Annotated in this window: 107 protein-coding genes and 1 pseudogene (2 of these 108 running past the window's edge); 60 read left to right on the top strand and 48 right to left on the bottom strand. The window is 60.7% G+C overall.

Annotated elements, in window-relative coordinates; translation table 11 throughout:
* From infC to DOM32_RS07545, 8 genes are all read left to right on the top strand, one after another.
* Positions 1-449: the 3' portion of a translation initiation factor IF-3 gene (gene infC / locus DOM32_RS07580; RefSeq protein ID WP_083387150.1), read on the top strand. 91 nt of this gene lie to the left of the window's left edge; 449 of the gene's 540 nt are visible here — the last part of the coding sequence; the start codon falls outside the window, past its left edge; the stop codon is at positions 447-449.
* A 92-nt stretch (positions 450-541) separates the two neighbouring features.
* Positions 542-736, top strand: coding sequence for a 50S ribosomal protein L35 (gene rpmI / locus DOM32_RS07575; RefSeq protein ID WP_071230088.1), 195 nt, complete (start codon positions 542-544; stop codon positions 734-736).
* Positions 737-772: 36 nt separating this feature from the next.
* Positions 773-1123, top strand: coding sequence for a 50S ribosomal protein L20 (rplT, locus tag DOM32_RS07570; protein ID WP_071230087.1), 351 nt, complete (start codon positions 773-775; stop codon positions 1121-1123).
* A 146-nt stretch (positions 1124-1269) separates the two neighbouring features.
* A complete protein-coding gene (gene pheS / locus DOM32_RS07565) occupies positions 1270-2289 on the top strand; it encodes a phenylalanine--tRNA ligase subunit alpha (RefSeq protein WP_071230086.1) in 1020 nt (339 codons plus the stop codon).
* A gap of 28 nt (positions 2290-2317) precedes the next feature.
* A complete protein-coding gene (gene pheT / locus DOM32_RS07560; protein ID WP_110632830.1) occupies positions 2318-4699 on the top strand; it encodes a phenylalanine--tRNA ligase subunit beta in 2382 nt (793 codons plus the stop codon).
* Positions 4700-4727: 28 nt separating this feature from the next.
* Positions 4728-5036 carry an integration host factor subunit alpha gene (gene ihfA, locus DOM32_RS07555; RefSeq protein ID WP_071230084.1) on the top strand — a complete coding sequence of 103 codons (309 nt, stop codon included), beginning with the start codon at positions 4728-4730 and terminating at the stop codon, positions 5034-5036.
* Between the two features lie 130 nt (positions 5037-5166).
* A complete protein-coding gene (locus DOM32_RS07550) occupies positions 5167-5628 on the top strand; it encodes a flavodoxin domain-containing protein (RefSeq protein ID WP_071230083.1) in 462 nt (153 codons plus the stop codon).
* Entirely contained in the window at positions 5625-6014 is a 390-nt protein-coding gene (locus DOM32_RS07545) for a hypothetical protein (protein ID WP_167400653.1), read from the top strand. The genes DOM32_RS07550 and DOM32_RS07545 overlap by 4 nt, the downstream gene beginning before the upstream one ends.
* A gap of 204 nt (positions 6015-6218) precedes the next feature.
* Here the strand turns inward: DOM32_RS07545 and ppnN are convergent, their stop codons facing one another.
* A complete protein-coding gene (ppnN, locus tag DOM32_RS07540; protein WP_110632827.1) occupies positions 6219-7583 on the bottom strand; it encodes a nucleotide 5'-monophosphate nucleosidase PpnN in 1365 nt (454 codons plus the stop codon).
* 34 nt (positions 7584-7617) lie between these two features.
* Positions 7618-7947, bottom strand: coding sequence for a YfcL family protein (locus DOM32_RS07535; RefSeq protein WP_083387148.1), 330 nt, complete (start codon positions 7945-7947; stop codon positions 7618-7620).
* Between the two features lie 237 nt (positions 7948-8184).
* Between DOM32_RS07535 and DOM32_RS07530 the strand changes: the two genes are divergently transcribed.
* Positions 8185-9120 (top strand): LysR family transcriptional regulator, encoded by a 936-nt coding sequence (locus tag DOM32_RS07530; protein WP_071230080.1) that lies wholly within the window; start codon positions 8185-8187, stop codon positions 9118-9120.
* A 105-nt stretch (positions 9121-9225) separates the two neighbouring features.
* On the opposite strand, the gene gcvP is transcribed toward DOM32_RS07530, so the two are convergent.
* Together gcvP and gcvH are read right to left on the bottom strand one after the other, a co-directional pair.
* Positions 9226-12126, bottom strand: coding sequence for an aminomethyl-transferring glycine dehydrogenase (gene gcvP, locus DOM32_RS07525; protein WP_071230079.1), 2901 nt, complete (start codon positions 12124-12126; stop codon positions 9226-9228).
* 92 nt (positions 12127-12218) lie between these two features.
* Positions 12219-12623, bottom strand: a complete 405-nt coding sequence (gene gcvH, locus DOM32_RS07520) for a glycine cleavage system protein GcvH (protein WP_071230078.1) — start codon at positions 12621-12623, stop codon at positions 12219-12221.
* A 512-nt stretch (positions 12624-13135) separates the two neighbouring features.
* On the opposite strand from gcvH, the gene DOM32_RS07515 reads away from it, so the two are divergent.
* Both DOM32_RS07515 and gcvT read left to right on the top strand, forming a co-directional pair.
* Positions 13136-14524: an alanine/glycine:cation symporter family protein gene (locus tag DOM32_RS07515; protein WP_071230120.1), complete on the top strand. Its 1389-nt coding sequence runs from the start codon at positions 13136-13138 to the stop codon at positions 14522-14524.
* Between the two features lie 37 nt (positions 14525-14561).
* Positions 14562-15674, top strand: a complete 1113-nt coding sequence (gene gcvT, locus DOM32_RS07510; protein ID WP_071230077.1) for a glycine cleavage system aminomethyltransferase GcvT — start codon at positions 14562-14564, stop codon at positions 15672-15674.
* A 120-nt stretch (positions 15675-15794) separates the two neighbouring features.
* Here gcvT and DOM32_RS07505 read toward each other — a convergent pair whose 3' ends face one another.
* From DOM32_RS07505 to DOM32_RS07485, 5 genes are all read right to left on the bottom strand, one after another.
* On the bottom strand, positions 15795-16412 hold the full coding sequence (locus DOM32_RS07505) for an alpha-ketoglutarate-dependent dioxygenase AlkB family protein (RefSeq protein ID WP_071230076.1): 618 nt from the start codon (positions 16410-16412) through the stop codon (positions 15795-15797).
* Positions 16413-16419: 7 nt separating this feature from the next.
* Entirely contained in the window at positions 16420-16977 is a 558-nt protein-coding gene (locus DOM32_RS07500; RefSeq protein WP_071230075.1) for a phosphatase PAP2 family protein, read from the bottom strand.
* A complete protein-coding gene (locus DOM32_RS07495) occupies positions 16946-18103 on the bottom strand; it encodes a glycosyltransferase family 4 protein (protein WP_071230074.1) in 1158 nt (385 codons plus the stop codon). Before DOM32_RS07495 ends, DOM32_RS07500 begins: the two co-directional genes overlap by 32 nt.
* A 137-nt stretch (positions 18104-18240) precedes the next feature.
* Positions 18241-19131 carry a murein hydrolase activator EnvC family protein gene (locus DOM32_RS07490; RefSeq protein WP_110633365.1) on the bottom strand — a complete coding sequence of 297 codons (891 nt, stop codon included), beginning with the start codon at positions 19129-19131 and terminating at the stop codon, positions 18241-18243.
* Positions 19071-19946: an acyltransferase gene (locus tag DOM32_RS07485; protein ID WP_110632824.1), complete on the bottom strand. Its 876-nt coding sequence runs from the start codon at positions 19944-19946 to the stop codon at positions 19071-19073. Before DOM32_RS07485 ends, DOM32_RS07490 begins: the two co-directional genes overlap by 61 nt.
* A 377-nt stretch (positions 19947-20323) precedes the next feature.
* On the opposite strand from DOM32_RS07485, the gene DOM32_RS07480 reads away from it, so the two are divergent.
* Positions 20324-21676, top strand: a complete 1353-nt coding sequence (locus DOM32_RS07480; protein WP_338095113.1) for an MFS transporter — start codon at positions 20324-20326, stop codon at positions 21674-21676.
* Positions 21677-21796: 120 nt separating this feature from the next.
* On the opposite strand, the gene DOM32_RS07475 is transcribed toward DOM32_RS07480, so the two are convergent.
* The 5 genes from DOM32_RS07475 to DOM32_RS17725 form a co-directional block, all read right to left on the bottom strand.
* A complete protein-coding gene (locus tag DOM32_RS07475) occupies positions 21797-22066 on the bottom strand; it encodes a GrxA family glutaredoxin (RefSeq protein WP_071230072.1) in 270 nt (89 codons plus the stop codon).
* 192 nt (positions 22067-22258) lie between these two features.
* A complete protein-coding gene (locus DOM32_RS07470; protein WP_244179845.1) occupies positions 22259-23080 on the bottom strand; it encodes an inositol monophosphatase family protein in 822 nt (273 codons plus the stop codon).
* Positions 23081-23112: 32 nt separating this feature from the next.
* The gene (locus DOM32_RS07465) at positions 23113-23667 is read right to left on the bottom strand and encodes a response regulator transcription factor (protein ID WP_110632818.1); all 555 of its coding nucleotides are present in this window, start codon (positions 23665-23667) and stop codon (positions 23113-23115) included.
* A gap of 39 nt (positions 23668-23706) precedes the next feature.
* Complete coding sequence (locus DOM32_RS07460) at positions 23707-24978, bottom strand: ATP-binding protein (RefSeq protein ID WP_071230069.1); 1272 nt, start codon at positions 24976-24978, stop codon at positions 23707-23709.
* 227 nt (positions 24979-25205) lie between these two features.
* Positions 25206-25433, bottom strand: a complete 228-nt coding sequence (locus tag DOM32_RS17725) for a hypothetical protein (protein WP_157957035.1) — start codon at positions 25431-25433, stop codon at positions 25206-25208.
* Between the two features lie 307 nt (positions 25434-25740).
* On the opposite strand from DOM32_RS17725, the gene DOM32_RS07450 reads away from it, so the two are divergent.
* From DOM32_RS07450 to DOM32_RS07440, 3 genes are all read left to right on the top strand, one after another.
* A complete protein-coding gene (locus tag DOM32_RS07450) occupies positions 25741-27330 on the top strand; it encodes a peptide chain release factor 3 (protein ID WP_071230067.1) in 1590 nt (529 codons plus the stop codon).
* A 171-nt stretch (positions 27331-27501) separates the two neighbouring features.
* On the top strand, positions 27502-27987 hold the full coding sequence (gene mscL / locus DOM32_RS07445; RefSeq protein WP_110632812.1) for a large-conductance mechanosensitive channel protein MscL: 486 nt from the start codon (positions 27502-27504) through the stop codon (positions 27985-27987).
* Positions 27988-27989: 2 nt separating this feature from the next.
* Positions 27990-28760, top strand: coding sequence for a TatD family hydrolase (locus tag DOM32_RS07440; RefSeq protein WP_110632809.1), 771 nt, complete (start codon positions 27990-27992; stop codon positions 28758-28760).
* A 15-nt stretch (positions 28761-28775) separates the two neighbouring features.
* Here DOM32_RS07440 and ygfZ read toward each other — a convergent pair whose 3' ends face one another.
* Positions 28776-29816 carry a CAF17-like 4Fe-4S cluster assembly/insertion protein YgfZ gene (gene ygfZ, locus DOM32_RS07435; RefSeq protein ID WP_110632806.1) on the bottom strand — a complete coding sequence of 347 codons (1041 nt, stop codon included), beginning with the start codon at positions 29814-29816 and terminating at the stop codon, positions 28776-28778.
* A 228-nt stretch (positions 29817-30044) separates the two neighbouring features.
* Here ygfZ and DOM32_RS07430 point away from each other — a divergent pair, with 228 nt between their 5' ends.
* The 8 genes from DOM32_RS07430 (at position 30045) to DOM32_RS07395 (ending at position 38741) form a co-directional block, all read left to right on the top strand.
* Positions 30045-30242, top strand: a complete 198-nt coding sequence (locus DOM32_RS07430) for a heavy-metal-associated domain-containing protein (RefSeq protein ID WP_071230064.1) — start codon at positions 30045-30047, stop codon at positions 30240-30242.
* 96 nt (positions 30243-30338) lie between these two features.
* Positions 30339-32369: an excinuclease ABC subunit UvrB gene (uvrB, locus tag DOM32_RS07425; RefSeq protein ID WP_071230063.1), complete on the top strand. Its 2031-nt coding sequence runs from the start codon at positions 30339-30341 to the stop codon at positions 32367-32369.
* Positions 32366-33109 (top strand): endonuclease VIII, encoded by a 744-nt coding sequence (nei, locus tag DOM32_RS07420; RefSeq protein WP_083387145.1) that lies wholly within the window; start codon positions 32366-32368, stop codon positions 33107-33109. Before uvrB ends, nei begins: the two co-directional genes overlap by 4 nt.
* 184 nt (positions 33110-33293) lie before the next feature.
* Positions 33294-34799 (top strand): fumarate hydratase, encoded by a 1506-nt coding sequence (locus tag DOM32_RS07415; RefSeq protein ID WP_071230061.1) that lies wholly within the window; start codon positions 33294-33296, stop codon positions 34797-34799.
* A gap of 164 nt (positions 34800-34963) precedes the next feature.
* On the top strand, positions 34964-36394 hold the full coding sequence (cls, locus tag DOM32_RS07410; protein ID WP_420876614.1) for a cardiolipin synthase: 1431 nt from the start codon (positions 34964-34966) through the stop codon (positions 36392-36394).
* Positions 36395-36454: 60 nt separating this feature from the next.
* A complete protein-coding gene (locus DOM32_RS07405; protein ID WP_071230059.1) occupies positions 36455-37372 on the top strand; it encodes a LysR substrate-binding domain-containing protein in 918 nt (305 codons plus the stop codon).
* A gap of 162 nt (positions 37373-37534) precedes the next feature.
* Positions 37535-38521 carry a YihY/virulence factor BrkB family protein gene (locus DOM32_RS07400; protein ID WP_244179844.1) on the top strand — a complete coding sequence of 329 codons (987 nt, stop codon included), beginning with the start codon at positions 37535-37537 and terminating at the stop codon, positions 38519-38521.
* Complete coding sequence (locus tag DOM32_RS07395) at positions 38508-38741, top strand: acylphosphatase (RefSeq protein WP_244179843.1); 234 nt, start codon at positions 38508-38510, stop codon at positions 38739-38741. Before DOM32_RS07400 ends, DOM32_RS07395 begins: the two co-directional genes overlap by 14 nt.
* A 57-nt stretch (positions 38742-38798) precedes the next feature.
* On the opposite strand, the gene DOM32_RS07390 is transcribed toward DOM32_RS07395, so the two are convergent.
* From DOM32_RS07390 to DOM32_RS07380, 3 genes are all read right to left on the bottom strand, one after another.
* Entirely contained in the window at positions 38799-39755 is a 957-nt protein-coding gene (locus DOM32_RS07390; RefSeq protein ID WP_071230057.1) for a nucleoside hydrolase, read from the bottom strand.
* Between the two features lie 83 nt (positions 39756-39838).
* Positions 39839-40783, bottom strand: a complete 945-nt coding sequence (locus DOM32_RS07385; RefSeq protein WP_110632803.1) for a ribokinase — start codon at positions 40781-40783, stop codon at positions 39839-39841.
* An 11-nt stretch (positions 40784-40794) separates the two neighbouring features.
* The gene (locus DOM32_RS07380; RefSeq protein ID WP_110632800.1) at positions 40795-41727 is read right to left on the bottom strand and encodes a D-2-hydroxyacid dehydrogenase; all 933 of its coding nucleotides are present in this window, start codon (positions 41725-41727) and stop codon (positions 40795-40797) included.
* A gap of 370 nt (positions 41728-42097) precedes the next feature.
* Between DOM32_RS07380 and DOM32_RS07375 the strand changes: the two genes are divergently transcribed.
* The 13 genes from DOM32_RS07375 to DOM32_RS07315 all read left to right on the top strand — a co-directional run bounded on the left by DOM32_RS07375 (position 42098) and on the right by DOM32_RS07315 (position 53027).
* Positions 42098-42373, top strand: a complete 276-nt coding sequence (locus DOM32_RS07375) for an FmdB family zinc ribbon protein (RefSeq protein WP_071230054.1) — start codon at positions 42098-42100, stop codon at positions 42371-42373.
* 30 nt (positions 42374-42403) lie between these two features.
* On the top strand, positions 42404-44185 hold the full coding sequence (gene aspS, locus DOM32_RS07370; protein WP_110632796.1) for an aspartate--tRNA ligase: 1782 nt from the start codon (positions 42404-42406) through the stop codon (positions 44183-44185).
* A gap of 217 nt (positions 44186-44402) precedes the next feature.
* Positions 44403-44942: a crossover junction endodeoxyribonuclease RuvC gene (gene ruvC, locus DOM32_RS07365; RefSeq protein ID WP_110632793.1), complete on the top strand. Its 540-nt coding sequence runs from the start codon at positions 44403-44405 to the stop codon at positions 44940-44942.
* A 97-nt stretch (positions 44943-45039) separates the two neighbouring features.
* A complete protein-coding gene (gene ruvA, locus DOM32_RS07360; protein WP_071230051.1) occupies positions 45040-45642 on the top strand; it encodes a Holliday junction branch migration protein RuvA in 603 nt (200 codons plus the stop codon).
* A gap of 7 nt (positions 45643-45649) precedes the next feature.
* Complete coding sequence (gene ruvB / locus DOM32_RS07355; RefSeq protein ID WP_110632790.1) at positions 45650-46717, top strand: Holliday junction branch migration DNA helicase RuvB; 1068 nt, start codon at positions 45650-45652, stop codon at positions 46715-46717.
* A complete protein-coding gene (ybgC, locus tag DOM32_RS07350) occupies positions 46710-47120 on the top strand; it encodes a tol-pal system-associated acyl-CoA thioesterase (RefSeq protein ID WP_110632787.1) in 411 nt (136 codons plus the stop codon). Before ruvB ends, ybgC begins: the two co-directional genes overlap by 8 nt.
* Positions 47121-47133: 13 nt before the next feature.
* Complete coding sequence (gene tolQ / locus DOM32_RS07345) at positions 47134-47823, top strand: protein TolQ (RefSeq protein ID WP_071230048.1); 690 nt, start codon at positions 47134-47136, stop codon at positions 47821-47823.
* 14 nt (positions 47824-47837) lie between these two features.
* The gene (tolR, locus tag DOM32_RS07340) at positions 47838-48293 is read left to right on the top strand and encodes a protein TolR (protein ID WP_071230047.1); all 456 of its coding nucleotides are present in this window, start codon (positions 47838-47840) and stop codon (positions 48291-48293) included.
* Positions 48294-48302: 9 nt separating this feature from the next.
* Entirely contained in the window at positions 48303-49460 is a 1158-nt protein-coding gene (gene tolA / locus DOM32_RS07335; RefSeq protein ID WP_110632785.1) for a cell envelope integrity protein TolA, read from the top strand.
* An 11-nt stretch (positions 49461-49471) separates the two neighbouring features.
* Positions 49472-50785 carry a Tol-Pal system beta propeller repeat protein TolB gene (gene tolB, locus DOM32_RS07330; RefSeq protein WP_110632783.1) on the top strand — a complete coding sequence of 438 codons (1314 nt, stop codon included), beginning with the start codon at positions 49472-49474 and terminating at the stop codon, positions 50783-50785.
* Between the two features lie 47 nt (positions 50786-50832).
* Positions 50833-51345 carry a peptidoglycan-associated lipoprotein Pal gene (gene pal, locus DOM32_RS07325; RefSeq protein WP_071230044.1) on the top strand — a complete coding sequence of 171 codons (513 nt, stop codon included), beginning with the start codon at positions 50833-50835 and terminating at the stop codon, positions 51343-51345.
* Positions 51346-51363: 18 nt separating this feature from the next.
* Positions 51364-52221: a tol-pal system protein YbgF gene (gene ybgF, locus DOM32_RS07320; RefSeq protein WP_110632780.1), complete on the top strand. Its 858-nt coding sequence runs from the start codon at positions 51364-51366 to the stop codon at positions 52219-52221.
* A gap of 47 nt (positions 52222-52268) precedes the next feature.
* On the top strand, positions 52269-53027 hold the full coding sequence (locus DOM32_RS07315) for a YciK family oxidoreductase (RefSeq protein WP_110632777.1): 759 nt from the start codon (positions 52269-52271) through the stop codon (positions 53025-53027).
* A gap of 32 nt (positions 53028-53059) precedes the next feature.
* Here DOM32_RS07315 and DOM32_RS07310 read toward each other — a convergent pair whose 3' ends face one another.
* Both DOM32_RS07310 and ubiG read right to left on the bottom strand, forming a co-directional pair.
* The gene (locus tag DOM32_RS07310) at positions 53060-53737 is read right to left on the bottom strand and encodes an HAD-IA family hydrolase (protein WP_110632774.1); all 678 of its coding nucleotides are present in this window, start codon (positions 53735-53737) and stop codon (positions 53060-53062) included.
* Positions 53734-54513, bottom strand: a complete 780-nt coding sequence (gene ubiG, locus DOM32_RS07305; RefSeq protein WP_110632771.1) for a bifunctional 2-polyprenyl-6-hydroxyphenol methylase/3-demethylubiquinol 3-O-methyltransferase UbiG — start codon at positions 54511-54513, stop codon at positions 53734-53736. The genes DOM32_RS07310 and ubiG overlap by 4 nt, the downstream gene beginning before the upstream one ends.
* 288 nt (positions 54514-54801) lie before the next feature.
* Here ubiG and galU point away from each other — a divergent pair, with 288 nt between their 5' ends.
* Positions 54802-55689, top strand: coding sequence for a UTP--glucose-1-phosphate uridylyltransferase GalU (galU, locus tag DOM32_RS07300; RefSeq protein ID WP_071230039.1), 888 nt, complete (start codon positions 54802-54804; stop codon positions 55687-55689).
* A 4-nt stretch (positions 55690-55693) separates the two neighbouring features.
* A complete protein-coding gene (locus DOM32_RS07295) occupies positions 55694-56974 on the top strand; it encodes a nucleotide sugar dehydrogenase (protein ID WP_071230038.1) in 1281 nt (426 codons plus the stop codon).
* A 75-nt stretch (positions 56975-57049) separates the two neighbouring features.
* Here the strand turns inward: DOM32_RS07295 and DOM32_RS07290 are convergent, their stop codons facing one another.
* Positions 57050-57634, bottom strand: a complete 585-nt coding sequence (locus tag DOM32_RS07290) for a superoxide dismutase (RefSeq protein WP_167400652.1) — start codon at positions 57632-57634, stop codon at positions 57050-57052.
* Between the two features lie 367 nt (positions 57635-58001).
* On the opposite strand from DOM32_RS07290, the gene DOM32_RS07285 reads away from it, so the two are divergent.
* The 4 genes from DOM32_RS07285 (at position 58002) to msrA (ending at position 65728) form a co-directional block, all read left to right on the top strand.
* Positions 58002-59027 carry a coiled-coil domain-containing protein gene (locus tag DOM32_RS07285; protein ID WP_157957034.1) on the top strand — a complete coding sequence of 342 codons (1026 nt, stop codon included), beginning with the start codon at positions 58002-58004 and terminating at the stop codon, positions 59025-59027.
* Positions 59028-59031: 4 nt separating this feature from the next.
* Positions 59032-60873 carry an autotransporter assembly complex protein TamA gene (gene tamA / locus DOM32_RS07280; protein WP_110632761.1) on the top strand — a complete coding sequence of 614 codons (1842 nt, stop codon included), beginning with the start codon at positions 59032-59034 and terminating at the stop codon, positions 60871-60873.
* A complete protein-coding gene (gene tamB, locus DOM32_RS07275) occupies positions 60837-65009 on the top strand; it encodes an autotransporter assembly complex protein TamB (protein ID WP_244179841.1) in 4173 nt (1390 codons plus the stop codon). Before tamA ends, tamB begins: the two co-directional genes overlap by 37 nt.
* Positions 65010-65149: 140 nt before the next feature.
* Complete coding sequence (msrA, locus tag DOM32_RS07270; RefSeq protein WP_420876613.1) at positions 65150-65728, top strand: peptide-methionine (S)-S-oxide reductase MsrA; 579 nt, start codon at positions 65150-65152, stop codon at positions 65726-65728.
* Positions 65729-65788: 60 nt separating this feature from the next.
* Here msrA and DOM32_RS07265 read toward each other — a convergent pair whose 3' ends face one another.
* The 9 genes from DOM32_RS07265 to DOM32_RS07225 form a co-directional block, all read right to left on the bottom strand.
* Positions 65789-66817: a hydrolase gene (locus tag DOM32_RS07265; RefSeq protein WP_071230033.1), complete on the bottom strand. Its 1029-nt coding sequence runs from the start codon at positions 66815-66817 to the stop codon at positions 65789-65791.
* Between the two features lie 8 nt (positions 66818-66825).
* A complete protein-coding gene (gene pepQ / locus DOM32_RS07260; protein ID WP_110632758.1) occupies positions 66826-68163 on the bottom strand; it encodes a Xaa-Pro dipeptidase in 1338 nt (445 codons plus the stop codon).
* 24 nt (positions 68164-68187) lie between these two features.
* Entirely contained in the window at positions 68188-69096 is a 909-nt protein-coding gene (locus DOM32_RS07255; protein WP_110632755.1) for a LysR family transcriptional regulator, read from the bottom strand.
* A gap of 143 nt (positions 69097-69239) precedes the next feature.
* Positions 69240-70298: an ABC transporter ATP-binding protein gene (locus DOM32_RS07250; protein ID WP_110632754.1), complete on the bottom strand. Its 1059-nt coding sequence runs from the start codon at positions 70296-70298 to the stop codon at positions 69240-69242.
* Positions 70295-71311 (bottom strand): ABC transporter ATP-binding protein, encoded by a 1017-nt coding sequence (locus DOM32_RS07245; protein WP_110632751.1) that lies wholly within the window; start codon positions 71309-71311, stop codon positions 70295-70297. Before DOM32_RS07245 ends, DOM32_RS07250 begins: the two co-directional genes overlap by 4 nt.
* 4 nt (positions 71312-71315) lie before the next feature.
* Positions 71316-72257 carry an ABC transporter permease gene (locus tag DOM32_RS07240; RefSeq protein WP_110632749.1) on the bottom strand — a complete coding sequence of 314 codons (942 nt, stop codon included), beginning with the start codon at positions 72255-72257 and terminating at the stop codon, positions 71316-71318.
* Positions 72254-73300, bottom strand: coding sequence for an ABC transporter permease (locus tag DOM32_RS07235; protein ID WP_071230027.1), 1047 nt, complete (start codon positions 73298-73300; stop codon positions 72254-72256). The genes DOM32_RS07240 and DOM32_RS07235 overlap by 4 nt, the downstream gene beginning before the upstream one ends.
* Complete coding sequence (locus DOM32_RS07230; protein ID WP_110632746.1) at positions 73297-74886, bottom strand: ABC transporter substrate-binding protein; 1590 nt, start codon at positions 74884-74886, stop codon at positions 73297-73299. Before DOM32_RS07230 ends, DOM32_RS07235 begins: the two co-directional genes overlap by 4 nt.
* A gap of 242 nt (positions 74887-75128) precedes the next feature.
* Positions 75129-75773, bottom strand: a complete 645-nt coding sequence (locus tag DOM32_RS07225) for a carbonic anhydrase (RefSeq protein WP_071230025.1) — start codon at positions 75771-75773, stop codon at positions 75129-75131.
* Positions 75774-75995: 222 nt separating this feature from the next.
* Here DOM32_RS07225 and gorA point away from each other — a divergent pair, with 222 nt between their 5' ends.
* The 4 genes from gorA (at position 75996) to DOM32_RS07205 (ending at position 80138) form a co-directional block, all read left to right on the top strand.
* Positions 75996-77357 carry a glutathione-disulfide reductase gene (gene gorA / locus DOM32_RS07220; RefSeq protein WP_110632744.1) on the top strand — a complete coding sequence of 454 codons (1362 nt, stop codon included), beginning with the start codon at positions 75996-75998 and terminating at the stop codon, positions 77355-77357.
* Between the two features lie 348 nt (positions 77358-77705).
* Positions 77706-78293: a diaminobutyrate acetyltransferase gene (ectA, locus tag DOM32_RS07215; RefSeq protein ID WP_110632740.1), complete on the top strand. Its 588-nt coding sequence runs from the start codon at positions 77706-77708 to the stop codon at positions 78291-78293.
* A gap of 83 nt (positions 78294-78376) precedes the next feature.
* Positions 78377-79642 (top strand): diaminobutyrate--2-oxoglutarate transaminase, encoded by a 1266-nt coding sequence (gene ectB, locus DOM32_RS07210; RefSeq protein WP_110632736.1) that lies wholly within the window; start codon positions 78377-78379, stop codon positions 79640-79642.
* A gap of 103 nt (positions 79643-79745) precedes the next feature.
* Positions 79746-80138, top strand: coding sequence for an ectoine synthase (locus tag DOM32_RS07205; protein WP_071230021.1), 393 nt, complete (start codon positions 79746-79748; stop codon positions 80136-80138).
* Between the two features lie 351 nt (positions 80139-80489).
* Here DOM32_RS07205 and DOM32_RS07200 read toward each other — a convergent pair whose 3' ends face one another.
* Both DOM32_RS07200 and lnt read right to left on the bottom strand, forming a co-directional pair.
* Positions 80490-82196 (bottom strand): peptidoglycan DD-metalloendopeptidase family protein, encoded by a 1707-nt coding sequence (locus DOM32_RS07200; RefSeq protein ID WP_071230020.1) that lies wholly within the window; start codon positions 82194-82196, stop codon positions 80490-80492.
* A 138-nt stretch (positions 82197-82334) separates the two neighbouring features.
* Complete coding sequence (gene lnt / locus DOM32_RS07195; protein ID WP_071230019.1) at positions 82335-83795, bottom strand: apolipoprotein N-acyltransferase; 1461 nt, start codon at positions 83793-83795, stop codon at positions 82335-82337.
* Between the two features lie 220 nt (positions 83796-84015).
* Between lnt and DOM32_RS07190 the strand changes: the two genes are divergently transcribed.
* The gene (locus DOM32_RS07190) at positions 84016-86613 is read left to right on the top strand and encodes a heavy metal translocating P-type ATPase (protein WP_110632733.1); all 2598 of its coding nucleotides are present in this window, start codon (positions 84016-84018) and stop codon (positions 86611-86613) included.
* Positions 86614-87134: 521 nt separating this feature from the next.
* Here the strand turns inward: DOM32_RS07190 and DOM32_RS07180 are convergent.
* The 8 genes and pseudogenes from DOM32_RS07180 to cyoA form a co-directional block, all read right to left on the bottom strand.
* The gene (locus DOM32_RS07180) at positions 87135-88040 is read right to left on the bottom strand and encodes a cation diffusion facilitator family transporter (RefSeq protein WP_071231182.1); all 906 of its coding nucleotides are present in this window, start codon (positions 88038-88040) and stop codon (positions 87135-87137) included.
* 313 nt (positions 88041-88353) lie between these two features.
* Positions 88354-88515 carry a metal-sensing transcriptional repressor gene (locus DOM32_RS18225; protein ID WP_239496096.1) on the bottom strand — a complete coding sequence of 54 codons (162 nt, stop codon included), beginning with the start codon at positions 88513-88515 and terminating at the stop codon, positions 88354-88356.
* Positions 88516-88591: 76 nt separating this feature from the next.
* Positions 88592-88738: pseudogene (locus DOM32_RS18030) on the bottom strand (IS3 family transposase); the annotation flags it as partial.
* A gap of 81 nt (positions 88739-88819) precedes the next feature.
* Positions 88820-89713 (bottom strand): heme o synthase, encoded by an 894-nt coding sequence (gene cyoE / locus DOM32_RS07170; protein ID WP_071231183.1) that lies wholly within the window; start codon positions 89711-89713, stop codon positions 88820-88822.
* Between the two features lie 7 nt (positions 89714-89720).
* The gene (gene cyoD / locus DOM32_RS07165) at positions 89721-90050 is read right to left on the bottom strand and encodes a cytochrome o ubiquinol oxidase subunit IV (RefSeq protein ID WP_071231184.1); all 330 of its coding nucleotides are present in this window, start codon (positions 90048-90050) and stop codon (positions 89721-89723) included.
* Position 90051: 1 nt separating this feature from the next.
* Positions 90052-90669 (bottom strand): cytochrome o ubiquinol oxidase subunit III, encoded by a 618-nt coding sequence (gene cyoC / locus DOM32_RS07160; protein WP_071231185.1) that lies wholly within the window; start codon positions 90667-90669, stop codon positions 90052-90054.
* A gap of 2 nt (positions 90670-90671) precedes the next feature.
* Positions 90672-92654 (bottom strand): cytochrome o ubiquinol oxidase subunit I, encoded by a 1983-nt coding sequence (gene cyoB, locus DOM32_RS07155; RefSeq protein ID WP_087720339.1) that lies wholly within the window; start codon positions 92652-92654, stop codon positions 90672-90674.
* A gap of 4 nt (positions 92655-92658) precedes the next feature.
* Complete coding sequence (cyoA, locus tag DOM32_RS07150) at positions 92659-93651, bottom strand: ubiquinol oxidase subunit II (RefSeq protein WP_306298813.1); 993 nt, start codon at positions 93649-93651, stop codon at positions 92659-92661.
* A 472-nt stretch (positions 93652-94123) separates the two neighbouring features.
* Here cyoA and DOM32_RS07145 point away from each other — a divergent pair, with 472 nt between their 5' ends.
* Genes DOM32_RS07145 through yidD form a run of 3 tightly spaced genes read left to right on the top strand, consistent with a single transcriptional unit; the run spans position 94124 to position 95376 of the window.
* Positions 94124-94567, top strand: a complete 444-nt coding sequence (locus DOM32_RS07145; RefSeq protein WP_110632730.1) for a transcriptional repressor — start codon at positions 94124-94126, stop codon at positions 94565-94567.
* Positions 94568-94603: 36 nt separating this feature from the next.
* The gene (hisI, locus tag DOM32_RS07140) at positions 94604-95047 is read left to right on the top strand and encodes a phosphoribosyl-AMP cyclohydrolase (protein WP_110632727.1); all 444 of its coding nucleotides are present in this window, start codon (positions 94604-94606) and stop codon (positions 95045-95047) included.
* 8 nt (positions 95048-95055) lie between these two features.
* Complete coding sequence (yidD, locus tag DOM32_RS07135; RefSeq protein WP_478013334.1) at positions 95056-95376, top strand: membrane protein insertion efficiency factor YidD; 321 nt, start codon at positions 95056-95058, stop codon at positions 95374-95376.
* 2 nt (positions 95377-95378) lie between these two features.
* On the opposite strand, the gene DOM32_RS07130 is transcribed toward yidD, so the two are convergent.
* Positions 95379-95798, bottom strand: coding sequence for a SufE family protein (locus tag DOM32_RS07130; protein ID WP_110632724.1), 420 nt, complete (start codon positions 95796-95798; stop codon positions 95379-95381).
* Between the two features lie 177 nt (positions 95799-95975).
* Here DOM32_RS07130 and DOM32_RS07125 point away from each other — a divergent pair, with 177 nt between their 5' ends.
* Entirely contained in the window at positions 95976-96947 is a 972-nt protein-coding gene (locus tag DOM32_RS07125; protein WP_110632721.1) for a DNA-binding protein, read from the top strand.
* 26 nt (positions 96948-96973) lie between these two features.
* On the opposite strand, the gene DOM32_RS07120 is transcribed toward DOM32_RS07125, so the two are convergent.
* Together DOM32_RS07120 and nfuA are read right to left on the bottom strand one after the other, a co-directional pair.
* A complete protein-coding gene (locus tag DOM32_RS07120; RefSeq protein WP_110632718.1) occupies positions 96974-97951 on the bottom strand; it encodes a TAXI family TRAP transporter solute-binding subunit in 978 nt (325 codons plus the stop codon).
* Positions 97952-98196: 245 nt separating this feature from the next.
* Complete coding sequence (gene nfuA, locus DOM32_RS07115; RefSeq protein ID WP_071231194.1) at positions 98197-98784, bottom strand: Fe-S biogenesis protein NfuA; 588 nt, start codon at positions 98782-98784, stop codon at positions 98197-98199.
* Positions 98785-98980: 196 nt separating this feature from the next.
* Here nfuA and metH point away from each other — a divergent pair, with 196 nt between their 5' ends.
* From metH to DOM32_RS07100, 3 genes are all read left to right on the top strand, one after another.
* Positions 98981-102727 carry a methionine synthase gene (metH, locus tag DOM32_RS07110; RefSeq protein WP_110632715.1) on the top strand — a complete coding sequence of 1249 codons (3747 nt, stop codon included), beginning with the start codon at positions 98981-98983 and terminating at the stop codon, positions 102725-102727.
* A gap of 118 nt (positions 102728-102845) precedes the next feature.
* Positions 102846-104498, top strand: coding sequence for a nitrite/sulfite reductase (locus tag DOM32_RS07105; protein WP_071231196.1), 1653 nt, complete (start codon positions 102846-102848; stop codon positions 104496-104498).
* Positions 104491-104994, top strand: coding sequence for a DUF934 domain-containing protein (locus tag DOM32_RS07100; RefSeq protein WP_110632712.1), 504 nt, complete (start codon positions 104491-104493; stop codon positions 104992-104994). The genes DOM32_RS07105 and DOM32_RS07100 overlap by 8 nt, the downstream gene beginning before the upstream one ends.
* Positions 104995-105134: 140 nt before the next feature.
* Here the strand turns inward: DOM32_RS07100 and smrA are convergent, their stop codons facing one another.
* Positions 105135-105734 carry a DNA endonuclease SmrA gene (gene smrA / locus DOM32_RS07095; protein ID WP_110632709.1) on the bottom strand — a complete coding sequence of 200 codons (600 nt, stop codon included), beginning with the start codon at positions 105732-105734 and terminating at the stop codon, positions 105135-105137.
* 205 nt (positions 105735-105939) lie between these two features.
* On the opposite strand from smrA, the gene DOM32_RS07090 reads away from it, so the two are divergent.
* From DOM32_RS07090 to pdxH, 6 genes are all read left to right on the top strand, one after another.
* Positions 105940-106335: a gamma-glutamylcyclotransferase family protein gene (locus DOM32_RS07090; protein ID WP_157957033.1), complete on the top strand. Its 396-nt coding sequence runs from the start codon at positions 105940-105942 to the stop codon at positions 106333-106335.
* Between the two features lie 150 nt (positions 106336-106485).
* Positions 106486-106830, top strand: coding sequence for an arsenate reductase family protein (locus DOM32_RS07085; protein ID WP_110632703.1), 345 nt, complete (start codon positions 106486-106488; stop codon positions 106828-106830).
* A 37-nt stretch (positions 106831-106867) separates the two neighbouring features.
* Positions 106868-107512: an NAD(P)H:quinone oxidoreductase gene (gene wrbA / locus DOM32_RS07080; protein ID WP_110632700.1), complete on the top strand. Its 645-nt coding sequence runs from the start codon at positions 106868-106870 to the stop codon at positions 107510-107512.
* Positions 107509-107895 carry a DUF2069 domain-containing protein gene (locus tag DOM32_RS07075; protein ID WP_071231202.1) on the top strand — a complete coding sequence of 129 codons (387 nt, stop codon included), beginning with the start codon at positions 107509-107511 and terminating at the stop codon, positions 107893-107895. The genes wrbA and DOM32_RS07075 overlap by 4 nt, the downstream gene beginning before the upstream one ends.
* 26 nt (positions 107896-107921) lie before the next feature.
* On the top strand, positions 107922-109142 hold the full coding sequence (locus DOM32_RS07070) for a hypothetical protein (protein ID WP_110632696.1): 1221 nt from the start codon (positions 107922-107924) through the stop codon (positions 109140-109142).
* 118 nt (positions 109143-109260) lie between these two features.
* Positions 109261-109908, top strand: a complete 648-nt coding sequence (gene pdxH / locus DOM32_RS07065; protein WP_071231204.1) for a pyridoxamine 5'-phosphate oxidase — start codon at positions 109261-109263, stop codon at positions 109906-109908.
* A 117-nt stretch (positions 109909-110025) separates the two neighbouring features.
* On the opposite strand, the gene DOM32_RS07060 is transcribed toward pdxH, so the two are convergent.
* The 4 genes from DOM32_RS07060 to DOM32_RS07045 all read right to left on the bottom strand — a co-directional run.
* Positions 110026-110910 (bottom strand): glycine betaine ABC transporter substrate-binding protein, encoded by an 885-nt coding sequence (locus DOM32_RS07060; RefSeq protein WP_071231205.1) that lies wholly within the window; start codon positions 110908-110910, stop codon positions 110026-110028.
* A gap of 143 nt (positions 110911-111053) precedes the next feature.
* Positions 111054-111896: an ABC transporter permease gene (locus DOM32_RS07055; RefSeq protein ID WP_071231206.1), complete on the bottom strand. Its 843-nt coding sequence runs from the start codon at positions 111894-111896 to the stop codon at positions 111054-111056.
* Complete coding sequence (locus tag DOM32_RS07050; RefSeq protein WP_110632692.1) at positions 111896-113098, bottom strand: quaternary amine ABC transporter ATP-binding protein; 1203 nt, start codon at positions 113096-113098, stop codon at positions 111896-111898. Before DOM32_RS07050 ends, DOM32_RS07055 begins: the two co-directional genes overlap by 1 nt.
* Positions 113099-113301: 203 nt before the next feature.
* Positions 113302-115343 carry the 3' portion of a bifunctional acetate--CoA ligase family protein/GNAT family N-acetyltransferase gene (locus DOM32_RS07045; protein WP_110632689.1) on the bottom strand. 781 nt of this gene lie beyond the right edge of the window, so the window shows 2042 of its 2823 coding nt (coding positions 782-2823); the start codon falls outside the window, past its right edge — the gene reads right to left on this strand; the stop codon is at positions 113302-113304.

Below are 115343 nucleotides of genomic sequence, written 5' to 3'. Positions count from 1 at the left end.
CCGAGGGTGAACAGGTGGGAGTCGTTCCCATGCAGGAGGCGCTCGAACGCGCCGAGGAAGCCGGTATGGATCTCGTCCAGATTTCCAATGCCGATCCTATCGTCTGTAAAATCATGGACTACGGCAAGTTCCTCTTCGAGCAGAAAAAGCAGAAATCTGCTCAGAAGAAGAAAACCAAACAGATCCAGGTCAAGGAAGTGAAATTCCGTCCTGGCACGGACGAGGGCGATTATCAGGTGAAGTTGAAAAACCTGATTCGTTTCCTCGAAGGTGGCGACAAGGGTAAGGTCACCCTGCGCTTCCGTGGTCGTGAAATGGCACACCAGGACATCGGTCGCCGACTGATGGAACGGATTGCCGCCGACCTGGAAGAGCTGGCTGCTGTCGAGTCCTTCCCCAAGATGGAAGGCCGTCAGATGATCATGATTCTTGCGCCCAAGAAGAAGTGATCCGCGGGCAAGTCGAACGGGAAACGACGAGCTTCATCGCTCGTCGTTTTCGGCCTCGGGTTTTCTAAAAAAGAGCGGAGTGGAGTTTTCCCATGCCGAAAATCAAGAGCAACAGCGGCGCTGCCAAGCGCTTCAAGAAGACTGGTAACGGCTTCAAGCACAAGCAGTCTTTCCGTAGTCACATCCTGACCAAAAAGTCTACCAAGCGTAAGCGTCAGTTGCGCGGGATGAAGCAGGTACACGCTGCCGACAAGCAGCTCGTTACCCGCATGCTGCCCAACCTGTAACACTTGGTCGTCAGTTTTTAACGTCAGGAGAGTACTATGTCTCGCGTCAAGCGTGGTGTCGTCGCACGTCGTCGTCACAAGAAGATCATGAAGCAGGCCAAGGGCTACTATGGTGCGCGTTCGCGCGTTTTCCGCGTAGCCAAGCAGGCCGTCATCAAAGCCGGTCAGTATGCCTATCGTGACCGCCGCCAGCGTAAGCGCCAGTTCCGCGCTCTGTGGATCACGCGTATCAACGCGGCAGCTCGTGTCAACGGCATGTCCTACAGCCGTTTCGTGGCAGGTCTGAAAAAGGCCGGCATCGAAATCGACCGTAAGGTGCTGGCTGATCTGGCCGTTCACGAGAAAGCGACGTTCGCGGCAATCGTCGAGAAAGCCAAAGCTGCATAACAGGTCATTTTGCCCTGCGAGGGCGATGAGTCATGTGACCTATCCAGGGGAAGAGCAGCTGCTCTTCCCCTGTTTTTTTATACTGCATCGCCGCGTCGTTCGTGACCGACGGCGCTGCGTAACGAACGATAAGCGGAGCTCGACGGATGGATCATCTTCCTGCCCTGGTCAACGAGGCGAAAGCGGCCATTGCCGCGGCCGAAGACGCCCAGGCTCTCGACCAGGTGCGTGTGCGTTTTCTGGGCAAGAAAGGCGAGATTACGGCGTTGCTCAAGGGGTTGGGGCAACTATCACCCGAAGAGCGACCGGCTGCCGGTGAACGCATCAACGAAGCCAAGCAGGCGTTGCAGCAGGAGCTCGAGCATCGCAAGCAGGTGATCGAACGGTCCGCCATGCAGGCTCGGCTCGAGGCGGAGCGCATCGACGTCACCCTGCCGGGACGGGGCGAAGCCAACGGTGGCCTGCACCCCGTGACCAAGACGCTGGAGCGTATCGAATCCCTGTTTCAACACATTGGCTTCGAGGTCGCCGTCGGTCCGGAAATCGAGGACGATTTTCATAATTTCGAAGCGCTGAACATTCCCGCTCATCATCCTGCGCGCGGCATGGCAGATACCTTCTATTTCGACGCCACTCGTCTGTTGCGGACGCATACCTCACCGGTACAGGTGCGTACCATGCAGTCGCAGGAGCCCCCCATTCGCATCGTCTGCCCGGGGCGGGTCTATCGCAGCGATTCCGATCTGACCCACACGCCGATGTTCCATCAGGTAGAGGGTCTGCTGGTCGACGAAGGCGTCAGTTTTGCCGACCTCAAAGGGACGATCGCCGACTTCTTGCAGGCGTTCTTCGAGCGAGACGATCTAGAGGTGCGCTTCCGGCCATCCTATTTTCCGTTCACCGAGCCCTCGGCCGAAGTCGATATTCAATGCGTGATGTGTCAGGGCGCTGGCTGTCGCGTCTGTTCGCACAGCGGATGGCTCGAGGTGATGGGGTGCGGGATGGTTCATCCGGCGGTGTTTCGTCATTCGGGCGTCGATGCCGAGCGTTATACCGGCTTTGCCTTCGGCATGGGAGCGGAGCGGCTGGCCATGCTGCGCTACGGGGTGAATGATTTGCGGCTGTTTTTCGACAACGATCTGCGTTTCCTGAGTCAGTTCAACTGAGTCCGTCGCCCAGTCAAGGAGTATCAAGATGAAGTTTTCCGAAGCGTGGCTGCGCGAATGGGTTTCACCGGCGCTCGATACGCAGGCCCTGGCAGACGCCATTACCATGGCGGGCCTGGAAGTCGATGCCGTCGAGCCGGTCGGTGCCATTTTTCAGGGCGTTATCGTGGCCGAGGTCGTCGCCAAATCTCAGCATCCCGATGCGGACAAGCTCAATGTCTGCCAGGTCGATGACGGTTCCGGGGAGCCGGTTCAGGTCGTCTGCGGTGCGCCTAACGTCGATATCGGCCAGAAGGTGCCTTTCGCGCGTGTCGGTGCAGTGCTTCCCGAGAATTTCAAGATCAAGAAAGCCAAGCTGCGTGGGGTCGAATCTCGCGGGATGATCTGTTCTGCCTCCGAACTCGGCCTGGAAGAAGGGCGCTCGGAGGGAATTTATGTCTTGCCGCAAGACGCACCTGTCGGTGAGGATTTCCGGACCTGGTTGCAACTGGATGACCACACCATCGAGGTGGACCTGACCCCAAATCGCGGCGACTGCCTCAGCCTGCGGGGCATGGCGCGGGAAGTCGGTTGCGTGACCGGAACACAGGTCGTCGAACCGAGCATCGCCCCGGTCGAGGCGCGCCATGATGCGCAGTTCCCGGTCGCTGTGAGTGACGAAGAGCGGTGCCCGCGCTACCTGGGCCGTATCATTCGTGATGTCGACGTCACGGCGAGTACGCCATTGTGGATGCAGGAGCGCCTGCGTCGCAGCGGGATTCGCAGCATCGATCCGGCGGTCGATGTGACCAACTATGTCATGCTCGAACTGGGGCAGCCGATGCATGCCTTCGATCTCGATGCCTTGAAGGGCGGGATCGAAGTCCGTCGGGCGAATGCCGATGAGCGTCTTACGCTGCTGGACGGCCAGGAAGTGGTGTTGAACGAGGATACGCTCGTCATCGCCGACCAGGATCGTGCGCTGGCCATCGCGGGTGTGATGGGAGGCGAGGCGACCGGGGTGACCGGCGAGACGCGTAATCTGTTTTTGGAAGCCGCTTACTTTTCACCGATTGCGGTGGCTGGCAAGGCGCGCGATTTCGGGCTGCATACGGATGCTTCGCACCGTTTCGAGCGCGGCGTGGATCCGGAGATCACGCGTCCAGCCATGGAGCGGGCCACCGAGTTGTTGATTGCCATCGTTGGAGGTTCTCCTGGTCCCATTACCGAGGTAATGCAGCCGGCGCACCTGCCTCGGCGTCCGGATGTCGAGCTTCGCCGTGAGCGGCTGTCCGCTTGCCTGGGCGTTCGTCTGTCCGACGAGGAGATCCAACGCATCTTTCAGTCGCTGGGAATGGCCAGCACGGCGGCGGATCGGAGCTGGCATGTGCAGATCCCGAGCTGGCGTTTCGATGTCTCCATCGAAGAGGATCTGATCGAGGAAGTTGCTCGTATTCACGGTTATAACCGGCTGCCGGTACGTCGCCCGCAGGCGCGTCTCGGCCTGACGACAGACGACGAGGCGTCTCTGCCGCTGCGACATCTGCGTCGCCACATGGTTTCTCGCGGCTATCAGGAGGCCGTGACCTACAGTTTCGTATCGCCGGATCTCCAGGCGTTGATCACGCCGGACGCAGTTTCGCCGGCGCTGGCCAACCCGATCTCCAGCGACATGTCGGTGATGCGGCATAGCCTCTTTCCGGGGTTGATCAAGGCGCTGATGCATAATCTCAACCGTCAGCAGCACCGCGTGCGGCTGTTCGAGGCCGGGCTGGTTTTCCAGGGCGAGCTGGACGAACTGGTTCAGACGCCGATGTTCGGTGGCCTGATTTGCGGCTCCCGAGACGTGGAAGGCTGGTCTGCCCATCGTGACTCGGTCGATTTCTACGATCTGAAGGGCGATCTCGAAAGCTTGGTCGCGTTGGGGGGAAAGGCCGATGAATGGACTTTCGTTGCCGCAACGCACCCCGCGCTGCATCCGGGGCGTTCTGCACAGCTCTGCCGTGATGGCAAGGTCGTCGGATGGTTGGGGGCCTTGCATCCCGGCATCCGTGCCCAGCTCGATATCAAGCCCGAGGTTTACGTCTTCGAAGTGGAGCAGGCAGCGCTGACCCAGGGAGCGATACCGCAATTCAAGCCGCTGTCCCGGTATCCCGAGGTGCGTCGGGATCTGGCGTTCGTGGTCAAGGAAGAGGTCGAGATTGCGCCGCTGGTCGATGCCATTCGGAGTCGGGCCGGTGACTGGTTGACGCAGTGGCAGCTATTCGACGTGTATCAGGGCAAAGGAGTGGACGATGGTGACAAGAGCGTCGCCCTGGGCTTGACCTGGCAGCATCCTTCGCGCACTCTCAACGATGAAGAAATCAATCAGTTGATTGCAGACGTGGTGGAAGTCGCGCAAGTGCGCTTCGGTGCCAAACTGCGAAGTTGATCTGTCATCCTGCGCGAAGGGAGCGATCATGGGAGCGCTGACGAAAGCTGAGCTTGCGGAGCATCTTCACGCCGAACTGGGTTTCTCCAAGCGGGAGGCCAAGTACATGGTGGAAACGTTCTTCGAGGAAATTCGCGGTTGTCTGCGCGAGAATGAGCAGGTGAAGCTGTCCGGATTCGGCAACTTCGATTTGCGGGACAAGCGGGAGCGGCCCGGACGTAATCCCAAGACGGGAGAGGAGATTCCGATCTCCGCTCGGCGAGTCGTTACTTTCCGCCCTGGCCAGAAGCTCAAGGCCAAAGTGGAAAGCTTTGACGGCGAGCTGCAAGAGGACTGAGCCGCGCCCGTGCCCCATCGACCGCCTGCCAGTGAAAACTGGCGGGCGGTTGTGTTTGGGGCCTTGCCGCGTGAGACCCAAGGGCGAGCTGTGCTAAGCTCCCGCGCAAATCCATCGCTGACCGAGTGTTATGCCCAAGCTGAAAATTTTCGTCGGCACCGTTTATGGTGGTGCACTGGATGTCGCGGAACAGGTTTCGCCGTTATTCGAGCAGGCGGGTTACGACGTGTCCGTCATCGAACAGCCGAGTGTGAATGACCTGACCGAAGACATGCCGGATCTGGCGTTGTTCTGCGTCTCTACCACGGGGAGCGGCGACTTTCCTGGCGACTTCGTCCCTTTCGTGCGTGAATTGAAGTCGCAGCCGCCGAGTCTCGCTGCTCTGCGCTATGGTCTGATCGCCTTGGGGGACAGCTCCTATGGCGACACTTTCTGCGGTTCCGGTAGGGCGCTGGACGAGCTGCTTGCCGACCTGGGTGGGCGACGTCTGGGCGAACGTCTCGAAATCGATGCAATGGAAACTTTCATGGCAGATGATGCTGCCGTTCCCTGGGTGGAAGCATGGATAGAATCCGAAGGCCTCGCGACGTGACGGAGCCGCAGTCATCGGCTGCGGCCAGAACGTTGACGGCCACGCGCTGGAGTACGCTGTTGGGCCTGTGGCTGGTCATGCTGGTATCGCTGCCCCGTTACTGGTTGCAGCACGATACGACGCGCCTGGCCCTGCTCGCGATTCTGATGGTCGCGATCGTCGTGGCATTGATCGGATTCTGGCGACTGATGGCCTCGGCACAGCGGGAGCGTTGTCCCGCCGCGATCAAGCATCTGGGTGGATGTCTGTTGATCGGTTGCCTGTTGATTGGCGCCTGGCACTGGGCGGACGTGGCGGCCGATCATTGGGCGGTCATCCTGTCGCAAGGCGCGGCACTGGGTCTGCTGCTCCATGTGGTCGTTCGAATCTGGCGGCGTCGTCACTGAGAACCGGATTGATCGAGCCAAGTTTGATTGATGCTAGACCCGTCTGCCTGATACATGCGTGAAGTTCAACAGGAGTTCTTGCTCTAGACTTCTCGATCAACGAAGACGGCGGGCCAATTGGCCCGCCGTCTTCGTCTCCAAGATCCACCGTTTCCGACTTCCAAACGCCGCGCTTTGCGTCAGCGGCCCAGCGAATCGTTGCGCTTAGCCAAGGGTGTAGCAGGGCACGTATTCTTTGCCGGGCAGCTTCATGCGGCCCTGGGCGACGAATGACGTCAACAGTGCATCCAGGCGGGACATCAGTTCAGGCTCTGCATGCAGCCGAAAGGGGCCACGGGCTGCGATGGCGCGGATGCCGGGTTCCTTGACGTTGCCGGCAACGATTCCCGAGAACGCGCGACGCAGATTGGCGGCCAGGATGTGGTTGGGCTGGTCATGGTGAAGCGCCAGTGCTGCCATGGCCTCGTGAGTCGGCTCGAAGGGCTCCTGGAATCCGCGCTCGATATTCAGCCGCCAGTTGAAGTAGAACGCATCGTTCTGTTGGCGACGGAATTCGGCGACTTCCTGGATGCCGTCACGCATCAGGCGAGACACCGTGACCGGATCGTCTACCACGATACGATAATATCGGCCCACGTCTTCCCCCAGGGTATAACGCAGGAATTCGTCGATACGCTGGAAATAGGCCCGCGCGCTTTCCGGCCCGGTAAAGATGACCGGGAAAGGGATGTCGCGGTTCTTCGGGTGCATCAGAATGCCGAGCAGATAGAGGATCTCTTCCGCCGTGCCCACACCGCCCGGGAATACCACGATGCCATGGCCGATACGCACGAAAGCTTCGAGACGTTTCTCGATGTCCGGCATGATGACCAGTTCATTGACGATCGGGTTGGGCGATTCGGCGGCAATGATGCCGGGTTCGGATATGCCCAGGTAGCGGCTGTCCTTGCGACGCTGCTTGGCGTGGGCGAGGTTGGCGCCCTTCATCGGGCCTTTCATGGCCCCCGGGCCGCAGCCGGTGCAGATATCCAGCCCGCGCAGGCCCATGTGGTAACCCACGGCCTTGGTGTAGTCATACTCTTCGCGGGTGATCGAGTGCCCGCCCCAGCACACCACCATGCTTGGTTCCTGGGCCGTGCGCAGGGTGCTGGCGTTACGCAGGATGTGAAAGACGGCGTTGGTCGATCCCTCGTTGGTTTCCAGGTCGAACTTGGGATTGTTCTGGATCTCGTTGTAGACGTAGACGATGTCTCTCAGCACTGCGGAGAGCTGTTCCCGCACGCCGCGAATCATGCGTCCGTCGACGAACGCGCAGGCCGGGGCATTGGAGAGCTTGAGTCGGATACCGCGATCCTGCTGCAGAACCTCGATGTCGAAATCCTGATAGGCTTCCATCACCGCCAGGCCATCGTCGGTGGGCGTGTCGCAATTGAGAATCGCCAGCGCGCAGCGTCTGACCAGATCGTGAAGGCCGCTCGTCGACGTGTCCCGCAGTCGATTGACTTCGGATTGAGACAGCACCTCGAGACTACCCTCGGGGGAAACGATGGTTGATAGCGTCTCAGGCATGGACGGCATCCTCATGGAAGTAGATATCGGTCATTCAAAGAGCGGCGCGTGCGGCGGCGGTCTGCCAGAGAGAGGCGATCTGCTCTTGATCGGCTTCGCTCATGTTGTCCTGGGCGAACGTGCTCTCCAGCCACTGCCAGTAGGTCGCATCGAAATCTTCGGCCTCGACTTCAGCCGGATCGTATTCGGCCATTTCCTGTACCAGGCCGATTTGCGGAATCATGTAGCCTAGGGCGAAAAGCTCGCTGTCATCGGCATTTTCTTCCATCACGAGTAGCGTTTGCTGCACGGCCTTGGCGCGCTGCGCAAAGGGATCAGACATAGGGTTCTTCAATCCTGAGTGGGAGCTTGCCAATGCTAACATGAGCGGCTGGTCGTCGCAGTGGGGCTGGGTGTGTCGGGGGCGGCTGGCAAACAGTGCTACGTGTCGACGACCGTGGTCGGGCAGTGGTTGAGGTGGTTAACAGGTGCGGTTTTTCCTATAAATTGGTATGATTGGAAAGTTCATATCTGACAACTAGGCGTTATCGAAATGCGGTCTGCGGCGCATTCCGGGTCGAAGCGCTTTAACTGCCGTACAGCTTGAGTGGTTCGAATTCCCATGTTCAACGCCCAGTATTTCCGTACTTACATGATGCTCGTCGAGACGGGTAGCTTTACCCAGACCGCGCGCAAACTCGACATGACCCAGCCAGGCGTCAGCCAGCATGTGCGCAAGCTCGAGGAGTATCTCGGACGCTCCCTGCTCAATCGTCACGGCCGCCGTTTCTCGTTGACCGATCCCGGCCGTCGGGCCTACGACTATGCGGTCAAGCTGTTTGCCGAGCACGAACATTTCCGCCATTCGCTGGATGACGACTCTCCGGACAGCGGCGAGTGTCGGATCGCCTCTCCGGGTAGCGTCGGCCTGATGTTCTATCCGTTCCTGTTGGGTTATCAGCAGATGCATCCCGGGTTGACGGTCAACTACAGTTTTGCGTTCAACCATGAAATTGCCCATGACGTGGTGGCGGGGCGCTACGACGTTGGCATCGTCACCGAAATCAGCAAGCAGCCCGATCTGACCTTCGAGGCCTGGCACCAGGAGCCCCTGTGTCTGGTGGTTCCGGCGGATTTCACGGGAACCACTTTCAGTGAGCTGCTGGCGTTGGGGTTCGTCAATTACAACGATGGCAATACCAATGCGAGTCTCCTGCTGCGGAGCAACTTCGGCAGCGAATTTCGCAGCATGAGCCATTTCCCGCGCCAGGGTTTCACCAACGAAGTGGGCCAGGTGCTGGATGCGGTGGCCCGTGGGCTGGGATTCACGGTGGTTTCCCGGCCCGTACTGGAAACCTCGCCATGGCAGCGCCAGGTCAAGGAGATGACATTGTCGCAGCCGGTCTACGAGACACTGCACCTGGTATCGCGGACGGATGTCGAGCTGCCCAAACGCTATCGCCAGTTGCTGGAGTCGTTTCGCCAGCAGCGTCTCAATGCTCTCTACGGCTACAGTGATCTTCCCACGCTGGAAACGACGGGAAGCGAAGAGGTCTGATAGCTGCGGCGCGCTCACTCGGTGCGTCGTCTACCGGATATTCGTTGGATCGAGAATGGCCGCTCATCGAGCGGCCGTTCTGGTTTTTGCTAATGCAGCGTCAATCTATGACGCATCGCGGTAGGCATCGATCGGCGGGCAGCTGCAGATCAGGTTGCGGTCGCCGAAGACGTTGTCGACACGATTGACGGCCGGCCAGTACTTGGCATCGCGCACGGCTTCCGTGGGGAAGACCGCCCGCTCGCGGGAGTAGGGGCGCTCCCAGCTCTCCTCGGTGATATCCGCCATGGTATGGGGCGCCATCACCAGCGGGTTCGAATCCTTCGGCCATTCGCCGGACTCGACTCGCGCGATCTCTTCACGGATGGCGATCATGGCATCGCAGAAGCGATCGAGCTCGTAGCGGGATTCGGATTCGGTCGGCTCGACCATCAGTGTCCCGGCAACCGGGAAGGACATCGTCGGGGCGTGGAAGCCGTAGTCCATCAGGCGCTTGGCGATATCCTCTTCGCTGATACCCGACGTCGCCTTGAGCGGACGCATGTCGAGAATGCACTCGTGAGCGACCGTGCCATTGGCGGCCTGGTAGAGCACCGGATAGTGCGGCGCCAGCCGCTTGGCGATGTAGTTGGCATTGAGGATGGCCAACTCGGTCGCTTCGCGCAGACCACGAGCGCCCATCATCTTGATGTACGCCCAGGAGATTGGCAGGATCGAAGCGCTGCCGAAAGCGGCAGCCGAGACGGCGCCCGAGTCCTTCTCGATCCCTTCCTGCGGGGTCACGACGTGATTGGGCAAATGGGGGGCCAGATGCCCCTTGACGCCGATCGGACCCATGCCCGGGCCGCCGCCGCCATGCGGAATGCAGAACGTCTTGTGCAGATTGAGGTGCGAGACGTCGCCGCCATAGTCCCCGGGGCGGCACAGGCCGACCTGGGCGTTCATGTTGGCTCCGTCGATGTAGACCTGGCCGCCGTTGTCGTGAATGAGCTGACAGGCCTGGCGGATATTCTCCTCGAACACGCCATGGGTCGAGGGATAGGTCAGCATGATCGCGGAGAGATTGTCGCGGTGCCGGGTAGCCTTGGCCTCGAGATCGGCCATGTCGATGTTGCCGTCCCGATCGCATTCGACGACGACGACTTTCATCTGCGCCATCGCGGCAGAAGCGGGGTTGGTGCCATGCGCCGAGCTGGGAATCAGGCAGATATCGCGATGACCTTCGCCGATGGCGGCCTGGTAGCGGCGAATGGCGACCAGCCCGGCGTACTCACCCTGGGCGCCGGAGTTCGGCTGCATCGAGATGCTGTCGTAGCCGGTGATCTCGATCAGGAAATCGCTGAGCTCGGTGATCATCTGGCGGTAGCCGGACGTCTGTTCGCTGGGCGCGAACGGATGAATGTTGGCGAATTCCGGCCAGGTGATCGGAATCATTTCGCTGGTGGCGTTCAGCTTCATGGTGCATGAACCCAGCGGGATCATCGCGTGCGTGAGCGACAGGTCGCGATTTTCCAGCCGCTTGAGATAGCGCAGCATTTCGGTCTCGCTGCGGAAACGCTGGAAATTGGGATGCTGGAGAAACTCGCTGTCGCGACGGTAGGCGGTCGGAATCCCGCTGGCGCCGCGCTCGACGGCCTCCCGGTCGAGCTCGCTCACCGACAAACCATGCTCTTCGCCGATCAGCACGTCGAACAGTGCCGCCAGGTCGGCGGCGGTGGTGGTTTCGTTGAGACTCACGCCGACCTCGCCGTCGGCGGGGTAACGAAGATTGATCTCGTGGGTCAGGGCGCGTCCCTGGATGCGATGACTGTCCACGCCGGTCAATGTCAGAGTATCGAACCAGCTGTCGTGCTTGAGGGTGATGCCATGGCGTTCGAGACCCGACGCCAGCAGCGTGGTCAGGCGGTGAATGCGGCCGGCGATGGTGCGGAGACCCTCGGCACCATGGTAGACGGCGTAGAAGCCCGCGATGTTCGCCAGCAGCGCCTGCGCGGTACAGATGTTGGACGTGGCCTTTTCGCGGCGGATGTGCTGCTCGCGTGTCTGCATCGCCATACGCAGCGCCGGGCGTCCACGGCTATCCTTGGAGACACCGATGACGCGGCCCGGCAGCGAACGCTTGAGCGCCTCGCTGGTTGCAAAGAAGGCTGCATGTGGGCCGCCGTAGCCCATGGGGACGCCGAACCGCTGGGAATTGCCCAGCACGATATCGACACCCATGGCGCCTGGCTCCTTGAGCATGACCAGGCTCATCAGATCCGCCGCCACGCAGGTCATGATCTGGCGCGAGCGCGCCTCGGCAACGATGCCTTCGATGTCACCGATATCGCCGTCGACACCCGGGTATTGCAGCAGGGCGCCGAACACGTCTTCCTCGGCGAGCCGGGGCGCAGGGGCCACGACCAGTTCGAAGCCCAGGTAGGCCGCGCGCGTGCGCAGGACGTCCAGGGTCTGCGGCAGCACGTTGTCCGCCACGAAGAAGCGCTGGCTCTTGTGCTTCTTGTTCGCACGCCGGCACAGCGCCATCGCCTCGGCAGCCGCCGTCGCTTCATCGAGCAGCGAGGCGTTGGCGATGGCCATGCCGGTCAGGTCCATTACCATCTGCTGGAAGTTGAGCAGCCCTTCGAGACGCCCCTGGGCAATTTCCGGCTGGTAGGGTGTATAGGCAGTATACCAGCCCGGGTTCTCCAGCACGTTGCGCTGGATCACCGCCGGGAGATGCGTCGGATAGTAGCCTTGGCCGATGTAACTCTTGAACACCTTGTTCTGCCGTGCCAGACCCCGCAGATAGTCCAGCGCCTCTGATTCTCCGCGCGGACCATCCAGGTCCAGATCGCCTTCGAGACGAATCCCCTTGGGTATGGTTCGATCGATCAGTGTCTTCAGCGATGGCATATCGAGCGTCTTGAGCATCTCGCTGATATCGCTGGGCGCAGGACCATTGTGGCGCTGAAGAAAGTCGGCGTGATTGGCCAGGTCGGTTAACGGTCGAGTCTCGGTGGGCATGATCTATCCGGCGAGGTTGGCAGGGAAGGGAAATCGACCGCTCGATGGCTCGCCACCGAACGGTCACGGCTTGAGGGCATGGAGGAGAATGATCAGCTGTCCTGATCTTCCTCGGCGGCGACCAGACCGGAGTAGGCCTCGGCCGACATCAGCGATTCCAGATCGCTCTGGTCCGCCAGTTGCAGCTTGAGTATCCATCCTTCGCCATAAGGGGAGTCGTTGACGGTCTCGGGACTGTCCTCCAGTGCTTCGTTGACCTCGACGACTTCACCCGCCAGCGGCGAGTAGAGGTCGGACGCGGCCTTGACCGACTCGATGACGCCGAATTCGTCGCCCGCATCCAGTTCGCGGCCCGCTTCCGGCAATTCGACGAAGACCACGTCACCCAGTGCTTCCTGAGCGTGATCGGTAATGCCGACGGTCACCGTACCATCGCCGTTGTCCAGCACCCATTCGTGGCTGTCGGTATAGAGCAGGTTGTTGGGGATTTCGCTCATGAAGGTTTCCTATACGAAACAATTTTCGAGTCAGGTAATTTTGGTGGGCATTATGCCTCAATGTGGCGTCGATTGGCATAGCCCCACATGCTTCCCGCTCAAGGAACAGGAATCGCGCTACTAGATTGAGCCCAGATCCGGGAAACGTCCAGTCTCGTAAGGAGGGTTTCCGTCCCTCGTGGCGTGGCTGCGCACTTTCGATGCAGGGGCTCCGGCCAGTCATCGGTGCCAGGAAGCGCCATCGGAAGATGGTGTCGGAAATTTGACGGCCTGGCGCTTTCCCTCGAAGCCGGGAGCACGTGTTTCTTATTGGAAACAAAAGAGGCTTTTCGCTAAGGTAGCCAACGACACGCCGAGGCCCATGCAGAGGGGTAAAGGCTTTGGGATCATTGTGGATGCGTAGTGGAATCCTCTATCGTTGCCACGTTTTGGCCATCCATGAGCGTTCGTGGCTATTGCGGCACGCTCTGGCCTGTTCGACAGCGACAACAACCCAATAAATGGAGTTCGACGTGGATCAACTCACTACGATTTTCAGCGCTATCAACGGCGTGGTCTGGGGCCCGCTGATGCTGATTCTGCTGTTCGGGGTCGGTATCTACCTGCAACTGGGGCTCAAGTTGATGCCCATCCGCAAGCTTGGGCTCGGTTTCAGTTTGCTATGGAGCGGCCGCCGCAGCGAGGCCGACAGCCACAACGACGGCGAGATATCACCGTTCAATGCGCTGATGACGGCGCTTTCGGCCACGATAGGGACAGGGAATATTGCCGGTGTGGCCACGGCCATCGCGCTCGGCGGCCCGGGGGCAGTGTTCTGGATGTGGCTGACTGCGCTGGTCGGCATGGCAACGAAATTCGCCGAAGCCGTGCTGGCAGTTCGGTATCGGCAGACGGATTCCCGGGGTGATCACGTCGGCGGGCCGATGTATTACATCCGTAACGGGCTGGGCAAGCGCTGGGCGTGGCTGGGCGGGATGTTCGCTTTCTTTGGTGCCGTGGCGGCTTTCGGTATCGGTAATACCGTGCAGGCCAATTCCGTCGCGGATGCATTGACGACGTCCTTCGGCGTGCCTGCCTGGCTGACCGGAGTCATCATCATGGTGCTCGCCGGTGCGGTCATTCTGGGGGGAATCAAGCGTATTTCCAGTGTTGCCGGCAAGCTGGTGCCATTGATGGCCGTGGCCTACTTCGCCGCCGGCATCGTCGTGCTGATCATCAATGCCGATCAGATCGGTAACGCCCTGGGCACGATTTTCGCGCACGCGTTCCAGCCCATCGCGGCCAGTGGCGGTTTCGCCGGCGCTGCGGTCGCAGCCGCCATCCGCTTCGGTGTGGCGCGGGGGATCTTTTCCAACGAGGCCGGTCTGGGTAGTGCGCCGATCGCGCATGCGGCCGCGCAGACGCGTAATCCGGTCCGTCAGGGGCTGATCGCCATGCTGGGCACGTTCATCGATACGCTGGTCGTGTGCACGATGACCGCGCTGGTCATTCTGACTTCGGTACACTGGCTGGACGGCGAAAGCGGCGCGGCATTGACCTCGCTGTCTTTCGATAGCGCGCTGCCGGGTATCGGCCAGCATATCGTCGCGATCGCGCTGTCGATATTCGCCTTCACGACGATCCTGGGCTGGTCGTTCTACGGCGAGAAGTGTTTTCAGTACCTGTTCGGCGACCGGGCGATTCTGCTCTATCGGATTCTGTTCGTGCTGGCGGTGCCAGTTGGCGCCATGGCAAAGCTGGATTTCATCTGGCTGGTGGCGGACACCTTCAATGCGATGATGGCGATCCCGAACCTGATCGCTCTGGCGCTGTTGTCCCCGGTCGTATTCAAGCTGACTCGCGATCACTTCGCCGGCAAGACCGTTCTGCCGGGAGAGGCGCTGGAAGGCCGTGATCGATAAGCATGACTTTTCTCTCTGCGCTTAACTGGAGACTTCGATGTCTACTATGAAACAGACCCCGCTGTTCGCGCTGCATCAAGAGCTCGGTGGCAAGATGGTGCCGTTCGCCGGCTACAGCATGCCCGTGCAGTATCCGCTGGGCGTCAAGAAGGAGCACGAGCACACGCGTCGGGCCTGTGGTCTGTTCGACGTCTCTCACATGGGCCAGGTGAGAGTGACCGGGCCTTCCCCCGCCGCGGCGATGGAAACCCTGGTGACCGCCGATGTCGTGGGGCTGGCCGAAGGCGGGCAGCGCTACGCCCTGTTCACCAACAGCGAAGGCGGCATCCTGGACGACCTGATGATCGTCAATCATGGCGATTCGCTGTACGTGGTTGTCAACGCGGCGTGCAAGGATCAGGACGTTGCGCTGATGCGCACCGGCCTCGGTACCGGCCATGACGTGGAAGTTCTGGATCGGGGCTTGTTGGCCGTGCAAGGCCCGCAGGCTCGCGACGTCATGCAGCGTCTCTGCCCGGCTGCCTGCGAACTGGTGTTCATGCAGCATGGCCGTTTCGAGGTGATGGGTCATGAGCTATGGATCAGTCGCAGCGGGTACACCGGTGAGGACGGGTTCGAGATTTCGGTACCGGCGGAGGCCACCGAAGCGCTGGCGCGCTGGTTCCTCGATCAGCCGGAAGTCGAGCCGATCGGCCTCGGAGCGCGGGATTCGTTGCGTCTCGAGGCCGGCCTCTGCCTCTACGGTCACGATATCGACACCACGACTACGCCCGTCGAGGCGAGCCTCTCCTGGGCCGTGGGCAAGCCGCGCCGGGTTGGCGGCGAGCGGGAGGCCGGTTTCCCCGGGGCCGATATGGTGCTGCATCAACTGCAAGCCAAGGACCACCGTCGCCGTCGCGTCGGATTGATCGGCGAGGGCCGGGCGCCAGTGCGGGAGGGTGCCAAACTGTTCGACGCGGATGACCGCGAGGTCGGACAGGTCACGTCGGGAAGCTTCGGGCCCAGCATCGGGGCGCCGGTCGCCATGGCCTACGTAGCGATCGAGGCGGCCGAGAAAGGCACGACACTCTATGCCGATGTCCGTGGCAAGCGGTTGCCGATGACCATCAGCGCGATGCCATTCGTGCCGGCCAATTACTATCGCGGATAATCGACGCAGGACTCGAAGCCGTCGAGTTCTATTTATACCGTTATCTTCCTTCGCCTCCCCAAATCAGGGAGGCGTTTTTGTTTCCAGGCAGAGGTGCTGAAGCTGGAAAGGGTGGAGACGCTAAAGAATCCGTCGGAAAGTGAGATTGATACGAACGCCGTCGATCGCTCGCGGGGCTAATGCGTGTTGCCACCTGGCCTGGGCGCCGGGCCCCATCAGTAACAGGCTGCCGTGGGGCAACCAGACGTTGAAGGCGCGGCGAGGTGTGGCCGTCTTCTCCCGAAAACGAAGAGGACGCTCGCTACCCAGCGACACCGAGGCCACGATCGGATCCTCGCCGAGTTCCGGCTCATCGTCGCTATGCCAGCCCATGCGCTGCTCGCCGTTGGCGTAGCGATTCAGCAGCACGCTATTGAAACCGGCCGACGGCATCTCGTGGGCCTGCAATAGCTGCTGAACCCGATCCTTAAGCTTTTCGATCTGCGAATGCCACGGCTGTGGCTGGAACGCACGCCCGGAGTAGCGATAGTGCGCATCATGGTCGCCCATCCAGCATTGGGAGCGCGGAATGACGTGCCGGCGTCCGTAAAGTTGAAGGGTTGGGGAGGTCCATTCGATTTGATGATCGAGCGCGAGACAGAGCCGGGAAGCCTCTTCTTCGTCGAGAAAATTCGGTAGCAGAGCCAGCATCGGCGACTCTTCGATGCGTTGCCAATCGTTGCTGTCCGGCTCGGACATGGCAGCGTTACCCGCCCCAGAAGAACAGGGCGGCCAGGCCGCTGCCCCAGGCCAGAGCGAATCCCAGCAGCGCCCCCACGATGACGTCGCTGACATAGTGCAGACCCAGCACCACGCGCGAGATCGCGATCAGGACGGCAAGCGGAATCACGATCGGCAGTAGCTGCGGAGTACTCGCGGCGGTCAGACAGCTGAACATCACCGCGTGCAGGGTGTGGCCGCTGGGGAAGCTGTAACGGTCGACCGGCGGCATCGTGCAGCGGATCGTATCGAAGGTGATGTAGGGGCGTTCCCGGCACAGCTGGGTCTTGAGCAGGCGATACACGAGAGCGGCAACGCTGGCCGTCAGCCCCCAGTGCGCCGCGATCAGCCATCCCTCCCGGCCCAGCAGGAGGGGTTGCAGCAGGGCGACTGCGACCCAGGCCGGCCAGTCGCCGAGACGGCTGACCAGACGGAATAGCCAGAGGGTCGGCGCGAGGCGAGAGAATTCCGCCAGCCAGTGGCTGAGCCGGCTCTCGGCGCGATCCAGCTGTTCAAACCTGAGACGTTGAGTGCGTGGCGGCATGCTGTGTTCCCTGGACCTGAATGAGATGGGCAAGAAAACGGTCGCCGATATGGGCCCAGCTCAGCCCCGAAGCGCGCTGGCGTGCCTGGCGACCCAGGCGGGCGTAGAGAGCGGGCTGCTGGCAAAGCTCGCTCGCTGCCTGGATGAAGCCATCGCGATCGTCCGGCGAGACCAGCCGCCCATCGACGTCATCGGTGATCAACTCCTTCGCTGCGGCATGATCGAATGCCACGACGGCGAGTCCGCTCGCCATCGCCTCTGGCACTACATTGCCGAAGGTTTCCGAGAGCGAAGGAAAGATGAACATGTCCGCGCTGGCGTAATGGCGCGCCAAGGCTTCTCCTTTCTGGAAGCCCGTGAACACGGCGTCGGGCAGTCGCTGGGCAATGCTCCTGCGAGCAGGGCCGTCGCCCACCAGCACTTGTACCAGCGACGGGTTGGCCCGCTGCATGGCCGCCATGGTGGTGGCCAGCAGTTCGATATTCTTCTCGCTGGCGAGCCGGCCGACATAAAGCGCCACCGGATCGTGCGGGCTGGCGCCCCATTGGCGTCTCAGTTCCGCATCCCGCCGTGAGGGTTGATAGCGCTCGGCGTCCACCCCCCGCGCCAGCACCGAGACGCGCCGGTAGCCATTATCCTCCAGGGCCTGACGCTGTGCCGACGTGGGCACCAGCGTCGCGTCGCAGCGATTGTGGAAGTATCGCAGACCGCGGCGGGCAATCGGAATGCTCCAGCCGAGGTGGTAATTACTGGCGTACTGATCGAAATTGGTGTGGAACCCGCTGACGACCGGTATCTGCAAGTGCCTTGCCGCATTCAAGGCTGACCAGCCGAGAGGACCTTCGGTGGCGATGTAGATGGCGTCGGGACGTTCCTGGCGCCAGAGCCGCACCAGCCGACGTCGGCACGGCCAGCCGACATGGACGTCGGCATAGATCGGTAGCGAAACGCCGCGGACGTGAACATCTCTTTCCGCCAGGGCATCACGCTCGCCACCCGCCGGATCGGGTCGGATCAGTTGCAGCGTGACGCCTTTGGAGACCAGGTGGCTGGCAAGTTGGCTCAGGGTGTGAGCGACGCCGTTGACCTCCGGCGCCCAGGTTTCACTGACCAGGGCTATGCGCATTTTGATGACTCCTTCCACGCCAGCGAAGCTGTCTGGATTCCCGACTCGCCGCCAACCGTAATCGATCTGGTTGTCGATCCTGCGGGGTACCGATGACGCCAATGTGTCAAGGTGATGACGAATGCATGACACGCCGATTAGCGTAGCACGCGCGCGGGATCCACGGGCTTTCCGCCATGACGAAGGTCGAACAGCAGGTGATAGCGGCTGCTGCCGCTTTCCTGACCGATGTCGCATAGCGGTGCCCCGCTGGAGACGGAGTCTCCTTCGGAGACCCTCAGCTTGTCGCAGAAGGCGTAGACGCTCTGCATGTTGTCGGCATGGTGGAGAATGACCACCTGACCCAGTTGGCGCATGCCGCTGGCAAACCGGACCTTGCCCGGCGCGGTGGCCTTGGCGACCGCCGGGGAGGGCGTCGACAGCATCATCGGCTGAAGGGTGCCGTGGGCATCCCGACCGAAACGACGCTCGACGGCGTAGTTCGCCAATGGCCATTGCCATTGGCGCGCCGAAGCGGGGAGCGGGCCGGGATCCGGAAGCGAGCGCGAAGCTGCCGGTGCTGACGCGGCACGACTGCCGCCGCTGCTCGAACCGCCGCCGATTGGCACCTGAATCAATTGCCCCACGGCCAGCCTGGAAGGGTCGATTCCCGTGTTGGCGGCCTGGACGCGCTGCGGATCGGCACCGAAATAACGGGCAATCGAATAGAGGGAATCACCGCGCCTCACCTGATAACGGTAAGGGCCACCGCCCGGCGCGCGTTCCTGCCGTGAGGGCAGCATCAGGCGTTGACCGATGGCCAGCCGGCGGGAATCTACGCCAGGATTGAATCGCTGCAGGCGAAGCAGTGGAATGCCGGCCTGATCGGCGATCTTGCCCAGCGTATCTCCGCGTTGCACCGTCACCCAGCCGCCTCCGTTGGAGATGCTGGCTCCGCCACCGCTCGCGCAACCCCCGAGCAGTAGAATCAGTCCCAGCAGTAGGAGGAGAGCGCCGCGTCTTTTTCCTGCCACCTTGCGTTCAACCATGTGTAGAAACGTTCCTTGTAATGGGCATCGTCGTAGCTCCCCTCCAGCATCCAGCCCGGCCTGTCGAGGCGTTGCGCGACCATCGCGATATCCTGCTCGCGGCCGCAGAGGAAATCCCAGAAATTGGGTGTGCCACGACGGTAGTGCAACGTCACGTCGATGATGCCGTCCAGGCGCGACCCCAACAGCCCGACGACCTGGGCGACACCGCCGGCCTTGGGTCGCAACAGATGCCGATAGGGACTTTGCTGCTGGCGTTGCTTCTCCGGTGTGAATCGAGTCCCCTCGACGAAGTTGTAGATCGTCATGGGCATTTCCCGGGCATGTTCGCACATTCGCTGTGTCGCCCGGCGATCCTGCTCGGCCAGCCCGGGGCGGCGAGCGAGTTTTTCACGGCTGTAGCGACGCATGAACGGGAACTCGAGAGCCCACCAGGCCAGGCCGACGATGGGAACCAGGATCAGTTCCCGTTTGAGGAAGAACTTCGGCATGGCCAGGCGACCGGTCAATACGTAGAGCATGACGATGATATCGGTCCAGCTCTGATGGTTGGCCATGACCAGCCACCATTGATTCGGCGAGAGCGACTCGGGAACATCGGCTCGAATCCGTGGGTGAATCCAGTAGCGGATCCAGGCATTGTTGGTTTTCACCCAGGCGAGTGCGACCCAGTGCAATCCGCCGAGCACCTTCAGGCGCCAGCGCCGAAGCGGTGTGACCAGTTTTACCGCCGTCAGCACGATCAGAGGCACGCCCCAGAAAAGCGTGTTGAGAACCAGCAACAGGACGCTGATGCACCCTTTCAGGGTCGACATGCCATTCTCCATCAATGACTTGGCTCAATGTTACTGGAATGTCGTCAGGCTGCACAGCGCGTCGGGTTTCCGTTCGCGGGGGCGACAGTGTACGGGATGGCGAGGGCGTGGCCGGGGGTGAACAGTGAGATTTGCCATTGTCGAAAAACTGACCAATTTAAGGTCAGCATGGGTAGGAACGACGACCGTTGCTGTCCGTCACCGGAAATGCACAGCGTTATCCACAGAAGATGTGAATAATTCATGTCGGTGTCGGCTGGTTACGGATATCGCAGGATCTCGGCAAGATCGCTTCTAAATTGATAGACTGCCGCCGTTTTTGCCTCCGTTCGCGATGAGGTGCCGTTCATCGAGCCGGACCGGTGCCAACTCGTCGGATGGGTTTCTCAACCGCTGCTGTCTGGAGAATGCCGTTGCGTTCATTACCCGCGACTCTACCGATTCTGTTTCTTTGCGAAATCAGCTTCCTTCTCGGGCACGGGTTGATCATGACGCTGTTGGGCGTACGGATGTCGCTGGAGGCGTTCCCGTCGCAGATGGCAGGTCTGCTCATGTCCTGCTTTTCGCTCGGTTTCGTCGCCGGTAGCTACTGGCTGGAAAAGCGCATCCGTAGCGTAGGGCACATTCGCGTATTCGCCGCCTGTGCGGCATTGCTGGCGGCCACGGCCATCCTGCACGGGCTCTGGGTCGATCCGTGGGCGTGGCTGGTCTGGCGACTGTTCGGCGGCGCGGCGACGGCGGGGCTGCTGATGGTGATGGAGTCGTGGGTATCCGGCGAGTCGACCAACGAAAACCGGGGGCGGGTGCTGGGGTGGTATCTGGTGATCTCGACCCTGTCGCTGGCGGGCGGGCAGTGGATGCTCAACATGGCCGACCCCGGCACGTTCGTGCTGTTTTCGGTAGCCGGCATCCTGTTCGCGCTGTCGCTGGTGCCGCTGTCGATTCACCGTATCCAAGGTCCGCTACGCAGCAGCCACGACGTGTCGGCAAAGATCTCGATGCGAACGTTGCTGGCGCGCGCACCGGTGGGCCTGGTCGGCGCGTTCGTGGCAGGGTTGATGGTGCAGGCCTTCTTCGCCATGACGCCGTACTACGGCCAGGAGATCGGACTGACCACTGCGCAGACGGCGAAGTTCATGTCGATCACGACCCTGGTGGCCCTCATCGCCCAATGGACGCTCGGGCGGATTTCGGACCGTTTCGATAGGCGCAAGGTCATCCTGTGCATGGCGCTGGTGATGACCATCTCGGGCATTCTGATCGTGTTTGCCGCACGATCCAGCTACTGGCTGCTGGTTTTCGTGGCCAGTTTCCACACCGCGATGCTGCATACGCTCTACTCGCTGAGCCTGGCGCATACCCACGACTGGCTGGAGCCCGAGGAGACGATCCAGGCCAATGCCAAGATCCTGATGTGCTACGGGGTAGGCTCGATCGTCGGCCCGTTCAGTGCGTCTCTGTTGATGCAAGGGATGGGGCCGGACGGTCTCTGGCTGTTCCTGGGCGCAGCGGCGCTGGGCCTGGCTCTGTTCATCGTCTATCGGTTGTGGCGCCGCGAACCGGTCATGGCGCCAGAGGAGCAGGAGCCTTACACCCCGTTGGTACCGATGGTGGAATCGACGCACTACATCAACGAACTGGACCCACGACATGGGCCTTATCAGTATGAGCTGGATCTGGAGGGCGAGCCGGACCTGACCCTCGATGAGCCATCGACTCAGCCGGCGTGAGTATCGGCCCGACAAGCAGCCATGACGGGAAAGCTCTGGACATGACGGAAAAGCATCCCAGGAACGACAAAAAGCCGGCTCGCGCCGGCTTTTTTGGATCTTCGCTTCCGCCTGTCTCGATCAGACGCTTTCCGGCATCAGTGCCTTGTCCTGCACGTATTGGTCGAATTCGGTGAAGCCACCGATATGCGTCTGGTCGACAAAGATCTGTGGCACGGTTTCCACCGGCTTGCCGATCGTCTTTTCCATGTCGGCCTTGGTGATGCCTTCAGCGTGGATGTCGATATAACGGTAATCGAAGTCTTCGCGAGCTTCCTTCAGCTTTTCGGCCAGATCTTTGGCGCGAACGCAAAACGGGCAACCGGGACGGCCGAAAATGACGGTCAGCATCGGTGATTCTCCTGTATCGGATTATGTATAGGCCTGAAAACGAGATGGGGCTTATTCTTTCGTATTAAACCCCGTCGGCCCAATAGAGTCTTTCTACGTGCATCATTGCGCGCCGCTATAAGCTTCATGGTGTCTGCCACCTTGAAGATCGTCAGTGGCGCGGTAACTCGAGACCGTGGCGGGACAGCGGGATCATGGCGCCACGGGACGCCCTGCATCGGCAGCACGCAGCAGGTCTCCCAGCGCACTGTGGATACCGGGAGCGCTGACCAGCAGATTCTCGCCGTAGAGTTCGACGGGGAGTCCTTCCGGACATTCGTAGAGGTGGCTCGTGCTGGCACCGGCCTCCCGCGCGATGAGCAGCCCGGCGGCAAAATCCCATGGCGAGACGCTCTCGTAGTAGGCGTCCAGTTGGCCGCAGCCGACATGGCAGAGGTCGAGGGCGGCGGAGCCGTTACGCCGCACGTCGCGGCAGGCATGGACGACGTGATTGAGGCGCCTGATCAGCGGGGCGCGTTTGTCGCGGGCGTACGGAAAGCCCGTCGCGACCAGGCTTCGCTCCAGTGTCGTCGGCCGACTGCACTGCATCGATTCCTCGTTGAGCCGCGCCCCCTGGCCGCGCATGGCAGTGAAGGTTTCGCCGAGGAACGGTGCGTGAACCACGCCGAGCTGGACTTCCCCATCCACTGCCCAGGCGATCGATACGGCAACGTGAGCGTGCCCATAGGCAAAGTTGACGGTACCGTCGATGGGATCGACGACCCAGAGCGGGCCGCGCTGCTCGAGCTGACTGCGATCCGGCGCTAGCTCTTCGGTCAGCCTGGCTTCGCCGGGGAAGAGGGCTTCGAGTTCCTCGGCGATCATCTGGTCGACGGCCACATCCACCTCGGTCACCAGTTCGTCCCCACCCTTGTAATCGTGGGAAAAGTTCTGCTTCTGGCGTGCCTGGACGATCATGTCGCCGGCCCGGCGGGCGATACGGATCATCTGTTCGAGGCGTTGGGGGTGATTCACATTGGGCTCCTGTCGGATGGGAAAGTGAGTCGTCAGTGTCTTACCGGACGTTTCTGCAGTTTACGTTGCAACGTGCGGCGGTGCATGCCCAGCGCCCTGGCCGTGGCAGAGATATTGCCGTCGTGCTCATGCAGGACCTTCTGGATGTGCTCCCAGGTCACGCGGTTGACCGACGGCGGGTTGTCGGCGATTTCCACATCGACATCGCCGCTTTCGCGCTCCAGCGACAGCAGGATCTCGTCCGCGTCGGCGGGCTTGCAGAGGTAGTTGACCGCGCCCAGTTTTATCGCTTCCACGGCAGTGGTGATGCTCGAGTAGCCGGTCAGCACGACGATGCGACACGCCGGAGCCACCTCCAGTAGCGCGGGCAGCAGTTTCAGGCCGGAGTCGGATTCCAGCTTGAGGTCCAGCGTCGCCAGTGCGGGCGGTGCTTCCCGCGCTGCCGCGAGGGCCTGGTCATGCGTATGGGCGACGACCACGTCGTAGCCGCGGCGGCGCATGGCGCGCTCCATGACGAAACAGAGCTGTTCGTCGTCGTCGACGATCAGCAGGCGTTCCTGCGGATTCTTCCGTTCCTGGTCACTCATTGCTGACTCCTCATCGGTGTATGGCGGACCGAGGTGACATCACAGGCTCTCGCCAGCCTTGACGCGGGGAAGCTTGACCTCGGTCAACGTACCGCCTTCTTCATGGTTGTAGAGACTGACGCCGCCACCGAACCGGTTGACGGTAGCGTGAGTCAGAAACAGGCCGATACCCATGCCCTTGCTCTTGGTCGAGATGAAGGTGTCGCCCAGCTGATCCGCGATCGACATCGGTACGCCCGGGCCATGATCGCGGATATCGATGACTACCTCTTCGGCATTCCAGTCTAGGCTGGTCACGATCGCATCGGGGCTGGCATCGGCCGCGTTGTTGAGCAGGTTGATCAATGCCTGCTCCAGCGTCGCGTCCACCGCAATGCTGGGCTGACCTCGCTTGCCGAGCACCTCCAGCCGGTGATGAACGTCCGGCCGCAATACCAGCCAGCGCTGGATCAGATTCTCGAGCCATGGAGTGGCGCGGCATATCTCGGGCTTTTCCAGGCGGCGTCGGTCGGCATTGGCGACGAGGGTCTGCAGGCGCTGCTTGCAGGTATCGACCTGCTTGCGAAGCATGTCGATATCCTCGATCAATGCCGGCTGTTCACTGGCTTCGTGGCGCATTTCATTGAGCAGCACCGCCATTGTCGAGAGCGGCGAACCGAGCTCGTGAGCGGTGCCGGCGGCCTGGGTGGCCACCGCCAGGATCTGCTCGTTGCGCAACGCCGCTTCACGGGTGCGGGACAGGGTCATGTCACGGCGACGCAGCGTATGCGCCATCTTGAAGATGAAGAATGTCAGCAGGCTGCCGGAGAGAATGAAGTTCAGCCACATCCCCAGGGTATGCAGTTGCACACCAAAGACGATGGTGCTGTTGGTCAGCTGTGGAACCGGCTGGTAGAACAGCATCATCGTGGTGTAGCTGGCGGTGGCTGCCATGGCGATGATCCAGGCGTGGAGCCAGGGAAGCGTGGCGGCGGCGATGCCCAGTGGAACCAGCAGATAGGTGATGAAGGGGTTGGTCGAACCGCCGGTGTAGTAGAACAGCAGGCTCAGCCCGGCAATGTCGACCAGCCAGTGCAGCAGATATTCGGTATCGGTAACCGCCCGGGGTCTGCCAAGACGCCACCAGGTCGCGACGTTGAACAACCCCATGGCGACGATGATGCTGATGACCGGCAGCACATGCAGCTGGAATCCCAGCACTTCGATGCCGAAGATGATTGCGGCGAGAAAGCCGGTCCAGGTGATGCCGCGGACAATCGTCAAGCGAACCAGGTTGCGGTTCGGCGTCGAAAGCGGAAGCGGCTGCAGCATGGTCTCTCCGGAGTCGAGTCGGCGATCGATTGACGGGCGGCTGACTCGATATCGCTGCCCGCGTCTTCCTTATGGTAACGCATGCCGGGAAGCGGCGTGAGTGCGTTCAGGCCGTCGAGAGGGGGGAAGAGGGGCGCCCGTTTGTCGCAGGCAGGTCTGGCCGGCGAGGGATTGACAGCTGGTCAGGATTCATCGACCCGCAACGGGCGAAACGGGCTTTACCGCTGTCAATGAGAGGACGTGTCATCCGTCCGGCGACAATGAACGTCGTAGACCACGCTGCCATCGGTCATGCGCAAGCTCTGTACCGCATCGTCGGGGTTGTTGTGGGGCGCCAGGCCGGCAACGATGCCCAGCGACGGGGCGTCCGAAGCAGCCCGGGAGGCATCCATCGTTACGGTATCGCCCTCGCGGAGCGGTTTGTCGTCGGCGTCATGCCCTAGAACTGGCTTCATCTCGGAGCCTCTGCGCTGGAAGTCTTTGGAATGTTTCGGCGTGAATGCCGGGGGAATGTCACAAGCAGGCTACCACGTCGCCATGCGCCCAACCCGTCGAGAAAAGACGACTTGATAGCGCTTTTTCTCATGCTGAAAGACGAGATCGAGCGCTTTTCGAACCCAGGAAGGCTGGCATCGAGGCGGCTACAACTCTTGCGGCTCAACGCGTACAATCGCCGCCATCTAATCGCCGCTATCTTCGATTCCCCGCGAACTCACCATCGATCGATGCCGTGTGAGTCGCCTTCAGTCAGTGAAACCACTCATGTCAGATTCTCAGCTTGCGCAGGAAGCGGCCCTCCGCCGCACTTTTGCCATCATCAGCCACCCGGATGCGGGCAAGACCACGATCACCGAGAAAATGCTGCTGTTCGGAAACGCCATTCAGCTCGCCGGTTCGGTCAAGAGCAAGCGGGCCGAGCGTCACGCCACGTCCGACTGGATGAAGATGGAGCAGGAGCGTGGTATCTCGGTCACCACCTCGGTGATGCAGTTCCCCTACAACGGGCGCATCGTCAACCTGCTCGACACCCCTGGCCACGAGGATTTCTCCGAAGATACCTACCGCACCCTGACCGCTGTCGATTCCGCCTTGATGGTCATCGATGCGGCCAAGGGCGTCGAAGATCGAACCATCAAGTTGATGGAAGTCTGTCGGCTGCGCACCACGCCGATCCTGACCTTCATCAACAAGATGGATCGGGAGACACGCGATCCGATCGAGGTGATGGACGAGATCGAGACGGTCCTCGGCATGCAGTGTGCGCCAATGACCTGGCCGATCGGCATGGGGCGTCAGTTCAAGGGCGTCTACCATCTCTATGACGATGTGATCCATCTCTATACCCAGGGGCAGGGCAACCGGATTCCGGAAGACAAGCGCATCGAAGGGCTGGACAGCGAAGAGGTCGACCGGATACTCGGCGAGAGCGCGGCGGAAGAGCTGCGCATGGAGGTCGAGCTGGTACGGGGCGCTTCGCATGAGTTTGACCTGGAAGCCTATCGTCGGGGGGAGCTGTCTCCGGTCTATTTCGGAACCGCGATGGGCAATTTCGGGGTGCGTGAAATGCTCAACGGGTTCGTCGAGTTCGCACCGACGCCCCAGGCCCGGGAAACCGATGCCCGTGAAGTGGTGGCCGACGATGGGCGTTTCTCCGGCTTCGTTTTCAAGATCCAGGCCAACATGGATCCCAAGCATCGCGACCGTGTGGCGTTTCTGCGCATCTGCTCCGGCAAGTACGAACGCAACATGAAGATGCGCCACGTGCGCATTGGCAAGGATGTCAAGATCGCGGACGCGCTGACGTTCATGGCATCCGACCGGTCTCACGTGGAAGAGGCCTGGCCCGGCGATATCATCGGTCTGCACAATCACGGCACGATCCAGATCGGGGACACCTTCACCGCCGGCGAGGATATGCGCTTCCTCGGGATCCCGCATTTTGCCCCGGAACTGTTCCGCCGCGTCCGGCTCCGTGATCCGCTCAAGATGAAGGCGCTGCAGAAAGGGCTTCAGCAGCTCTCCGAAGAGGGCGCGACACAGGTCTTCCTGCCGTTGGACAACAACGACCTGATCGTTGGCGCGGTAGGTACGCTGCAGTTCGATGTGGTCGCGCACCGCCTCAAGGAGGAGTACAAGGTCGACTGCCTTTATGAGCCGGTCAACGTCAACACGGCCCGCTGGATCTACAGCAAGGATGCCAAGAAGCTCGACGAGTTCAAGCGGAAGGCCAGTACCAACCTGGCCCTGGATGGCGGGGATTACCTGACCTATCTGGCGCCGACCCGCGTCAACCTGCAGATGACCCAGGAGCGCTGGCCGGAAATCGAGTTCAGGGCCACCCGCGAGCACTGAGTGCCGGCATTGCCTGACAGGAGCGGCCTTGTGAATCTTGCCGCTCCGTAATGCTTGCGCCATGCTGACGAAGGCCATTCGCGCATTGGGCAGGCGCCGATGGTTCGTACACGAGCACGAGCAATGGTTCGTTGTTGGGCAATCCGGTCGACCAGAAAAAGGAGAATGGCGATGGCTTCCAAATTCTTGAAAGAGTTTCGAGAGTTTGCCGTCAAGGGTAACGTCGTCGATATGGCGGTAGGCATTATCATCGGTGGCGCTTTCACGTTGATCGTGCAGAGCCTGGTGAAAAATGTCTTCAACCCGGTGCTCGGATTGCTCATCGGTGGTGTCGACTTCGCGAATTTCTTCGTCGTGCTCAAGGAAGGCGGCACCCCGGGGCCGTATGCAACATTGTCGGCCGCGCAGGAGGCTGGCGCCGTCACGCTGGATTATGGGCTGTTCCTGAATGCGGTTCTCAGTTTCGTCATCGTCGCCTTCGTCGTCTTTCTGCTGGTACGCACCATCAATCGCCTGAAGCGCGAGGAGGCTGTCGCTCCCCAGGCGCCGACGGACAAGGCGTGTCCGTACTGCTTCATGACGATCCCCATCAAGGCGACCAAGTGCGGTCACTGCACCGCTGAAATGCCTTTGCAGGAAGAGAACGTCGGGAGCTGATCATGCTTTTCGACTCCCATTGCCATCTGGATTTCGACCGTTTCGACACCGATCGCGAAGCCGTTTTCGAACGCGCTCACGCGGCCGGCGTCTCGCGCTTCCTGGTGCCGGGCACGACCCGTCAGCGTTGGCCTGCCGTGCTCGATCTAGGCGAGCGTGATGACGTCGTCGTTTCGCTTGGGTTGCATCCCTATTTCGTCGAGGCGCATGCGGACAGCGATCTGGAAGCGCTGGCGGAGGAAATCGGGCGTCACGAGCATCTGGTCGGTATCGGTGAATGCGGCGTCGATGCCAGATTCGAGGATACGCTGGAGCAGCAGTGGTCGCTGTTCGAGGCGCAGCTTCAACTGGCCAAACGGCATCGGCTGCCCATCATCATTCACTGCGTCCATGCCGACGACCAGGTGGCCAAGCGGCTCAGGCAGCTCGATCTGCCGGCGCGGGGATTGATTCATGCTTTCGGGGGCAGCCCGCAGCAGGCCAGGAGATTTCTGGATCTCGGTTATAGTCTCGGGTTGGGAGGCGCGGTGACTTACGATCGGGCTAAACGACTGCATCGGGCGGTGCAGTCGATCCCCAACGACGGCTTCGTGCTGGAAAGCGACAGCCCGGACATGCCGCTATCCGGGCGCCAGGGGCAACGTAACGAACCTGCCCACCTGATGGAGACAGCCGAGTCGGTTGCCCGACTGCGAGGCCAGACACGGGAATCCGTGATCGCCAACGCGTGGGTCAACACGCACCGGCTGTTCGGTCTCGATGCTGACGGGTGAGCTTCGGTCCGTGTGTCAGTCGCCCACGATCCGCTCAGGGTCGAGACGCTCCAGCGGATAAGGCAGTTCACGCAGGGTCAGCTTGCGATCCCCCACGAACAGCGCCGATTCGCCATCCACACTGGTATTGATGACAGCGAGGATGTCGCAGCGTTCGGTGTCGTCACCGGCCGTGGCCTGGAAGATCTCTCCCACGCGCTTGTCTTCCGCGCTACGGATCTCGTCGCCGATGGCCGGTATCGAAGCGCCTTCCAGGGTAGCGATCTGCAAGCGCCGTTTGACCTGCCCGCGAAAATGCGCCCGCGCCACGACCTCCTGCCCGGTGTAACAGCCCTTGCGGAAACTGATTCCGCCCAACGCTTCCCAGTTGATCATCTGCGGCAGGAACGCATCGCTGTGTTCGGCGGTTAGCCAGGCGACGCCGGCACCGATGTCCGCGCGCCGCCACAGGGCCGTATCGGCGGGATCGGCATGGCGACGCAACGTATCCCAACGGGCAGCAGCCTGAGACGTGGGCAGGATCAATACGAAGCGTGATCGGCTGGCAGGGTGACGCAAGGCAAGAACGTCGTCCTGCTGTGCCATATGCCAGTCGAGGCGGGGCAGATCGGGAAGATCGGCCTCGGCCCATGACTCGGGCTCGCCGACCATTCCGATGATTGCCAGGTCCTCGCGATGGCGCAGCGTCATCTTGTAGAAAGGGGCGTATTTTCCCAGCTGCGTGGCCAGCGGTCCCGCCAGAGAGGTATCCAGCAGCAGCCAGTAGCGTTCGGCAGAGACCTTGAGTATCTCGGCATTGGCGATCATTCTGCCCTTGGGCGTGCAGAAGGCCGTCAACGGGGCAAAAGCGCCATCGGCGTGATCGGTGTTGGCACTGGTCTGACCTTGCAGAAAGCGAGCGGCATCGGGTCCTTCGCATTCCAGAATGCGGAAATGCGTCAGCGGTATCAGGCCATTGCCCTCGGCAAGCCGATGACCGCTTTCCGGGAAATGCCAGTCGTGATCGTTCAACTGGCGCCCGCCCGCGGCCGTAAGATGTGCCAGCCAATCGTCCATCCAAACTCTCCCGTAACAATGTTGGTGGCGTACCGGGATACCAGGTGCCTGGATATCGGTACAAGTCTGGCGTCAAGATGGCGTCGATTCCGCTGCATTGCAACGTCGGCCCCGAAAACGACGTGCTACGCTATGCTGCTGGCCTGAACGTTGTCTGAACCTTATCTGAATCTCGTTACCTGAATTGTAGAAAGGCCATCGTAAATAGAACGTAGTGGAGAAACCTGCATGTCCCGGATCAATCTGACCCTGAAAGGGGTGTCCACCCCCGAAGACCTCAACCGCGTTACCACGGCTCTGATGATGGTGGACGGTGTCGAGAGCGTCGATATCGGAAGAGAATGGGCGGAAGTCGAGGGACGTGTTTCCCGTGACGCGCTGATCAAGGCGGTGGCCTCGTTGAAGTCGGGCTATACGGCTCAGTGATCGAGTCGACGGCGCAGTGAGGCGTGGCTCGTGGATCGGTGAGGCTTGAATGACGATGCCCTTGAATGAAGATACTTTGGACCCTAATTAGTGACCATGAACAAACCTTTCAAGATCCAATCCAAGTATCGTCCGGCCGGGGACCAGCCGGCCGCCATCGAAGGGCTGGTTCGCGGCCTCGGCGCTGGCTTGTCGCACCAGACACTGCTCGGCGTCACCGGCTCCGGCAAGACCTTCACCATGGCCAACGTCGTCGAGACGCTGCAGCGCCCGACGATCGTGCTCGCGCCCAACAAGACGCTGGCGGCCCAGCTCTACGGCGAGTTCAAGAGCTTCTTCCCGGACAACGCGGTCGAGTATTTCGTCTCCTACTACGACTACTACCAGCCGGAAGCGTACGTGCCGTCTTCCGACACCTTCATCGAGAAGGATGCCTCGATCAACGACCACATCGAGCAGATGCGGCTGTCGGCGACCAAGGCGCTGCTGGAGCGTCGAGACGCGCTGATCGTGGTGTCGGTCTCCGCGATCTATGGTCTGGGCGATCCCGAGCAGTACATGAAGATGCGTCTGCACTTCAATCGCGGCGAGCAGATCGACCAGCGCAGCTTTCTGCGCCGGCTGGCCGAGCTGCAATACACGCGTAACGACGCCGATTTCCGGCGCGGGACGTATCGTGTGCGCGGCGATGTCATCGACGTCTTCCCGGCGGATGCCGAGGACGAGGGCGTGCGCATCGAGCTGTTCGACGACGAGATCGACTCGATCCGGCTGTTCGATCCGCTGACGGGAGAAGTGCGCGGGCAGGTGCCGCGCATGACGATCTACCCCAAGAGCCACTATGTGACGCCCCGCGACACGATTCTTGGCGCGATCGAGTCGATCAAGCAGGAGCTGGCGGACCGGCTCGAATATCTTCGAAAGCACGAACGTCTGGTCGAGGCGCAGCGTCTCGAGCAGCGTACGCTCTACGACATCGAGATGATGCTGGAGCTGGGTTACTGCAACGGCATCGAGAACTACTCGCGTTACCTATCGGGGCGAGCGCCGGGGCAGGCGCCGCCGACGTTCTTCGACTATCTGCCGGACGACGCGCTGCTGTTCATCGACGAGTCCCACGTCAGCGTGCCGCAGGTCGGCGGCATGTATCGGGGTGACCGTTCGCGCAAGGAAACCCTGGTCGAATATGGCTTCCGCCTGCCCTCGGCGCTGGACAACCGCCCCATGACCTTCGAGGAGTGGGAGGGCATCGTTCCGCAGACCGTGTTCGTCTCGGCGACGCCCGGGCCATACGAGGCGGAGCACGCCGGCCAGGTGGTCGAGCAGGTGGTACGCCCGACGGGGTTGGTCGACCCCGAAATCGAGGTGCGCCCGGCGAGCACGCAAGTCGACGATCTGCTCTCGGAGATCCGGCTGCGCGTCGATGTCGGAGAGCGCGTGCTGGTGACGACCTTGACCAAGCGCATGGCGGAAGACCTGACCGAGTATTTCGACGAGCACGACATTCGCGTCCGCTACCTCCATTCGGATATCGATACCGTCGAGCGGGTCGAGATCATCCGTGACCTTCGGCTGGGCAAGTTCGACGTGCTGGTCGGCATCAACCTGCTGCGCGAGGGGCTCGATATTCCGGAAGTCTCGTTGGTCGCGATTCTGGATGCCGACAAGGAAGGCTTCCTGCGCGCCGAACGTTCGTTGATCCAGACGATCGGCCGCGCCGCCCGTAACGCCCACGGCAAGGCGATTCTCTATGGTGATCGCATTACCGACTCGATGCGTCGAGCCATGGATGAAACCGAACGCCGCCGCAACAAGCAGATCGAGCATAACGAGCGGCATGGCATCACGCCGATGACCGTTACCAAATCCGTCGCCGATATCATGGAAGGGGCGCAGGCGCCGGGGCGCAAGGGCGGGCGCAAGCGAACCGAGCAGCTGGTGGCGGAAGCCCCGGGCGACTATACCCGCGAAGCTCTGAGCGCGATGAACGCGCCGCAGTTGACCAAGGAAATCGGCAAGCTCGAGGATCGTATGCACGAGGCTGCGCAGAACCTGGAGTTCGAGCAGGCCGCGAAGCTGCGTGATCAATTGCATACCTTGAAGGCGCGTCTGCTGGAGCTGGGATGAGTCGAAGCCCCGAACTTGAATCGATGGCGGGGCGCTTGCGTCAGACTCGGGTGACTGCGGTCGATTGCTGGGGCAAGGCGCTGCTGGTGACTTTTGCCGATGGCCACGTGCTCTATTCCCATAACCAGCTCTATGGCGTCTGGCGTCTCCATCGGAGCGACCGACCGCCCAGGACGAATCGCATCCTGCGTGCCCGCTTGTCGACCTCCCGACATACGGCGAGCCTCTACAGCGCTTCCGATATCTCGTTGTGGACCACGCAAACCCTGGAGCGGCAGCCGTTCCTGGCGCGACTAGGCCCGGATCTGCTGACGCATGACGTCTCGACAGGGGATATCGTCGCGAGACTGGGCGAGCGCCGTTTCGCGGGCCGTGGTCTGGGCAGCTTGTTGCTCGATCAAGGGTTCTACGCAGGCATCGGCAATTACCTGCGTTCGGAGATCCTGTTCTATGCCGGGCTCGGGCCCATGAAGCGACCCAGGGATCTGTCTGATACCCAGCGGGAAAAGCTCGCGAACAGCATCCTGACGACGATTCACCAAGCGTATCGCGAAGCGGGCGTGACCAATCGGTCAGGCTGGCGAAAGCGAATGCAGCGAGCCGGTAAACGTCGTGCCCAGTGGCGATTCGCCGTTTTCGATCGTGATGAAGAGCCTTGCCACGCCTGCGGTGCCACTATCCAGCGTGCGTCTGTCGCGTCTCGCCGATTCTATTATTGTCCTGTCTGCCAGCAGGGCTGAAGAAATCGCATCGGACCGTATTAGGGAATCGGAAGTGAAGGTTTATACCGTTATCTTTTATGCTGACACCTTGTAGCAAACTGCCAATTTCCCGTTACTCAGGTATAATTCGCGCGCTTGAAATCACCGACTCACGGGCGATGAACCCGTCGGGCAGTTACCGTGACCAGCCAGGAGTACCTTGATGACCACGATCCGTCAGGAGGATCTCATCCAAAGCGTGGCCGATGCGCTGCAGTACATCTCCTATTACCATCCCAAGGATTTCATCGATGCCATGCACGCGGCGTACCAGCGGGAAGAGAATCCCGCCGCGCGCGATGCCATCGCACAAATCCTGATCAACTCGAGGATGTGTGCCACCGGCCATCGTCCGATCTGCCAGGACACGGGCATCGTCACGGTATTCGTTCACGTCGGCATGAATGTTCGCTGGGAAGCGGACATGAGCCTCGACGACATGGTCAACGAAGGCGTTCGCCGCGCCTATACACTGCCGGATAACGTCCTTCGTGCATCAGTCCTGGCCGACCCCGATGGCAAGCGCCAGAACACCGGCGACAACACGCCGGCGATCATCCATCACAAGCTGGTGCCGGGCGATACGGTGGAAATTCATGTCGCTGCCAAGGGCGGCGGTAGTGAAGCGAAATCCAAGTTCGCCATGCTCAATCCGTCGGATAGCGTCGTCGACTGGGTCATGGAACAGCTGCCCAAGATGGGGGCGGGCTGGTGTCCGCCAGGCATGCTGGGTATCGGCATTGGCGGAACGGCGGAAAAGGCGATGGAGCTGGCGAAGGAAGCGCTGCTCGATCCCATCGACATTCAAGCGTTGCAGGCCCGTGGCGCCAGCAACCGGGCCGAGGAGCTGCGTCTCGAGCTGTTCGAGAAGGTCAACCAGAGCGGCATCGGTGCTCAGGGGCTGGGCGGTCTGACGACAGTCCTCGACATCAAGGTCAAGGACTATCCGACCCACGCCGCCAACAAGCCGGTCGCCATCATCCCCAACTGCGCGGCGACGCGTCACGTCCATTTCACTCTCGATGGCAGCGGTGCGGCCGAGCTGCCGGCGCCGAAGCTCGACGACTGGCCGGAAATCACCTGGGAGGTCGGCGAGGGCGTACGCCGCGTCAATCTCGACGAAGTCACCCCTGAAGCCGTGCGCGAATGGCAGCCTGGCGATACCGTACTGCTGTCGGGCAAGCTGCTGACCGGGCGCGACGCTGCCCACAAGCGGATGGTCGATATGCTGGCCAAGGGCGAGAGTCTGCCGGTCGATCTGAAGAACCGGTTCATCTATTACGTCGGGCCGGTCGACCCGGTGGGCGATGAAGTGGTTGGGCCGGCCGGGCCGACCACCGCCACCCGCATGGACAAGTTCACGCGGACGATGCTAGAAGAGACCGGCTTGCTCGGCATGGTCGGCAAGGCGGAGCGCGGACCGCTGGCGATCGAGGCCATTCGCGACAATCAGGCGGTATACCTGATGGCTGTCGGTGGCGCTGCGTATCTGGTGGCGCAGGCCATCAAGAAAGCGGAAGTCATCGCTTTCGATGACCTGGGTATGGAAGCGATCTACGAGTTCGAGGTCGAGGACATGCCGGTCACGGTAGCCGTGGATCATCTGGGTACGTCGGTTCACCAGACCGGGCCTGCCAAGTGGAAAGAGATCATCGCCGAGCGAGTTTGACGGTCAAGCACGGCATCATCCTGGTTGCGCGGAACCTGTCCGAAGCGTCTGTCGGAGAGAAAAGCGCTGAAAGAAGAGGGCCCTGTGGGGCTCTCTTCTTTTTTCGGTATGATAATGCTTGGCGATTTTGGCGAGAGCGACGACATGATGCGATGTGGTGAACGATGGCGGACATGACCTGGCTGATCGGTATGCTGCTGTTCGTTACCCATGTTGCGGGCATTGTCACGGCAATCGTGGCACTGATGTCGAGCCGTACCTCTCAAGGCGCTGTCGCCTGGATCGTCACGTTGCTCAGCTTCCCCTACATTGCCGTGCCCATTTTCTGGACTTTCGGTCGACCTCGGTTCTACGGCTATGTCTCCGCACGAGGCGAGCGCGATACCGTGCTTCGTCAGGTCCTGCAGCGCTATCGCCCGCAGACCGAGCCTTATATCTCACGCCCGGAGACCGCAAGCGGCCGCATTCGTGCGGTCGAGGGGCTGGCGCGGATGCCGATGACCCAGGGCAATCGGGCCGAGCTGCTGGTCGACGGCGACGAGACTTTCGAAAGCCTGTTCGATGGCATCGATCATGCCGAAACGTACATTCTGGTCCAGTTCTTCATCGTCCGAGCCGACGAGATCGGCATGGCCTTCAAGCGGAAGCTGATCCATCAGGCCGAGCGTGGCATCAACGTCTACTTTCTCTACGACGAGATCGGCAGCCGAGGGCTCTCCGGCGGCTATCTGCGGGATCTCGAGGAGGCGGGAGTCCGTGTCTCGGCCTTCAATTCGTCTCGCGGTTGGCGGCATCGTTTCCAGATCAATTTCCGCAATCATCGCAAGATCGTGGTGGTCGACGGGCGCGAAGGGTGGACCGGCGGACTCAACGTGGCCGACGAATATCTGGGGCGCGTCGAGCGATACGGCAAATGGCGCGACACGCACCTCAAGCTCCAGGGGCCGAGCGTGCTGGCACTTCAGGAAGCCTTCTGGGAAGACTGGTACTGGGCAACGGGCGATATTTTGGCACTGGGCTGGAAACCCCAGCCCGTATCGGGAACGTCCCAGCACGTTGCCGTCGTGCCTTCCGGGCCGGCCGATGGAAGAGAAACGGCAAGCCTGCTGGTGCAGCATGCCATTCACGGGGCCCGACACCGTCTTTGGGTGACCAGCCCCTATTTCGTTCCCGACCATGGCGTTCAGGATGCGCTGACGTTGGCCGCGCTGCGAGGAGTCGACGTGCGTGTGCTGATCCCCGAACGACCGGACCATCTGCTGGTGTTTCTCTCGGCCTTTGCCTTCCTGCCGGAAATGATTCGTAACGGTGTTAAAATATACCGTTATCAACCTGGCTTCCTACACCAAAAAGTCCTGCTCGTGGATGACCACACCTCAATGGTAGGGACGGTCAATCTCGACAATCGGTCCTTTAGGCTGAACTTCGAAATCACCGCCTATATACCCGACAAGTCCTTCGCCGCTACCGCATTCGACATGCTCGAGAAGGATTTCGCCAATAGCCGCCAAGTCAGCCAGCGTGAGCTTGCCGAGCGCCCGCTCTGGCGCAAGCTGCTCTCGCGGGCCACTTACTTACTGTCACCCGTACAATAATGACGCAGCCTTTACTGCCGGCCTGACGGCCGGTTAGCAGAATGGATGCCGGAGGCTTCATTGAATCTTGAAACCAAATGGCTCGAAGACTTCGTTGCCCTAGCCAATACGCGCAGTTTCTCGGGATCCGCACGTCAACGACATGTCACGCAACCGGCTTTCAGCCGTCGGATTCGCTCGCTGGAGCAGGCGATCGGGGCCACTCTGGTGGATCGCTCGACGACACCGGTCAGCCTGACACCGGAAGGCCAGCTCTTTCTGGTCACTGCGCGCAATATCGTCGAGCAGCTCAACGATAGCCTGGCCCATGTTCGCGGCCTGGCAATGGACAACGAGGCGCTGGATATCGTCGCCGCGCATTCGCTGGCCCTGGCATTCTATCCGCCCTGGATTTCGCGCTTGCAGAAGGGGGTCGGTGAACTGCCGACGCGCCTGGTGGCGATGAATGTGGGCGATGCCATCCACGTGCTGCGAGAGGGCAATTGCGATCTGATGCTGGCGTATCACGATCCCTATGCCACCATGCAGCTGGACGCGGAGATATTTCCCTCGTTCTCCATCGGCCAGGTCAAGATGCTTCCCGTGAGCGTGCCGGACGCCACCGGCGGGCCGAAATTCTCCTTCGATGGAGAAGGCGCGATACCGTTTCTCTCCTACACTCAGGGCGCTTTTCTTGGCCGCAGCGTACGCATGCTGCTCAAGAACGAGCCTGGGCGCATGCGATTGAAAACGGTCTATGAAACCGCGATGGCAGAAGGACTCAAGGGAATGGCGCTTCAGGGTGTCGGTCTCGCCTGGATACCCGATTTCTGCATTCGTGACGAACTGGCCAACGGCAAGCTGGTCCGTGCGGCGGGGGACAACTGGGATATCCCGCTGGAAATTCGCCTCTATCGTTGCTCGCTGGTACACAAGCCCGGCGTGGAAAAGCTGTGGCGACGCATGATGAAGCTGCCGAGCGACTTCTTGCGGGCCTGAGTCGAGCCAGGCCGAGAAAGCGACGGGCGTCGGAGCGGCATCACGGGCAGGGTAGGTCGCAATCTCGTCTAGACTATTGATATCGGCGAAACAGCCCTTTGGCAGAGATTCCCAGAGTTCGTCTGCACCTCGCGGGGTGACAGCCAACAACAAGGAACCAACGTGACAGCCCTCCATTCCAACACCATCTCCTTCTTCAAGTACTGGAGCGCAGTGGTTCGCGATTCCGTCAAGCTGTGGCTCGACCGCAACGCTTTCAGCTATGCCGGTTCGCTGGCGTTCTATACGCTCTTTTCCTTGGCACCGACGGTGATCATTGCAGTCAGTGTGGTCGGGTTGTGGTTGGGCGAAGATGCCGCCCGCGGGGAAATCGTGGCTCGGTTGCAGAATACCCTGGGGCCTTCGGCGGCCAACGCGATCGAAGATGCCGTGGCGCAATCCAGTATCGAGGCTTCGGGCATTCTGCCCACCATCATCGGTTTCGTGACGCTATTGATTGGCGCGACCACGGTTTTCGGTCAGATGCAGTTCTCGCTCAATACCATCTGGAGCGTCGCGCCCAACCCGGACCGGAACAGCGTTCTGCTGTTTGCCAAGAAGCGTCTGCTATCCATGGCAGTGGTACTGGCCATCGGCTTCGTGCTGATGGTGTCGCTGGTGCTTGGCGTGATCCTGCGAGTGACTTTCGATTACGCGGGTGACTGGGTGCCAGGCAGCGTTTTTCTGCTGGACATGGCCCAGTTTGCGCTATCCATCGTGGTCGTGACGCTGTTCTTCGCCACGATATTCAAGGTGTTGCCGGACGTCGTGCTTTCCTACCGCGACGTACTGCTGGGCGCTCTGGTGACGGCGGTGCTGTTCATCATCGGGCGCAATGCCATCGCCGCCTATCTGGCACATACCGCAACGGCATCGACCTATGGGGCGGCCGGCTCGGTCGTGCTGGTTCTTTTGTGGGTGTATTACTCGTCGCTGATTCTACTGTTTGGCGCCGCGTTTACCCGGACGCATGTCCTGGCCAAAGGCGGCCATGTCATACCTCGCAACACGGCAGTCGTGATACGCCATGAAGTGATTACCAAGGAGAATTCATCTCATGACCCATCGGACGATCAAAGCTCGGGTGAGCGGGCGAGTGCAAGGCGTTAGCTATCGTGAGCATGTACGTCGCCACGCGGAGCGCTGGGGCATCACCGGACATGCGATCAACCTCGAGGATGGCCGGGTCGAAGTGGTTGCCTGCGGTGAGGCTGTCGCCATTGCCGAGCTGATCGATCAATTGTGGGAAGGTTCACCAGCGGCCGACGTGACCGACGTCGCCGTGGAAGAAGCCACACTCGCGGCGCCGGCGAGCTTCACCACGGGCTGACGCCGAATGACAACGAACTCGCCCGACCGCTGCGAATAGCGATCGGGCGAGCGCGCCTCAGGGAGAGGGGTAGGTCGTGAGCGTTTCGACGATCCAGTCGATCACGCCCGGGCCGTTGGCGTTCAGGCAGACCTCAGCCGCCGTCCCCTGCGACCAGCGCGTATCCACGAACTCCCGCTGCTCCGGCGCCATCACCGTCTGGCCTTCGGCCAGCCCATCGGTAACCACGCTCAAATAGCCTCGCTCGACGCTGAAGAGATCGGGGCGGAGCAGCCAGACCAGCGCGCAACTGTCATGGGGGCAGCAGCCATCGATGCCCAGCGCCTGCTGGTAGAACCGACGATAGAAGGCGTAACTTTCATCCAGCACCTTCCCCAGCGCCCCTTGGGCTCCGACGATCCGCGCCATGCTCTGCGGGTCCAGCACGCAGCGATGCGTCGCGTCCAGCCCGACCAGCGTGAGCGGCCAGTCCGCCTGCAAAACCCTGGCGGCGGCGTGAGGATCATTGAAAATGTTGGCTTCCGCGACCGGCGTCACGTTGCCGCCTTCTCGAATCGAACCTCCCATCACCACCACTCGCTTGACCTTGTCGACCAGACTGGGGTCGAGCTGCAGCGCGGCGGCGAGATTCCCCAACGGCCCGACGGCTACCAGAACGACTTCGCCAGGGCGGGCATTGACCTGGTCGACGATGAACTGGGCGGCGCTCTGTTTCAGTGCCTGGGTCGTGATGTCGGGTAGCGCGATATTGCCCAGGCCATTGTCTCCATGGATGTGGCCCGGCGGCGGATTCTTGCGCTTGACCATCGGCCCCGCCGCGCCCTGGGCGACCGGGATCGATTGGCCGGCTAGCTCGGCGAGCAGCAGCGCATTGTGGGTCGCGACCTCGATCGTGACGTTGCCGAAAGTCGTCGTCAGCCCCAGCAGCTCGATCTCGGGGTGAGCCAGCGCGATGGCGATGGCTTGTGCGTCATCGACACCGGGATCGGTATCGAAAATGATGGGTATGGGCATGCTAGTTCCTGGGTTCGATCTCGTTGCAAGCCAGCCAAGGCGCTGGCCATGAAAGGTTGATGATCATCGACGACGGCCGTGGATCAGCCGCTTCGTCGCTCGAGCGTGAGGGCAGGCAGCGTCGTCATGGCCTCTTCGACGACGGCGACAACCGGGATGCTCGGCTCGGCGCCGGCCTGCTGGACGCATAGTGCCGATGCGGTCGTCGCCAGACGAAGGGCCTGCTCAATGCCGTCGCCCCGTTGTCTGGCCGCCATGAAATAGCCGATGAAGGTGTCGCCGGCAGCGGTCGTGTCGACGGCCTCCACGCGATGGGCGGTCAGCGTCACCCGCTCGTTGCGGTACTGATGGCAAACGCCCTCGCTACCCAGGGTCAGCACGATCTCGACGTCCGGCAGCCGCGTCGCCAATGCTGCCAGCAGGGTGTCGGCATCGGTGTCTTCGTCCTGCGCCACCAGCGCCGCCGCCTCGCCACGGTTGAGAAACAGGATCTGGCAGAGTTCCAGTGGCAGGTCGGTGACATCGGAGGAGAGCGGTGCGGGATTGAAGGCGATAGAAAGCCCCCGCTCCGCGGCGAGATGCAGCATCCGCTCGGCAGCGTTGCACTCGTTCTGCATCAGGATCCAGCCGCCGGATTCGGCGGCGTCGACCAGCGCGCCCAGACGACTCTCCTCGAAGCCGTGATTGGCGCCGGGGTAGAGGATGATCGCATTTTCGGCGTCGTCGTCGACCTGAATCAGCGCATGACCGCTGGCTCCGGCAACCAGTTCGACATCGTTCACCTCGACGCCTGCCTCGATGAGCGGGGCCAGCGCCCAGCGGTCGGCCTCGCCGAGGCGGCCCCAATGGACGACGCGCCCGCCGGCACGTGCCAGTGCCAACGACTGATTGGCGCCCTTGCCCCCCAGGACCTGATGCAGACTGGTGCTGGAAAGCGTCTCGCCGGGCCGAACCAGATGGGGAACCCGGTAGACGTGATCGATATTGATGGAGCCGAAGTTGTAGACCGCCGGTGTTTCGTGTGCCATTTCGTTGCTCCTCAAGCCAGCCAGTCGCGAAGATTGTCTGCCGTCAACTCGACGACGCGCTGACGCGCCTCCGGCGTGATCCAGGCATTGTGAGGGGTCACGATGAGATTGAGCGGCTCGGCGAGCGCGTCGAGCAGCGCATGCCCCTCGCGCGGCGGCTCGCTGGGCAGGCTGTCGACGGCCAGACCGCCAAGACGTCGATCCCGCAGGGCGGCCAGGGCGGCAGCTTCATCGATGATACCGCCGCGAGCGCAGTTGATCAGCAGCGCATCGGGCTTCATGGCGGCCAGCGCGTCGCTGCCGATGAGGCCGCGCGTCTCGTCGGTCAGCGGGCAGTGCAGGCTGAGAACATCGGCGGTGTCGAGCAGCGAGGCAAGCGCCGGGCGGGAATCGTTGGCCTCGTTGCCGGGGCGGGCGCTGAACGTGACCCGCATGCCGAACGCTTCGCCCAGCCTGGCCACGGCGGTGCCGAGCACGCCGCTGCCGACGATGACGAGATGCTTGCCGGCGAGCTGCAGCGTACGCTGATCCAGCAGGCAGAAAATGTCGCTACGCTGCCAGGCGCCGGCCTTGACCTCGGTCTGATAAAGCGGGAGCCGGGCGGCCAGCGCCAGCATCAACATCAGAGTATGCTGCGCAACGCTCGCCGTGCCGTAGGCAGAGACATTGCGCACGACGATTCCCCGTCGCTCGGCGGCTGCCATGTCGATATTGTTGGTGCCGGTCGCGAGTACGCAGATCAGCTTCAGCTCCGGCAGCGCATCGATCATTTCGGCATCGACGACGACCTTGTTGGTCAGGGCGATCGTGGCACCGGTCAGGCGCTCCCGCGTCTGCTCGGGCGAGGTGAGCTGATGAACGTCGAGATTCTCGACGAGGGCGCGAATCGGGGTGAGATCGACATCGTCACCCAGTGAGGCGGCATCCAGGAGAACGGCTTTCATGCTTCCTTTTCCTTGTCTCTTTCCTGTCTCGAATCGCATGGCATGGCCATCGCTGGCGTGCGAACGACGACATTGGCGTTATCAGCCGGTAATATTGCCCGCGACCGGCTGCTGCGCGCTATACTATGCGGCTTTCGAACGCGGCTTGGAAAGCGCGACGCCAGGTGCCGCCTCGGTCGCCTTCGAGATCGACCGAAAAACGTGCTTGAAAAGGCGGAAGCAGCCCTGATCTTCAAGAGCGATTTGAAACGCGGTGCCTCCACCGGTCGTGGTGGAGGGCAACGCGCAGAGGCCCCGGTGACGGGGCGCGTCGATAGCAGGACGGTGCCGAAGCATGAAGCGGCGCTATCCCGTATAGAGTGATGAAACCATGCCCATCTACGAATATGAGTGCAAGGCCTGCGGCCATCGCCTGGAAAAACTCCAGAAGCTCAGCGCGGCGCCGCTGACCGACTGTCCGGCCTGCGAGCGGTCGGAACTGTCCCGCCTGGTGTCGGCAGCCGGATTCCGGCTGGCTGGGGGCGGCTGGTACGAAACCGATTTCAAATCGGGCAGCAAGAAGAATCTCGTGGGCGATAGCGCCAGCCCCGCACCGGCAGGCGATAGCGGCAGCAAGTCGAGCGGCGACAGCAAAGCCTCAGCCTGAGTTACAGTCTTTACCAATCTAGGATCCAGCATGCGCAGTCATTATTGCGGCCAATTGAACGAATCATTGATCGATCACGAAGTCACGCTATGCGGGTGGGTGCATCGCCGCCGCGACCATGGCGGTGTCATTTTCCTCGATATGCGCGATCGAGACGGTGTCGCTCAGGTGGTGGTGGATCCCGATACCGCAGAAGCGTTCGCCAATGCCGACCGTGCGCGTAGCGAATACGTGCTGCGTATCGTCGGCCGTATCCGGCTGCGCCCGGAAGGCACCCAGAACCCCAACATGCCCACCGGCATGATCGAAGTGCTGGCCAAGCAGGTCGATGTCCTGAACACCGCCGCCACGCCGCCTTTCCAGCTCGACGAGCATGGCAAGGTGGGCGAGGAAGTCCGGCTCAAGTATCGCTACATCGATCTGCGCCGTCCGGAGATGATCGAGAAGCTGCGCCTGCGTTCGCGGATCACCCACAGCGTGCGGGCCTATCTCGAGGAGCAAGGCTTTCTCGATATCGAGACGCCGATCCTCACCCGCGCCACGCCGGAAGGCGCGCGCGACTACCTGGTGCCGAGCCGGACTCACGACGGTCACTTCTTCGCACTGCCGCAGTCTCCGCAGCTGTTCAAGCAGCTGCTGATGGTGTCCGGTTTCGACCGCTACTATCAGATCGCCAAGTGCTTCCGCGACGAAGACCTGCGTGCGGATCGTCAGCCCGAGTTCACCCAGATCGATATCGAAGCATCGTTCATCGACGAGCAGGAGATCATGGGCACCACCGAGCAGATGGTGCGCCAGCTGTTCCAGGAAGTGCTGGACGTCGCGTTGCCGACGTTCCCGCGCATGCCCTACAGCGAAGCGATGCAGCGCTATGGCTCCGACAAGCCGGATCTGCGCATTCCGCTGGAACTGGTGGATGTCGACGACCTGATGCAATCGGTGGACTTCAAGGTCTTCTCCGGCCCGGCGAAAGCGGAAGATGGCCGCGTGGCCGCGCTCAAGGTCAGCGGCGGCGCCAAGCTGTCGCGCAAGGAGATCGACGACTACACCAAGTTCGTCGGTATCTACGGGGCCAAGGGGCTGGCCTGGATCAAGGTCAACGAGCGCGCCAAGGGGCTCGAGGGTCTGCAGTCGCCGATCGTCAAGTTCATGGAAGGCATCGTCGAACAGCTGCTGGATCGTGTCGGGGCGGAAGATGGCGACATCATCTTCTTCGGCGCGGACAAGGCGCGCATCGTCAACGAGGCAATCGGCGCGCTGCGCGTCAAGCTGGGCGAAGATCTCGATCTCTACACCTCCAAGTGGGCGCCGCTGTGGGTCGTCGATTTTCCGATGTTCGAAGCGGACGATAACGGCCGTCTTTCGGCGCTGCATCATCCGTTCACTGCGCCATCGTGCTCGCCGGAAGAACTGCAGGCCTCGCCGGCCACGGCGCTATCGCGCGCCTACGATATGGTGCTGAACGGCACCGAACTGGGGGGCGGGTCGATTCGTATCCACGACCAGGCCATGCAGCGTGCGGTCTTCGAAGTGCTCGGCATCGGCAAGGAAGAAGCCGAGGAGAAGTTCGGCTTCCTGCTCGACGCGCTGCAGTTTGGTGCGCCGCCTCACGGTGGCCTGGCCTTCGGTCTCGACCGTCTGGTGATGCTGATGACCGGCTCGCGCACCATCCGCGATGTCATCGCCTTCCCCAAGACGCAGAGCGCCGCCGACCTGATGACCGACGCCCCCGGTGAAGTCAGCAGCCAGCAGCTCCGCGAACTGCATATTCGGCTGCGCCAGAAGGCGAAGCCGGACAGCACCGGCGAATAACCAGTCTGGTGGATACAGATGTCGGCGCCCCCAGGGGCGCCGGCGTCGTTTCGAGGGGCATTGCCGGGTGCGCGTTCTATCCTGACATGCCCGACAATATATTCATCAGTGCCGATCGGAGCGGTTCATCGGTATCGGCAGAAGACGTTCGCCGATATCGATTGGAGAGAAGCATGGCGATGACGATTTCCGGCCGAGGGGTCGAGGAGTTCAGTACTTGATTCTGCTGGGTATCGACCCCGGTTCACGGGTAACCGGCTACGGCGTCATCGATGTTGCCGCCAGGCCACGCTATGTCGCCAGCGGCTGCATTCGCATCGAGGGCGAGGATCTCGCCCAGAAGCTGGCGCGGGTCTATGCCGGCGTCAGCGAGTTGATCGGCCTCTACCGGCCGGCGGAGTTCGCCATCGAGCGTGTGTTCATGGCCAAGAACGCGGACTCCGCACTCAAGCTGGGCCAGGCCCGCGGCAGTGCCATCGTCTGCGCCGCCAATCATGGCCTCCCGGTGCATGAATATGCCGCGCGTCAGGTCAAGCAGGCCGTCACGGGCAATGGCGGCGCCGAGAAAGCCCAGGTCCAGCATATGGTGATGGCGCTGTTGTCTCTCGACGCGCTCCCGCCGGCCGATGCAGCCGACGCGCTGGCCATCGCGTTGACCCACGGCTATGCCCGCCAGGGATTGCTGGCAGTGTCTCCCCAGCGTCGAGGAAAGACGTCGCGAGGCGGGCGGTGGCGGGACTTCAGGCCCGGTGATTAGGGGGCATGGAGGTAGCTGGAGAGTTGAATCGGGGTAGCTAGTCAGTTGAATCGGTGATGCGTATAGTGGACGCCGTCATAGTAAGGATACGGATGGCATGATTGGACGTTTGCACGGCACGCTGCTGGAGAAACATCCCCCCTGGATCGTCATCGATGTACATGGTGTCGGTTATGAGCTTGAAACCTCGATGACCACACTGGTCTCGATGCCCGGCGTGGGGGAAGAGGTGCGACTCTACACGCATCTCAGCGTGCGGGAAGACGCCCACCTGCTCTATGGTTTCGCCCGCGACGAAGAGCGACAGCTGTTCCGGGCGCTGATCAAGGTCAATGGAGTCGGTCCCAAGCTGGCACTGGCCATCCTGTCGGGGATGGATACCGACGCCTTCATTCACTGCGTGATGGAAGGCGACAGCAAGGCATTGACCAAGTTGCCCGGCGTCGGCAAGAAGACGGCTGACCGGCTGATCGTCGAAATGCGCGATCGTTTCCCGCACTGGCAGGAAGGTCAGGCGTCGCTGCTCGATGGCAGTACAGCGGCAAAGCCTTCGTCCGATCCGTTAGCGGATGCCGAAGCTGCACTGGTCACGCTGGGCTACAAACCCACGGAAGCGTCCCGCATGCTTTCCGGCCTGGACAAGACCCTCCCGACCGAAGCGCTGATCAAAACGGCGCTGTCACGCCAGCTGGCTGGATAACGCACCCATGATTGAACCCGACCGTCTGATCGCGGCACCACCGCAGCAGGGCGAGCAGCAGGTTGACCATGCGATTCGGCCGCGCCGACTCGACGACTACATCGGTCAACCGCGAGTGCGTGAGCAGCTCGATATCTTCATCTCCGCCGCGCGCCAGCGGGGCGACAGTCTCGATCACACCCTGGTTTTCGGACCGCCCGGGCTGGGCAAGACCACGCTCGCCAATATCATCGCCGCCGAAATGGATGTCGACATCAAGTCGACCTCCGGCCCGGTGCTGGAGCGTGCCGGCGATCTGGCCGCCATGCTGACCAACCTGCAGCCGGGCGATGTGCTTTTCATCGACGAGATCCACCGCCTCTCCGCGGCGGTGGAGGAAGTGCTCTATCCGGCGATGGAGGATTTCCAGCTCGACATCATGATCGGCGACGGCCCGGCCGCGAGATCGATCAAGCTCGATCTGCCGCGCTTCACGCTGGTCGGGGCGACAACTCGCGCCGGGCTGCTGACCTCGCCGCTGCGCGATCGATTCGGCATCGTCCAGCGGCTCGAATTCTACGCTATCGACGAGTTGACCGAGATCGTCACGCGTTCGTCACGACTGCTGGGCGTGCCAGCGGATGTCGCCGGGGCCCGGGAGATTGCACGCCGCGCGCGCGGCACGCCGCGGATCGCCAACCGTCTGCTGCGGCGAGTGCGCGATTTCGCGGAGGTCAAGGGTGACGGCAAGGTCAGTGCTTCCGTCGCAGACCAGGCGCTGAACATGCTCAACGTCGATAGTCACGGGCTCGATCACATGGATCGCCGGCTGCTGCTGGCGATGATCGAGAAATTCGATGGCGGGCCGGTCGGTGTCGACAGTCTTGCGGCGGCCATCAGTGAAGAGCGCGACACGATCGAAGACGTCATCGAACCCTATCTGATCCAGCAAGGGTTCATGATGCGTACCGCCCGCGGCAGGATCGTGACTCGTTCCGCCTATACCCACTTCGGCATCGTCCCGCACGAGCATGCGCTGGGCGAGCCGGTATCACGAGTCGGGATATCGAGCGATGAGGACGCTGGCAATGCGTGAATTCACCCTGCCGGTGAAAGTCTACATCGAGGATACCGACGCCGGCGGTATCGTGTACTACGTCAACTACTTGAAATTCATGGAACGTGCACGTAGTGAATGGCTCAATGCGCTAGGCTTCGGTCAGCGCGGACTGATCGAGCAGGGCGTGCAACTGGTCGTCCATTCACTGAACTGTCGCTATGCACGTCCGGCCAGACTCGACGATCGACTGGAGGTAACAGCCAGCGTCAGTCGTGTTGCGGCCTGTTCGCTGCAATTCGAACAGGCCGTTCGGTACGACGGGGATACATTATGCGAAGCGACGGTCGATATTGCCTGTGTCGACGCGCAACGCCTGAAACCGATACGTTGGCCCAGCGAACTACGCTCGGTCCTGACGTCCGACATTCCAAGCCAGTGATTCGAGGATTTTCGTGAACGACTCCATGTCCATCCCCCATCTGATCATGAATGCCAGTCTGGTGGTCCAGCTGGTCATGCTCCTGCTGTTGGCGGCTTCCATCGCTTCCTGGGTCGTGATCTTCCAGCGCAGTTTCGCGCTGCGACGAGCCAGAAAGGCGCAGAAGGCGTTCGACGAGCGATTCTGGTCAGGTGTCGATCTCAACGAACTCTACCGTGATGTCCCGGAGAACTACGAAGCGCAGGGCTCGGAGCATGTGTTCCGTGCCGGTTTTCGCGAGTTCAATCGCCTGATGCCCAAGACGCGCAGCAGCGAAGCCGTGCTCGACGGCGTCCAGCGCTCGCAGCGTGTGGCACTGTCACGCGAGGAAGATAGCCTCAACGCCAATCTGACACTGCTGGCGACCGTGGCATCGGCCAGCCCATACATCGGTCTGTTCGGCACGGTCTGGGGCATCATGGGTTCCTTCCAGAGCCTCTCCATGGCACAGCAGGCAACGCTCTCCACCGTGGCGCCCTGGATTGCCGAAGCGCTGGTCGCGACGGCCATGGGCCTCTTTGCAGCGATTCCGGCGGTGATCTTCTATAACCGTCTGTCGTCGATCGCCAGCCGCCTGCTTGGCGAATACGAAGATTTCGCCGAGGAGTTCCATTCGATCCTGCACCGTAACCTGCAAGGTCGCGGCGGCAATCAGGCGGCCTGAGGCGGAGGTTCGACATGGGTGGACCCTATAGCCGCCATCATCGGCGCAAGCCGATGGGCGAGATCAACGTCGTCCCGTTCATCGACGTCATGCTGGTACTGCTGGTGATCTTCATGATCACCGCGCCAATGCTGACCCAGGGGGTGCAGGTCGATCTGCCCCAGGTCACGTCGGAGCCGATCGACACCGAGGAGCAGGAACCGATCATCGTCTCCGTGGATAGCCAGGGCGAGTACTACATTTCGCTGGGCGAGCAGGACAAGCCGGTCACGTTGCAGACCGTCGGCGACCAGGTGGTGGCGATTCTCGAACGCAAGCCCAATACACCGGTCATGGTCAGAGGCGACAAGAATGCCTCGTATGGCCAGGTCGTGACGTTGATGAGTACGCTGCAGATGGCAGGTGTGGCGAATGTCGGATTGATTTCCGAGCCGCCGCAAGGCGAGTCGTCTTCGACTGGCAAAGGGTAAGGAGTCAGCATGGCGAAGCGAAACCGCCGTGTCGGTTACGGCTTGCCCGTCGTCCTGGCGATCGCCGTTCACGTGGTGGCGCTACTGATGACGATGCTGCGTCTGCCGGACAGCGAACCCACGCCAAGCTCTTCGTCTGTGGTGCAGGCGACACTGGTCAGTGACGTGACGGCGACGGATCAGGCCCAGTACGCTCAGGAAGCGCGCGCGCGTACTGCACAGCGTCAGGCCGAAGAGGCCGCCCAGGCGGCGGCCGAACAGGAGGCGCAGGAAGCGGCCCGGCAGGCAGCCGAGCAGCAGGCGCAGGAAGAAGCTCAGGCCGAGGAAGCCGAACGACAGGCGGCAGCGGCACAGGCCGAAGCCGCGGCCCAGCGTCGTCAGCAGGCAGCAGAGCAGGCAGCGGCCGAACGCGCCGAGGCGGAAAAGCAGCAACAGGCGGCCGAGGCGAAACGTCAGGCGGAAGCCAAGGCGAGAGCGGAGGCGGAGAAGCAGCGCCAGGCCGAGGAAAAGGCGAAGGCTGAAGCCAAGGCAAAAGCCGAGGCAGAGAAGAAACGCCAGGCCGAGGAAAAGGCGAAGGCCGAAGCCGAGGCAAAAGCCGAGGCGGAGAAGAAACGCCAGGCCGAGGAAAAGGCGAAAGCCGAGGCGGAGAAGAAGCGTCAGGCCGAGGAAAAGGCGAAAGCCGACGCCAAGGCCAAAGCCGAGGCGGAGAAGAAACGCCAGGCCGAGGAAAAGGCGAAGGCCGAAGCCAAGGCAAAAGCCGAGGCGGAAAAGAAAAAGGCTGCGGAAGCCGCCGCGAAGAAGGCTGCCGCCGAAGCGCTGAACAACTCGATTGCCAACGAGCAGGAGCGAATCGCCAATGCCCAGCAAGCTGCCCAGGCTTCGAACAGCTTCATCAACCTGGTCAAGCGCGCCGTCGAGGACCGATGGCACTTGCCGGCCAATGTGGACAGTGGCTTGGTAGCTCAGGTACGCGTGAGACTGGGGCCTTCGGGTGAGTTGCTGGCAGCCAGTATCACTCGCAGCAGCGGCAATCCCAGCTTCGATCGCTCGGCGACGCAAGCCGTGGAAGCCGCGGCGCCATTCCGTGAGCTACAGCAGCTCGATGCGGGGTTGCAACGGCGGTTCCGTGACTTCAATCTCAAATTCACCCCCGGGGATATACAGTGATGAAACGATGGATGTCTCAAGGATGGAAAGCCCTGGCCAGCGGTTGGCTGCTGGCGTTGACGGCATTGATTTGTCTGACGACTACGGCCCAGGCACAGAATCTGACCATCGAAATCACTCGCGGTAGCGATCAGGCAACGCCAATCGCTGTCGTGCCGTTCGAATTCAGTGGTCAAGGCGGGCTGCCGCAGGACGTGGCGCAAATCGTCAGCGACGATCTGGAGCATAGCGGCCAGTTCTCGCCGTTGAGCCGCAGTTCTCTCGTTTCACTGCCCAGCAGCAGTCAAGACGTGTTCTACGACGACTGGAAGCGTGTCGACGCTCGCTATCTCGTGGTTGGCAAGATCGAGCCGCAGGGCGATCAATATCGCATCCAGTACGAGCTCATGGACGTTCTCGGCGGCAAGCGAATGCTGGGCGAAACGCTGACCTCGTCCGGCGGCAATCTGCGTGCCAGTGCGCATTACATCAGCGATCAGATCTTCGAAGCGATTACCGGTATTCGCGGCGCCTTCTCGACCCGGATTACCTACGTTTCGGCCAGCGGTGCAGGCGAAAACGCTCGCTATGCCCTGTATGTGGCCGACGCCGATGGCTACAACGCGCAGCAGATCCTCTCTTCCGATGATCCGATACTCTCGCCGGCGTGGTCACCGGATGGCCAGAAGATCGCCTACGTCTCTTTCGAATCCGGTAACTCGGCTATCTATGTCCAGAACGCTTCCACCGGCGAGCGCGTGCGGCTGACCTCGTTCCCCGGCATCAATGGCGCGCCGGCCTGGTCGCCGGACGGTCGCAAGCTGGCGATGTCGCTCTCCAAGGACGGCCAGCCCGAGATTTACGTGATGAACCTGGCAACGCGTCAGGTGACCCGGCTGACCAACAACTCCGCCATCGAGACGGAGCCGGACTGGACGCCGGACGGCCGATCCCTGATCTTTACTTCCGACCGTAGCGGTGCACCGCAGCTATATCGCATGTCGGCCAATGGCGGACAGGCGGAGCGGGTGACGTTCACCGGCAACTACAACTCCGACGGGCGCTTTTCACCCGACGGTAAAACTCTCTTCATGGTCACTCGTGACGACAGCGGTTATCACGTGGCGAAGCAGGACATGGACACCAATCGTGTCACGGTCTTGACTGATTCACAGTGGGACGAATCGCCCAGTGTCGCACCGAATGGCACCATGATAATCTTCGCTACCCAGCAAGGGGCGCAAGGTGTGTTGGGGGCAGTTTCTTCGGATGGACGCGCGTCCTTCCGGCTGCCTTCGACGCAGGGTGACGTACGCGAACCCGCGTGGTCGCCGTTTTTGAACTAAACGACTACAGTCATTGTGTCATTCGACATCCGAGCAAGGAGATGACAATGCAAATCAAGACCTACGCCAAGACGTTGGCAGTCGCGCTTTCACTCGCCGTAGTGGCTGGCTGTTCCAGCAGTGGCGGTACCCAGGAAGGGGACATGGATGGCACCTCTGGCAGCATGTCTGGCCAGGGTATGACCACCGGCCAAGGCACTTCGGGCTCCCAGATGGGCGCCGGTGAGCAGATGCCTAGCGTCGACACCATCTATTTCGCATTCGATAGCGAAGAAATTCGCCCTGAATTCGAATCCGTACTGCGCGGTCACGCTCAGTACATGATGGCCAACCCGAACACCAACGTGACTCTGCAGGGCTATGCCGACGAGCGTGGTACTCGCGAATACAACCTGGGTCTCGGCGAGCGCCGTGCACAGGCTGTCGAGCGTTACCTGACCGTTCAGGGCGTATCTCCGTCCCAGATCCAGATCGTCAGCTACGGTGAAGAGCGTCCGGCAGTTCAGGGCCACACCGAAGAAGCTTACGCCAAGAACCGTCGCGTCGTGTTCTCGTACTAAGTACCGGCGGAGAGAAGCATGAAACACGGTCTGAAAAGACTGTGCGGCGCGGGAGCCCTGGTGCTCCCGCTGTCCGTATGGGCTCAGCAACCAGTCGTCGATGATCTTACCGGTCAGTCGAATGGCTTCTACAGTCAGACGGAAGCTCGCCAGAGCAGCGGGGGGACGCTGACGATCCTCAATCAGTTGCAGGACAATCAGCAGCAGATCCAGCAGCTTCGCGGTCAGGTCGAAGAACTGCGTTATCAACTGGACCAGCTCAAGCGCCAGACCCAGCAACAGTACCTGGACCTCGATGACCGTATTTCCGGCGGGGGAATGGGGGCAGGCGATAACGATACCGGCAGTGGTTCGAACGGCGCCGGTCTCGACGGCGGCAGCGTCGACAGCGCTAGCGCAAACGATGTCGCGGGCAGTCCGGCGTCGGCAGATGATGGCGCGGCTGGTGCCGCAGCGGAGGATCGTTCATCCAGCCAGCCGAGCGCGAGCAGCGGTGGCGGAGACGGGCGCGAAGCCTACCAGTCAGCGTTTCAGCTGGTGCAGTCACGCCAGTTCGATTCGGCCATCGAAGCGTTCCAGGGCTTCATCAGAGATTATCCGCAGTCCAGCCTGCTGCCGAATGCGCATTACTGGCTGGGTGAGCTTTATTCGGCACAATCCCAGCTCGATCAGGCCGCCGATGCGTTCGGCACCGTCATCAGCGACTATCCGCAGAGCAACAAGATGCCGGATGCGCTATACAAGTTAGGCTTGCTGAAAGCGCGGCAGGGCGACACCGACGGCAGCCGTCAGCTGCTCGAGCGCGTTCGCGGTGATTATCCTGACAGCAACGCTGCACAGATGGCGGGCGATTTTCTCAACCAGATGGGTGGCTGATCGAATCAGGCCGCCTCGCTTCCGGTTTCGTGACTCAGGACATCCTTATGACGTGCCATATCGATTACCAGGCGCCTGACGGTCTGCTCGACGGGAAGATCGTGCTGATCTCCGGTGCCAGTGCCGGCATCGGTCGGGCCGCGGCCATAAGCTACGCGCGTCATGGGGCTACGGTCATTCTGCTGGGCCGCAGCGTCAGTCGTCTCGAAGGAGTTTACGACGCCATCGAGGCGATGGGCGCACCACAACCGGCCATATTTCCGCTCAACCTGGAAAGTGCGACCTCGCAGGATTATCGGGCGGTCGCGGCGAAGCTGGAAAAGGAGTTCGGCCGTCTCGATGGCCTGCTCCACAATGCGAGCATTCTCGGGGAGAGGGTAGCGGTCGAGGCCTACGACCCGGAACTCTGGGCGAAGGTGATGCAGGTCAACTTCACCGCCACGCTGGGCTTGACGCAAGTTCTGCTGCCGCTGCTGGAACGCTCCGCCAGCGCGTCCGTCATTTTCACGTCTTCCAGCGTGGGGCGGCGCGGACGCGCCAACTGGGGCGCCTATTCGACCTCGAAATTCGCCACCGAAGGATTGATGCAGATCCTCGCCGACGAGCATCAGGGCTCGGCCATCCGCTTCAACTCGCTCAACCCTGGCGCGACACGCACGGCCATGCGCCAATCCGCTTATCCGGACGAGGATCCTCGAGTGCTGCGCACGCCGAAAGAGATCATGCCGACCTACCTTTGGCTGATGGGGCCGGACAGCGAGTCAGTCAGCGGTCAGGCTTTCGACGCCCAACCGCCGAAGACGTGAGGCGGGCGACAAGGCCCGCCGCCTGGATCGGCTCAGCGTTCAGCCAGTGACGCCAAGAGGGTGCCAGCGAGCGACTCCGAGGTGTCGAACCAACGTGCCGCTGGCCAGTCATCGATATCTTCGTCGTCCGGAATATAGCCATAACGGACCGCCACCGCGGTCATGCCTGCGCGGTCGGCCGCTTCCATATCGCGCCGGTGATCTCCGACATACCAGCACTTTCCGGCATCGACGCCGAGCTGCCTGGCAGCGAACAGCAGGGGTTCGGGATCGGGTTTTCTGACCGGCAGGTCGTCGGCACATACGAGCACGCCCGGCTGCAGTCCGAGTGCCTCCACCAGCGGCTCGGCGTACAGCCTGGGCTTGTTGGTCACGATGCCCCAGCCGCGTTTCCCGGCTTCCCAGCGCTCGATGGCGGCTTCCAGCCCCGGGTAGACGCGGCTATTGTCGGCAACGACTTCCGCGTAACGCTCGAGCAAATATTGGCGGGCCACGGCATGCTCCGGGTGATCACTGGCGAGTTCGAGGGCAAGTGTCACCAGCGCGCTACCGCCGTTGGAAACCTGGGCGCGAATCACCTCGTAGGGCAATCGCGCCAGGCCATGATGTTCACGGAGGCGATTGGTGGCTTCGGCCAGGTCGGGTGCCGTATCGATCAAGGTCCCGTCGAGATCGAACAGCAGGGCTTGGGGCAAGACGCTCGATCTCATTTCCCGTTGCCGGTCCGCTCTTCTCCGGTCCACTCCGGGCGCACATGCACCATGTAGTTGACCGAGACATCATTGGCGGTCAGACGGTATCGCCGTGACACGGGATTGTAGGTCAGGCCGGTCTGGTTCTGGAGCCGCAAACCATGTTGACGGCACCAGCTCGACAGCTCCGATGGACGGATGAACTTGCGATATTCGTGCGTGCCGCGCGGCAGCAGGCCCAGCACGTATTCGGCGCCGAGGATCGCAAAGGCGTATGCCTTCGGGTTGCGGTTGATCGTCGAGAAGAACAGATGGCCACCGGGCTTGACCAGCCTGGCGCAGGCTTCGATGACCGAGCCTGGATCGGGCACGTGTTCGAGCATCTCGAGGCAGGTCACGACATCGAATTCCCCGGCATGCTCAGCAGCCATCGCCTCCACGCTGATATGACGGTAGTCGACTTCCACGCCGCTCTCCATCTGATGCAGTTTGGCGACCGACAGCGGCGCTTCCCCCAGGTCGATCCCGGTGACCCGAGCGCCACGCATGGCCATGGCTTCGCTGAGAATGCCGCCACCGCAGCCCACGTCGAGAACACGCTTTTCGGCCAGCGAAACGTGCGATTCGATGAAGCCAAGACGCAGCGGGTTGATATCGTGCAGAGGTTTGAATTCGCCCTCACGGTCCCACCAGCGACTGGCCAGCGCATCGAACTTGGCGATCTCGGCATGGTCCACGTTGCCATGGAGTGCGACGTTGTCGTGAAGCGCGGCGTTATCAGATGATGGTGTCATGAATAGGTTTTCCTTCCCTGGGATGTCGGCGCACCGTCGGATGGGTCGATCGACTGCTTCCGCGACTCGAAGCCGGTGTAGCGGTGCTTGGCTTTGCGATATTCTACTATGGACGGTAGCTTGGCTGGATGCCAAGTTAGCAAAAACAGCTGGTAAAAAAGCGGCACGATTTTGTCACCATTCTGCGACTGTGCTTTCGGCTTCTTGCCCGCTAAGCTAGCAGAAGGGTCCGATATCGGGACGCCAACAAACCGCTGATTCATACCCAGGAAGGGAAGGACCTCAAAAATGATTCGCAAGGCCGTACTGCCCGTCGCCGGATTCGGCACACGTTGTCTGCCCGCCTCCAAGGCGATTCCCAAGGAGATGATCACGATCGTCGACAAACCGGTGATTCAGTATGTCGTCTCCGAGGCGGTAAAGGCAGGCATCAAGGAAATCGTGCTGGTGACGCACTCTTCGAAGAGCGCCATCGAAAACCATTTCGACAAGCATTTCGAGCTCGAGACACAGCTGGAAGCCAAGGGCAAGGACGAACTCCTCGAAGAACTTCGCAACATCATTCCGGACGACGTCAATATCATCAGCGTGCGCCAACCCGAGGCGCTCGGTCTGGGTCATGCCATCCTCTGTGCACGCCCGGTCATTGGCAATGACCCGTTCGCGGTGCTGTTGCCGGATGTCGTCATCGACGATGACGGCATGGACAGCAACGATCTCACCGGCATGATCAAAGCCTACGATGAGACCGGCAAGGCCCAGATCATGGTCGAGACCGTACCGAAAGAATTGACCTACAAGTACGGTATTGTGGCGCTGGAAGGCGATGAGCCGGCTGCTGGCGAGAGCGCACCGTTGACGGGCATGGTCGAGAAGCCCAAGGTCGAAGAGGCACCGTCGACGCTGGCCGTCATTGGTCGTTATCTGCTGCCGGGCGAGATCTTCCCGATTCTGGCCGAAACACCGCCCGGTGCAGGCAATGAAATCCAGTTGACCGATGCCATCGAGACGCTGCGCAAGAACAGCGGCGCGGCCGCCTATCGCATGCAGGGTCAGACCTACGATTGCGGCAGTCAGCTCGGTTATCTCGAGGCGACACTGGCGCTGGGGCGCAAGCACCCGACGCTGGGTGAAGGCTTCCGTCAATTGATCAAACAATACGCGGCCGAGGACTGAAGCGATGCGGGTGGTCGTACATGGTAGCGAACTGGCCGCGGCGACTGCCGCAGCCGCATTATGCTCGGTCGGGCATCAGGTTACCTGGATGCCGCATGCCGATTTCCCCTGGGAAAGTCTGGCCAATGCCGACTGGGTGATCAGCGAGCCGGGACTCAAGGATCAGATTCTGGCAGGCCAGAATTCCGGTCAATTGGTGATCGTCGAAGAAGTGCCCGCCGATACCGACGCGGACGTTCACTGGCTGGCCCTGTCGCCGGATCAGCGTGAAGCCGCCGAGAGTTACGTCAGGCAGGTGCCGGGGCGTCAGAGCACGCCCTTGGTCGTCGTCAACAATTCCACCTTCCCCGTAGGGCAGACGGAGAAGCTCGAGGCACTGCTGGGGCACTCCGGGCAGGTAGCCGTCGCGCTACCGGACCGTATCGAGGAAGGGCGCGCATGGGAGACGTTCACGCGCCCGGCGCACTGGTTGCTGGGCAGCGAGGAAGAGTGGGGCACCCAGCAGATTCGCGAACTGCTGCGCGCATTCAATCGGCGTCACGAAGTGTTCCAGTTGATGCCTCGTCGCGCCGCGGAACTGACCAAGCTAGCCATCAACGGCATGCTGGCCACGCGTATCAGCTTCATGAACGAGCTGGCCGGTCTGGCCGATTCGCTCGGGGTGGATGTCGAATATGTGCGTCAGGGGATGGGGGCCGATACGCGAATCGGTTTCGAATATCTCTACCCCGGTTGCGGTTTTGGTGGACCCAATTTCTCTCGCGACCTGATGCGTCTGGCCGATGTCCAGCATTCGACGGGGCGTGAGTCTCACTTGCTCGAGCATGTCCTCGACATCAACGAAAGCAAGAAAGAGACGCTGTTCCGCAAGCTCTGGAACCATTTCAAAGGCGAACTCGAAGGTCGTACCGTCACGATCTGGGGGGCGGCGTTCAAGCCGGGGACCGCTCGGATCGATCATGCGCCCGTGCTGACGCTGCTGGAAGCGTTGTGGGCGCAAGGTGTCACGGTCAAGGTACACGACCCGGCAGCGTTGCATGCGCTGGGCCAGCTTTATCCCGATCACCCGCAGCTGACGTTGTGCGAGGGCGACTTCTACAGCGCCTGCGAAGGCGCCGATGCCCTGATGCTGGTGACCGAGTGGAAGTGTTACTGGAACCCGGACTGGCGACGCCTGCTGCAGGCGCTCAACACGCCGCTGATCCTGGATGGCCGCAATATCTACGATCCGGCCTATGTCGCCTCGCGAGGCTTCGTCTATCGCGGTATCGGACGGCGGGCCTAGGGTCTTTTGACGTTTCATGCCCGGCCCTTTGGGTTGCGCGGCATTCAAACCCGCGCTGGCCAGCCCGGCCAGCGCTCATTCGGTCACTTCGCTATTGAGCTGCGCGTATTCCCAGTTCAAATGCGGCCATAGCGCATCGAAATACTCTCCTCGTCGACCTCGATGGTCGATTCGATAGGCGTCTTCGGCCAGCGTGATCGCCAGTAACGGGATCGTTCCGACAGGGAATCGCCCCGGCGCCGATGTCGTCAGTTGCAGCAGGTTCTCAGCATCGATCACCAACCAGGACCACCCGGCCTCGCTGGCATCGATCTGGGCTCGCCACCGATATTGCAGCGCCCCCATGCCGCCAAAGGCGGCATCGATCCGCCGGGCCAGTGCGCCGGGCACTTCCACGCTACGCGCGCTCAGTCCATGCCAGAAGAACACCAGGTTCCAGGCTTCCTGGGCATGATGGCGCACGGTTCCGTCATCCGTGTTCGCCAGTGCGGCCAGGGAGAGATCGTCATCGGGCGACTGTCGCGCATTGAGGGCGTCGATGTGACGGCGATGATGATGGCTATAGAGCAGATCGACCTGGGCTCTGGACACTTCTGGCTCCAGCGAATGGCGCTCGAACGGAAGTGCGGGTAATTCGAATCGGGACGCGAGGTGAGACATCGTACTCATCGACATGGTTGGAAGACGGTTGGCAGTAGACACAAGCCGGATCGGGCGAGGGCAGGTCGCGGGCATGCTACCGCGAACCCGGCCGAGATCCCAATTCGATGCCTATATCTTCACCGCGGCTGTTATCATGCGACCCTTGCGTTGCCAAGCCTAGGCTTCGTCACGGCTTTCACGTAACGTAATCCTTCGGCCGTTCGAGGCCGGCTTCCGACGCTGATTCCTCTGGCGTGATGACGCCGAAAGCAGGTGGCCGAGTAGGTGGCCGGCGAGACGATTTCCGGTATCCGCACCCGCGGAGGCCGAGACATCGCCCGTTTCATCAGCGACAGCATCACTATTGGCAAGGTATACGACGTCAATGCCATCACAATCCGACGAGCATCGCGCCCCCCCGACCATCGTGCCCGATCGCAGCGACATGGCGACACCCCGAACGGGTGCGCGCCATTACCAGGGATCTCCCGGGCGGCGCCCGCCCAAAGTGTGGCCATTATGGTGTTTCATTCTGCTGTTGATCGCCGGGGCGGGGGCAGGAGGCTGGCAACTCTGGCAGAGGCTGCAGGCGCAGGATGCCCAGATCGCCAAGCTCAATCAGCGCCTGGATGCGACTGGTTCGACATTGGACGCTTCCGGGGAAAGTCTGCGTGCCGAGTTCGATCGCTTGCGCGATCAGTTCGAGGCGACCCGAGCGGCAGTAGGCAGTCTGGAAACCCGGGTAGCGAAGTCTCGAGAGGATGACCAGACCGCACAGCAACTCGAATCGCTCCAGCATACTGATCAGGAGCTGCGTGATTTGATCGCGACGCTGCAATCCTCGTTCACGGCGCTCGAAAGTACCGGCGAGAACGAACGCGGCGCGCTGTCGGCGAGGCTGACCACGCTCGAAGGCGGCCAACAGCAGCAGGATGAGCGTATCACCGCCGTGAACGACGCTCTGGATCGGCTGGAACAGACCGGCCAAGAGCGATCGGACCAGTTCGTCGCCTCGCTCGATACGCTGCGTCAGGATCAGCAGGCGCTCTCGAAGCAGCTCGAAGAGATCGAGGGCTCGGATACTCAAGCCACGCTGACGGACCTGCAATCTACGCTGACGACGCTCGAGAAACGCGTCGATACGCTCTCGCAGCAGGAGACACCGTCCACGGACGAGTTGGAACAGATTCGCAGCTCGCTGACGGAACTTCGGCAGGGGCAAACCGCTCTCAATGCCAGTCTCGAATCCTTGCAGTCACGCGTCGATGATCTGCCCGCCGGGGTCAGCGCCTCTCAGATTCGCGAACTCAAAGAAAGACTGGGATCACTCGAGGCCAGTCGCGCCCAGCTGACGCGACGTGTCGCCTCGCTGATTACCAATGTCTCTGATCTACAGCGCGGCGGAGGTTGAGTCGATGTTTCAAGCCAAGGTCCTAGGGATGGGACTGATCTGCCTCGGGCTGCCTGTCGCGGGGCACGTCTGGGCACTGGACGTCACCGTGCACGGATTGAGCGGGGCGCCTGCGGACAATGTCGTCAACATTCTTTCCGAGCTCGAGGCCGACAGCCAATCCACTCGCGAACGCCTGGATGGCGTGGTGAGAAACCGGGCCGAGCAGGCCCTCCAGGCATTTGGCTACTACAATGCCGAACTCGCCACTCGCTATCCCGATGAAGACAACGAGCGCGTCGTCATCGATATCGAGCCGGGCGAGCGTACCGAAATCACGCAGGTCGACGTGTCACTCGAGGGCGATGCCAAAGACGATGCGGCGTTCGAAAGCGCGATGCAGTCGAACCCGCTCAAGGTCGGCGATCCGTTGTTGCACTCCCGCTATGACGGCTTCAAGGGCAGGCTGTCGACGCTGGCACTGGAACGAGGCTATTTCAATTCGCGCTTTCGTCAGCAGCGTATCGAAGTCCGCCCCTGGGAGAACAGCGCCCGCATCTTTCTCGACTTCGACAGCGGCCAACGCTACCGATTCGGGCATGTCCATTTTCGAGGCAGTCAGATCCAGCAGCACCGCTTGAAGAACATGGTCCCGTTCGAGCCGGGAGAACCCTACCTCGCCGGCGATCTGGCCACGCTCAACCAGAATCTGGGGCAGACCAACTGGTTCAGTGGCGTGGCGGTACGGCCACGCGTCAATGAAGAGGCATTGCCGGCCGCGCCCAGCCAGTGGTGGCGCGAGGCGACCGGCCGCGACACGACTGCCGACCCCGATTCAGTGCTGGGTGGGCCGGGCTTGAACGTGGCCAGGGAAATAACCGATAGCCGACCCACGGTCGTGCCTGTCGATGTGGAGCTGACCCCGGCGGATCGCCATCAGTTCGAGGTCGGTGTGGGTTACGCCACCGACGTGGGGCCGCGCACCCAGTTCTCCTGGACCATACCCTGGCTGAATCGCTACGGTCACAGCCTGACCAACTCGCTGTATCTTTCCGCGCCCGAACAGCGCTTCTCGGGAGAATACACGATTCCGCTCGAGAACCCGCTGAGAGACAGTTATCGCGTTCGCTACGGCCTCAAGAACATCGATAACGAGGACACCAAGAGCTTCGAGAGTTCGGTCCAGATGGCACGTCACTGGGAATTCTCCAATGGTTGGGCGCAGGATCTCTACTGGCAGACCACCTACGAGAACTTTACCCAGGCCGACCAGGACGATGCCGTACTGCTGCTCTATCCCGGCATCAGCTGGTCGCGCACTCGCAAGCGCAACCAGACCTTCCCGAGCTGGGGCGACAGGCAGCAGTTGACACTGGAATGGTCGGACCCGGCCTGGGGATCGGATGCTCGCTTCGTGCGGACCACCTTCGATTCCCAGTGGGTGAGAATGCTCGGCAGCGAGAACCGTTTCGTCGGCCGTATCGGTGGCGGTGCCATGGCCACCAATACCTTCGACAAGGTCCCGCCATCGCTGCGCTTCTTCGCCGGGGGCGACCAGAGCATTCGCGGATACTCCTACGAGAGTCTTTCGCCCGAGAACGAGGACGGCGAGCTTCTCGGTGGTCAACACATGCTGACCAGCAGCATCGAGTATCAACGCCACCTGACCGGCAACTTCTGGAGCGCCACGTTCGTCGATACGGGCAACGCGTTCGACGAATGGTGGCCGGACGAACTCAAGACCGGCGCTGGCGTCGGCGTACGCTGGATCTCACCCGTCGGGCCGATCCGTTTCGATATCGCCCATCCGTTTGACGACGAGGAGGACTCTTGGCGTCTCCATTTCTCCATCGGACCGGAATTCTGATTCGGCTGCTGCTGTTCCTGGTCCTGTGGCTGCTGGGCCTGATTCTGACACTCGCCGGGCTGGGTCTGTCGCCCTGGGGCAGCCAGTGGCTTTTCGAGCAGGCCCAGTCGCGCGGCTGGGTCGAGGCGCAGCGTTTCGAGGGTGCACCGCTCGATGAACTGACCATCGAGGGGCTACGCCTGTCCGCCGGGACGCTGGATCTCGCCGTGGACAGTTTCCACCTTGCCTGGGCCGACGACTGCCTGCTCAGGGGCCGCGTGTGTCTCGACGATCTGAGCATCACCGGCGCCCGCATTCGACTGGGCGAGAGCGATTCCCAGCCTCCGCCGACGCCCGCAAAGGAAGAGGGCGGCGGCATGCCGTCGATTGCCGTTCCGCTGCCTATCGAGATTCGCCAGGTTCGTCTTGACGACGTCGGCATTCGGCTGGCCGATGGCACCGATATCCATTGGCAGCACTTCCAGACGGGTGCCGAAATGTCCGGCAACCATCTGAAACTGTTGCCCACGACGCTCGACCAGACCCGCATTCAACTGCCTGAGAGTCCGGGCCAGACGCTCGCCATGCCCGATCTCGGCACTGGCGTTCTCAGTCCGGATGCCATCGATGCCTCGGTCGCCGTCAATGCTGCCGGCGACAACGCGACGCTGCCACCGGCCTCGATTACCGACACGCCGCCTGCAGCGCTTCCCGACACGCTTCCCGACAACCTCGTGCCGATGGCATTGACGCCGCTGACGCTGGCCGCTGCCGTCAACGTCGCCGAGGCAGACTCCGACCGAACCGACGCCCGTGTCGAAAGGATCGAGCGGAGTCTCGCAGCGCTTCGCGAGGAGTTGCCCGATCTCCAGTTGCCGCTGGAAGTCGACGCGCCGAGCGTGACGATCAGTGACGTCAGCCTCGAAGGTCCGAATCCGCAACGGTTGAACCGACTGGCGCTCTCTTTCTCCGCCATCGATCGCAGGATCGAGATCCAGCGGCTGATGCTGGATGCACCGGATGGCCATGCCGAGCTTGCCGCCAGTGCCGAGCTCGAGGGGGAGATTCCGCTTGCGCTATCACTGCAAGGGCGGGTAACCCGCGCGCCGTTCTACGGCCAGACGATGACACTCGATGCCAAGGGCACGCTCGACGATCTGGATATCCAGCTGCGCACGGCCGGTAATGCCGAGGCAACGCTCGATGCTAGGATTCAAGCCTTCGAACCTGGGCTGCCGTTCTCCGTGAACCTCAATGCGGATCGGCTGCGTTGGCCGCTGGCGTCGCGTCCGTTCGCGCCTTTCACCGACCTGGACGATGGCCTCGACGAGGCCGCCATCCTCGCGGCACGGAAACTGCAGGACGTGCAGGCCATCGAGCAGACGGCGCCGCAATATCAGCTCGACCACCTGGCGCTGAACGTCGACGGCACGCTGGCGAACTATCGCGCCGATCTCGACCTGGCCGGACAGGGCGCCGGGTTGCCGCCCGCCACGCTGACACTCGCTGGCAAGGGCGATCTCGACCATTTCGCCTGGCAGCCGATGCAGGTGGCAAGCCAGGGAGGCAAGCTCGAAAGCCAAGGCACGGTGCGCTGGGCGCCGGCATTGTCCGCCAGCGTGCATCTGGATTTTCAGCAACTGCCGCTGGGCGCTTTTTCACAGACCCTCACCGGGCAACTGAATGGCCAGACCCAGGCGGCTTTCGCGATGCGCGACGACGGCGGCTGGCAGCTTGCGGTACCTCGGCTGGCGATCGACGGTCGGCTTCAGCAGCGGGCACTCAGTTTGCACGCGCAAGTCGATGGCAACAGCGAGATGCAGTGGAATATCCGCGAGCTCGATTTGCGCCAGGGCGACAACCGGATCACCGCCAGCGGGCGAGTCGACCGGAATCTCGACATCGAGGGTCGTATCGATGCGCCTGCTCTGGGTACGATCCTGCCGGATCTCTCCGGGGCGCTGAGCGGCCGATTTCAGGGCCGCGGGACGCTGGAGCGGCCGCAGATCGCGGTCGATCTTCAGGGCCGCGGTGTCGGCTATGCCGAGAACCGGCTCGAGCAGCTGGCGCTGAAAGCCGACTCCACGGGAACGCAGGATCCGCAGTTCGACGTGGATCTGACAGCGAGCGGCATTCAGACGGCGGGACAGCAGATTCGATCCGTCGAGCTCGATCTCGCCGGACGCCTGTCTCAGCACCAGCTGTCGCTCGACGTGAGCGGTGGCGAGGGCCTTCCGGTCTCGCAGGCGTCCATTCGGCTTCAAGGCGGCCTCGATAGTGCCTTCCAGCATTATCAGGGCGTATTCTCCCGGCTGACGGCCTCGACCGACTATGGCGATATCGGGCTGCGCGATTCGCTGAACTTCAGTGCCAATCTGGCCAATGCCAGCGCAACGATTTCCCCGTTCTGCCTCGATCGCCAGCAGGGTGGGGCGCTCTGTCTGACCGAACGCATGAATGCCTCGGCAGCCCAGGGGCGAGCCGCGCTGTCGATCGACGAGCTTCCCATGGCGCTGCTCAACGACTTCATGCCCGACGCGTGGCAAATCGATGGTCAGACCAACGGCGATATCGTCGCCAACTGGTCGCGAGGCGGTCAGGCCTGGGCTGCCAACGCCGATATCGAGAGTGATGTGACGGTCAGCGGCGTCGATGCGCGAGGCGCGCCGTGGCAGGTGCCGGCGGCGACGATATCGCTGTCGCTGGATGCCGATCAGCAGCGGGCCCGGACCCAGCTCGACCTGCAACTGGAAGACGCGGGCCGGATTCGGCTGCTGGCTCGGATCGACGATCCCGCGGGCGACGGCACGCTGGAAGGGCGTCTGCAGATGAGCGATCTCCGCTTCAGCCCCTATCGACCCCTGGTGGCGGGAATCGACCAGCTGGAAGGCGCCATCAACGGCGATGTGGCGCTCGGCGGCACGCTTGCCATGCCGGCGCTGAATGGCGATATCACCATCGATGGCGTGCAGGTCAAGGGGGGCGTGTCGCCGGTAGCGATCACCGACGCCCAGCTGTCACTGGCTCTGCAAGGCCAGTCGTCGACACTGCAGGGATTCGTGCAGAGCGACGAGGGCCGGCTCGATCTCTCGGGGGATGCCAACTGGCAGGATCCGGCCAACTGGCGAGCCAACGTCAATATCGACGGCACCGAATCGCCGCTGATGGTGGCGATGCCGGCCTACGGTCGCCTGAGAGTTGCCCCGGATCTGCAGATCCATGCCATGCCGCAGCGACTCCAGGTTCGCGGCGATGTCAGCATTCCGTGGGCGCGGCTGGAGATTGGTCAGATTCCCTCGTCGGCGCAGGCGCCCAGCAGCGACACCGTCATCATCACCGAGGAAGAGGATCGCCAGCAGCAGGCCGCAGCCGCGGCCCGGCAGAACGAAGAGGGTGCCGGTACGGCTCAGGCCCTGGCCGATGCGGGGATGCAGCTCGATGTCCGCGTCAACCTGCATCTCGGGCCGGACATGCAACTGGAAGCCTACGGTCTCGAAGCCGGGCTCACCGGCGAGCTGCAGGTGCGTCAGGGCACCGGCCCGGTCCAGCTCTATGGCGACGTCAATCTGGTCGACGGCACCTATACCTCGTTCGGGCAGGACCTGATCATTCGCCAAGGGCAGGTACTGTTCAGCGGGCCGGCGTCCCAGCCGAGTCTGCAGTTCGAGGCCATCCGCAATCCGGATACCACCGAAGACGACGTGATTGCCGGCTTGCGGGTGACTGGTTCGGCGTCGTCACCGCGTCTGACGATCTTCTCCGAACCCGCCATGACGGAAAGCCGCGCCCTGTCCTATATTCTTCGGGGCCGAGCGCCGGAGGATACCGGCAGCGGAGACGACGCCTTGACCTCGGCGTTGATCGGGCTCTCGCTGTCGCAGACCGGCAGTGCCGTAGGGCAGGTCGGCCAGGCGTTCGGCGTGCAGGATCTGAGTCTCGATGCGTCGGGATCGGGCGATGACAGCCAGGTGGTGGTCAGCGGTTATGTCTTCGACGACTTGAAGGTGAGCTACGGCGTCGGCATATTCTCTCCCATCGCCGAGCTGACCCTGCGTTATCGCCTGATTCAGAATCTCTATCTGCAGGCCGTTTCCGGCGCCGCGCAGGCCGTCGATCTGATCTACACCTTCAGCCTGGGCCGTGCCAGCGATACCTGAGACGCTCATCCGAGGGGCTCGCCCGACATTATCGGCGTCCGGCAATGCCGGGCGCCTCTTCGATCATCCGGAGGTAACCCATGTTTAAACGACGTTCCGAATCGCTACCGACTGCGGAGACAGCACTCCCGGGGCGCGATATGCCCATTCAGATCAGCGGTGAACACCTGATCAATGGCGCTGCGATGCAACCGCCTTTCCCGGCCGGCACCGAGCAGATCGTATTGGGGCTGGGGTGCTTCTGGGGGGCGGAGCGGCTGTTCTGGGAGCAGGATGGCGTCGTCGTCACTGCCGTGGGCTATGCCGGCGGTATCACGCCGAATCCGACCTATGAAGAGACCTGTACCGGCAGGACGGGCCACGCCGAAGTCGTGCTGGTCGTCTACGATCCGGCCCGTGTCACGCTCGAGTCGCTGCTGGGTACCTTCTGGGAAGCTCATGATCCGACCCAGGGAATGCGGCAAGGCAACGACCTGGGCACGCAATACCGTTCGACGATCTATACCACCAGCGAGAAGCAGCAAGCGGTGGCCGAGCGGAGCCGGGACGAGTATCAGGCGGCGCTGCAAGCCCAAGGTATGGGAGAGATCACCACCGAGATTCGTCCGCTGGATACGTTCTACTACGCCGAAGAGTATCACCAGCAGTATCTCGCCAAGAATCCCAATGGCTACTGTGGTCTGAAGGGGACAGGCGTCACCTGTCCACTACCGGCCTGATCGCCGATCAGGCATCGCTTGAGTCTGCGGCTCTCTTCGCTGCCTGGCTTGACGATCGGTTCAGTGATCGAGCAGAGGGGAGGGAGCCGTCTGGCTTAGCTTGCGCGGCGCCCACTGCTGCAGCTGCGCTTCGATGCGTCGGGTCAGCCAGGAACCCAGCCGCCCGCCGCGTCTTTCCACGTACCCGACGTGGCCGCCGTGGCGGGCAATTTCCACCCGCACCGACGGCGAGGGCACCGGCAGGCGGGCGAACAGATCCGGCGGCATGAACGGGTCGTCGTTCGCATGCAGGATCAGCGTCGGCAATTCGATTTCTCCCAGCAACGGCCCCGCCGAGGCGCGTCGATAGTAATCGCTGGCAGAGCGAAAGCCGTGCAGCGGGGCGGTGACGTCGTTGTCATAGGCCCAGAAGCTGTTCAACTGTCGAATCTGCTGCGCGCTGATCGTCAACGGCAACGGGGTCGTCCGCAGTCGGGTCAGAACCTTGCGTTTGAGCTGGCGCAGCAGATAGCGCTGATAAAGCCGTGAGAACCCGTGATTGAGCGTATCGGCACTCGCGGCGAGATCCAGCGGCGCGTTGATCGCGATGGCACCCTCCAGCGGCAGACCGTCGCCACCCTGTTCGGCCACCAGTTTCAGCAGCATGTTCGCGCCCAGCGACACTCCCGCAGCCACCATGAGTGCCTCGGGATAACGCTGTGCCAGCTGACCGATAACCCAGTAGGCATCGGCGGTATCTCCCGAGTGATAGGCTCGCGGCAACCGGTTCGGCGTTTGTCCGCAGCCACGAAAATGCATCAGCACGGCGCGCCATCCCATTCGCGCCGCGGCATGGAGCAGCTCGCGGGCGTAGGGCGAATCGAAGGAACCTTCCAGACCATGGAATAGCAGGAAGATCGGCGCGTCGGCGCGTGGCGGGGCCGGGCGGGCCCAGGCCAGCTCCACGAAATCGCCATCCGGCAGGTTCACGACCTCGGTGTCTTTCGCCAGAAAGCCGCCGGGTAGCAGTCGCGGCAGCAGTGTCTGGACGTGCGCGTTGCGCAGCCCCGACGGCGCGCGAAAATCAGCCGATACGATCGTGCCTGCCATGAATGGATTCAATCCTCGGCGATCGGTCTGCCCTGGGTCAAATTGTCGTGACCCTCTGCCGTGACGATCACGTTATCCTCGATCCGGATGCCTCCGTGATCCTGAAGCCGGTCGACGGCCGCCCAGTCGACGGTTTCACGCTGCGCGCCCTGGCGAAACGGCGCCAGCAACATGGGAATCACGTACAAACCCGGTTCTATGGTAACCACCATGCCGACGTCAAGCGTGCGTGTCAGGCGCAGGGCAGGATCTTCGGCCGGCGGCGGCAACGGCGTACCCTGTCCGTCGCGCTGCCGGCCGCCCACGTCATGAACCTGAATGCCCAGGCTGTGCCCGAGCCCGTGGGGGCAGAAGGCGCGTGTCAGGCCGCTCTCCACGGCCGCTTCGGCGCTGATCGAGATCAGTCCGGTCTCGACCAGCAGCTCGGCCAGATGGCGGTGCATCTCCCGGTGCAGTTCAACGAAATCCAGTCCCGGAGCCAGCCGCGAAATGAGACGCTGCTGATAGTCGGTGACGCCCTGGATGAGTCGCTCGAATAGCGGGTCGGCGTGAACGGAAGCCCAGGTGCGCGTGATATCCGCCGCGTAGCCTGCGTGGGAGTGGCCGGCGTCGACCAGCAGCGACTTCGGCGTGCCGGGTGCCTCCACGTCATAGTGTTGATAATGCAGGGTGCCCGCGTGGTGGTCGATGCCGATGATATTCTGGTAGGGAACCTGGGATTCCCGCTGGCGCGTCGCCGCGAGATAGGCGAGCTGGATATCCAGTTCGCTGGCGCCCGCTGCAAAGGCATTGCGGGCCGCATCGTGGCCCTTCAGGGCCCACTGGTTGGCAACGAACAGGCAATGGCGCTCGTAGTCATCCTTGTACATGCGCAATTCGTCCAGCGCCGCCAACAGCGCCGGCGGATTGAGCTCGGCCCCGGCCGGCAGCGACGATGCTTCCAGATTACCGATCACGGCCAGGCGACGGGCAGCCATATCGCTTTCCGGCGGCCAGCCGGTATCGCGCAGTGGCTGTAGCGTCATGACTTCCGCCAATACGCCCGTCGGCGCTGGCGTGGCCAGGTGCCAGAAATCGGCCGGCGCGTAGTAGTACCAGCGGGGCGAACTACCCGGCTGAATCAGCAGCCAGTCGTGCTGATGATGGCTGGCCCCGGTCCAGTGGACGAAATGACCGTAGCTCTTGAAGGAGGCTTCCTGATCATCGGCAAAGTGGACGCCGGCATGGCCGCTGTAGATCAGAACGGCATCGAACCGTTGGGCAGCGAGAATATCGGCGTAAGCCGACTGGAGGCGTTCCAGGTGGGCGCGTTGAAGCGTTGCGACGGTATCGTTGCTAGAAATCATGGGCTTTTCCTGTCGTTGGATTTATCACCGGGCGGCAGCGAGTCGTGTCAGCAGGCCCGGTAGCGTGGGATGCCGACTGTCCTGCCGAAAATAGAGGCGTAACGATAGCGGCACGTCCCAGCGTTGATCGCCGGCACGCGTCAGCTCGCCAGTTTCGAGAAGATGACGAACCGTGCGCCAGGGTAGCCAGCCAAGCCCGTAGCCCTGCTGCACCAGTTCACGAATGTTGGATGTCTGGACGTTCTCGTTGAGCGTGGACAGATGCACTTCCTGGCGTGAGCGCCCCCAGTGGGCCTGCAGCGCTGCGGCGATCAATCCGCTGGGATGATAGGCGATATGCGGTACCGGCTCCCGCTTGTGGCCGGGCAGGGCAAAACGTGGTTGACCATCGGCATCGGCCAGGCAGACGGGGATCAGACGCTCCTCGCCGATCTCGAGGTAGCGCACACCACTGAGATCGATATCGAGTGCCGTGCGACCTTCCGGCCAGTAACACAGCGCCAGATCCACTTCGCCACGCTCCAGCGCCTGAAAATACTCTCCGACCAGCCAGCTCGTGGCACGCAGATAGGGTTCGACCTGCGACTGGATGGCATTCGTTTCCAGCCATGAAGGGACGAAGTGGGTCACCAGGCTCTGGGGCGCCGCCAGCTTGACGCGACGCGAGTCCTCCCGGGCGAGGTTCTGCAATCGTTCCCGCGTGACCCGCACCCGCTCGGTAATCTGCTTGCACAGAATGAGGAACTCCTCGCCGGCCGGGGTCAGACTGAGCGGCAGTGTCTGACGGTTGATCAGCGTGGCGCCCATCGACTCCTCGAGCAGTTTGATGCGCCGCGAAAAGGTCGGTTGGGTGACGTTCTGTTGATCGGCGGCACGAGAAAAATGACGCGTTTCGGCCAGGACGATGAAGTCCTCCAGCCAACGTAGTTCCATGGTGTTCTCTATCGTAAATCACGCGGTTGCGATGCGCCGGACGATGGGTTGGCAAATCGCCTCATCGAGATCATAGAACCGACTCGAAAGCACCGACTCGAACCAGCCTACCCGATACGCCGTTGAGCGACTATTGAAGGCGATCATGGAACGCGTCCTTCCTCGACGGCGTGGCACGCGACCCGATGACCGTCCCGGGTAACGAGCGCTGCCGGCATCTCCCGCTGGCAGCGAGCGTTGACGTGAGGGCAGCGCTCCCGGAACACGCACCCGCTCGACGTCTCGATCGGGGGCGGGTCTTCGTCGCTCAGACGCAGTGGCTCGGTATCGCTATCTTCCAGCCGAGGACTCGCGGCCAATAGCGCCCGGGTATACGGGTGCCGGGGTTGCGCGAAGAGCGTGTCGGCATCCGCCAGTTCGCAGATCGTCCCTCGATACATGACCGCGACTTGCGTGGCGAAGTGCTCGACGACCGCCAGGTCGTGGGTGATGAACAGGTAGGTCAGACGACGTTCCGCCTGAGCGTCCATCAACAGATTCATGATCTGGGCCTGAACCGAGACGTCCAGGGCGGAGACGGGCTCGTCGGCCACGATGAACTCGGGTTCCACGCTTAGCGCCCTGGCGATGGCGATACGTTGCCGTTGCCCGCCGGAGAGCTCGTGGGCGAAGCGCTCGCCCCAGCCGATATCGACACCCACGTCTGCCATCAGCGCATCGGCCCGATGGCGAATCTTCGAACGCGGCCAGTCGGGATGATGGAAACGAATGGGCTCCTCGAGGGTCTGGCGCATTGTCAGGCGCGGATTCAGCGACGAATGAGGGTTCTGGAAGATCATCTGCATGCGCCGACGAAAAGGGCGCCACTGCTTCGCGTCGAGACGGTCGACTCGCTGGCCGTCGTAACTTACTTCCCCGTCGCTGGCCGTCAGCAGGCCCATGATCAAGCGTGCCAGGGTCGATTTGCCACATCCCGATTCGCCCACCACGCAGAGTGCATCGCCGCGCTGGATATCCAGGTCGACGCCATTGACCGCATGAATCCTCTGACGGCGCCAGGCGCGCCGACGCTTGTCGAACCGCCACGGCAGCAGGCGTTCCGGATGCAGCGCAAAACGTTTGTGCAAGCCACGAACCCGGACCAGCGGAGCGGGCACATCGGCCGCGCGTCCCAGCGTCTGCAGCGAATCGGTGGGGTTCATATTGCCTCTTCCTCGATCGGCACGGTCGTTATCAGTTCACGGACCCAGTGGCAGGCAACCCGGCTTCCGCCGGAAGAGACGGCCTCGGGCACCCGTTCCACGCACGCCTGCCGCAGTCGCCCTTGTGGCGTGAAGCGGTAACGACATCGGGGATGGAAGGCGCAGCCGTCCGGCACCCGGGCAAGGCTCGGCATGTTGCCGGGGATCTGCGCCAGGCGCTGCCTGGGCAGCGTCATCTGGGGCAGGGCATTGATCAATCCCTGCGTATAGGGATGCTGGGCATCATTGATGATCTCCCGGGTCGGCCCCTGCTCGACGATACGGCCGGCATACATCACCAGCAGGCGCTGTGTCAGTTGGCCGATGACGCAGAGATCATGGGAGATCACGATCAGGCCGACGTTGTGCTTGCCGCATAGTTGCGTGAGCAGAGCGATGATCTCGGCCTGGATGGTGACATCGAGAGCGGTGGTGGGCTCGTCGGCAATGATGATGTCGGGATCCAGCAACAGCGCGATGGCGATGACCACGCGCTGGCAGAGCCCACCGGAGAGCTGGTGCGGATACTGCTCGAAACGCTGCTCGGGGGAGGACACCTGCACCTGGCGCAGCTTGTGCAGCGCGATGGCCCGTGCGCGGCGCTCGGAGATCCGGCGGTGGGCCTTGAGACTCTCGATCATCTGCCGGCCGATGGTCAGGGTCGGATTGAGCGTCGTCAGCGGATCCTGGAATATCATCGCCACGCGGTTGCCCCGAATCCTGCGCAGTTGGCGATCCGAAAGTGTCGTCAGTTCGCGTCCTTCGAACCGAACGCGACCGCCGGCGATGTATCCCGGCCGGGAAAGCAGTTTCAGCAGGCTGAAGGCGAGCACCGACTTGCCGGCGCCGGACTCGCCAACGATACCCAGCCGCTCGCCACGTTCGAGTGCGAAACTCACGTCACGCACCGCGCGGATCTCGTCGTGCCGCAGCGGGAAACGGATATCGAGGTGATCGACCTCCAGCAGCGCCATGGCGTTATCCCTTGTGAAGACGAGGATTCATCGTATCGCGCAACCAATCCCCCAGCAGGTTGATGACCAGGACCAGCGTCACCAGAAACAGCCCCGGCAACAGCGTGATCCACCAGGAATCGGACTGCAGGTAGTCGAATCCCGACTTGATCAGCGAGCCCAATGACGGTTCGGTCTCCGGCATCCCCAAACCCAGAAACGACAGCGCCGCTTCGGCCATGATGGCGTTGGCGACCTGAATGGTGGAGAGCACGAAAATCGGCGTCAGCGTGTTGGGAAGTAGGTGTCGCAACATGATGCGATAACTCGAGAAGCCCAGCACGCGAGCGGCGTCGACATAGTCTTTCTGTTTTTCCGCCAGGACGCTTGCCCTGACGGTGCGGGCATACTGGGGCCATTCGCTCAGGCCGATGATCAGTATCAGGATCACGACGCCATAATCGCCATAGAACGCGCCGCCGAATGCTGCCTTGACCACGGCACCGATGATGATCGCCATCATCAAGGTCGAGAACGACAGCTGGATATCGGCCAGCCGCATCAGTAACGCATCGACGAAGCCTCCCCGGTAACCTGCGAGCAGCCCCAGCGCCGTACCCAGCACGGATTGCAGCAGCACCGCGCCGAAGCCGATCGCAATCGACACGCGCGCGCCGTAAAGCATACTCGAGAGCAGATCCCGGCCCTGCACGTCGGTGCCCAGTAGATGGGCAGGTTCACTGCCTGCGATCCAGAAGGGTGGCAGTTCGGAATCCAGCAGGTTGATCTGCGCGAGATCATAGGGATTGCTGGGCGCGATCCAGGGTGCGAGAAGAACGCTTGCCATGATCAGCACGAAGAGTGTCAAACAGACCTGGGCGCGGCGGTTGCGTTGCAACCGGTATAGAAAATAGGAGCCGCGGAAGCGACGCCAGACGGTTGCCGGGGAACGAGTTTCGGGACTCATGCAGCCCTCCCGCTCAACGTGATCCGCGGGTTCAGCAGCCGATACAACAGATCGACGAGGGTATTGATCACCACGAAAAGCAGTCCGACCACCATCAGGTAGGCCACGATCAGCGGCATGTCTGCACGCTCGATGGCATCGAGAAACATCAGGCCTGCTCCTGGCCACTGGAAGACGGTCTCCGTCAGCAGGGTATAGGCCACCAGCGTACCGATCTGTACCCCGCCCAGCGTCACTACCGGCAGCAGCGTGTTCTTCAGCGCGTGCAGAAAATAGATGCGCGATGGCCGCAGCCCTCGGGCTCTGGCGTATTTCACGTAGTCCGACTCCAGTACCTCTAGCATTTCGGCATGAATCAGGCGGACAAACAATGGCAGCATGACCAGCGCCAGCGAGAAGGCCGGGAGTAACAGATAGAGAATGCCCTGCAGCGTGGCGAAATTGGTGTACCAGACGCCCAGGACATGGACGGGATTGCCACGCCCATAGGCAGGCATGCCGCCTTCGATGGAGAAAAGCTGGTTGAGCCAGTGGCCCCAGCCGGTATCCGCGGGAAACAGCGTTACCTGGATGCCGATCGAGAAGACCTGGATCAGCACCATGGCGGTCAGAAAGACCGGCACGGAGATACCGATCACCGATAACCCCATCAGGGTCTGCGACAACCAGCTGCGTGGCCGAATCGCGCAGAAAACGCCCATCGGCACCGATAGCAGAAGTGTCAGTACGGCACTGGCCGCCACCAGCTCGAGGGTCGCCGGCAGATAGCGGGCAATCACGCTGAGCGCAGGCTCGTGAAAGAAGTAGGAGCGGCCGAAATCCAGGTGCAAGGCGTCGTTCGCGAAATCCAGATATTGCGCCCACAGCGGGGCATCCAGACCGAGCGAGTGACGCAGTGCCGTGGCTTCTGCCTCGGTAGCCGCTGGCCCGAGCATCTGCTGGACGGGATCTCCCAGTCCACCTTGGATCGCGAAGCCGATCATGCTGATGATGAACATCACCAGGACCGCCTGGCACAGCCGCCGAATCAGAAACGGGATCATCGAGACCGCACGACCACGTCGCCCAGATAGGGCATGTTCATGACATTCAGCACGGGCGCGATATCGACCCGCTCGGCCGCCGCCCAGGCGAGATTCTGCCAGTACAGCGGGATGAACGGAGCGTCGTCATGGATCGCCTGCTCGGCCTGCCTCAGCAACTGGGCGCGAGCGTCCGGCCGGGTGGTGAGGTTCGCCCGGTCGACCAGCGCGTCGATCTGCGGATTGCAGTACTCGCTGGCGTTGTAACGCCCGGCGCCCGTGTCGGGATCGGGACAGAAGGTCAGATACTCGAAAAAATTGGCGGAATCGCCGGTATCGGAGTACCAGCCCATCATCATCATGTCGGCGGCACGGTTATCGTATTTGGCCCAATACTGATTCTTGGGTAGCGTCTCGAATTCGACAGTGACGTTGATCTTGGCCAGCATGGCGGCAATCGCCAGTGCCACCTGTGCGGTCTGGGCATCGTTCACGTAGCGGTTGTTGGGCGCCATCAGGGTGACCGAGAACCCGTCGCCGTAGCCGGCGTCACGCATCAGCTCTCGGGCCCTGGCGAGATCATAGCGTGGCGTCAGCGTCGATACGTGCCCAGCATAACCCTTGGGCGACATCTGCGCCGCGGGTGTCGCAAAGCCTTTCAGCAGACGCTCGGCAATGGCCGTCTGATTGACCGCGTAGGCAAAGGCGCGTCGCACGCGCGCATCGCGAAATGCCGGTACCCGCTGCTCGTTGAGCTGCAGCATGGTAATACGAGTGCCGGGCATGGTGACCAGCTTGACGCCATCCGCGTGACGTAATCGCTGCACGGCACTGAAGGGCACCGGCGAGATGAAATCGACGTCACCGGCGAGCAGGGCGGCGACACGAGTCGCACTCTCGGCGATCGGCGTCATGACCAGACGATCGACGTTGCCGGGTGAATCGTCGTCCCAGTATTTGGGGAAACGCTTGAACTCGATCCGGGTGCCCGGCTGACGCGACACGATCTCGAAAGGGCCGGTGCCAGACAGGTGATTCGAGGCAAAGGAGTTGCCATTCTTGACGATCTCGCTCTTGTCCTGCCCCTTGGCCGAAGTGCCGGTATAGAACTGGCTGTCCATCGGAAAGATATAGGTCGCGAGGTTGAGCAGTAGCGGATAGGGCTGACGCGTCCGCAGGTCGACGGTGAAGTCGTCGACCGCTTCGACGCGTTCGACGGGAGCGAAAATGGCGCGGAAATCCGGGCTCCGCTTGAGACGCTGCACCGTCCATACGACATCCTTGGCCGTGAAAGCGTTACCGCTATGAAAGGTGACGCCGTGCCGCAGGTGTAGCCGCATGGTCGTATCGTCGAGTCGTTCCCAATCGGTGGCCAGCCGGGGTTCGAGCTGAAGATCCCGGTTCCAGCGAACCAGCGGGTCGAAGGCCAGATGGGAGAGCTGGAGCATGCCGATGGCAAGCTGTTCGTGAATATCCAGCGACACCGGGTCGGTGTCATAGGCCACTCTGAGCAGGGTGCTCTTATCGTCCGCCATGGCTGCGCAAGTCAATGGCAACAGAGACAGGCTTCCCATCAGCAAGCCAAGCAGAATCGTCGTGAGACGCATTGCGGGTCCGATATTGTTATGAAATCACGCCTTGAGATGACGTGGGGAACGTTGCCAATGCATGCTGCCATTGGTCATTGGCTCGATCGGTAATGTCTGGCAGATCCATCGTGTCATCCACCTTACTCATGGACGACCGATGGACCCAATCGAAATCTCGAACCATGCCATTCAATCAGCGAATAGCTCGACTCGGCTCATGAGATGTTCGGCTCTGATGATGCAGGTCTGCTGCCTGGCGTTCACTCCTGGGCGGAGAAGGTCGGCTGAATACGGATACTTCCCATCTGATCGGCGCGTGACACGGTGCAGCCCAGATCATTGACGCGACCATCCGTGAGGCCATAGACCCAGCCATGCACGGACAGCGGCTGCTCCCGCTCCCAGGCACGCTGAATGATCTTGGTACGGCACAGGTTGGCAACCTGGAGGCGAACATTGTGTTCGCACATGCGGTCGACCTGCTCATCCAGGGGGAGTGACTCGAGTGTCGGCCGATGCTGCTGATAGAGCTCGCTGATGCTATTGAGCCAGTAGTCGACGATACCGTGCTCCCCGCCAGTGATTGCGGCCCTGACCCCACCACAGCCGTAGTGCCCGACCACCATGATGTGCTTGACCTTGAGCACGTCGACGGCGAACTGAACGACCGACAATGCATTCATGTCGTTGTGGTAGATCAGATTGGCAACGTTACGGTGAACGAAAACTTCACCTGGTGGCAGGTCGACGATCTGGTTGGCAGGTACGCGACTATCCGAGCATCCGATCCAGAGATAGTCGGGATTCTGCTGCTGGGAAAGCTCCGCAAAGAAGTTCGGAGCACGCTGCTGCACACCGTCGGCCCAGCGCCGATTCTGTTCGAGAAGAGTCTGGATATCGCTCATGACAGTAACCTGAGTACGTGGCTTGGCGAACGTCTTGTGTCGCCGTCAAGACAACGATTCTAGGCTATCCGGCGATATTTTCGAAGTCACACCATCTGACGCGCCGAACGCGAGCATCACGCCTTGCAAAGCTTTTTTTATATCGCCTCGATAGTCACGGACTTTTCCGACACCGGATCGAGGCTGGTATCATCGCCGCATCATGTCTCAAGGAGTTTCACTGTGGCGAATTACGATTACGATCTTTTCGTGATAGGAGCCGGTTCCGGTGGTGTACGTGCCGCACGGACGGCTGCAGCAACGGGCGTCAAAGTGGCCGTTGCCGAAGATCGCTATCTGGGCGGTACCTGTGTCAACGTCGGCTGCGTGCCGAAGAAGCTGTACTCCTACGCGGCACATTTTCATGACGCCTTCGAAGACAGCAGCGGTTTCGGCTGGACGATACCGCAGGCGCCGAAATTCGATTGGGCCACGCTTCGTGACAACAAGGTCGAAGAGATCAAGCGTCTCAACGGCATCTACAACCGCCTGCTGGAAGGGGCCGGCGTCACGCTGATCAATGGCCGGGCCAAAGTCGTCGATGCCCACGCGGTCGAGGTCAATGGCGAGCGCATCACCGCGGAGAAGATTCTGGTCGCGGTCGGCGGCTGGCCGTGGACGCCGCAGTTCGAGGGCAGCGAATATACCGTCAACTCCAACCAGGTATTCGACCTCGACGACTTCCCCAAGCGCTTTCTGGTCCTGGGCGGCGGCTATATCGCCGTCGAGTTCGCCAGCATATTCAATGGCCTGGGCGCCGATACGCACCTGGTCTATCGTGGCGCGCTATTTCTGCGCGGATTCGACCACGAAGTTCGCGAGTTCACGCGGGACGAAATGGCCAAGAAGGGCGTCAACCTGCATTTCGAGGCCAATATCGAGCGTATCCGCAAGGTGGAAGGCGGGCTCGAAGTGACATTGACCAACGGTGAACAGCTCGAGGTGGATGCCGTGCTTGCCGCCACAGGGCGTCGTCCGCACCTGGAAGGGCTGGGCCTGGATTCGCTGGGCGTGGAGCTCAACACCGACGGCACGCTCAAGGTCAACGAGCGCTACGAATCCTCCGTGCCGTCGATCCTTGCGTTGGGCGACGTAACCGGCGGCCCCGAGCTGACGCCGGTCGCGCTGGCAGAAGCCATGCACCTGGTTCAGCATCATTACGGCGACAAGACACCGGGACCGCTCGACTACCAGAACATCGCGACGGCCGTGTTCTGCCATCCCAATATCGGCACCGTGGGTCTTTCCGAAGAAGAAGCGCGCGAGCGCTTCGGCGCAGTGCGCATCTACAGCGCGGATTTCCGTCCGATGAAGCACACGCTGTCCGGCAGTGACGAGCGCTGCCTGATGAAGCTGGTGGTCGATGATGCCAGCGACCGCGTCGTCGGCGCCCATATGGTTGGTGACGAAGCGGGGGAAACCATTCAAGGCATCGCGATCGCCGTGCGCGCCCAACTGACCAAGACGGATTTCGACGCCACGGTGGGTATCCACCCGACGGCAGCGGAAGAGTTCGTTACCATGCGCAGCCTCACTCGCCGCTGATCACGGCTCCGCTGCTACGTTCAATGGCCGCCCTCGAGGCGGCCATTGTCGTTATGCCCGATGTCCGGCCTTCGTGACTCTCATCGGCGCGCCCCGAATTCGCCATCAGAGAAAGTTCTTCAGAACGATGCGAGCATGGGGCCTCAAAGACTTCGCCTATTTCCTCCAATACATCTTCCTTCAATATATCGCCAGCCTTCGTCTAGACTGGAATTGCCGGAATTTCCGGATGCTCACCCAGCATATAAATATTCATTATTGAACTGGTTGAGTAAAATAACCTGCGGTTTGAAGCTTGCTTCACTCGCTGTTATCCTTGAATTCAAATTCGCCATAGCGACGATGACGATGACCAACCCCAATCCGGCATTTACGCCGTCGGCAGACTTGGCAAGGCCTACCGTGGCCGATGCCGTCGTTGGCAAGCCCGATATGCCACTGTTCATTCGCAAGCCCACCACGGAAGATGGGTGGGGGATCTATGAACTGGTCAAGGCCTGCCCGCCGCTCGATGTCAATTCCGGTTATGCCTATCTGTTGCTGGCAACGCAGTTCCGCGACAGCTGTGCCGTCGCGACGACGGAAGATGGTGAAATCGTCGGATTCGTGTCCGGCTACGTCAAAGCTGCCGCTCCCGATATCTATTTCCTGTGGCAAGTCGCGGTCGGGGAAAAGGCACGGGGCACCGGCCTGGCTAGACGCCTGGTCGAAGCCGTGCTGACTCGGCCGGAATTGGCAGGGCTGAATCATCTCGAAACCACGATCACGCCGGACAATCAGGCCTCATGGGGCTTGTTCAAGCGTCTGGCGGATCGCTGGCAGGCGCCCCTCATCAGTCGCGAATACTTTTCGACCGATCAACTGGGCGGAGAGCACGACCCGGAAAACCTCGTCCGGATCGGCCCGTTCGACCCCCAACGTATCCAGGGCGGGTAAGGTCTGCGTTGTCACGCATGTCTTATGCCAGCACGCCTTATCCACGCTCCCCACGACATCCACACTCCCATTACGGAGGTTGTATGCAGACTCAGATTCTCGAACGCATGGAATCCGAAGTCCGGACTTATTCTCGCTCTTTTCCAATTGTTTTCACCAAGGCCCAGGGCGCGCGCCTGATTGCCGAGGATGGCCGCGAGTACATCGATTTTCTCGCTGGCGCCGGCACGCTCAATTACGGTCATAACCATCCGAAGCTTCAGGAAGCGCTGGTCGAATACATCACTTCCAACGGTATCGTCCATGGTCTGGACATGTGGACCGCCGCCAAGCGCGACTACCTCGAGACGCTGGAAGAAGTGATCTTCAAACCGCGTGGGCTGGACTACAAGGTTCATTTGCCGGGCCCGACGGGTACCAACGCTACCGAAGCCGCGATTCGCCTGGCTCGAGTGGCGAAGGGTCGTCATAACATCGTCACCTTCACCAATGGCTTCCATGGCGTCACCATGGGCGCACTGGCAACGACCGGCAACCGCAAGTTCCGCGAAGCGACCGGTGGCATCCCGACCCAGGGTGCCAGCTTCCTGCCGTTCGATGGTTATCTCGGGGAAGGCACCGACACACTCGACTATTTCGAGAAGCTGCTGAGTGACAAGTCTGGCGGGCTCGACGTGCCGGCCGGCGTGATCGTCGAGACGGTGCAGGGCGAGGGCGGTATCAACCCGGCAGGCCTGGACTGGCTGAAGCGTCTGGAAGGCATCTGCCGCGCGCATGACATCCTGCTGATCGTCGACGACATCCAGGCAGGTTGTGGCCGTACCGGCAAGTTCTTCAGCTTCGAGCATGCCGGCATCGTGCCTGATATCGTCACCAATTCGAAATCGCTGTCCGCTTATGGCCTGCCGTTCGCCCACGTGCTGATGCGCCCCGAATTGGATAAGTGGAAGCCTGGCCAGTACAACGGCACATTCCGTGGTTTCAACATGGCTTTCGTGACAGCGGCGGCCGCGCTCAGGCATTTCTGGAGCGACGACACCTTCGAGCGCGACGTCCAGCGTAAAGGGCGTATCGTCGAAGAGCGCTTCGCCAGGATTGCCGCGATGCTGACCGAAATGGGTTATCCCGCGAGCGAGCGTGGCCGCGGTCTGATGCGCGGTATCGATGTGCGCGACGGCGACGTGGCGGACAAGATCACGGCGAAAGCCTTCGAGAACGGGCTCATCATCGAAACCGCGGGGCAGGATGGTCAAGTCGTGAAGTGCCTGTGCCCGCTGGTGATCAGCGATGAAGACCTCCTCGAAGGTCTGGATATTCTGGAGCGCAGTGCCAAGGAAGCCTTCGCCTGAGGCGGAAACTGACACGACGCACAATAGGGCGGCCCTCCTTCAACGAGCATGGGGCCGTCTCTCATGTCATCTTTTGACGAGTCACCCACCAGGAGTTGTATCGATGATCGTACGTAATCTTCAGGAATGCATGAAAACCGACCGCTTCGTCGAAGCCGAGAACGGCAACTGGGACAGCACTCGGCTGATGCTGGCCGAAGACGGTTGTGGGTTTTCATTCAACATCACGCGTATTCATCCGGGTACGGAAACCCATATTCATTACAAGAACCACATCGAAGCAGTGTTCTGCTACGAAGGTGAGGGTGAAGTGGAAACCATCGCCGATGGCAAGATCCATACCATCAAGGCCGGCGACATGTATTTGCTCGACCAGCACGATGAGCATTGGCTGCGTGGCAAGGAAAAGGGCATGACCGTTGCCTGTGTCTTCAGCCCTGCGCTAACTGGCCGTGAAATTCACCGCGAAGACGGCTCCTACGCACCGGCCGAGTAAATCTCAACGCGCCATCGTTCATTCAGGCACAAAAAAAGACCGCTTATGCGGTCTTTTTTTGATCCTGACCTCCTCCCAGAAACCGGATCCACCGGCAATGTGAAATTCCCGCTACGTTTATTCTGATAGCACGAGATCTCGCGATGGAGCCTCGACTTGGTGCCGTGAAAACAGAATACCAACGGACTAATTCGCCAGTAATTTTGAAGGGTACGGCCTTTCGAGAAGTCATCGACGCTGAGCTGCGGTAGGTCGTAGAGAGGCTCAACAACCTGCCCGCAGCGTCTGGGTTATCAGACTCCGGTCCAAGTATTTTGAGTGGATACTCAGGCTCATTGGAAATGCGTTTTTCTAAGGTAATTTCGATTGGCTAGCAATCATAGATAAAGTTGTGTCGTGATCAATCTGAGCTAAGAACTGCTTGGCCTCCTTTTGAAAGGCTGCTAATGCTTGTCCAGATAGCTGCTTGCCTTCCGGCAATTTGACGCGCATGGCGTCGACTTGATTATTGTTAACCATTAATTCGTAATGAAGATGAGGCCCCGTGCTACGACCCGTATTGCCGGATAGTGCAATCTTCTGGCCTCTGGAAACGCGCTCGCCTTCAGATACCAAGCGTTTGGATAGGTGCATATAGCGAGTCTTGTAGCCGTTGTCATGGCGGATCACAACGTAGTTTCCAGCGCCATTTGCTTGATAGGCCGATTTGACAACACGTCCATTTGCTGGAGATTGAATCGAAGTGCCAATGGTTACTGCAAAGTCAGTGCCTCGATGCGGACTAACTCGGCCAGTGATTGGGTGCTTTCGCCGCAAGTTAAAAGGCGAGCTTATCCTGTAGTCGCCTTTAAACGGCTTCCGGTTAAATGCCGGGGAGAGGCTGTAGCCTTCAGAGGTATAAAAATTGTCATCAGCAGGATTCCTAACGATAGCTAGGTCTCTTTTATTGCCTTTGTAGTGAGCAGCAAGGATGCGCGAATCAGCAGCCTGACCCTCAATCATATCGGTTTCTACCAAAACTCGGAATTGATCTCCTCGCCGGGCAGCACGGCGAAAATTTATCTTTTTCGAAAGTAGATCGCTCAGATCAGACACTTCTGAGTAAGATAAGCCAGTGGCGCTGGCTGACTGAGCAAAACTGCCATTGACGGTTCCTGAAAACAATCGCTCCGTTTTCCGAGCCGTTTTTTCAAGACGAGTAACCTCAAAGCTCTTGCTGTCGTGGTCGCGTTCAATCAGGAGGCCGGAATGTGCATCCTCCATGATTCGCAGTGCCAATAATTCACCAGATTCGTTAATTTTAAAGTCAAAGTTATCACCGACACGCCAGCGAGTGAATGTCCTTTCGTCCGGGATTTCTTCGAGAAGCTGCATAACTTCATCATAGCCTAGTCCCAGAATGCGTTCGGCCATGTCCGCGAAAGTATCGCCGGATTGAATGGTATAAGTTTCCCAAGATGGGACGAATCTTTCGTTGGCTACCAGTTCTTCTTCCATGTCTACTTTTTCATCGTTATGTATTAGGTCGACAGATAAACCAACATCGGAAGTCCCGCCAACTTTGCGATCGTTGGCTTCTGTTGACGAGTCGGTAAGTCGAATCGCCATGTGCAGCGCCTGGCTATCCAGTTCGCTAGCGTCTTTAGTACTTTCCGGCTTGGTTGTAGGAACGCTGGGGTTTAATGGTGTAGCCGCACGAACAACGCTGTCTTGGACAGTTGTTTCAGAAACGCGAGTAGTTTCAACTTCGTCTGTTACCAATAGGAGGCTTTGCGGCGAGCCTGCCGTGGGCTTGGTAAGTCCGGTGGAAGCCTGAGCGGGGCCCGTATATTTGTAGTTGGTGCTGACTTTAACAGCTGTCATGGTGTCAGCTTGAGCTTGGAAGCGAGTAGATAACTCAATGCTTGGCGAACTAGCCTCGTTAAGGGGCGCATCATCTCCATTAGAAGCTTTTAACACAGAGAAGATTTCCTGCGCTCCTAGTAACGTGACTAGCGTAGCTATAGGTAAAATCAGTAATTTTCGGCTGCGAGGCAGGAAGCGAAGGATTCTTAGCATGAGAGCTTATGATAGACCAAGTGAAGTGAAATGGCGGCACTTTACCCCAAACAACACGATGTGCCTACCCTACAGGGCAAGCCTCTGCGCATAATGACATTTTGTAGTGGCTTGCCTAACTGTCGATAACGGTGTCTTTTAGCTATTTCGCCTGCGTACCCCGGATATAACCAGCGCTGCTGACAATAGCCAGGTTGGCCAGCTTCCGGTGCGTGTGAATGGCGTTTCTCCCCGCATGGCCCGGATTTCTCCGTTGAGGGTGGTCATCCTGAATTGAGTCGCGCGATCGATAATGCGACCTTGCGGGTCGATGATGGCCGTCACCCCATTGTTCGTTGCCCGCATAACATAGCGACCATTTTCAAGGGCGCGTAGCCGGGCCATTTGCAGATGCTGAAGCGGCCCGATGGAGTCACCGAACCAGGTGTCGTTGGACACCGTGAGCAACACCTCAGCGTTATCGGCGCGTTGTGCCACTAAGTCCGGGAAAATAATTTCGTAACAGATCGCCGTGCCGATGCGCAGTCCAGCGGCTCGGATCGGGCCTTGTTCGGAATTGCCTGCCGTGAAGTCTGACATCGGCAGATCAAAGAAAGCGATAATGCCACGTAGCTGTTTTTCCATCGGGATGTATTCACCGAACGGTACCAGATGCGACTTGCGGTACACATCCGTAACCTCGCCGGCACCGACTACGGCATTGTAATAGCGGCCCGAGTCGTCGCGCTGCACGATACCGGTGAGTAGTTCGGCTCCTGATGGCAAAGTAGCCTTAACCCGCTCCAACAGCGGCTCGGCTTGACGCTGATACATAGGAATCGCCGTTTCCGGCCAGATAACCAGATCTATGTCTTCAGCAATGTTGCGGGTCAATCGGGCATAGGTGCTGACTGCGTTACGCTGCCCCTCGTTTGTCCATTTGCTTAGCTGGGGTAGATTGCCCTGTAACAGGCTCACTTGTACGGGCTCCTTGCTGGGTATGGTCCACTGAGTAGGAAGCATCAAGGGGAACAGCCATAGAGCGGCGATCGTGCCCCCTGCCCACCAGCGTCGACGCAGGAACTCCACCCCCAGCGTGCCCGTCAGGGCGGTAACCAATGTCAACAGCAGCACCCCGCCAACCGGGGCCAATGGTGCTAAAGGAGAATCGACGTGCGCGCTCCCCAGCAATAGCCAAGGGAAACCGGTGAAAAGGTATGTCCGTAGCACTTCAATCAACACCCACGCGCCGGCGAAGGAGAGAAAGGCTAGACGCGAGCCAGTAAAGCGCCGATAGAACCAGAAGGGAATGGCATAGAAAAGCGCCAAGGTGGCGGCAAACAGGGCTGTAAGGAAAACCGATAGCGGCACCCCCGTGTAACCGTACTCATGGATCGACACGTAGACCCATGAGGTTCCCGTGGCGAACAGCGCGATGCCATAACACCAGCCTCGCAGGGCTGCCTGACCCGGTGTCAGGTCATCCAGGCCTGAGTAAATGAGGCCGACGGCGACCGGCCCCAGCCACCAAAGCTCGAAGGGAGAGAAGGTTAGCGTCGTTAGAGCCCCTGCGAAGACCGCTAACACGCATCCCATCCAGGGGCGACAGGAAAATCGCATGGGTTGCTCCTTAACGTGACGGGCCACTTTTATCAAAAACGCCTCGGAAAAACATTATGGCCATTCTCAAAAGTCATGCTTCTATTGGCCGTCGCAGTCGTTCGCAAGTCGTTTTCTACCCGCCTCGCATGCTTCACTACCAGTAAGACGATGCGGCTTGACTCTATAGCCACTAGAAGGTTTAGAGTTTAAACACAGAAATTGAACGAGGTAACTTTTCATGCCAGCTACAAATCCCGAAGTATCCGATAACCCATACCAGTGGACCGTTCAAGGCATGGACTGTCCAAGCTGCGCCGGCAAGATCCGTGGTGCGGTGGAACGCCTGAAAGGCGTTTCCGACGTTCAGGTTTCGGTGATGAAGGAGACGCTGAGGCTTGGGCTGGACACGCGACAAACCTCGATGGAGCGTGTCGCGAAGACCGTCGAGCGACTTGGCTATTCCGTCCAATTCATGCCTGATTCTGATACTGCCAGTCCAGAAAACTCATCCGAATGTCATTCACCTTGCTGTGACGGTAACGCTCAAGACAACGACGCGGAAACGGTGACGGTACCTGATCGGGCCGACGCCGAGAGCACGCTCAGCTGGAAGGTCGGCGGCATGGACTGCGCCAGTTGCGCGGCGAAAATTCGTGGCGGTGTGGAGAACCTGCCGGGAGTCTCCGACGTCAAAGTGTCGGTCATGAACGAGACGCTCACGCTGAAGCTCGACGAACAGCAAACCTCGCCGGACAGCGTCGAGAAATCGATCAAGCGGCTCGGTTACAGTGTAACGCCGCGCACCGCCATAACCGGTAATGGCTCCAATGGCGCCAGCTCCACAGCTGACGAAGGCGTCGCCGAGGCAGTGTCGGCCTCACCGAAACGCTGGTTTCTGCATGGCAAGGGCCGGCTGGTGGTCATGACCGGGGCTGTCCTGCTGGCCGCCGTGGCGGTGCGCCTGGTGGCCTCGGAGTCTCTGGCTTATTGGGGCTTCATCCTGGCGTGTCTGGTCGGGCTGGTTCCCGTAGCGAAACGTGCTTTTTCCGCTGCACGAGCGGGCATGCCATTCACGATAGAAATGCTGATGACCATCGCTGCCGGTGGCGCGCTGATCATCGGTGCCGCCGAGGAGGCGGCGCTGGTGGTCTTCCTGTTCGCCGTCGGCGAAGTGCTTGAAGGGGTGGCCGCGGATCGTGCCCGCTCGAGTATTCGCGCGCTGGGTGATCTAGTGCCCAAGAGCGCGCTGGTCGAAGACGCACAGAGGGCGACTCGCAAGGTCAATGCCGCGAATCTGAAGATTGGTCAGGTCGTCGTCGCGCGACCCGGCGACCGGATTCCTGCCGATGGGCAGATCATTGAAGGAACGTCTTCTATCGATGAATCGCCGGTGACCGGTGAATCGGTGCCCAAGAGCAAGACCCTCGACGAGTCGGTCTTCGCCGGGTCCATCAATAATGATGCCGTGCTGCGTATTCGCGTCACCAAGGCGCCCGAAGACAATACCATCGCGCGGATCATCCGCTTGGTGGAAGAAGCACAGGAAGCCCGTGCGCCCACCGAGCGTTTCATTGATCGCTTCAGCCGTGTCTATATGCCCGCTGTGGTCGGTACCGCGCTACTCGTTGCGATCATTCCTCCGCTACTTTTCGGCGGCGCTTGGGGTGAATGGACTTATCGAGCCCTGGCGCTGCTGTTGATTGGCTGCCCGTGTGCGCTGGTAATTTCGGTACCGGCTTCGATCGCCTCGTCGCTGTCTACCGGGGCACGCCGCGGGCTATTGTTGAAGGGGGGCGCGGTGATCGAGTCCACCGCCAAGGCTAGCCTCGTGACCTTCGACAAGACCGGCACCCTGACCGCCGGGAAACCAGTCGTTACCGACGTGCAAGCGGCTGCCGATGACCACGATGAGGCTGATGTCGTTGCCTTGGCCGCCAGTGTCGAGGCCGGCTCCAGCCACCCGCTCGCCGAGGCGGTGTTAAGTCATGCCGAATCGCGTCATATCGCGTTTTCTCAAGGGGCGGACGCACGCGTCATCGCCGGCCATGGTGTCGAGGCAAGCGTGGACGGTCATCGTAGCTATGTCGGTTCGCCACGCTACGCTGAAGACCAGGGCGTACTGACAGAGGCTCTGAAGACGCGGATCGCTGCGCTGGAGGAGCAGGGCAAGACGGCCGTCGTGGTGTTTAGGGACGGCGCGATCGTCGGACTGATTGCCATGCGTGACGAGCCGCGCACGGACGCCATCGACGGCATCAAGGATCTCCAGGCACTGGGCATCCGCTCGGTGATGCTGACCGGTGACAACCCCCGTACCGCGAAAGCGATTGCCGATCCGCTGGGCATCGAGTTCCAGGCAGGCTTGCTGCCTGACGACAAGGTCACGGCAATCAAGGGAATGGTCGCCAAGGACCGGGTGATCATGGTGGGCGACGGGATCAACGACGCGCCTGCACTCGCCACCGCCGACGTCGGCGTGGCCATGGGCTCGGGCACCGATGTCGCCCTGGAAACGGCCGATGGCGCCTTGCTGCGTAATCGCGTGACCGACATAGCGACTATGATTCGTCTGGCTCGCGCCACCATGAACAATATTCGCCAGAACATCACCATCGCGCTGGGCCTGAAGGCGGTATTCCTGTTGACGACCATGTTTGGTCTGACCGGGTTGTGGGTGGCTATCATGGCTGATACCGGCGCCACCGTACTAGTGACGCTGAATGCGCTGCGTCTGTTACGGTTCGAGAATCGACAGGGCCCGACACGCGGCGGTGGAGCCTCCGTCAATGTGCCGCCGGAAAGCTCGGGCCAGGCCGCTTCGCCGGCGAGTGCTTGAAGGCGAGTGCTAGAGCTAGACATCGACCAGGGAAGGTGATCATGGATAGCATTTGGATGGTGTTCGGCCTGGCATTGCTTCCCGCGTTGGGAAACTTCGGTGGCGGGCTGGTTGCGGAGGTCTCGCGGACGCGTGGCATGTCGCATACACAGAAATAACGGATTATTGACATTGAGGACGACGGCGTGGGTATGGAAGCGTCCGCATTGTCGCAACTTGGTCAGCAAGAGAAACGCCTCAATGAAAGCAGCACGGTTCATGCTGTCCTATTGGCAGAACGCCGAGAGTCACATGGTCATCGTAGCGAGAATGGATTCATAAACACTTCCAGCCAGGCATAGAGCCCATGACATCTCCACACCCCCGATCTTGGCGTGGATATGCCGCTGGTCTCGTCAACCGAAAGGTGTCCGCACGACGGCAGGAGCGGTTCAGAAGCAGGCAAGCCCCCTAGGGGGCTTGCTATTCTTTATTGACGCTGTTACATGCAGCCTAGACGGGGCTCTGCTGCCTGTGGTCTCCTAATTCACATCACCAGCCCCGCAATCAGGATCGGCATCACAAACGTGACGGATAGCGGCATCCTCGGGTTGTAAGGTGGTGTGCTCAATACCGAAGCGCCCCCGCAATATCGTTTGCAACTGCGGCAGTATCTCTTCCCATCGTCCCATCGCTTCCACATCAATATGCGCCGCTAGAGCTTGACTGTTTGATGATAGGCTCCAGATATGCATGTCATGGATAGCAAAAACGCCGTCGACCCGGACAAGGGCGCAGCCGACTTCATGTGCATCGATTCCTTCTGGCACGCCTTCCATCAACACTTGCGTCACCTCACGCAGTAGTCGAACGGCGGATACCAGAATCAATAGGCTGACGAAAAGAGACAGGATCGGGTCCGCAATGGGCGGCCCGCCCAGATAAATGACCGCCCCGGCAACCAGCGCAGCGACCGAGCCCAGCAAGTCTCCCATTACGTGCAGGAGCGCTCCGCGAACGTTTATAGTCTGCTCTCCACGCATCAGCGCCCAAGCCACTGCGATATTCACCAGCAAACCGAGCCCGCCGATCGCCAAAACCATGCCACCGGCAACAGCGGGGGTGTCTGCCATGCGGCGGATCGCTTCATAGGCGATAAATACAATCACTCCGAACATAAACAGCACGTTAAACAGGGCTCCGAGAATTTCGGCGCGCTTGAGTCCAAAGGAATGCTGACGCGATGCCGGCTTCTTGGCCAGCCAAGCGGCGAAGGCACCAATCCCTAACGACAATGAATCGGTAAGCATGTGGCCTGCGTCCGATAACAGGGCAAGCGAATCAGCTATCAGGCCGCCGAATACTTCGACAGCTGCAAAACCTGTAGTGAAGACCAGTGCAAACAACAAGGTCTTGCCGCCACTATGGCTATGATTGTGGTCTGACATTGATGCCTCCTTCGTATATTGGCCATCGAGATTCCCCGCGAGCCGCTCTCACTCTCTATCAGGCCATTGGGTCGATATGTTTTTCCGCGCTAATGAAAGGCAGTTTGCACCTGCCACATTACGATTGGATATATTCACAAAGGAAGCCGTGGCTCGCCACGGCTGTCGTCCCGTAGCAGAAGTCATCCTAGTCGCTGGTGATCGTCGTACCGGCGCCAGTGCCTTTGAGCCTTTTCTTCGAGCGGGTGGTGGTGGTCTTGCTTTTTTACTCTCATTCATTTTGAGTCTTCCGTGTGCCAGGCTTTTATCTGCCTTACTTGAGGTAGGACTTAATGACCTGTAGTACCGCGTCCAAGTCTTGTTGCCGCTGCGCCAGTTCGGGCTCCCTGACGACGTGATCAGTCAGGTGCCCCTCCATGACGGCGGCCATCAACCCATTCACCGCCCCGCGAATCGCGGCGATCTGTTGCAGCACTCATCGGCACGCTTTTGTGATCGATAGCCATCACACGAAATGGCCATCGTGAAATAACGAAGAGGCACAAGGAACGTCATGCATGCATGTAGGGGCGCTGCTGGTTGTAGCGCAGCATCAGGTAGAAGCCGATATCCCGTAAAGCCTAACGCACCGATAAGTAACCGGTCGCGGACATCCATTCGCTCTTGTAGCTTCGAAATAACCGCTCCATGGACAAATTGGCCCCGCTTGGAGCGGCGGCTTCTCACATTGTGGGCGGACTTAAACCAGGGGGAAGGTCAATCCGTCAATCTCGATCCGATCATCCTGATGCAAGCGACAGCAGCGATTCGGCTATCGGCATTCGGCTATCCAGTGACATCATGACACTCAATGCAGTTACCACCACGATCGAGATACCGAAGACCTTGCGAGCCCAGGCTTGATCATTGGTGGTTCGGAAGCCTCTGAGCGTAATACTGAGCCAGTAACCGCCCACGGCAACGGCAACGATGGCGTAGGCCCATCCGGTATAGCCGGCAACCGATAGCATGACCGAGGCGATCACGAACAGCACCGTGTAGATCACGATATGTCGCTTGGCCACCGCGATGCCGTGCTTCACCGGTAGAACGGGTATCGATGCCGAGGCGTAGTCGTCGAAGCGAAAGATGGCAATCGCATAGGAGTGCGGCATCTGCCACATGCTGAAAATGATCAGCAATAGCAGGGCACCCAGATCGAACGTGCCCGTCACCGCACAGTATCCGATCACCGGTGGCGATGCGCCGGATAAACTTCCGATCAGCGTGCTGTAGACCGAGTGGCGTTTGAGGTAGAGGCTATAGGCACCCACATAGATGGCAAAGCCTAATGCCGCGAATCCGGTAGCCAACGGCGTCGTCATCCACGCCAGCAGGCCAAAACCGACGATACCCAGCAAGCACCCGAACAGCAGGGCGATCGGAATCGAAATCTCGCCGGTCACCATGGCTCGAGACTGAGTGCGTGCCATATGGCCGTCGATATCGCGATCGATAATGTTATTGAAAACACAGCCGGACGCGACGACCAACGAGGTGCCCAGTACCACTGCCAGAAATAACCACGGTTCGAAACGGCCACCGGCGGCCAGGAAATAGCCGCCGATGACTGTGACGAGATTGCCGAAGATGATACCGGGCTTGGTCAACGAACTGTAAGCCTTGTATGTCACTTGGCTATCACATCAAATTCAGACGGAGGTGGTGCATGATCCATAGTGATCCCCCGACAATCAGTCCTATGATCACCGCCGTAAATACAAAAAATCCACCAGATTCACGACCCTGCTGAGTTCTAAATTCGAGATGCATGAAAAGAATTAACTGCACCAGGACCTGAACTACCGCCGTGACAATCACCGTAATGGCAGTTGCCAGGATACTGAATTTCCCCAGCATGACTACGCCAAAAGCCGCCAGCGTTAGCGCAATCGATAGAATCAATCCAACAGTATAAGATTTATGGCTACCGTGGCTGGTGCCATCGTGAGAAGTGTGACTATCGTTCATGTCACATCGCTCCTATCAGGTAGACGAAGGAGAAGACGCAGATCCAGACAATGTCCAGGAAATGCCAGAACAGGCTCAGGCACAGCATTCGGGGTTTGGTCACACTGTCCAGCCCGCGTTTGGATATCTGGAAGAACATGATCGCGATCCAGATCAGGCCAAAGGTCACGTGCAGACCATGGGTCCCCACCAGGGTGAAGAAGGCTGACAGGAAGGCGCTACGGTCCGGACCGTAGCCTTCGGCGATGAGGTTATGGAATTCGTACACCTCCATCGCGACGAAGCCAAAGCCCAGCAGGAACGTTACCGCCAACCACTTGAGGACGGCGCCGCGGTCGCCAGCATTCTGCGCCAAGACCGCCAGACCGAAGGTGAAACTACTGATCAACAGCAGAAAGGTTTCGACCAGCACGAAAGGTAGCTCGAAGATCTCCTGCGAGGTCGGACCACCCGCAGTGGCGTTGGCCAGCACCCCAAAAGTGGCGAACAGCGTCCCGAAGATCACCAGATCGCTCATCAGGTAGATCCAGAACCCGAAGATCTTCATTGCGCCTGCGTCGTGGTGCTCATGCCCGTCGTGGGCATGAGCGTCATGTTGCTTGATTGTGTCGGTTGCCATGATTAAGCCTGCATCTCCAACCGTTTGTGGTATTCACGTTCGGTCTTTTCGACCTCCGCGGCGCTGACGTGGTAGTCGGTATCGTTATTGAAGATACGGAACATGAACGTCACGAACATGCCGATGGCCCCCAGACCCGCCAGCCACCAGATGTGCCAGATCAACGCAAAGCCGAACAACAAGGCAAACAGCGACAGGATCGGGCCTTCCGCCGTGTTCCTGGGCATGTGAATGTCCTCGAACTTGGTCGCCAGCTCGCGCTTGAAGCCACCCGGCTGCTGCTTCATCTCCCAGTAGCTATCGATGGACGCGACATCTGGCAGGTAAGCGAAGTTGTAGTTCGGGGGCGGAGAGGAGGTAGACCACTCCAGCGTACGCCCATCCCACGGATCGCCTGTCAGATCACGGTTCTTCTCGCGATCGCGAATACTGACGACAAGCTGGATCACGATGCAGGCAATGCCGCAGGCGATGATCACGGCGCCAAACCAGGCCACGATCATCAGCGGCTGCCACTCGGTCTGTTCGTAGGACTGCATCCGGCGCATGGCACCGAAGAAGCTCAGCGCATACAGCGGCATGAACGCGACGTAGAAGCCGATCAGCCAGCACCAGAAGGAGCGCTTGCCCCATTTTTCACTCAGCGTGAAGCCGAAGGCTTTCGGGAACCAGTACGTGAAGCCGGCCATCATCCCGAACACCACGCCGCCGATGATGACGTTATGGAAGTGAGCGATGACGAAGAGCGTGTTGTGTAGCACAAAGTTCGCCCCCGGCACGGCCAGCATGACACCGGTCATACCGCCCAGGGTAAAGGTGATGATGAAACCGATCGTCCAGAGTACCGGCGTCGTGAACTGGATGCGCCCGCGATACATGGTGAACAGCCAGTTGAAGATCTTCACGCCCGTGGGTATGGCGATGATCATCGTTGCAATGCCAAAGAAGGAATTTACATCAGCACCCGCGCCCATGGTGAAGAAGTGGTGCAGCCAGACGGTGAACGACAAAAATGCGATCACGACGGTGGCCCAGACCATGGTCTTGTAGCCGAACAGACGCTTCTTGGTAAAGGTCGCGATGACCTCGGAGAAGACACCGAACGCCGGCAAGATCAAGATGTAGACTTCCGGGTGGCCCCAGGCCCAGATGAGGTTGACGTACATCATCTGGCTGCCGCCCATATCATTGGTGAAGAAGTGCATGCCCAGATAGCGATCCAGAGTCAGCAGGGCAATGGTCACGGTCAGGATCGGGAACGACAAAATGATCAGCACGTTGGTGCAGAGCGCCGTCCAGGTGAAGATCGGCATGCGAAACAGGGACATGCCCTTGGTGCGCATTTTCAGGATGGTGACGAAGAAGTTGATCCCCGTCAGCGTGGTCCCGATCCCCGATATCTGCAATGCCCAGATCCAATAGTCGACCCCAACGCCTGGACTGTATTTCAACTCCGATAGCGGCGCGTAGGCCAGCCAGCCGGTCTTGGCGAACTCGCCGATAACCAGAGACATGTTCACCAGAATCACGCCCACCGCGAACAGCCAGAAACTCAGGTTGTTCATGAACGGGAAGGCCACGTCGCGAGCGCCGATCTGCAGCGGCACGACCAGATTCATCAAACCGATGACCATGGGCATGGCGACGAAGAAGATCATGATGACACCGTGGGCGGTGAAGATCTGATCGTAGTGTTCGGGAGGCAGATAGCCCTCGGCGCCACCGGCAGCAATGGCTTGCTGCGTTCGCATCATGATCGCATCGGCGAAGCCGCGAATCAGCATGACGAGCGCAACGAGGAAGTACATCACACCGATCTTCTTGTGATCGATGGACGTTACCCATTCGGTCCAGAGATAGCCCCATTTGCGATAATAGGTAATCAGACCGACGATCAGCGCACCGATGATCCCGATGGCCACCGCGGTGACCATGATGATCGGTTCGTGAAATGGAATCGAATCTAAGCTGAGTTTTCCGAACATGACGTTACTCCGCTGCCTGCGCACTCATGGGCATTGAAGACTCCCGTGCTTCGTTTTGCTCGCCATGACTGTCGCTGCCGCCATGACTCGCTTTGTAACTATTGATCAGGTCGCCGTAGAAATCAGGCGAAACCTGAGAGAAATACTCCACCGGATGGGCAATGGAAGGCTCGGCGATCTGTTCATAGTCTTCCGGGAACATCATGGTGTTGGGTGACTGCTTGATCTTGTCGACCCATGCCTGGAAATCCGCATCCGACGTTACGTGTGTGTCGAACAGCATTTCCGAGAAGCCTTCGCCGCTGTACTGGGTCGAACGGCCACGGAAGGTGCCGATCTCGTTGCCTTCGAGATAGACATCGTTGTCCATGCCGGCCATGGCGTAGATCTGGCTACCCAGCGTCGGAATCATGAACGAGTTCATGACGGTACCGGAGGTCACGCGGAAGTGAACCGGCGTATCCACCGGAATGGCCAGCTCATTGATGGTGGCAATGCCTTCGTCCGGATAGATGAACAGCCATTTCCAATCGAGCGAGATCGCATCGATCGTCATGGTTTCCTCTTCACTGGCAATCGGCTTGTGCGGATCGTAAGAGTGCGACGTCTGCCATGTCAGGATGGCAAGAAAGAAAATGATGACGCACGGAATGGCCCAAACGAAGACCTCGATGATGTTCGAGTGCTCCCAGTTTGGCGTGTACTTGGCCGCGAGATTGGTTCCGCGATATTTCCAAGCAAACAGAATAGTCATCACGATGACCGGAATGACCACGATCAGCATCAAACCGAAGGCCGTGATGATCAGCGATTTCAGACCCTGACCAATCTCGCCGGTCGGATCCATCAGCGCTGAGCCACAGCCACTCAACAATAATGGCGCGGTTAACCACGTCATCACACTCAAATACTTGAGGGAGTTCCTTTTTCTCATCTCACGACCCCAGTGGAGGAAAGCTTTTCGGCCCTGCAACAATCGGTTAGCGGCCTGCATCATACGCCGCTAGCCAGGGCTGACAACTCTGACACGACGCGCAATGGCGTACCGAAGCATCGGACGTCGCCAACGAAGTAGGGATTTCGCGGTCGGCATTGTACCGAAAAAATGGCTTCTGATCAGACGCTGGCGGGAAACTCCGCGTCAGTGTGGCGATATGTCGCAGACCCGACGCGACCCATTTCTCGATGTCACATCAGCGTAGCGCAACCTCGTGGTAAACCGAGCAGTATTTCGAAATCCCGAGCGATAAACATATCGGCATGCAGGCTGGATGGCTCGGATCATGATATCCCACGGGTTCGCATAATATATATTATGTTAAATAGGCTGTGTACGTATTGTCTTGCATGCACCGGCATGTCGAATCCCTGGATGACGATCCACCCCATCCGGGTGAATTCTTGTCCGGTGGTTCCTTCCAGCGCTAACGCGTAGAATGTGGCCCTCTCGATGCTTACCGGGAAGTTCGATGCTCGATTCGGATGTGCTGCTCAAACAGGCAGATCAACAGTGTCAGGAACGCGGCGTACGCTTTACGCCGATCCGCCGTCGCGTACTGGAAATGATCTCCAGTACGCCAGGTGGTCTCAAGGCCTACGATCTGCTGGATCGTCTGTCGGACGAACATGCGTCCGCGAGACCGCCGACGGTCTATCGGGCACTGGATTTCCTGATCGAGCAAGGTTTGGTCCATCGCATCGAATCGCTCAATGCCTACATTGCCTGCCCGTGCCCCGAACACGTCCACCGATTCCAGTTGCTGATCTGCCGTCACTGCGGACGTGTCGAGGAACTGCATCAGGAAGCCGTCGGTGAAATGCTGGCATCCACGGCACGGGAACGCGGGTTCACGATCCAGCGCCAGACCATCGAGCTGCTCGGCGCCTGCGACGCCTGTCTCGAAAAGGCCTGATCACGCTAAGCTCATCTCCAGCTCGACGGAACTCTCATGTCCGGTTTCTTTCACGATCTCGAACAATTACCTACCAATACCTCGGTGGCGCTATCCGATTTGCTATCGGCCGCCAAATGGAATGCTGACGGTTTGATACCCGCCATTGCGCAGCAGCATGATAGCGGCGAGGTACTGATGATGGCCTGGATGAATCGCGCATCTCTGGAAGAGACGCTGTCGACGGGTCGAGTCTGTTACTGGTCTCGCTCGAGACAGGCCTTCTGGCGCAAAGGCGAAACCTCGGGCCAGCAGCAGCATCTCGTCGAGGCCCGATTCGATTGTGACGGCGACACCCTGCTCCTCAAAGTCGACCAATCCGGTCCCGCTTGCCATACCGGTCGCCGTAGCTGCTTCTACCTTCGACTCACGCCGACGGCCGGGGAAATCGATAGCGACCCGTTGATGTCAAAGGAAGAACTCTACGGCGGAAAGCGCTGAGGCGTGACGTGATCGCCAAGCTCGCCACCTGGCTGATGACCGCCGTCATCCAGGGCTACCGCTACGGCATCAGCCCCCTGCTCGGCCCGCGCTGCCGATTCTGGCCGACCTGTTCCAGCTATGCGCTGGAAGCCATTCGCCTTCATGGCCCGTGGCGTGGAGGCTGGCTGAGTTTGCGACGCCTGTCGAAATGCCACCCCTTCCATGCCGGCGGCGTCGATCCGGTGCCGGAACCTCGGCAGAAATCCTGCCACTGCCGGCCGGACAACGGCGCCGGTGCCGGTGCCGGCGACGAAAAGCGAGACGGTGACGAGCCGGGCGGTCAGTGAATCTATTGGTGGGCCTGGGCTTCACGAGCGATGGCGTAGATCCGCTCGATCATGGCATGCAAGCCGTTACTGCGTGTCGGAGACAGATGCTTGTCCAGCCCCAGCTCAGTGAGAAATTGAGGCTCACCCTCGAGAATTTCCTGCGGTTCACGTTTGTCGTAGACACGCATCAGAATGGCGATCAATCCGCTGACGATGGCCGCGTCCGACGTGGCCAGAAAATGCAGCCGCCCCGCTTCCTGGGTGGATCGCAGCCATACATTCGACTGACACCCTTCGATCTTGTAGGCCGCCACCTTGTCCGACTCGGGATAGTCAGGCAATTGGCGCCCCATGTCGATGATGTACTGATAACGATCCATCCAGTTATCGAACATCGAGAATTCGTCCAGCAGCTCGGCCTGGGCCTGTCCAATACTCATGGCGCCTCCTATATTTGAATATCTTCATTATAGGGCCTGAGCGAACGTATCCCCATAGAAGAGATGATCTGATATGACACGGAAATTTTTACGTATACACTTTACGTAAAGCATCTATGCTGTATCCCGAGAGTTCTCAGAAGCTCCAGGATCATTCGCAACACAAGGGAATTCGACATGGCACGTAATGGTATCCGTTACGATGACGTCTGCCGCGCCATCGACACGTTGCAGAAACGTGGCGAGGCGGCCAGCGTTCAGAAGATACGTGAGCTTCTCGGCACGGGCAGCTACACCACGATCAGCGACCATCTTCGCGAATGGCGCTTGCGCCAGAATGGCGATTCGGTGCAATCCATCCCGCGCACCCTCGAGCGCCCGGAAGGCCTGGATAGCTGGGTGGCCGATATCTGGGACAAGGCACAACAGGCAGCTTACGAAAAGCTCGCGATCTACCGGCAGGAAGCCGACGAGCAGATCCGCGAGGCCGACGAGATCAGTCATCAGGCGCAACGCCAGAGCGAGAATGCCGAGCAGCGGCTGCAGGCACTCAACGACCACATGCTCCGCGTTCAGGAACGGCTCGAGACCAAGACGACGGAAGCCGCTCATCTCCAGGCCGAACTCCAGTCATTGCAATCCGCTCAAAGCCAACAGCAGAAGCGCATCCTGCAACTCGAACAGGCCTGCCAGCGCCACCAGTCCAGTCTGGAGCAGGCCGAAAGGCAGCACCGCGACGCGATGGCCAAACAGCATCAGGCCAATCAGGCCAAGCTCGCGCAGGAAGAGAAGCGCCACGAGTCCGCCGAAACGCGTCTCATGGGATTGCTGGAAGAGGCCCGTCAGGAGCGCTTGAAACAGGAAAGACAATACGAGCAGCGCCTGACCTCGCTGGACCAGCGCTGCGAACGCTTGCAGCAGGATCTCTCCGAACAGCGCCGGCAGTATGGTCAGCTTCAGGAATCGCTGCGTGCCGACAAGGTGCACATGGAACAGACCGAGAGTGAAAAGCGGGTCAGCGATGACCGGGTCAAATCCATGCAGCAGGAACGCCAGCGACTGGAAAGCGAACTCAAGAATCTACGGGCAGCCAACCGGGAGCTTCATGAACGTCTGTCTCGTGCTGCCCTGCCCCCAACGGCCAGTTGAAGCCTGCCGAAGCCTGCCACCTCGAGTCATTCGCTGCCGGGTGGCAGCAACCCGACCTCTTCGTAGTAGCGTCTTGCGCCTGCATGCAGTGGTACGGTCAACCCTTCGTGAACCATGGCGGACGGGGTCAATGTCGCCAGCGAAGGGTGTGACCGGCGAAACGCATCCAGGTGCTCGAATACCGCCTTGACCAGTTGGTAGACGCTTTCCTCATCGACATCCTTGCGCGACAGTAACGTCGCCCGGACACCGAAGGTGACGGTGTCGTCGGGATTATTGACATAGGTGCCACCGGGGATCACGGTGAGGCCGTAGTACGGCATCTGCTCGATCAGCGCATCCACCTCAGGACCCGCTACATTGACCAGATGGGCTCCGCAGCCCCGAGTCGCCTCGTCGATCGCCTGCGAGGGATGGCCCACCACATACAGGAACGCATCCAGTTTCCCGCTGCACATGACTCGGCTCATGTCCGTAGGCTTCAGCTCGCTGGCCAGCGCAAAGATGCCTTCCGTCTCCCCCTTCATTTCCAGCAACAAGTTGAGCGTGGCGCGTTGACCAGAACCCGGGTTGCCGACATTGACCCGCTTGCCTGCAAGATCATCGAAATTGCGGATCTCGGGCGGTGTGGCAACCACGGTAAATGCCTCGGCATGCAGCGAGAAAAGCGCTCTTACCTCCTTGCTGGGCCCGCTATCGTAGAACTGCTCGGTGCCGTGGAAGAGCGCATACTGAATATCCGACTGGACGATGCCGAAATCCAGCTCGCCGTTGCGAATGGCGCTGGCGTTGTAGAGAGAGCCGCCGGTCGTCAGCGCCTGGCACGCCGACCCCGTGGCCTGTTGGTAAAGCTCGCACATGGCCTGCCCTACCGGTAAATAGACGCCAGCGCTTCCGCCGGTACCGATCACGATCGGAGACCCCGCCCAGACAGGCAGGCTCCCCAAGGCCAGGAGACAAGCCAGATAACCACGGCAAAGCCGCTTTCCCCATGTCGAATGCATTCACTGATCTCCGCTAACAGCGCTTGTCTGATCGTTCGATTCTGCTTCCGACAACTATCGGCCGCAGGCGGAGAAGCTGAAATTCGACACGAGTTCGCAACGAGACCGGAACCACGAAAACGCGGGGAACCTTCGCCGAAGGCTCCCCGCAGGAAATGGTACCGGTTCGCGTTTTCATCGCCGGGCTTCGGCCCGAGATGCGATCTGGCGCTATCTCGACCGCAAGCCGCGGTCGTGACGATCAATCAATAGTAGGCATTGGTCGTATCGGTGTGATCGGTCACATCGCGAATACCCGCCAATTCCGGGATACGCTCCATCAGCGTCTTTTCGACCCCTTCCTTGAGCGTCAGATCCACCGCCGCACAGCCCTGGCAACCGCCACCGAACTGCAGAACGGCGATCTGTTCTTCGGTCAGTTGAATCAGCCGGATTTCGCCGCCATGCGAGGCCAGACCCGGGTTGATTTCGCTGTACAGGATATAGTTGACGCGATCTTCAAGCGGGCTGTCGGCATTGACCTTCGGCATCTTGGCGTTGGGCGCCTTGATGGTCAGCTGCCCCCCCATACGATCCGGATTGAAGTCGACAACGGCCTCTTCCAGGAATGGCACGCTATTCTTGTCGAGATAGACGCTGAATTTCTCCAGTTCGAGCCGTTCGTCGCTCGGCTCCTCCTCCCCCGGACGACAATAGGCAAGACAGGTCTCGGCGTACGGTGTGCCGGGCTGCGTGATGAAGACGCGTACGGCGATATCGTCGACGTTCTGCTTGGCCAGCAATTCGGCCAGATACTCCTGGCCGCTTTCGGTGATCTGAATCGGTTGGCTCATGAGACTGCGGACTCTGCTTGAGATGTATCGCTATGGTAGAAAAAAGCGGCCATCAAAACAATCCCGAGTGATTTAGTCAGGCTTATTGTCGGACTGTCGTCGAAGTCCCGCCACATGAGCCTTTCTGATACCATGCGGCCCCTTGGCGTCTCGGACGGGACGCAATCGTTTCCCTCGCTGTTGGAGAGTTGCCACCATGCCTGCCATTGACACCACTGCTGCGCCCGATCCGTTGAGTCAAGCACTGAGACAGACGCTCGGCGAGCGCATCGTGATCCTCGATGGCGGCATGGGCACGATGCTGCAGGACTACCGACTGGAAGAAGCGGACTTCCGCGGCAAGCGCTTCGCCGACTGGCCCAGCGAGCTCAAGGGCAACAACGACCTGCTGACGCTGACGCGCCCGGATATCGTCGAGTCGATCCATCGGGCCTACCTCGAAGCCGGGGCAGACATCGTCGAGACGAACACCTTCAACAGCACGCAGCTCTCGCAGTCGGATTACGGCATGGAGTCGCTGACGGCCGAGCTCAACCGCGAGGCTGCCCGTCTGGCGCGCGAAGTCTGCGACGCGGTCGCCGCAGAAACCGGCATCCCGCGCTATGTCGCTGGTGTGCTGGGTCCGACCTCGCGCACCGCATCGCTCTCGCCGGACGTCAACGATCCCGCCAGGCGCAACGTGACGTTCGATCAGCTGCGCGACAACTACACCGAAGCCGCGACGGCCCTGATCGAAGGCGGCGCCGACCTGATCCTGATCGAGACGATCTTCGACACGCTCAACGCCAAGGCCGCGATCTACGCGCTGGAAGCGCTGTTCGAAGCCCGTGGCAAGCGCTTGCCCGTGATGATCTCCGGCACCATCACCGATGCCTCCGGGCGTACGCTCTCCGGCCAGACCACCGAGGCATTCTGGAACGCCGTGCGTCATGCCCAGCCACTGTCGATCGGCCTGAACTGTGCGCTTGGTGCCGAAGAGCTGCGCCCCTATCTCGAAGAGCTTTCCAACAAGGCCGATACCTTCGTCTCCGCTCATCCCAATGCGGGGCTTCCCAACGAGTTCGGCGAGTACGACCAGAGCGCCGAGGAGATGGCGGCGATCGTCGGCGAATTTGCCCGCAGCGGCTTGATCAACGTCATTGGCGGCTGCTGCGGTACGACCCCGGAGCACATCGCCGCGGTCAAGCGCGCCGTCGACGGCGTGGCGCCCCGCCCCATTCCCGAGCGCCCTGTCGCCTGCCGCCTCTCCGGCCTCGAGCCGTTCAACATCGAGGCGGACTCGCTGTTCGTCAATGTCGGCGAACGCACCAACGTGACCGGCTCCGCGCGTTTCAAGCGCTTGATCCAGGAAGAGGATTACACCACCGCTCTGGAAGTGGCCCTGGAACAGGTCGAGAACGGTGCGCAGGTCATCGATATCAACATGGACGAAGGCATGCTGGAATCCGAGGAAGCGATGGTGCGTTTCCTCAACCTGATCGCCGGCGAGCCCGACATCGCCCGTGTACCGATCATGGTCGACTCGTCGAAATGGTCGATCATCGAGGCCGGGCTCAAGTGCATCCAGGGCAAGGCGATCGTCAATTCGATCTCGCTCAAGGAAGGTGAGGAAGCATTCCGACAACAAGCCACTGAATGTCGCCGCCATGGCGCCGCCATCGTCGTGATGGCATTCGACGAACAAGGCCAGGCCGATACCTTCGCGCGCAAGACCGAAATCTGCGAACGCGCCTATCGGCTGCTGGTGGACGAAATCGGCTTCCCGGCCGAAGACATCATCTTCGATCCCAACATCTTCGCCATCGCCACCGGGATCGAAGAGCACAACAACTACGCCGTGGATTTCATCGAGGCGACCCAGTGGATCCACAGGAATCTGCCCCATGCCATGATTTCGGGCGGTGTCTCCAACGTCTCCTTCTCGTTCCGTGGCAACAACTCGGTGCGCGAAGCGATCCATTCGGTGTTTCTCTATCATGCCGTCAAGGCAGGCATGACCATGGGCATCGTCAACGCCGGCCAGCTGGCGGTCTACGACGACCTGCCCGTCGAGCTGCGTGAAGCAGTGGAAGACGTCGTGCTCAATCGCCGTGACGACGGCACCGAACGGTTGCTCGACATCGCCGAGCGCTACCGTAGCGACGGCGGCACGGCCAAGAAGGAAGATCTCGAATGGCGCAGCTGGCCGGTCGACAAGCGTATCGAACATGCGTTGGTCAAGGGCATCACCAGCCATATCGTGGAAGATACCGAGGCAGCTCGTCAGGTCGCCGAGCATCCCATCGAGGTGATCGAGGGACCGTTGATGGACGGCATGAACGTGGTCGGCGATCTGTTCGGCGCCGGCAAGATGTTCCTGCCCCAGGTAGTCAAGTCCGCCCGCGTGATGAAGCAGGCGGTGGCTTACCTGATTCCCTACATCGAGGCAGAGAAGTCCGGCGACACCCAATCCAAGGGCAAGATCGTGATGGCCACGGTCAAAGGCGACGTACATGACATCGGCAAGAACATCGTCGGCGTGGTGCTGCAATGCAACAACTATGAAGTGATCGATCTCGGCGTGATGGTCCCCGCCGAGAAGATTCTCAAGACCGCGCGTGATGAAAACGCCAATATCATCGGCCTCTCCGGGCTGATCACGCCCTCGCTGGACGAGATGGTCCATGTTGCCAAGGAGATGAAACGTCAAGGCTTCGAGTTGCCGCTACTGATCGGAGGTGCCACGACCTCGAAAGCCCACACCGCAGTCAAGATCGCGCCGCAGTACGACGAGCCGGTGATCTATGTCAGCGACGCTTCCCGCGCCGTGGGCGTTGCCAGTCGCCTGCTCTCGCCGACGCAAAAGCCGGCTTATTTTGCCGACATCCAGAAAGAGTACGATCAGGTTCGCGAGCGCAATGCCAAGCGCCGCCCCAAGGCCGCCGACCTCGACTACGCCGCGGCCAGGAAACGCCGCTTCGATACCGACTGGAATGGCTTCGACCCGGTCAAGCCGATCCAGCCCGGACTCACCGTGTTCGACGACTACGATCTCGAAGAGCTGGTCGAGTTCATCGACTGGACGCCCTTCTTCATGACCTGGCAGTTGTCCGGCAAGTATCCCAGGATTCTCGAGGATGACGTGGTTGGCGAAGCGGCGCGCAGCCTGTTCCACGATGCGCAGACCATGTTGCGCAAGCTGATCGACGAGCGTCATCTTCAGGCTCGTGGCGTGATCGGCCTGTGGCCGGCCAACAGTGTCGACGACGATGTCATCGAAGTGTATGCCGATACGCGCCGTGACACGGTAGTCGAAAGACTCCATCATATCCGACAGCAGAGCACCAAGGGCCGTGATGGCATCTGCTACAGTCTGGCGGACTTCATAGCACCCAGGACCAGTGGCAAACTCGACTGGATCGGCGGCTTCACCGTCACTACCGGACATGGCGTCGACGAGCTGGCCAAGCGCTACGAGGCGGCTGGCGACGACTACAATGCGATCCTGGTCCAGGCCCTGGCCGACCGCCTGGCGGAAGCATTCGCCGAACGGCTTCACGAGCGCGTGCGCAAGGAGTTCTGGGGCTACGCGCCGGAAGAGACACTGGACAACGAAGCCCTGATCGCCGAGAAGTATCAAGGCATTCGTCCGGCGCCCGGTTATCCGGCCTGTCCCGACCACACCGAGAAAGCCGCGCTGTTTCGGTTGCTGGACGCTACGGACAATGCCGGTGTCGAACTGACCGACAGTTTTGCCATGTGGCCTGCCGCAGCGGTATCCGGCTGGTACTTCGCCCATCCCGGAGCGAAGTACTTCTCGACGGGCAAGATCGGTCGCGACCAGGTCGAGAGCCTGGCCCAACGCAAGGGGATGACACTTGCAGAAATGGAGCGCTGGCTGATGCCGGTGCTCTCTTACGACCCCGATGCCAATGGAGAATTGCCTGCCTCGAAGGCCTCGTAGCTTCGCCGGTGTAATAACGGCAAGGCAATAAAATATGATTATTTATTCTTTCATAGAATAAAGCGCACGCGGTAAGGTGCTCGCCTTGGCAATCCATGACTAGCAGGATTAGGCCCGAATGTATCGTTACGATTCCTATGACCAGACGCTCGTCGACGAGCGCGTCGACCAGTTCCGCGATCAGATGCGCCGCTATCTCGAGGGCAAGATCAGCGATGAGGAATTCCTGCCGCTACGCGTGCAGAATGGCCTCTATATTCAGCGATACGCCCCCATGTTGCGTATTGCGATCCCTTACGGAATGCTGGCCTCCTATCAGCTTCGCAAGCTTGGCGAGATTGCCGCACGCTACGATCGTGGCTACGGCCACTTCACCACGCGAACCAATCTGCAGCTGAACTGGCCGAAGCTCGAGGACGTACCGGACATTCTGGCCGATCTGGCCAGCGTGCAGATGCATGCCATCCAGACCAGCGGCAACGATATCCGCAACACGACTACCGACCAGTTTTCCGGTATTGCCGCCGACGAAGATGTCGACCCACGTCCCTGGTGCGAGCTGATTCGTCAATGGTCGACCTTCCACCCGGAATTCGCCTATCTGCCACGCAAGTTCAAGATTGCCGTGACCGGTGCCGAGGAAGATCGCGCAGCCATCCAGGTCCACGACGTAGGTCTGCGCCTCTGGCGGGACGACGAGGGCGAGGTTCGCGTCAAGGTGCTCGCCGGCGGCGGCCTGGGACGCACCCCGATGATCGCCAGCGTGATGTGCGAGGACCTGCCGTGGCGACATCTGCTCACCTACCTGGAAGCTCTGGTACGGGTGTATAACCAGTTCGGTCGTCGTGACAACAAGTTCAAGGCGCGCATCAAGATTCTGGTCAAGGCGCTGGGTATCGATGAATTCCGACGTCGCGTCGAAGAAGAATGGGTTCATCTCAAGGATGGTCCCCAGACCCTGACCGAGGAAGCGGTTTCCGCCGTGGCCGAGCATTTCGTCGATCCGCCCCGCCGTGAGGTCGCCGAAGACGCCATCGCGGCCTTCGAGCGCCTGCGCGGGGAAAACCGCGCCTTTGCACGCTTCGTGACCAACAACGTCACGGACCATAAGGTGCGCGGCTACAAGGCCGTGACCCTGTCGCTCAAGCGTCACCAGCACTCGCCCGGCGACGTGACCTCCGAGGACATGGCCGCGGTGGCGGACCTGGCCGACGAATTCGGCTATGGCGAACTACGCGTCACTCACGAGCAGAATCTGGTGCTGACCGACGTGCCGGTGGATCGCATGGAGGAACTCTGGCAGCGTCTCGATGCCCTGGGCATGGCCAATCCTACCGTGGGCACCCTGACCGACCTGATCTGCTGCCCCGGTGGCGACTACTGTGCGCTGGCCAACGCCAAGTCGATTCCGATCGCCCAGTCGATTCAGCAACGCTTCGAGGACCTGGATTTTCTCTATGACCTGGGCCCGCTGGAGCTCAACATCTCAGGCTGCATGAATGCCTGCGGCCACCATCACGTCGGCCATATCGGTATTCTCGGTGTCGACAAGAAAGGCGAGGAGTACTACCAGATCTCGCTCGGTGGCAGCCAGGGCAACGAGTCTTCCCTGGGCAAGATCCTCGGCCCCTCCTTCTACCGTGAAGACGTGACGGACGTGATCGACAAGCTGCTCAAGGTCTACATCGGAGAGCGCACCCCCGACGAGACATTCCTGGATACCTATCGTCGCATCGGCCTGAAACCCTTCAAGGAGCAAGTCTATGCCTGAACAGCATCGTACTCTGATCGCTGATCGCCGCGTCCAGGATGACGACTGGGTGCTCCTCGAGGAAGGCGCGGAGCGTCCGGCGGGCACACGGGTCATCGTTCCGTTGGCGGCGTGGCGGGAAGCTCGGGGCGAAGACGTTGCCCCGCTGCTGACCAGCGATACCGAGCTCACGCCCGAACTCGCCGAGGAATTGCTCGATGCATCGCTGATCGCCATCGATTTCCCCAAGTTTACCGATGGCCGTGGCTACAGCATCGCGCGGCTGCTGCGAGAGCGCTATGGCTATGGCGGTCAGGTTCGTGCCGTGGGGGATGTCCTGATCGATCAGCTATTCTACATGTCGCGATGTGGTTTCGACGCCTTCTCGCTGCGCGAGGATCAGATCGTCGAGGATGCCCTGCATGCCCTGGATAGCTTCAGCCTGAGTTACCAACCGGGCACCGATACTACGGAGCCGCTATTCCGGCGTCGGATGCGTGAACGCCAGGCCGGTTGAATCACCGCCATTTCGGCAGACCTTCTCGACAAATATCGAAAGTCGATAAATGTTGGAAGTCGACAAATACCGAAAGCTTGAAGACATGATCGCCCCGGCCCCGCCTGATGACTGCGCCGGGGCGATCGCGTTTCACCGTTTCACCCCCGCCGTTTCTGCTGGCGTTCGCGATTACGTGCCCTGGCGCGATCGGACTTGCGCAGCATCACGAAAGTGGCCCCCATCCCGCCTTGCTGAGGTGGCGCCGTACTGAACGCCTGAACCTGCTCGAATTGCCTGAGCCAGTGATTGAGATACGACCGCACGATGTTGGCGTGTCCATCATCATCACGAGCGCGCCCGTGAACGATGAGAACGCTGCGCAGGTCATGTTCGTAAGCGTCACGGAGAAAGCCGAATACCGCGCGACGGCACTCGATCACCGGCATGCGCATGATGTGCAGGCGCGCCTCGGCGGTGTAGCCGCCATGACGCAATCGCTCCAGTACGCCAATCTGAATACCGTCACGGCGAAATTCGATGGGATCGTGCGCACCAACCAGGTCGACGAACTCATCGGAGAGAAAATCGCGTTCATCCTCGTTGGTCTGCAAGGCACTCTCGCGGCGTGCCAGCTGGGCATCGGAGGGTGACGTCTGGGCCCGAACCATCGCGACCTTGTCGCGACCTTTCTTGAGGGGTTGCACATCGTTACCCAAGGCTTCGCGGAATGCCTGGTAGTCGTTGGCAGCGTGACTCATGATGGCGTTCCTCCGTCAGTAACGTGGTTAGCGCTTGGACTTCAAATGCTAGCATGGGGTTCGATGTCATGATCAATGTCATGGCAACCATCTTGCCGACAGGCAGTATCCGCATCTTGTGGAGATTGACGACAATGGCTCTCGCGCCCCGCCATGCCGATAGGGATTTTTCGTGATGCGACGCTTTTGCAAATGGTTTTTCATCTTGCTGGTCATAGGAATCGCCATCGGTTCCGGAGGCTTCTGGTATACCTTCATGAGCCCGTATGGTTACCACCCTTCGGAAACTGCCGTTATCGACGAGCGGATTCCGGAGCAGGATGTTTTCGTCTATGGCACGCTGCGCTACGACTGGCTGCGCTGGATCATCATGGGCACGCCAATCGAAACACGCGAGGCGACATTGCCGGGATATCATCGTCAGGATCTCGATATCCAGCCACAGCCGGGTGCCGAAGTGCATGGTGAGGTTCTGACGATCGACCCTGCCGCCCTGAAAGCGCTGGACCGTTACGAGCGTCTAGGCATTCGATATACGCGCGAAAGCGTCAAACTTGCCGACGGCACTACTGCCTGGGTCTACAAACGATTGTTTGATTAAGGTGGTAACGGAAAAAGATAACGGTATAAATGCAGGTGGTTCGATCCAACACTCGATTGAGGCGCCATTGCTACAACCGCTACAATGCGGGTCACCGTCCTCGGATCATTCCTGTGAAGACGCTCTGCCACACAAGGTCCCGTCGTACCGATGCCAACGCTCACGCTGTATCACAATCCCCGTTGCTCCAAATCTCGCGAAGCTCTGGCTCTGCTGGAATCTCGAGGCGTGGAAGTCATCGAACACCTCTACCTCAATGATCCGCTGACTCGGGAACAGCTCGAGGGTCTGGCCGGACGCCTGGGCGACGATGCCGATCGTATGCTGCGCCGTGAAGAGCCAGAGTGGAAAGCCCAGGGCATCGGCGAACCGACACGAACCCAGATCATCGATGCCATCGTCGAACATCCGCGCCTTCTGCAACGCCCCATCGCCGATGACGGCGAATATGCGGTCATCGGACGTCCGCCACAGGCCGTTCTTCAACTGATTTGAATCCCCCTGATTTTCCGCTCGCTCTCGAGGAACAGCCATGACCGACCACACGGCCGCCACCAGCCCTACCACGCCTTACGTTCTGGTGCTCTATTACTCGCGACAGGGAGCAACGAAGACGCTCGCAGAGCAGCTGGCCAACGGAATCGAGAGCGTTTCCGGCATTGAAGCGCGTCTGCGCACTGTGCCGGCGGTCTCGCCGGTCTGCGAAGCGACTGCGCCGGAAATACCTGACGAGGGTGCCATTTACGTCGACGAAGCCGATCTACGCCACTGCTCGGGCTTAGCGCTGGGCAGCCCGACCCGATTCGGCAACATGGCCGCACCGCTCAAGTATTTTCTCGACACGACCAGCGGGCTCTGGATGAATGGCGCGCTGGTCGATCGGCCCGCGACGGCGTTCACCTCGACGGCCAGCCTGCACGGTGGGCAGGAAAGCACCTTGCTGACCATGCTGATCCCGCTACTTCATCATGGCATGGTGTACGCTGGCGTCCCTTATAGCGAGACGACGCTGTTGAGTACCCAGAGCGGCGGAACGCCTTACGGCACCAGCCATTTGGCCGGCCCGAACGCAGATCGGGAAATCGACGCCGATGAGCGCAAGTTGGCATTCGCGCAAGGTAGCCGCCTCGCTCAGCTTTCCCTTGCACTCAAGGCGATGAGGGATGCACGTTCATGAGTGAAGTTCCCACCCAGCATTCAGAGATAGCGGCTCTCGGCACAGCCCGACGCGCGGTATGGATTGCCTATGCGACGCTGCTGGCGCTGCTGGTGATCAGCGGCATTTGGCACTATATCCAGCAGCATGCGCAGGTCGCGGCGCTACTGGTGAGAATCCTGCCACTGGTACTGTTTCTACCGACAGTGTTGATGCAGCGGCGTCGAGGCCATATCTGGTTGACGGCCCTGGGCGTGCTTTACGTCGTTCAAGGCCTGATGATCGTCAGCAAGGGCGGCGGTTCGGTGCTGGTTTTTGCCGAAATCCTGGCCGCCGGCGCATTGGCGATCATGGCCTACCGATACGCTCGCTTGCGCGGCAGGCTCGATCGTCGCGTCTCATGAGGCCTTCGAGCATCTTGATTCTTGCCATGCTGGCACTCAGTGTGGCCTGCAATCTGTTTGGCTGGCCGGTCTGGCCGGCCGCCGTACTGGCCTGGCTGGCAACGCTACGGCTATTTCGCACACTCCCTCGGACTTCGCGCCGTCAGGCCGGCACGCTCTTTGCCGCCGGCCTGTTGCTGTGGGGCGTGGCGCTGGTTCGCGGAACGCCCTATCCCTTGCTGGAAGCGCTCACCATCAATCAGTCGCTGCTGATGATGTTTGCCGGCGTGAGTTTTCTGACCATGGCCACGCCCATGGCCACCAAGAACCCACAACGGCCAGGCAGCATGATCGGCACCATGCTGGGCGCCCACCTGTTCGGCGCGGCCATCAATCTCTCGGTGGTCTTCCTGTTCGGTGAACGCATGCAGCGGGAAGGAAAACTGACGCGCTCACAGGCGCTCATCCTCGGGCGAGGTTTCACTGCCGCCGCGGCCTGGTCGCCGTTCTTCGTCGCCATGGGCGTGGCTCTGACCTACGCGCCCGGGCTCAACTACTTGAATCTGGTCCCCTGGGGACTGCTGGCAGCGGCATTGCTGCTGATCCTCAACTGGATCGATGTCTGGCGATTGAAAGCCCCATTCACCGGCTATCCCATCGAGAAGAGCGCACTGCTGATGCCCTGCCTGCTGGCGCTCGTGGTCATTGTGCTGCACCTGCTCTGGCCAGGGCTCTCGATCCCGCTGATCATTGCCATCGTTGCCCCGCTGTTCTCGTTTCTGTTGATGCCAAGGGATCATCGGCGCGAGCGCATGCACCATCAGTTCACGTATGGATTACAGCGGCTGGCCCCGCAATTTGCACTGTTCCTGGGCGCCGGCGTCATCTCTACCGGGCTGGCGGCGCTGCTGGCCAGCCTACCCGACGGACTCGACCTGCCAATCGCCCATTTCGGACACTGGCAAGCCTGGTTTGCGCTCGGCATGATCGTGATCATCTCGTTTACTGGCATCCATCCCTTGATAGGTATCGCCACCTTGGCGCCGCTGATTGCACCGCTCCATCCCGATCCGACCCTGCTCGGGATGCTGTTCTTGATGTGCTGGGCACTGGGTACCGGCAGCAGCCCGCTATCCGGCAGCAATCTGGCCATCTGCGTACGCTACCAGATTGCCGTTCGGGAGATGCTGCGCTGGAACCTGCCTTACGCCGTGCTGGGCTGGTGCTGCTGCGGGGCCGTGCTGGCGCTCCATGCACGTCTGGGCTAGCGATTCGCGCTGGGATGCCAAACAACCCTAGGCTAATGACTAAGGCAAGCCAGCATCATCCACCAGCCGGTCAGGCTACAATGATCACCAACTCACATCGCTGCACGGAGAATCACAGATGAGCGACCTCGCCGGTATGCGACGGGACTACGAAGGCGAAGCCCTGGCGCCGGAAAACACCCCCGATACACCGCTCCCCTTGTTCGAAGACTGGCTGAAGCAGGCGACCGAGAGCGAAGGGGCGGATGCCAATGCCATGACGCTGGCTACGGTGGACAGCGAAGGCTATCCCCATGCGCGCATCGTGCTGTTGAAGGGCTTCGACGCACAGGGTTTCCGCTTTTATACCAACTACCAGAGTCAGAAAGGCAACGAGCTTGCCCATGTTCCCAATGCCGCCCTCGTGTTCTGGTGGCCGGGACTGCAGCGCCAGGTTCGTGTCGAGGGCAGTGTCGAAAAGGTCGATGCCAAGCAGTCGGACGATTACTTCTCCAGCCGGCCTCGCAAGAGTCAGCTGGCAGCCTGGGTGTCTCAGCAGAGCGTCGAAATCCCCAATCGGGACTGGATGCAGGAACGGTTGTCGCGCTTCGAGCAGGTTTACGCGAACCAGTCCGTGGAAAGACCGCCGCACTGGGGGGGATACTGTCTCGTCGCCCATGCGATCGAGTTCTGGCAGGGCCAGCGCAGCCGACTGCACGACCGTGTGCGCTACACGCGTCGAGACCTCCAGACGCAGGAGTGGCATCGCACCCGTCTGGCGCCCTGAATTGCCGACGTCGGCCTGCTATCCCGGTTTCGATAGCCGATAGAAGATAGCCGATCGCCAACGCAAAACGCCCGGTCTGACGACCGGGCGCTTCGTGGGGACTGATGGCGGGCCAGGTTATTCGGCAGTGCCGTCGGTCCACTCAGCGACGACATCAGGATGCTCGTCGACCCACTTCTTGGCGTTCTCGTACGGATCCGAACCCTCTTCCTGGTTCATGAGCATGACTTCGCCCATCTGATCCGGCGTCCAGTGGAAATTGTCCAGAATGGCGTAGGCCTGCGGCATCTCTTCCTTGAAGCCTTTGTGTACGACCGTGTTGATATGCTCGGCATCGCCGAAGGCCTTCTTGGGGTCGTCGAGATACTTGAGATCCCAGCGCGCAAACATCCAGTGCGGCGTCCAACCGGTCACCACGATGTCTTCCTTGTTCTGGATCGCACTGGCCAGCGAGGAAGTCATGGCCGCGCCACTGCTCGACTGCAGCTGCAGGTCATCGATACCGTATTCGTCGATGGCATCTTCTGTCTGCGCCATCAGACCAGCGCCCGGATCGATACCCACGATCTTGCCATCGAATTCGTCAGCATGATCGTTGAGCTGTTCGATGGAATCGATATCGGTATAAGCCGGCACGACCAGCCCAAGCTTGGTCCCCTCGAGGTTGGGACCGAGATCCTCGACCTCGTCCTGGACCTGCTTGAGATAATCGCCATGAGTCGTCGGCAGCCAGGCGGCGACCATGGCATCGGCATCACCGGTGCCGACGGCCTGCCACATGACGGCCGCGCCCAGCGAGTTCATTTCAACGTCATATCCCTGCTCTTCAAGCACGGCGCGGATCACGTTGGTGGAAGCGACTTCGGAAGCCCATTCGACGTAGGCCAGCTTGACGGTTCCCTTGCTGTCCTGGGCCTGAGCGACACCGGCGGTCATGCTGATGCCGGCAGCCATCATCAAGGCACCATAGCGAACGGCTTGTGACATTGCGTTGCGTGTCATCGACTTTCCCCTTTTTATGGTTTACGTACCGCAAGTCATGCTGCCGGCCAGAGCGCCGACAGCATCAGACTCTACTTCGTTTAAACGCCCTGTCTGGTTTAAACGCTCTACCTGATTTTCACGCTCTACTTGGCTTTCTCGCGCTACTTCGTCTTCTTGCCACCGCTGAGAGATTGCGTCAGCCGGTCCAGAAGCATAGCCATGATGACGACAGCGATACCGGCTTCGAAGCCTTCACCCGGACGCAACCGCTGAATGGCGCGCCAGACTTCGCTGCCCAGGCCGTTGGCGCCGATCATCGCCGCGATGACGACCATCGACAGCGCCAGCATGATGGTCTGGTTGATACCGCCCATCAGCGTCGGCAGGGACAGCGGCAATTGGACCTTGATCAGCTTCTGGCTGCGCGTGGAGCCGTAGGCGTCGGCCGCTTCAATCAGATCCTTCGGCACCTGCCGGATCCCCAGCGTGGTGAAGCGGATGGCCGGCGGCATCGAGAAGATCACCGTGGCGAAGATGCCGGATACCGAGCCGATACCGAAAAACGGAATTGCCGGAATCAGATAAACGAAGGCAGGCATCGTCTGCATGAAGTCCAGGATCGGCATGATCACCTTGTAGAAGCGATCGGATACCGCAGCCAGAATCCCCAGCGGCAAGGCGATCACGATAGCCACCAGCGTCGCGATGACCACCAGCGTCAGAGTCTGGATCATCGGGTTCCACAGGCCGAGGTTCCAGATCAGCGCCAGGCCAATCAGCGCCCCGATGGCCAGGCGCCGCCCACTGACTTTCCAGCACAGCAATACCACGACGGCGATCAGCGCCCATTCAGGCAGCCACATCAACCCGTCGTTGAGCAGATTGATGCCGGTCTGCGTACCGCGGGAAATCGCCCGGGTGACGCCGGAAAACTCGGTAGTCAGAAAATCCAGCCCGCCCTCGATCCAGTCGCCCAGCGGAATTCTTGGAATATCGAAATCCATCATTCTTCTCCCGTCTGCGCCAGTTGTTCGAGTACGGCACCCTTGACCACCACGCCGAGCAGCCGCTGCTGGTCATCGATGACCGCCACGGGAATGCTCTTGCCCTGAAACATGGGGTACAACGTGGCCAGCGGCTCGTCCGGACCGATGCGGGGGAAGTCGGTCACCAGCAGTTCCTGGATCGAATCCTTGCCGGCTTTCGCTGCCTCATCGAGGCTATCGGCCTCCAGGATTCCCAGCAGTTTGCGCTCGCGATCGACGACGTAGATCGAGTCCAGCGCATTCTCGCTCATCTTGCGCAATACGGTGCGCGGGCCGTCGTCGTGACGGGCCGTGGCGCGAACCGGGCGCATGACGCGACGTGCCGTCACGACGCGAGAGCGATCGACACCCTCGGTGAAGCGGGCGACATAGTCGTCGGCAGGACGTGTCAGCACTTCTTCCGGCGTGCCGATCTGCACGATCTCGCCATCACGCAGCAGAATGATCCGATCGCCGATATTGAGCGCTTCATCGAGATCGTGGGTGATGAAGATGGTGGTTTTCTTCATTCGATGCTGCAGCTCGATGAGCTCCTGCTGCATGTCGCGTCGGATCAGTGGGTCGAGGGCGGAAAAGGCCTCGTCCATCAACAGCACGCTGGAGTCGTTGGCCAGCGCACGAGCCAGGCCGACACGCTGCTGCATCCCGCCGGACAGCTGATTGGGATAGGCATCTTCCCAACCCTCGAGCCCCACCTGCTTGAGCGAATTCCTGGCCTTCTCGGCCCGCTCGGCCTTGTCGATGCCGCGAATCTCGAGCCCGTATTCGGCGTTCATCTGCACCGTGCGATGCGGGAACAGGGCGAAATTCTGGAACACCATCGAGAAGTGTCGACGACGACAGTGCAGCAGCGCCTTGTCGCTCAATTGGGGGATGTTCTCCCCACCGATGATGATGTCACCCTCGGTAGGTTCGATCAGGCGATTCAGACAACGAATCAAGGTCGACTTGCCTGAGCCGGAGAGGCCCATGATGACGAGGAGCTCGCCTTCCCGAACGTCGAAATTGATATTGGAGAGTCCGAGCGTCTGCCCGGTCTTTTCGAGGATCTGGGCGCGATTGAGACCCTCGTCACGTAGCTTGAGCGCTTTCTTGGTGTCGTCGCCGAACACCTTGCTCAAGTTTCGCACTTGAATCTTGGTTTGCTGTGTGTCGGTCATGTCAGGCCTAGGTTGGCAAAGCAGAAGAAGCTCTTCACGTGCCGGTTAACGCGCGTGTCGAACGGTATCTGTTAGTGTTGTTAGGTTTCGCATCATACGGTTTTATCAATAACCCTTCAAACGACAATATCCTATAATTGAATGATCGTTCAACTTATTGTCGTTTCTACCTGCTCCTCCCTGCGATCAAATCTTTCGTCTCGTCAGTCCAGTGCCGCCTCCAGACGATGGCGCTGCCAATCGCTCTGCGGTTCATTCAGCCGTAGCGTGGCTTCGAGCACGCCCTCTTCGATATTCAGGCGCAGCTCGAACCCCAGGCTTGCCAGCAATTGTCGCATCGGCAGGTTATCGCTCATGACCGTTCCGACCATGGCAAGCGTTCCCACCTGGCGGCTGTAATCGATCATCTTGCGCATCAGACGACGCCCGAGGCCAATGCCGTGGAAATCGTCACGGATGATGATCGAGAACTCGGTACGAATGTTGTCGGGGTCGTTCCATACCCGCACCACGCCCAGCATCTCTTCGCCGCGTGGCCCGCTATCGCTGGCTTCTGCACTCTCACTTTCTTCGCGCCGGCGAACCGCGATGAACGCCATCTGGCGGTCGTAATTGATCTGGCTGAGCTGGGAAAGATCCCGCATCGACAGCACCGCCTTGTGATGGAAATAGCGGTAACGAATGCTCTGCTCGGACAGGAAGGTATGGAAATGGGTGATCAGCGGCGCGTCCTCGCCTCGAATCGGACGAATTTCGACGTTCATCCCCGCCAGCACCACCGTTTCCCGCAACTGTTCCGGGTACGGCATGATCGCCTGTGTCGAGGCTTCCCCCAGATCTAGCGCGAAATCGACCGCCAGCAGACCCTCTTGGTTGAGCAGCAGCGGATTGATCTCGAGCCCTTTGAGGCGCGGCAGGTCGGAAGCCATCTGAGACAGTTTGACCAGCAGGCGAGAAACCCAGGCGATCGCCTCCCGAGGATCGTCGCTGTGTTCGCGAATCAGTCGACCTGCCCGCGTACGGTCGATGAGCTCTTCCGCCAGCCGCATGTTGAGCGGCGGCAGCGCCGTCTGGCGATCCGCCATGACATCGATCTTGTAGCCCCCGGTGCCGAAGACGATGACCGGGCCGAACTCCGCATCTCGCGTGATGCCGGCACACAACTGCAGCGAGCCCTTGCCGCGCTGCATGGTCTGGAGACAGTAGCTGTAGATGGGGCTGTCCGGCAGCGCTTCGCTGACACGCGCCTCCAGACGGACGACCGCATCTACCACGCTGCCGGGCTGCTCCAGGTCCTGAATCAGCGAGGCAGCCTGCCGACGCGATTCCCCGCCATAGCGAAACGGTTCGCAGTTGTCACGATGGACGACCTTGACCGCCCATGGCCCCTGCAGCCGTTCGGTGGCCCGCTCCGCCTGCTCCAGATCGAACACATACTCGCTGGGGGCACATTCGATACCGTAGGCCCCCAGCACGTCGCCGGTTTCCTGGTGGGTCAGCCGATCCCGCTGGCGTGCCAGGGCATCGTCGATGAGCGCATGACAGCGCTGGCGCATCTCGGCACTGGAGCCGAACGGCAGCGATGGCGGGGTCTCCTGCAACAGGTTCTGGACCTGGCGATAGCGCACCAGATGCAGGAAGGCTCTGACGGCCTTCTCCGGCGACACGTAGCTGGGAATGCCGGCGCGGTTGCAGGCCGCACGGGCATCCAGCGCCTCCTTCAGCCCCATCCAGCTCACCAGCAGGCGATGCCGGAAGCGCTGGCGCGTCTCGACCAGCGCATTGGCGGTCGCCAGCGATGGCGCCAGTCGTGTCGGCGCGTGCAAGACCAGCACCGCATCGACATTAGGGTCGCGCGTCACGATCTCCAGCGCACTCAGATAATCTTCCGGCGTGGCGCTGCCGCCCAGATCGACCGGATTGCGTCCCGGGCGGCTGACGTCCAGCTTCCGCGTGATCAATGCCTGGGCGGATGTCTCGCTGAGCTCGGCCAGCAGACCGCCGCCGTCGATCAGCTTGTCGATCGCCAGCAGCGCCGGACCGACGCCATTGGAGACGATCGCCAGACGATCGCCCTTCGGCGGCCTAAACCGCGACAGCGTTTCCAGCGCATCGAACAGTTCGTCGGAATCGTCGACGCGCACGACCCCGGCACGGGCCAGCGCGGCATCGACGATGGCATCGCGACGATCGATGCCGGCCGTCGGCGCAACCGGGCTCAGCGTCGCCTCGGCGGTGCGCCCGC

This window comes from Salinicola salarius (assembly GCF_003206135.1).
Lineage (GTDB): Bacteria > Pseudomonadota > Gammaproteobacteria > Pseudomonadales > Halomonadaceae > Salinicola > Salinicola salarius.
This window is presented reverse-complemented; position numbering and strand designations above follow the sequence as displayed.

Bases quoted from the DNA above. Each gene is read 5' to 3' on its own strand.
- ybgF (WP_110632780.1), top strand. From the start codon at position 51,364: ATGAAACACGGTCTGAAAAGACTGTGCGGCGCGGGAGCCCTGGTGCTC.
- gcvH (WP_071230078.1), bottom strand. From the start codon at position 12,623: ATGAGCGAAATCCCCAACAACCTGCTCTATACCGACAGCCACGAATGG.
- tamA (WP_110632761.1), top strand. From the start codon at position 59,032: ATGTTTCAAGCCAAGGTCCTAGGGATGGGACTGATCTGCCTCGGGCTG.
- cls (WP_420876614.1), top strand. From the start codon at position 34,964: ATGGCGGACATGACCTGGCTGATCGGTATGCTGCTGTTCGTTACCCAT.
- DOM32_RS07295 (WP_071230038.1), top strand. From the start codon at position 55,694: ATGCGGGTGGTCGTACATGGTAGCGAACTGGCCGCGGCGACTGCCGCA.
- DOM32_RS07430 (WP_071230064.1), top strand. From the start codon at position 30,045: ATGTCCCGGATCAATCTGACCCTGAAAGGGGTGTCCACCCCCGAAGAC.
- DOM32_RS07480 (WP_338095113.1), top strand. From the start codon at position 20,324: ATGGGTTTCTCAACCGCTGCTGTCTGGAGAATGCCGTTGCGTTCATTA.
- DOM32_RS07085 (WP_110632703.1), top strand. From the start codon at position 106,486: ATGCCAACGCTCACGCTGTATCACAATCCCCGTTGCTCCAAATCTCGC.
- ruvA (WP_071230051.1), top strand. From the start codon at position 45,040: ATGATTGGACGTTTGCACGGCACGCTGCTGGAGAAACATCCCCCCTGG.
- ppnN (WP_110632827.1), bottom strand. From the start codon at position 7,583: ATGCCTGAGACGCTATCAACCATCGTTTCCCCCGAGGGTAGTCTCGAG.
- tolR (WP_071230047.1), top strand. From the start codon at position 47,838: ATGGGTGGACCCTATAGCCGCCATCATCGGCGCAAGCCGATGGGCGAG.
- DOM32_RS07200 (WP_071230020.1), bottom strand. From the start codon at position 82,196: ATGCTAAGAATCCTTCGCTTCCTGCCTCGCAGCCGAAAATTACTGATT.
- DOM32_RS07255 (WP_110632755.1), bottom strand. From the start codon at position 69,096: ATGGAACTACGTTGGCTGGAGGACTTCATCGTCCTGGCCGAAACGCGT.
- ihfA (WP_071230084.1), top strand. From the start codon at position 4,728: ATGGGAGCGCTGACGAAAGCTGAGCTTGCGGAGCATCTTCACGCCGAA.
- hisI (WP_110632727.1), top strand. From the start codon at position 94,604: ATGTCCGGTTTCTTTCACGATCTCGAACAATTACCTACCAATACCTCG.
- DOM32_RS07380 (WP_110632800.1), bottom strand. From the start codon at position 41,727: ATGAAAGCCGTTCTCCTGGATGCCGCCTCACTGGGTGACGATGTCGAT.
- DOM32_RS07265 (WP_071230033.1), bottom strand. From the start codon at position 66,817: ATGGCAGGCACGATCGTATCGGCTGATTTTCGCGCGCCGTCGGGGCTG.
- DOM32_RS07390 (WP_071230057.1), bottom strand. From the start codon at position 39,755: ATGCCCATACCCATCATTTTCGATACCGATCCCGGTGTCGATGACGCA.
- DOM32_RS07240 (WP_110632749.1), bottom strand. From the start codon at position 72,257: ATGAGTCCCGAAACTCGTTCCCCGGCAACCGTCTGGCGTCGCTTCCGC.
- ygfZ (WP_110632806.1), bottom strand. From the start codon at position 29,816: ATGGACGATTGGCTGGCACATCTTACGGCCGCGGGCGGGCGCCAGTTG.
- pheT (WP_110632830.1), top strand. From the start codon at position 2,318: ATGAAGTTTTCCGAAGCGTGGCTGCGCGAATGGGTTTCACCGGCGCTC.
- DOM32_RS07070 (WP_110632696.1), top strand. From the start codon at position 107,922: ATGCTGGCACTCAGTGTGGCCTGCAATCTGTTTGGCTGGCCGGTCTGG.
- cyoD (WP_071231184.1), bottom strand. From the start codon at position 90,050: ATGAACGATAGTCACACTTCTCACGATGGCACCAGCCACGGTAGCCAT.
- gcvP (WP_071230079.1), bottom strand. From the start codon at position 12,126: ATGCCCACCGAGACTCGACCGTTAACCGACCTGGCCAATCACGCCGAC.
- nei (WP_083387145.1), top strand. From the start codon at position 32,366: ATGAGTCGAAGCCCCGAACTTGAATCGATGGCGGGGCGCTTGCGTCAG.
- DOM32_RS07105 (WP_071231196.1), top strand. From the start codon at position 102,846: ATGTATCGTTACGATTCCTATGACCAGACGCTCGTCGACGAGCGCGTC.
- pdxH (WP_071231204.1), top strand. From the start codon at position 109,261: ATGAGCGACCTCGCCGGTATGCGACGGGACTACGAAGGCGAAGCCCTG.
- DOM32_RS07100 (WP_110632712.1), top strand. From the start codon at position 104,491: ATGCCTGAACAGCATCGTACTCTGATCGCTGATCGCCGCGTCCAGGAT.
- DOM32_RS07235 (WP_071230027.1), bottom strand. From the start codon at position 73,300: ATGATCCCGTTTCTGATTCGGCGGCTGTGCCAGGCGGTCCTGGTGATG.
- DOM32_RS07375 (WP_071230054.1), top strand. From the start codon at position 42,098: ATGCCCATCTACGAATATGAGTGCAAGGCCTGCGGCCATCGCCTGGAA.
- rpmI (WP_071230088.1), top strand. From the start codon at position 542: ATGCCGAAAATCAAGAGCAACAGCGGCGCTGCCAAGCGCTTCAAGAAG.
- DOM32_RS07495 (WP_071230074.1), bottom strand. From the start codon at position 18,103: ATGCGCATAGCCCTGGTCAGTGAAACCTGGGCGCCGGAGGTCAACGGC.
- DOM32_RS07465 (WP_110632818.1), bottom strand. From the start codon at position 23,667: ATGAGTGACCAGGAACGGAAGAATCCGCAGGAACGCCTGCTGATCGTC.
- metH (WP_110632715.1), top strand. From the start codon at position 98,981: ATGCCTGCCATTGACACCACTGCTGCGCCCGATCCGTTGAGTCAAGCA.
- gcvT (WP_071230077.1), top strand. From the start codon at position 14,562: ATGTCTACTATGAAACAGACCCCGCTGTTCGCGCTGCATCAAGAGCTC.
- DOM32_RS07125 (WP_110632721.1), top strand. From the start codon at position 95,976: ATGGCACGTAATGGTATCCGTTACGATGACGTCTGCCGCGCCATCGAC.
- smrA (WP_110632709.1), bottom strand. From the start codon at position 105,734: ATGAGTCACGCTGCCAACGACTACCAGGCATTCCGCGAAGCCTTGGGT.
- DOM32_RS07535 (WP_083387148.1), bottom strand. From the start codon at position 7,947: ATGTTAGCATTGGCAAGCTCCCACTCAGGATTGAAGAACCCTATGTCT.
- msrA (WP_420876613.1), top strand. From the start codon at position 65,150: ATGCCCATTCAGATCAGCGGTGAACACCTGATCAATGGCGCTGCGATG.
- DOM32_RS07315 (WP_110632777.1), top strand. From the start codon at position 52,269: ATGACGTGCCATATCGATTACCAGGCGCCTGACGGTCTGCTCGACGGG.
- DOM32_RS07230 (WP_110632746.1), bottom strand. From the start codon at position 74,886: ATGCGTCTCACGACGATTCTGCTTGGCTTGCTGATGGGAAGCCTGTCT.
- DOM32_RS07450 (WP_071230067.1), top strand. From the start codon at position 25,741: ATGTCAGATTCTCAGCTTGCGCAGGAAGCGGCCCTCCGCCGCACTTTT.
- nfuA (WP_071231194.1), bottom strand. From the start codon at position 98,784: ATGAGCCAACCGATTCAGATCACCGAAAGCGGCCAGGAGTATCTGGCC.
- DOM32_RS07245 (WP_110632751.1), bottom strand. From the start codon at position 71,311: ATGGCGCTGCTGGAGGTCGATCACCTCGATATCCGTTTCCCGCTGCGG.
- DOM32_RS07050 (WP_110632692.1), bottom strand. From the start codon at position 113,098: ATGACCGACACACAGCAAACCAAGATTCAAGTGCGAAACTTGAGCAAG.
- tolB (WP_110632783.1), top strand. From the start codon at position 49,472: ATGTCTCAAGGATGGAAAGCCCTGGCCAGCGGTTGGCTGCTGGCGTTG.
- DOM32_RS07460 (WP_071230069.1), bottom strand. From the start codon at position 24,978: ATGCTGCAGCCGCTTCCGCTTTCGACGCCGAACCGCAACCTGGTTCGC.
- ubiG (WP_110632771.1), bottom strand. From the start codon at position 54,513: ATGACACCATCATCTGATAACGCCGCGCTTCACGACAACGTCGCACTC.
- ruvB (WP_110632790.1), top strand. From the start codon at position 45,650: ATGATTGAACCCGACCGTCTGATCGCGGCACCACCGCAGCAGGGCGAG.
- DOM32_RS07475 (WP_071230072.1), bottom strand. From the start codon at position 22,066: ATGCTGACCGTCATTTTCGGCCGTCCCGGTTGCCCGTTTTGCGTTCGC.
- mscL (WP_110632812.1), top strand. From the start codon at position 27,502: ATGGCTTCCAAATTCTTGAAAGAGTTTCGAGAGTTTGCCGTCAAGGGT.
- DOM32_RS07075 (WP_071231202.1), top strand. From the start codon at position 107,509: ATGAGTGAAGTTCCCACCCAGCATTCAGAGATAGCGGCTCTCGGCACA.
- cyoC (WP_071231185.1), bottom strand. From the start codon at position 90,669: ATGGCAACCGACACAATCAAGCAACATGACGCTCATGCCCACGACGGG.
- DOM32_RS07130 (WP_110632724.1), bottom strand. From the start codon at position 95,798: ATGAGTATTGGACAGGCCCAGGCCGAGCTGCTGGACGAATTCTCGATG.
- DOM32_RS07180 (WP_071231182.1), bottom strand. From the start codon at position 88,040: ATGTCAGACCACAATCATAGCCATAGTGGCGGCAAGACCTTGTTGTTT.
- DOM32_RS07550 (WP_071230083.1), top strand. From the start codon at position 5,167: ATGCCCAAGCTGAAAATTTTCGTCGGCACCGTTTATGGTGGTGCACTG.
- DOM32_RS07145 (WP_110632730.1), top strand. From the start codon at position 94,124: ATGCTCGATTCGGATGTGCTGCTCAAACAGGCAGATCAACAGTGTCAG.
- DOM32_RS07385 (WP_110632803.1), bottom strand. From the start codon at position 40,783: ATGGCACACGAAACACCGGCGGTCTACAACTTCGGCTCCATCAATATC.
- DOM32_RS07190 (WP_110632733.1), top strand. From the start codon at position 84,016: ATGCCAGCTACAAATCCCGAAGTATCCGATAACCCATACCAGTGGACC.
- DOM32_RS07055 (WP_071231206.1), bottom strand. From the start codon at position 111,896: ATGGATTTCGATATTCCAAGAATTCCGCTGGGCGACTGGATCGAGGGC.
- pepQ (WP_110632758.1), bottom strand. From the start codon at position 68,163: ATGATTTCTAGCAACGATACCGTCGCAACGCTTCAACGCGCCCACCTG.
- DOM32_RS07415 (WP_071230061.1), top strand. From the start codon at position 33,294: ATGACCACGATCCGTCAGGAGGATCTCATCCAAAGCGTGGCCGATGCG.
- DOM32_RS07060 (WP_071231205.1), bottom strand. From the start codon at position 110,910: ATGACACGCAACGCAATGTCACAAGCCGTTCGCTATGGTGCCTTGATG.
- cyoA (WP_306298813.1), bottom strand. From the start codon at position 93,651: ATGATGCAGGCCGCTAACCGATTGTTGCAGGGCCGAAAAGCTTTCCTC.
- DOM32_RS07530 (WP_071230080.1), top strand. From the start codon at position 8,185: ATGTTCAACGCCCAGTATTTCCGTACTTACATGATGCTCGTCGAGACG.
- uvrB (WP_071230063.1), top strand. From the start codon at position 30,339: ATGAACAAACCTTTCAAGATCCAATCCAAGTATCGTCCGGCCGGGGAC.
- pal (WP_071230044.1), top strand. From the start codon at position 50,833: ATGCAAATCAAGACCTACGCCAAGACGTTGGCAGTCGCGCTTTCACTC.
- lnt (WP_071230019.1), bottom strand. From the start codon at position 83,795: ATGCGATTTTCCTGTCGCCCCTGGATGGGATGCGTGTTAGCGGTCTTC.
- wrbA (WP_110632700.1), top strand. From the start codon at position 106,868: ATGACCGACCACACGGCCGCCACCAGCCCTACCACGCCTTACGTTCTG.
- DOM32_RS07285 (WP_157957034.1), top strand. From the start codon at position 58,002: ATGCCATCACAATCCGACGAGCATCGCGCCCCCCCGACCATCGTGCCC.
- DOM32_RS07225 (WP_071230025.1), bottom strand. From the start codon at position 75,773: ATGAGCGATATCCAGACTCTTCTCGAACAGAATCGGCGCTGGGCCGAC.
- rplT (WP_071230087.1), top strand. From the start codon at position 773: ATGTCTCGCGTCAAGCGTGGTGTCGTCGCACGTCGTCGTCACAAGAAG.
- DOM32_RS07310 (WP_110632774.1), bottom strand. From the start codon at position 53,737: ATGAGATCGAGCGTCTTGCCCCAAGCCCTGCTGTTCGATCTCGACGGG.
- tolA (WP_110632785.1), top strand. From the start codon at position 48,303: ATGGCGAAGCGAAACCGCCGTGTCGGTTACGGCTTGCCCGTCGTCCTG.
- pheS (WP_071230086.1), top strand. From the start codon at position 1,270: ATGGATCATCTTCCTGCCCTGGTCAACGAGGCGAAAGCGGCCATTGCC.
- DOM32_RS07205 (WP_071230021.1), top strand. From the start codon at position 79,746: ATGATCGTACGTAATCTTCAGGAATGCATGAAAACCGACCGCTTCGTC.
- DOM32_RS07250 (WP_110632754.1), bottom strand. From the start codon at position 70,298: ATGAACCCCACCGATTCGCTGCAGACGCTGGGACGCGCGGCCGATGTG.
- galU (WP_071230039.1), top strand. From the start codon at position 54,802: ATGATTCGCAAGGCCGTACTGCCCGTCGCCGGATTCGGCACACGTTGT.
- DOM32_RS07500 (WP_071230075.1), bottom strand. From the start codon at position 16,977: ATGCCGCCACGCACTCAACGTCTCAGGTTTGAACAGCTGGATCGCGCC.
- DOM32_RS07505 (WP_071230076.1), bottom strand. From the start codon at position 16,412: ATGTCCGAGCCGGACAGCAACGATTGGCAACGCATCGAAGAGTCGCCG.
- DOM32_RS07440 (WP_110632809.1), top strand. From the start codon at position 27,990: ATGCTTTTCGACTCCCATTGCCATCTGGATTTCGACCGTTTCGACACC.
- DOM32_RS07290 (WP_167400652.1), bottom strand. From the start codon at position 57,634: ATGTCTCACCTCGCGTCCCGATTCGAATTACCCGCACTTCCGTTCGAG.
- DOM32_RS07485 (WP_110632824.1), bottom strand. From the start codon at position 19,946: ATGTCGACCCTGAAAGGGTGCATCAGCGTCCTGTTGCTGGTTCTCAAC.
- ectB (WP_110632736.1), top strand. From the start codon at position 78,377: ATGCAGACTCAGATTCTCGAACGCATGGAATCCGAAGTCCGGACTTAT.
- ectA (WP_110632740.1), top strand. From the start codon at position 77,706: ATGACCAACCCCAATCCGGCATTTACGCCGTCGGCAGACTTGGCAAGG.
- aspS (WP_110632796.1), top strand. From the start codon at position 42,404: ATGCGCAGTCATTATTGCGGCCAATTGAACGAATCATTGATCGATCAC.
- DOM32_RS07490 (WP_110633365.1), bottom strand. From the start codon at position 19,131: ATGGTTGAACGCAAGGTGGCAGGAAAAAGACGCGGCGCTCTCCTCCTA.
- DOM32_RS07120 (WP_110632718.1), bottom strand. From the start codon at position 97,951: ATGCATTCGACATGGGGAAAGCGGCTTTGCCGTGGTTATCTGGCTTGT.
- cyoB (WP_087720339.1), bottom strand. From the start codon at position 92,654: ATGTTCGGAAAACTCAGCTTAGATTCGATTCCATTTCACGAACCGATC.
- ybgC (WP_110632787.1), top strand. From the start codon at position 46,710: ATGCGTGAATTCACCCTGCCGGTGAAAGTCTACATCGAGGATACCGAC.
- DOM32_RS17725 (WP_157957035.1), bottom strand. From the start codon at position 25,433: ATGAAGCCAGTTCTAGGGCATGACGCCGACGACAAACCGCTCCGCGAG.